Raw genomic sequence first — 115,343 nt, forward strand, 5'->3', positions numbered from 1 at the left:
GAGCAGTGCGAGCACGTGCGGGAAGGCGTCGCGGAAGAACCCGCTGATGCGCACCGTGACATCGATGCGGGGACGACCCAGTTCGGCCGCGTCGACGACCTCGAGACTCACCACCCTGCGGCTGGCCTCGTCCCACACCGGCCGCACACCCAGCAGCGCGAGCACCTCCGCGATGTCGTCACCCGAGGTGCGCATGGCCGAGGTACCCCACACCGACAAGCCGACCGACCTCGGGTATTCGCCATGGTCGGCCAGGTAGCGCTCCAGCAGCGAATCCGCCATGGCCTGACCGGTTTCCCAGGCCAGACGCGAGGGCACAGATTTGGGGTCGACCGAGTAGAAATTGCGTCCCGTCGGCAACACGTTGATCAGCCCGCGCAGCGGCGAACCACTCGGGCCCGCGGGGATGAAACCGCCGTTGAGCGCGTGCAGCACGCGCGCGATCTCGACGCCGGTCTCCCGCAGGCGCGGGACCACCTCGGTGGCGGCGAAACGCAGCACCTGGCGCACGTTCTCCTCGTCGGTGAGGTCGGCTACCGCCGAGGGCGACCAGTTCGCCGCCTGCAATCCCGCGACCAGTTCCCGGGCCCGCGCTTCGGCAGCGTCCACGGATTCGCGTGCGGCGTCACCGGATTCGTCGAGCCCGAGTGCCTCGCGCAGACCAGGCACCGACCGCTCACCACCCCACAGCTGCCTGGCACGCAACATCGCCAGCACCAGGTCGAGTTCGGCCGCACCCACGGGCGCCTGCCCGAGGATGTGCAGCCCATCGCGGATCTGCACGTCCTTGATCTCACACAGCCAGCCGTCGACGTGCAACAGCATGTCGTCGAACACCTCTTCGTCGGGGCGTTCGGCGAGGCCGAGATCGTGATCCATCTTCGCCGCGCGCATCAGCGTCCAGATCTGCTGGCGGATGGCGGGCAGTTTCGCGGGGTCGAGCGCGGAGATATTGGCGTGCTCGTCGAGTAATTGCTCCAGCCGCGCGATATCGCCGTAGCTTTCGGCGCGTGCCATCGGCGGGATCAGGTGGTCCACCAGGGTGGCGTGCGCGCGACGCTTGGCTTGCGTGCCCTCGCCGGGATCGTTGACGAGGAACGGGTAGATCAGCGGCAACTCACCCAACGCCGCGTCGGTGCCGCAGGAGGCCGACATGCCGAGGGTTTTGCCAGGCAGCCATTCCAGGTTGCCGTGCTTGCCCAGGTGCACCATCGCGTCGGCCGCGAAACCCGCCGGGGCACTGAGCCAGCGATAGGCGGCCAGGTAGTGGTGGCTCGGCGGCAAATCGGGATCGTGGTAGATGGCGACCGGGTTCGCACCGAAGCCGCGCGGCGGCTGCACCATCAGCACCACATTGCCGAAACGCAAAGCGGCGATCACGATCTCGCCCTTCGGGTCGGCGGAGCGATCCACGTACTGCTCGCCCGGCGGCGGCCCCCACGCCTCGATCACCGCCGCGCGCAGATCCTCGGGCAGGGTGTCGAACCATGCGGCGTACTCTTCGGCGCCGATGCGAATCGGGTTGCCTTCCAACTGCTGCGCGCTCAGCCAGTCCTGGTCCTGCCCGCCCGCCGCGATCAGCGCGTGAATGAGCGCGTCGCCGTCGCGCTCCTCCAGACCGGGAATCTCGCCCGGCTCGCCGAGATAGTAACCCGCCGAACGCATCTCGGTGAGCAGTCGAATCGCGCTGGCCGGGGTGTCCAGGCCGACCGCGTTACCGATGCGCGCGTGCTTGGTCGGATAGGCCGAGAGCATGAGCACCACCCGCTTGCGCTCGGCCGGAATGTGACGAAGGCGCGCGTACCGCACCGCGATGCCCGCCACCCGTGCGGCTCGCTCAGGATCGGGCACGTAGGTGGACAGCCCGTCGGCGTCGAACTCCTTGAACGAGAACGGCACCGTGATGATGCGGCCGTCGAACTCCGGCACCGCCACCTGCGTGGCGACGTCGAGTGGCGAAAGCCCGTCGTCGTTGGCGGCCCACTGCGCCCGTCCACTGGTCAAGCAAAGGCCTTGCAGGATAGGCACGTCCAGGTCCGCCAGCACGCCGACGTCCCACGCTTCGTCCTCGCCACCCGCCGAGGCGGTAGCCGGTTTGGTTCCGCCCGCCGCCAGCACGGTGACCACCAGTGCATCGGCCCGACGCAGTGTGTCGATCAGCTCCGGCTCCGCCGTGCGCAGCGAGGCGCAATACAACGGCAGTGCCCGCGCACCCGCCTGCTCGACAGCCAGGCACATGGCCTCGATGTAGGTGGTATTGCCCGCCAAATGCTGTGCGCGGTAATAGATCACCGCGACGGTGGGGCGGTCGACCTCGTGCGGCGCCGCCGCACGCTCGAGCTCGCCCCAGCTCGGCAACTGCACCGGCGGCTCGAAACCGTGGCCGGTGAGCAACACGGTGTCGGACAGGAAGTTGTACAGCTGACGCAGATTGTCCGCACCACCCGCGGCGAGGTAGTTGTGCGCGTCCGCGGCGACACCGCCCGGCACGGTGGAACACTCCATCAATTCCGCGTCCGGCGCGAGTTCACCGCCGAGCGCGACCATCGGGACGCCGCTCGCGCGCACCGCGTCCAACCCCGGTTCCCATGCTCGTTTACCGCCGAGAATGCGCACGATCACCAACTCGGCGCCGTCGAGCAAGGCGGGCAGGTCCTCCACCAACAGTCGGGCGGGATTGCCCCACCGGTAGCGTGCGCCGCTCGCGCGCGCGCTCAGCAGATCGGTGTCGGAGGTGGACAGCAGCAAAATCACAGGTGACGGCCTTCCTCGGGTTACGCGCCCATCGGGGGTTGCTGCTCGCCGGAGAGGGTCTGGCTGTTCACAGTGGCGCGACCGCACCGGATTTACACCGGTTTCCTCGTCGCCCGCCGAGCACGGCAGATGCTACCCGTCGGCCCGCGGTGCCCGATCCGCCTGCCCACCACGCACCGATCGCGCGGCGAGGAAGTCATCGACGATCCGCGCGCAATCGGCGGGCGTCGTCGGGGAGATGCCGAGCAGCCGCACGAACACGATCGGGCCGATGAGCTGCGACAATACCTGGGTGGTGTCGAATTCGCCGAGCTGGTCACGCACCTCGGGAGCATCGAAGAGCTGATCGAAGGGCACGCGGTATTGCTCGATGAGCCGTTGCCGCAGCACCGTCAGTTCACTCACGTCGCCGGTGTCGGTGCCCTCGCCCGTCGCGAGCCACGCCAACGTCGAGATCTGGAGGGGCACGTTGTCGACCACCTCGGCCTGTCGAACCAGCAGATCGATCAACCGTTCGCGTAGCGGGCCCTGCGGCGCCGGCTCGATACCGGGGGGCAGCAGGCGTTCCAGCGTGGCGGCGCGCAGCCGGACGACGCTGTCGAAGTGCCGGTAGAGAGTCGTGCGGGCGACCTTCGACATGCGGGTGACCGCCTCGATCGTCACCGCTTCCACCCCACCGGATGTCAGCAAGCTCGCGGCGGCGTCGAGCAGCCTGGTACGCGAGCGCGCCTTGCGTGGATCCATGTCGGCTGCACCGGTCATGGTCATGAGTTGCGCCGGTCCCCTCTCGAACTCGCCTGCGTCTGTTGTTGTTCCGCGACTTATGATACTGATAGTAGCGTAGCGATACTGATAGTCCTGTTAGCTCTGTCATGGTACTTCGGAGGCTCGATGGAACTCACCACGACCCGCCTCTCCGCCACGCAACGGTGGACGCTCGTCGTCGCCAGTCTCGCGGTGACACTGGTGATCGCGTCGATGGCGGCGCTCTACACAGCCCTCCCGGAGATCGCGGGCGCGACCGGCTCCACCCAGAAGGAGCTGACCTGGATCATCGACGGCTACACCCTGGCGCTGGCCTGCCTGGTACTGCCCGCCGGCGCGCTCGGCGACCGCTACGGACGCCGTGTCGTACTGATCGTGGGACTCTGCGTGTTCGCGGCCGCGTCTTCGGTGCCGTTGCTCGTCAACGATCCGACCTGGCTGATCGGCACCCGCGCGCTCGCCGGTGCGGGCGCCGCGTTCGTGATGCCATCGACGCTGTCACTGCTCACCGCGAGCTTTCCCGAGGAGCGCCGAGGCGGCGCCATCGGCCTGTGGGCGGGAATGGCCGGCGCCGGAGCCATTCTCGGCATCATCGGTTCGGGGCTCCTGCTCGAATACTGGTCGTGGACGTCGATCTTCCTCGGTATGTCGCTAGCCGGATTGGCACTGCTCGCGGCCGCGTTCACGGTCCCCGAGTCGGTCGATGAACAACGACCGGCATTGGATCTGTGGGGTTCGGCCGCGGTCGCCGCCGCTGTCGGATTGGTCGTGGTGGCCGCGATCGAGGCGCCGACACGGGGATGGCTGTCGCCGGTGGTGCTCGGCGGATTCCTCGGCGGCGCGGTGGCCGCGGGGTTGTTCGTGTGGATCGAATCGCGGGTCGCCCATCCGCTGCTGGATATCAAGTTGTTCGCCGAACGCGGCTTCGGCAGCGGCACCATGGTGGTCACCATCCAGTTCATGGTGAGCTTCGGCAGCTTCATGGTGATCGTCCAGTTCCTTCAGCTCATCCTGGGTTATCGACCACTGATCTCTGCCGTGGTATTGGCACCGATGATGGTGCCCATGGTCCTCATCGCGGTGTTCATCCCCCGATTCGCCGAGCGTTTCGGGCCCCGCTTGCCGATGAGCATCGGCCTGGCGGTGATCGGCATCTCGTTTCTCACCCTGGCGCGCCTCGACATCCACAGCACCTATTTCGACCTGCTGTGGTCGCTGCTGATCATGAGCGCCGGCGTCGGCCTGTGCACCTCGCCCGCCACGGCGGCGATCGTCACCGGCACCCCGGTCGAGAAGCACGGTGTCGCGGCGGCCGTGAACGACGCCGCCCGCGAGATCGGCGCCGCGATCGGCATCGCGGTCGCGGGCAGCATCTTGGCCGCCGGGTACAGCCATCGGATCGCACCAGCGCTGCCGTTGGTACCCGAGGCCGCACGGGGGCCGGTCGGCGACTCGCTCGCCGCCACCCTGGAAATCACCGGTCGAATCGGGCCCGCGGGCGACCAACTCGCCGAACTCGCCAAGATCTCCTTCCTCCACGGCGCGGGCCAAGCCGCGATCGCGCTAGGCATCTGCGCCTTGGCCGCCGCCGCAGTGGTCGCATTCTGGGCGCCAGGACGCAGGCGCGAACCGGATGCGTCGGCGAAATCCGATGCTTCCCAGGTGGATTCCGCGAAGGCTCCGGTCCCGAACTGACGCGTCGACGGTTGCTGACCACCGCGGTCGGCGCCCAGCACCGCGATCAGCCAGCAGCCGCCCGACACCACCTCGGGGAGCCGAACCGAACGACGCGATATTCGGCGGTCGCGACATCGCCGGCGCCGATGCTTCTGACGTCGGCGTCAACTGGTGATATTCGATGCCCGGTCCGGTTCTTCGCCTGCGAGGATGTCCTCGCAGGATGGCCAGAAGGCGGTGTCACAGGTATCGGCACCCCCTCTCGGCCGCCGATGGTCACTACCAGCTGTTCTGGCTGGGCGGCACAACAGGCTCTGCCGATCGGCGAGTGAGCCAGGTGATCGTCGCCGGTGCGCGATGGGGGCCCCCGGCCGGGCGACGGCGAGCTAGTTGCGAATAACCAACCAACTGGTCTATTTGTGACTTGTAACACACTTATCCCTATTCGCTATAGGAAGGTCGAGGGGTCCGGCCGGACAGCGCGGCCTCGCTGTCGCCAAGCGGAAGGAGTGTCGTGAACACACCACCCCCACAACAACCATGGCCGCCGGACCGACAGCCGCCGCCACCCTACGGACCCGGATATCAGGGCTATCCCGGATACCCGCCACCCCCGCAACCACCCAGGCGCCGAATGTGGCCGTGGGTGTTGTTCGCGCTGTTCGGGGTGTTCGTGCTGGCCTGCGTCGGCTGCGTGGCCTTCGTGTCGAATGTGTTCGACGAGACTTCGAGCGTCAGTACCGGCTCCGCCAGCACCGCGCCAGCTGGCAGCGAGGTCGAAGACGGGAAATTCGCTTTCCAGATCACCCAGGTCGACCCACCGTCGACCACCGTCGGCGACAACGCCTACACGCAACAGTCAGCGCAGGGGCAGTTCATCGTCGTCCACGTGAATGTCGCGAATATCGGCGGCGAACCACAGAGCTACTTCGGCGAAAACCAGACCTTGATCGACGCCAGCGGTCGCGAATTCACCAACAGCACCGGCGCCGAGCTGGCCGCCAACGACAACAGCACGCTCAGTGAGATCAATCCCGGGAACAAGGTCACCACCGCGATCGTCTTCGACGTACCGCCGGGAACCGCTCCTGCGGCTGTGGAATTCCACGATTCGATGTTCTCCGGTGGTACGCGTGTGGCGCTGAACTGAACCAACTCTTGGCCGGTTCTCGCGTCGGGCACCGACCTGCGTCGGCCTCCCGCACGACGCTTCGACGGCTGGAGTCGCACGGACTCGTCGGCCGCCACGCGTTCACCGAGGTAGTGTCGCCGCGCGTGGAGTACGAGCTCACGGAACTCGGGGCGAGGTTGATCGATCCCATCCACACATCGACCGAGTGGGCGAGGGCGGACGGCGACGCGGTCCGCGCTGCCCTCGACGCGAATTCCGCGACGGTCACCGTCTCTCGGGCGGGACCCGGATCCGGCGCTGGTTGCCATACGTTCGGGACCGCAGGATGCGCGACGCTGCGGGCGCATCCGTAAACTGGTCGCGATATGACGCGCGGAGACCTCGATTCCTGCCCCGGTGTGCTGCGACTGCACGCCGCGGCCGACGGTCCGTTGGCGCGGATTCGGCTGCCGGGTGGCAGGCTCGAATCGGCGCAGGTGCGGGTGCTCGCCGAGGCCGCGGATGAGCTCGGGAACGGGTTCATCGAGCTCACGTCCAGGGGAAATGTTCAGCTCAGGCAGGTGAGCGACGCGCGAGAGTTGACCGATCGGCTGGATGCCGTCGGGTTGTTGCCGAGCCACACCCACGAGCGGGTGCGCAATATCGCTTCCTCACCGCTGTCGGGTCTTGTCGGATCGCTCGCGGATGTGCGCGGGCTTCTCACCGAGTTCGATGCCGCGTTGCTCGCCGACCCCACCCTGGCCGAGCTCCCCGGACGACTCCTGTTCACCCTCGACGACGGGCGCGGCGATGTCAGCGCCCTCGACGGCGATATCGGCGTACAAGCCACCGGCGCAAGCGAATTCGCCCTCCTGCTCGGCGGTTCCGATACCGGGGTCCGACTTCCGGCCGACGAGGCCGTCGAGGTGCTGCTCGCGGCAGCGCGTGCCTTTCTCGCTGTGCGCGGCAAGCACACCGAACAGTGGCGGGTGCGTGATCTCGCTGACGGCGTACCTCGCCTGTTGGCGAAGCTCGGACGCACAGCCGCCGCGCACCCGGCCGCTCCGTCGCCGGCACCCGCCGCGCCGATCGGTTGGCTGGATCAGGACGACGGCGCGGTCGCCCTCGGCGCGGGCGTCCGATTCGGTGCGCTCCCCGCACGCACCGCCCTGTTCCTGTCCGCCATCGAACGAACCGTCATCGTCACCCCGTGGCGCGGCCTCCTCGTCACCGACCTGACCGAGTCCGTCGCCGAACAGGTGGTACGCGTCCTCGCCCCTATGGGCCTGATCTTCGACGCGGAGTCGCCGTGGCTGCTGGTCAGCGCCTGCGTCGGCCAGCCCGGCTGCGCGAAGGCATTGACCGATGTCCGCGCGGACGCCGCACGCGCCGTCGAAACCGGCCGCGTCCAACCAGCAGACACCACCGCCATCGCAGGGCCGACTACGACCACACACCAAGCGCTTTCGACCCAACCAACGGCAACCTCCGAGCCGATAGCCTTCGGCCGCCAACACTGGTCAGCGTGCCCCCGCCACTGCGGCCAACCCGCCACCCCCACCATCAACATCACCGCCACCCCCGACGGCTACACCATCACACCCCCGAATAGCTCACCAAAACTCCCCGCACCCAGCACCTCGGGTTCGAACATTCGCCAACACTCCCCTTCCGCACACAGTCCTGACCTCGAGCGACCCCGGAGCAGCACTTCGCCTGCCGCACCTTGACCGCGGCGATCCGGCTCGATGGTCACCGGCACGAAAACCACGGACTCGGCGGGCAACCGGGTGATTCGCGTCGACACGCCCATGTTCATCCGGCCGATCCCACGTGTGCTTTGCGCACTGCGGCTCGCAGCTGACGCAGAAGTTCTTCCGACGTGGCGTCGGCCCCCAACCACTCACGCCCAGCGACAGCCCACGTCTCTATCAGCACCCGAGGCCACAGCCGCGCGAGCATCAACCACTCCACAGCCGCACCAGCACCACCGCTGCCCGGAATCCGACCCGCACTCATACCGCCCGCCCCACACTCTTACTGTTGACCGCATGTCCGACGTACGTGCCAACTACCTCACCGACGGCGCCGAGATCTATCGGCGTTCGTTCGCGACGATCAGGGCCGAAGCGCGGCTCAAGGGGTTTCCCCCGGATGTGGCGCAGGTGGTGGTGCGGATGATCCACGGTTGCGGCCAGGTCGATCTCGCCGACGATATCGCCTACACCCCGGGCGTGGTCGCGGCGGCGCGGGCGGCGTTGCGGGCGGGTGCGCCGATTCTGTGCGATGCGAAGATGGTCGCCTCCGGCGTGACACGCAAGCGGCTACCGGCGGACAACCAGGTGCTGTGCACTTTGGACGATCCGGCGGTGCCGGAACTGGCTGCGCGCCTCGGCAATACGCGGTCGGCGGCGGCGGTGCAGTTGTGGCACGAGCACCTCGCGGGCGCTGTGGTGGCGATCGGCAACGCGCCGACCGCGCTGTTCCATCTGCTCGACCTGATCGCGGCGGGTGCGCCGCGCCCCGCCGCGGTACTGGGTATCCCGGTCGGCTTCATCGGCGCCGCCGAATCCAAGGACGCGCTCATCGAGTTCGCGGGGCTCGAGTACCTGACCGTTCGCGGTCGGCGCGGCGGCAGCGCGGTCACCGCGTCGGCGCTCAATGCCATCGCGAGCGAACAGGAATGAACGAGGCGACAGTCACGCCGGGCAAGTTGTGGGGCGTCGGCCTCGGTCCTGGCGATCCCGAGCTCGTGACGGTGAAGGCGGCCAGGGTGATCGACGCCGCGGACGTGATCGCGTTTCACAGCGCGCGACACGGGCGCAGCATCTCGCGCGGCATCGCACAGCCCTATATGCGCGAAGGCCAACTGGAGGAACACCTCGTCTATCCGGTAACCACCGAGACCACCGACCATCCCGGCGGCTATCAGGGTGCCATCGACGAGTTCTACGAGCAGGCCGCGCGGCGACTCGCCGAACACCTCGCCGCCGGCAGGTCGGTCGCGTTGCTCGCGGCGGGTGATCCGCTGTTCTACAGCTCCTACATGCATATGCATCGACGCCTGGCCGACCGATTCGACGCGGAGATCGTGCCGGGCATCACCTCGGTGAGCGCGGCGTCGGCCGCGCTGGCGACACCCTTGGTGGAGGGCGAACAGGTATTGACGGTGCTGCCAGCGACCCTGCCCACCGATGAACTCACCCGCCGACTGCGCGACGCCGACGCCGCCGCGATCATGAAGCTTGGCCGCACCTACCCCGGTGTGCGCCAGGCTCTTTCGGACTCGGGAAAGCTCGACCGCGCCTACTACGTGGAGCGAGCCAGCAGCACCCGACAGCGCGTGCTGCGCGCCGACGCGGTCGCCGACGCGGACGTCCCCTACTTCGCCATCACCCTCGTCCCCGGCCCGGAACCCACCGCGCCCATCCGCACGGATTCACCGAATAGCGCTGCGGAGCAACCTTTTTCCGCCAAGTCATCAATAACCGGCAACGATCGTTCCGCCACGACAGCGGCCTCTGACACGAGGGCCCCCGCGAGGCTCGCCACCCAATCAGTTCCACCGATATCGGGCTCGTCTTCGACTATCGCTTCGACACAGCCGCCCTCCTCTGGTTCGACACCAACCGACATCGCCCAGCCCTCCGCCACACCACCAACAGATTTTCCGCCGACGACCACTCCCCCACAGCCACACTCCGCCGATTCGGCAGCAACGGATAGCGTCCGGCACCACGCATCCCCCACTGTGCCGTCAGCGCAATCGCCGTCGAATGTCACCGCCGCGCAGTCGTTTTCCAGTGTTTCGGAGTCGGCGCGAAGTGTCCCGCACGGAGCGTCGAACCCACTGGTCGATGGCGTCGCCTCCCCCACACCCTCGGCCAGTACACCGCCGAATCTCCGCACTACCGCGGCCGAACAGATCCTCGCCGAGCAACCGAGGACGAGCGGCGCCCCCACCGGCCGAGTCGTGGTCGTCGGACTCGGTCCCGGCGATCCGGAATGGACCACCGCCGAAGTGCGCGCCGCGCTGGCCGAGGCCACCGATCTCGTGGGCTACACCACCTATCTGAACCGGGTGCCGGAGCGGGTGGGTCAGCGTCGGCATGCCAGCGACAATCGGGTCGAGTCCGAACGCGCCGCGATGGCACTGGATCTGGCCGGGCGTGGCGCACGGGTCGCGGTGGTGTCGTCGGGCGACCCCGGCGTGTTCGCGATGGCGGCGGCGGTACTGGAGGAGTCGAGCGACCCACGTTGGCAGCACGTCTCGGTTCAGGTGCTGCCCGGCCTGACCGCCGCCAATGCCGTCGCGAGCCGAGTCGGCGCGCCGCTGGGGCACGACTACGCGACCATCTCGCTGTCGGATCGGCTCAAACCGTGGGAGGTTGTCGCCCAACGGCTTTCCGCGGTGGCGGCAGCGGATATGGCGATCGCCGTCTACAACCCCGCCTCCTCGCAACGCACCTGGCAGGTGGGAGCCATGCGCGATCTACTGCTGGAGCACCGCAAGCCCGACACCCCCGTGGTGGTGGGCCGAGATGTGGGTGGCCCCACCGAAAGTGTGCGGGTGGTCGCGCTCGGCGAACTCGATCCCGCCGAGGTGGACATGCGCACGCTGCTGATCATCGGCGCGTCGACCACCGCCATGCGCGAGACCGAGCACGGCCCCCTCGTCTATACCTCGCGGCGCTACGGCGGCGTGCGCGACGCGGCGACCGGCGGCGCGTAGGATCTCCTGACGCACCGACGATCGGAGGGGATGGTGGCGGCGACACTGCCGGAACTGACGCTGCGGGCACGCGCTTTGGAGGCGCGCGCCACCGCGAGCGAGCAGGCGCTCGACGAGCACGGTGAACAGCTCGACGAGCAGGGTGATGTCCTCGGCGAAGTGGCCGCGCTCACCAGGAAGGCGCTCGACGGTATCGACCGGATCGACGAGCGCTCCCATCGGATCACCGATGATGTGGTGGTGTTACGCGAGGACGTGGGTGAACTGCGTCAGAATGTCGGTGAGTTGACTCGCCGCGTGACCGTTCTCGAGCAGGGGCAGGGCCGCCTCGAACGGGGACAGTCGAAACTCGAAGCGAGCCAGTCGAAACTCGTCGACGGGCAGAATCGCCTCGAGCAAGGCATGGCACAGGTACTCGAACGTCTCGACCAGTTGATCGGCGGACGGTAGGGCGGCGATGCGGCCGTGGCCCGCTGTGGCTGGGCGTTCGTGTTACATTCCACTATGGAGTGTTGATCGCGAAGGGAGTTGTCGTTGACGAATACCGTGACGAAGACCAATACCGCGAAAACCAAGACCGCGAAGACGAACACCGCACGCAAGACCGACCCCTCGGCGGTGGGCTCGGGACCGAAACGCAAACTCAATTCCACCGCGGCCTCATTGCTCGGATTCCTGCACGAGGGCCCGAAATCCGGCTGGGACCTCGCCACCGAGGCACAGGCACGCATCGGCGATTTCTGGACGATCACCCAGAGCCAGGTCTACCGGGAACTCGGCACCATGGACACCATCGGACTGGTCGAAAAGGGCCCGCCCGGCGCCAGAGACCGCACCCCCTACGTGATCACCGACGAGGGCCGCGAAGCGTTCCTCGAGTGGATCACCCGCGATCCCGGCAGCGAGACCATCCGCGTCCCCCTGCTGCTGACCATCTCGTTCGGCGACCACCTCGACCGTGGGCGCCTGAACCGAATCATCGCCGCCAACAGCCAGATCCATCACGACCGGCTGGCCAGGTATCTCGCCGAGGAGCCGTCGGAGAAGTCACCGTACGCGCGTGCGACGCTCGACTTCGGGATTCGGTACGAGCGCGCGGTGTTGGAGTGGTTCGAGCGGTTGCCGGGGTTGCTCGAGCAGTAGAGGTACTCACCGATCACTCCCGAATCAAGTGCGGGCGGTGGAGATTTCGCCAGGTTTCGGCGCTGTCTCGCGAGATCCGGCTATTGGTGCGGTGACGTGCGAACGCTGGTATCTGCATGTTTGGGTGGTTGCAGATAAGGGGTGATGCGCGGGCGAAAGGACTGGTGTGGCCGCAACGCCCGGGGCGGGGGGATCCGGGGGGCCGCGTTAGGCGACAGGGTGATACGCGGGGGCGAGGAACCGGCACCAGGTAGGCGGCGGGGTGATACGCGGGGGCGAGCGCTTCCTCGCTGTGTTTTTGGCGGCTGGCGCCGCGTGGTTCGCGGCCCTGAGTCTCGCGTTCGAGTACCCGTTTCTTGCTCCTTCGTCGCCTACGAAACGGGCACTCGAACGCGAGACGGCCGCGAACTTACCGTGCCGGTCTCGCTGCGCTCGGAACACGTGTTCAGGCGGCTCGTAGGGGGGCTGAGTTGGGTGCGGGACGTGGCGGTTTCACCGGGTAGCCGGGGGTGCGCGTCGAACCGGGTACTCGAACGCGAGACGGCCGTGAACTTGCTGTGTCGGTCTCACTGACGCTCGGAACACGTGTTCAGGCGGCTCGTAGGGAGGGCTGAGTTGGGTGCGGGACGTGGCGGTTTCACCGGGTAGCCGGGGGTGCGCGTCGAACCGGGTACTCGAACGCGAGACGGCCGTGAACTTGCTGTGTCGGTCTCACTGACGCTCGGAACACGTGTTCAGGCGGCTAGTCGTTGGGCTGAGTTTGTTGGGGTGGTGGAGGTTTACCGGGTTCACCGGATCGTCGGGGGCGTGTACCTACCGTTCGGCGTGCAGCGCATGCTGTGTTCGGTGCCGCATGTCAGTAGGGCACAGAGTCGGCAGTTCGGGCGGTGAGGGGTTCACCAGGACACCGGCGGCAACCGCTTACTTTCACGATCAGCTAGAGCATGCGGGTGGCGTTGGGGGTCGGAGTGTCCGGGGGCCTGGTGGTCAGTGCTTTCGGAGACCACGGAGCCAGTCGAGGGTGGCGGCGGCCGTTTCGGTGATGAGGGTGTTTTCGGGGAGCGGGGGGCGGTTGATCATGATGACGGGGAGGTTCGCTTCGCGGGCGGCGGTGAGCTTGGCGGTGACGTCGGGGGCGCCGCTGTCCTTGGTGACCAAGGCATCGATGCGGTGGTCGGCGAGGAGTTCCGATTCCGCCGCTACCGTGAAAGGTCCACGGGCAAGCAATAACTCATGCCGCGGTGGGAGAGCGCCTTCGGGCGGGTCGATGGCGCGGATCAGGAACCAATGGCTGGTCACAGTTGCGAAAGCATGCACGCCCTGGCGGCCGATGGTCAGGAAGATGCGGGGGCCGAAATCGGCGGTCGCGGTCGCCGCGGTCGCAAGGTCGGGCACTCGGGTCCAGCGATCCCCCGGCTGCGCGGACCATCCCTGTCTACGCAGATGCACGAGAGACACACCGGCTTCGGCGGCGGCCGTGGTCGCGTTCTCGGTGATTGTCGCGGCGAACGGGTGAGTCGCGTCGACGACCGCGTCGACGCGGTTGTCCGTCAACCACTCTCGGAGACCGGTCGCACCACCGAATCCGCCGATGCGCACCTCCCCACTGGGCAACGAAGGGTCGCGAACGCGACCGGCGAGCGAGGAGACGATGTCGAATCCTCGCTCGCCGGAAGCGAGTTGGGCAAGGTGCCGGGCTTCGCCGGTACCGCCCAGAATCAGAACCCTCAGGGCTGGCCGCTGAAGTAGGCGATGCCCGCGTTCAGCAACTCCGGCCCACCGGCGACGGCGAGACCGATGATGGCACCGAGCACCGCACCGGGCAGGATGCCGACACCGAAGAACAGAATGCCGACGGCGGCACCGATCAAGCCACCGACCGCCGCACCCAGCGACGCGCGCTGCAGCTCGGCGAAGAACCAGTCCTGCGCGCCGATGAACTCGGCGGTCGAGGGCGCGGCCGCGGTCGGAGCCAGCTCAGGGGTGAGTGTCACCCTGGTGCCGTCTTCGGAGATGTTCGCGGCGATCGGGACCTGCTGCCCCTTGGCCGTCGCGGTGAGCGGGATCGTGGTGACGGTGGCGCCCTCGGCGTTCTTCAGGCTCACCGACTGATTGTCCGAGGCGAGGCTGAACGCGCCGCCGGTCACCGAGGTGACCACGGACTTGCCCTCGTCGGCCAGTGCCAGCGCGTACTCGACGCCCTGATCCTCGCCGGTCACCGACTGCGCGGCGCCGGACTGCTGCTGCGCCACGGGCGGCGCGGGAACCGGCTCGGCATACGCGGTGCCCGCGGTGATTCCGGTGGCGGCCGCGGCCAGAATGGCAGTGGCGGCAAACTTCTTGTACTTCATCTATCTCCCCAGTAGGACAGGTTCCGAGCATGATCGGAACTCGAAACACGACATTACCCCCAGAGCCCGACAGGTTCACCGCCGACTTTCCTGCGCTTGGGAGCTTTCCTCGCCGAGGCCGCCCGGTTTCACCGCCCACCATTGCGTCACCGGCAACTGCGGCCGCCACGTGCGGAACCCACCCAGCGGCTCGGCACGGTAGATCTGGTATTTCCGCAGTTCACCGCCATGCTCGGCAGACAAAGCCAGCAGCGCCGATTCCGATTCCGCCGTCACGGCATTGGCCACCAGCCGTCCGCCCGCGCGCAGTCGTGCCCAACATGTCTCGAAGACGCCATCGGCGGTGAGCCCGCCGCCGAGGAACACCGCGTCGGGAGTCGGCGCCGCCGCTGATTCCCCCACGAATTCGCCGCGGATCTCGAGCCGCGAAACACCGAGCGCCTCGGCGTTATCGGCAATCTGGGTACGCCTGCGCGCTAGCCGCTCGAAGGTGACGGCCCGACAGGCGGGATGGGTGCGACTCCATTCGATCGCGATACTGCCCGAGCCACCGCCGATATCCCACAGCAGTTCACCCGGCGCGGGTGCGAGCGCCGAAAGCGTCAGTGCGCGCACCTCGTGTTTGGTGAGTTGTCCATCGCCACCGAAGAATTCGTCGTCGAGACCGGGAATGCGGGTGGCGCGGCGAAGGTCACGCTCAGCGACGCAATCGAGCGCGACGATGTTCAACGAGTCGCCGTGCGGGCGGTCCCACCGCTTGGCGACGCCCGAAACAAGCAGCTCGCGCGACCCACCCAACTGTTCGAGCACCGTCACCGAGGATTTCCCGAACCCATTGCGCGTCAACAGATCCGCCAGCGCGCCCGGGGTGCGCTCGTCCTCGCTCAGCACCAGCACCCGTCGACCGTCGACCAGTTCGGGTAGCACCGTCGACAACGGCCTGCCCACCACATTGACCACCGGTGTCGACGCGAGCGCCCACCCGAGCCGCGCACACGCCAACGACACCGACGACGGCTGCGGCAACACCCGCAGCGCCGAGGCGCCGACGAGACGCGCGAGGGTGACACCGATTCCGTAGAACATCGGGTCACCGCTGGCCAGCACACAGACCCGTCGACCGAGCCACTGCTCCAGCAGCCCCGGCAGCGCCGGGACCAGCGGCGACGGCCACTCGATCCGCCGCGCCCCCGCGACCCCCACCAGGTCGAGCTGACGACGCGACCCGGCCACGAGGTCGGCGGCGTCGATGGCGTCCCGCGCGGATCGTCCGAGTCCGTCGATTCCGTCGGCGCCGACCCCGACCACCTCGATCGGCCGACCGTGCCACGCCACCGTCATCGACACCCCCGCCACCGGCGCACCCGGGTGATCGCGACGAAATCCTCGCTCGCGCACGATCCGCGGTGGATATTCCGAACCGCCGCCCCTGGCCGCGGGGACAGCGTGTGCGGCAGTGCGATGCGAGCCCTCGCCGACCACCCGCTCATCGCGGCATCCTGCGCCAAATCCATTGTGGCAGCAACCTTATCGTGAAGAACACCAGATTCAGGATGCCCGGCACCACCGCGCGCGCCGAACGCCGACGAAGACCCGCGACCACGGCATCGGCCACCTGGCCGGGGGTGCTGGAGAACGGCGCGGGGTCCATTCCCTCGGTCATTCGTCCGATCACGAAGCCCGAGCGCACCAGCAACAAGTGAATCCCGCTACCGTGCAGGGCATCCGCGAGACCGTTGGCGAAACCGTCGAGCCCCGCCTTCGCTGCGCCGTAGACATAATTGGCGCGGCGCACCCGCACCCCCGCGATCGAACTGAACACCACGATGTGGCCGTCACCCTGGGTGCGCAGCAGATTCGCCAGCGGGGTGAGAACGCTGACCTGAGCGAGGAAATCGGTGTGCAGCACCTGCACGGCGTGCGCCGAATCCTGTTCCGCACGTTGTTGATCACCGAGGATTCCGAAAGCGAGCACGGTCACCGCGAGGCGACCGTGCTCGGCGACGAGCCGTTCCAGGAGCGCGGGATGCGCCGCGGTGTCGTCGGCGTCGAATTCGACCAGGTGCACCGCCGTCGCACCCGCCGCCTCGACCAGCGCGCTCTGCTCGACCAGTTCGGCGCTGCGCCGCGCCGCGAGGATCACCTCTCGTCCTTCGGCCAGCCGCCGCACCACCTCGAGCCCGATCTCGCTGCGCCCACCGAGCAGCAACACCGGCCCGTCGACTATCCCTCTCGCACCCATTCGCCCAGTCTGTCATCCACCGCACGGGCCTCGACATTCGCCGACACAACCACAGGATTCGGCGGTGGCTAGAGTCGAGTGATGCTGTCTACCGCAGGTATCGAATTCGTGTCCGAGCGACACCTGGCCACCCTCACCACCTTGCGCGCCGACGGAACCCCCCACGTGGTGGCTGTCGGCTTCACCTGGGATCCCGACGCGGGCATCGTCCGAGTCATCACCGGCGGCGGCTCGGTGAAGGCGCGCAATGTGCGCCGCTCCGGATACGCGGCGGTGAGCCAGGTCGACGGCCCACGCTGGCTCACCCTCGAAGGCCCCGCCTCGATCCTGGACGACCCCACCGACATCGCCGACGCCTGCGACCGCTACGGCGCACGCTATCGCGTCCCGCGCGAGAACCCCGAGCGCGTCGCGATCGCCATCCGGGTTCGCCGGGCGTTGGGCAGCGCCACCTTGCTCGCCCCCGCGAATCCGGCAACGTAGCCGAAGTATCGTTCACCCGGCAGCGCCGGTCTCGCAATCGGACGGCTCCCTCATCGATATCGGCTCGATCGACGCCGAGTGAGCCGGAATTCGTGCGGCGCTGCCACAGCGGCATCGGCCGCATGGACGACGGGTGTCGCCGCACGTTGGGCCCATGGGCGCGACCGCGAACCCGCACGCTCACACCATCGCCCGGCGAGACCCTCGACCACCCCAGCGGCAACGACCACTAACGCCGCAGCGTATCGATTCCCTCGTCGATGAGCCCGACGATGAGATCGGCGAGACCGGCCGTGCGGCTGACCTTGGTGGGCCAGTAGGCGATCGAGAAGATCGTGCCGAGACATGTTTGGGTGGCAACGGCGATTTCGGCGTCGGTGGCGGAAGGTAGACAGCGCCCGACGGCGGCCTCCCAGGCGCGGACGTACTCCTTGCGCCGCCGATTGACCGAGCGCAGCCAGGGGTCGACCAACGAGCGATCCTCGCGCTGGGTCACGTTCACCAGATGGCGATGACGCGCCGCGAATTCGACATGGTGGCGCACGAGGCGTTCGAAATCGCGAGCGGGATCGTCGAGTATGGGCTCCACCGCATCGATGAGTTGGTCCATCGCCTCGGTGAACAGGGTCGCGAGGATTTCGTCCTTACCGGAGAAGTGCCGGTAGAGCGCCGGGCCACTGAGTCCGGCGCGGGTTCCGAGTTCGTCCACGCTGGTGCCGTGGAAGCCCTTCTCGTAGAACAACTCCGCGGCGGTATCGAGAATCTTCCGACTCCTGTCCACCGTGGGATGCTAGCACCCCGTGTGAACGATCGTTATGATCGCCGATGCGTCGACCGCAGGTTCGATCCACCGTAGTCGGTAGCGTGCGCGTGTACCGAAGAATGCCGCGGCCCGGCCAGCAAAGCGAAGAGAACCGAGATCGACAGGAGAGTCATGACCGGCACGGCCTTGATCCCCGACTATCACCAGGTGGTCCTGCTACCTCGCGAGCACGGCCCGGTGGTGATCCCCGAGGAGTTCAGGGACGAGAACGGTCACATGAACGTCCGTCACTACTACGACCTCTGCTTGATCGCGATGGATACGGTCTTCCAGCGGCTCGGCATCACCGACGACTATCGCGCCACGCGCGGACATGGTTTCTTCACCGCCGAACACCACATCAAGTTCTTCGCCGAAACTCATGTCGGCCAACGAGTTTCGGTCCATTTTCGCAATCTCGAGCGGTCGGACAAGGTAGTGCACGGGATAGCGTTGCTGGTCAACGACACTACCGAGCGACTAGCCTGCACGCTCGAGGTGGTGGCCGTCCACGTCGACCTCGACACTCGCAGAACCACCCCGTTCGCCGTCGACGTGGCCGAGCCGATCGACCGGGAGATCTCGATCACCGATGCCGTCGACTGTGCGGCTCCGGTGTGCGGCGCGATGGGGATTCGCCGCTGAACAACGTTGGTCTGAGAGCTATCTCGTCACCCACAGACGGAGGCACTGATGCCCGATGAATCGAAGCGCCCCTACGACCTCAAGCGGGAGCTGCGCGAACTCTACGCAGCCAAGAACCGCGAGTGGGCGCTGTTGGACGTTCCCGAACAGCAGTTCCTGGCCATCGACGGGGCCGGAAACCCCAATACCGCACCGGAATACGCCCGCGCGGTGCAGGCGCTGTACGGGGTGGCGTACACGCTGAAGTTCGCCGCCAAGCGCGCAGGTTCGGATTTCGTGGTGGCGCCACTGGAGGGACTGTGGTGGGCAGATACCTACGACGCGTTCCGCAACGGCGACAAGGATTCCTGGCAGTGGACCCTACTGATCTGTCAACCAGCATGGATTACCACAGATGGAATTACCGAGGCGCGCGATTCCGCTCTGCGCAAGAAGGGCAACGAGGCGATCGCCGCCGTCTACCCGCGACAGCTGCGGGAAGGGTTGTGCGCGCAGGTATTACACGTCGGCTCCTACGACGACGAGGCGCCGGTACTGGCCGACCTACACCAGAACTTCCTCGAGGCGAACAACCTGACGCCTACTCAATCGCATCACGAGGTCTACCTCGGTGATCCGCGAAAGACGGCGCCGGAGAAGCTCAAAACCATTCTGCGCCAACCGGTGAACGAGCGCGCTGACGCGGGCGAGTCGTCCCGAGGCAGCCACACCGAATAGCTCCCGGCCCCAACCGAAGACGCTAGGACAGTGCGAGGAAATCGGATCGGCTCACCTGATCACCCGCCGTCGAAGGTGTCGATGCCACGGGACCCTGCGCGATCTCGACGGGCGCCGTTACACCGTGAGCTCTGTTGGCCTACAACACCGTCAGCCCGTGCGGGCGCAGGTTCAGCGGCTCGCAGCCGTCCTCGGTGACCACGACGATGTCTTCGATGCGCGCACCCCACTCGCCACGGAAATAGATGCCAGGCTCGATGCTGAAAGCCATGCCGGGACGCAGGATCAGCTCGTTGCCCGCCGTGATGTAGGGCTCCTCGTGCGCCGACAGGCCGATGCCGTGGCCGGTGCGGTGGATGAACGCGGAGCCGAAACCGGCCTCGGTCAATGGATTACGGGCGGCGGCGTCCACCGACTCCGCGGTGACACCGGGGCGGACCGCCGCGACCGAGGCGGCCTGCGCGCGCTCCAATTCGGCATACTGTGCCGCGATCCGCGCCGACGGTTCGCCGAGCACGTAGGTTCGGGTCGTATCCGAGTAATAGCCGGGATCGACCGGACCACCGATATCGATGACCACCACGTCACCCACCTCGAGCACGCGATCGGAAACCCGGTGGTGCGGGTCGGCGCCGTGCGGACCACTGCCGACGATCACGAACGCGACCTCGGAGTGCCCCTCCTCGACGATCGCCGCCTCGATATCGGCACCCACCTCGGCCTCGGTGCGGCCGACCCGCAGGAAGTCCGGCACCCTGGCCTGCACGCGGTCGATCGCCGAACCCGCGCGGCGAAGGGCCGCGATCTCGGCCTCGTCCTTGATCATCCGCAATTCGCGCAGCACCGGCGTCGCCGAGACCGGCAGGCCGGAGAACTGCTCCGCCAATGGCAGCAGGTGCAACGCGGGCATGCTCTCGGTGACCGCGACACGCGAACCGGCGTGCAGGGCCGAGCGCACGATCCCGTAGGGGTCGGTGCCGTCGACCCAGTCGAGCACGGACAGACCGAGCTCGTCGGCGGCGGACCCGGCCAGCGAGGCCAGCTCCAGTTTGGGGAGCACCACCGACGGCGTCGCACCGTCGGCCGGGATCAGCAGGCAGGTCAGCCGTTCGATCGTGTCCGCCGTCGAGCCGATCAGGTACCGCAGGTCGGGACCGGGGGTGATCAACAAGGCGTCCAGGTGGGCGGCCCGAATCAGATCGACCGCACGCTCCAACCGGTCGCCGTAGATCTTCGCCGCGAACCTCGAATCCGAATGCGCGCTCATGGGACCGACGTTACCCGGCGCGGTCCACCGCGGTGCAGCCCGCGTGCCCGGGATTTGTCGGGGCCTGCGGGTAATCTCGGCCGCGTGACCGCATCCGCCGCCGAAGGACCGTTGCTGCTGCTCGACGGGGCCAGCCTCTGGTTTCGCGCCTTCCACGCCATTCCCGAGAAGATCACCGCCCCCGACGGGCGTCCGGTCAACGCGCTACGCGGATTCACCGACATGGTGGCCTCGCTGATCACCAAACACACACCCGCGCGGCTGGTGGTGTGCCTCGACCTGAACTGGCGGCCGGACTTTCGAGTGGCACTCGTCCCCTCCTACAAGGCGCACCGCCTCGACACCAGCGCCGAAGCAGGGCCCGGCGCGGAAGAGGTACCCGACACCTTGACCCCGCAGGTCGAGATGATCCTCGAGGTGCTGGAGGCGGCTGGTATCGCCACCGGCGGCGCCGACGGACTGGAGGCCGACGATGTGCTCGGCACGCTGGCCACCACGGAACGCACCCACGAGACGATCGTCGTCAGCGGGGATCGCGACCTGCTGCAACTGGTTCGCGATGCGCCGCCGCCGATTCGGGTGCTGTACGTGGGCCGTGGTCTGGCCAAGGCGGAGCTGTTCGACCCAGCCGGGGTGGCGGCCAAATACGGTGTGCCGCAAGACAACGCCGGTCGGGCCTACGCCGATATGGCAACCCTGCGCGGCGACGCCTCCGACGGGCTGCCCGGCGTCGCGGGCATCGGCGACAAGTCGGCGGCGATGCTTATAAGCCGATTCGGTTCGCTGGAGGAACTCCGCGCCGCCGTCGACCGCCCCGACGCCGACCTCGCTCAGGGCATACGGGCCAAACTCCGTGCGGCAGCGGACTATCTGACCGCAGCGGCACCGGTCGTTCGCGTCGTGTGCGACGCCGAGGTCCACCTGTCGCGCCCGGATACTCTCCCCGGCGCACCCGCAGACCCAGCCCGCCTACACACCCTTGCCGAGTCGTACAACGCCACCAGCCCCATCACTCGCCTGATCACCGCGCTCACCGCCACACAAGGCAACTGATCACACACCGAACACCCGAGACCCGCCCGATCTGAGAGTACGTCCACACATCGGCTACCTAGATGCCTGCGCCCACACCATCAACCCCGAACCCGCCTGATCACCGCGCCCCGAGCGAACCGAAAACTCGAGCCCCACCATCCGGAGGCCCGGCGCGCATCACAACATCGGTCGCCCGAGCTCCCACGTCCACACCACCTACTCAACCACTCCGATTACTACTCTCACTGCTACACAAGGCAACTCGCCACACGTCGAACACCCGAGTCCGTCCCGTCGGGCATTCGCGACACCGCCCACCATGCGCCTTCGGGCACCTCCGACCGGCCGATCATCACACTCATTATCGCGCATGGCGGCCGACCGACCGGGCCTCGAACGCTGACAGTTGGCGAGCACACCACTTCGGCGCGACCCTTGCCTCAGCCTCGTCGATAGCGGACGCCAATCGTTGGCGCACAGTGTTTTTCGTACCATTCGCGCGCTTACTCCCGGCAGGGTTATCGACCCATGGGCGCGAACGAGCGCCTGGCTCGGTCACCACCGGAAAGAAGTCCACCCTGAGGAGATCGGGACCAGCGTTCACGCTACGCCCGGAACCGGTTGCGCGACAGCACCTTCGGCAGCGCCACCCGATCAGCCCCGCGCACGCGCAACCTCCGCTTGTCGGAGGTCAATTGCGCGATGCCACGGGACAATCGACAGTGTGGGACGGCAACCGACCGGAAGTGACGGCCGATGATCGAGTAGCACGAACTGTTCGACACCCGGTCATGAGCGGCCCCGAGCACTGCCGCGACGAACGATTGCCGTGAGCCCGATCCACGTCCAGTGGCGATCAACGGTTGCCCAGCCGGCCCCAAACACAGAAGAACCCTGTCGCACGATAATTTTCGCGACAGGGCTCATTCTGTTGGCGAGCGAGGTAGCGGGCTGCTCGCTCGCCGACGGTCACACCGTTAGTTGGGGCGACCGACCTCATAGGTGCCGTCGTCCTTGGTGATCTTGATGGTCACCTTCTTGGCCTCGCCGCTCACGTCCAGGGTGCATTCGAAGCTCGCGTCCACCGCGACCTCCTTGTCCGCGGGGCAGGACACATTATTGACGTCCTGAATGCCATAGGACTCCGACAGCACCTTCTGCACGCCGTCCTGCACCGCCGCCTGATCCAGCTTGTCCTTGGCGGTCAGCGTCAGGATCACCGCGACGATCGCGCCGATGACCACGACAGCGAGCACACCGAGCCCGATGAACAGGCCCTTTTTGCTCTTGCCGCCGCCTTGGGATTGCTGTAACTGCTGCTGGCCGCCCCATTGCTGCTGATCCGGCTGCTGACCCCACTGCGGCTGAGGTTGCTGCTGCTGACCCCACTGCGGCTGGCCCTGTTGCTGCCAATCCTGCCCCTGCTGCCCCTGCTGCCCCTGCTGCCAGTCCTGCGGCTGCTGCGGTGGCTGCGGCTGACCCCATTGCGGCTGCCCCGGCTGCGGCTGGCCGGGCTGACCCCACTGTGGCTGCGGCTGACCTTGCTGCGGTTGGGGCTGGCCCCACCCTTGCTGCGGCGGCTGCGGCTGACCCCACCCCTGTTGCGGCGGTTGCTGCTGCTCACCACCCCACTGCTGCGTCGGCTGCGCCGAGGACGGCGTATGCGGCTGCTGCTGCGGCGGTTGCCCTCCCCACTGCTGGGTAGGGTCGGGGCCACCCGGTCCCTGTTGTTGCTGCCCGCCCCACACCTGGGTGGGATCGTTGCGTCCCTCCCCGGGGTCGTTCGGTCCGAAAGGGCCGCTCATCTCTCGCCTCCACTCGCATTTGTTGTACACACGGTAGCCCCCCGTGTGGGCTCGGTCGCTGAACACGACCCTTCACCACCCGCGAAAGCAAGCTTTCGCCACGGTCGGTACGCGAAGAAATCAAATCACAGTCGGTTCGGCTACGCGGCGTCCACCGCGACCACGCCGCGTCGGATCGCCCGCACCGCCTTCGCCGCCGTAGCCGCGACCTCGGGATCGTCAGCGCTGCCATGGATCTGGTCGAGCAGATCGATCACCTGCCTGCACCACCGAACGAAATCACCCGCCGAGAGCAAGGAGCCTTGATCGCCACTGGCGAGCAACGATTCGGCCAACCCGTCACCACGCGCCCATTTGTACACGCCGTCGACAAAGCCGAGATCGGGTTCCCTTGTGGGCGGGAGCTTGTGCTTCGCCTCGTCGGAGCGCAGGTCGTCCCATACCCCGATGGTCGAGGCCACCGCGCGTCGAATCGGCGCCGTCGGGCCGCTCGCACCGAGGAACCCGCCTTCCTGCCTCGACTCGTACACCAGGATCGACACCACGCCCGCCAGTTCGGCGGGCCCGAGCCCACGCCACAACCCGCGCCGCAGACATTCCGCGACGAGCAGATCGCTCTCGCTGTAGATCCTGGACAGTCGACGACCGTCCGCGGTCACCTCACCGTCCTCGACAAACCCGCGCTCGGTCAGCAGCGCGACGATCCGATCGAAGGTGCGCGCCAACGAGTTCGTGGTCGCGGCAACCTTCTGGCGCATCGTCTCCGATTCGCGAAGCACCCGGTTGTAGCGCTCACCGACCCGCGCCTTCTGCTCACGGTCGGGTCGGGTATGCGCGGGATGCGCGCGCAGACTGCGCCGCAGGGTCGCGAGTTCGTGATCGTCGGCCGCCGGTGCGCGCTTACCTCGGCGCGGCCGACCCGGTGCCGAGATCCCCGTGTCGCGCAAGGCCGATGCCAAATCGCGGCGCACCCGCGCGGTGCGGTGGTCCACTCGCCGTGGCAGCCGCATGTGTCCCAGCGTCTCGGCCGGAACCGGGAAGTCGGCCGCCGACACCCGTCCCGCCCATTTGTCCTCGGTGAGCACCAGCGGACGCGGATCACCCGGTGACGCATCGGGTTCCAGGATCACCGCGAGTCCCGCGCGGCGCCCGGACGGGATCGCGACAACGTCACCGCGACGCAACGACACCAACGCGGTGACCGCCGCGCCACGGCGGTCGGAACGACCCTTCTGTTCCAGCTGGCGCTCCCGCTGCTTGATCCGTTCGCGCAGCGCGATGTATTCCAGGTAGCCGCCGTCCTCACCGCCGAGCTGGCCGCGCAGCTTGCGCAAGGCCGCCTCGTTGCGTTCGATGCCGCGCACCAACCCCACCACCGAGCGGTCGGCTTGGAACTGGGCGAAGGAACGCTCGAGCAGCGCGCGTGATTCGTCGGCACCCATGCGGTCGATCAGATTGATCGACATGTTGTAGCCGGGCCGAAACGAGCTGCGCAGCGGGAAGGTTCGCGTCGAAGCGAGGCCCGCCACCGCACTGGTGTCGACTTCGGGCTGCCACAGCACCACCGCGTGCCCCTCGACGTCGATACCTCGACGGCCCGCACGGCCGGTCAGCTGGGTGTACTCCCCCGGTGTGAGCTCGGCGTGCGATTCGCCGTTGAACTTGACCAGGCGCTCCAGCACCACCGTGCGCGCGGGCATATTGATACCCAAAGCCAGTGTCTCCGTGGCGAATACCGCGCGCACATAGCCGCGCAGGAACAATTCCTCGACGGTGTGGCGGAACGCGGGCAACATCCCCGCGTGGTGCGCGGCGATACCGCGGTGCATGGCCTCGCGCCAATCCCAGTACCCGAGCACCTCCAGATCGGATTTCGGCAGATCGCCGGTGTGCTTGTCGATGATGCGGTCGATCTCTTCGCGGTCTTCGGGACGGGAAAGATCCAACCGGGAACGCAGGCACTGCGCGAGCGCGCCGTCACAACCGGCCCTGCTGAAGATGAACGTGATCGCGGGCAGCAGGCCCTCGTCGTCCAGCTTGGCCAGTACCTCCGGGCGCGGCAGCGGACGGAAGAATCGGCGCGGGCCGCCTCGGCCGTGCCGAGGACCGCCGAAGCCGTTCATCCGATCCTCGGCTTCGCGCTGCCGGATGAAGCGCACCAGGTCACCGTCGACGACGACCCGCTGGTCGGTGGAGTCGGTGTCGAACAGGTCGAACATGCGCCGTCCGACCATGATGTGCTGCCACAGCGGCACCGGTCGCGTCTCGTCCACCACCACCGTGGTGTCACCGCGCACCGTCTCCATCCAGGCCCCGAACTCCTCGGCATTGCTCACCGTCGCCGAGAGGCTCACCAGCCGGACGTCCGGCGGCAGGTGCAGGATCACTTCCTCCCAGACCGCGCCGCGGAACCGGTCGGCCAGGTAGTGCACCTCGTCCATCACCACGTGCGACAGCGTCGCGAGCGTGTCCGAGGACGCGTACAGCATGTTGCGCAGCACCTCGGTGGTCATCACCACCACGGGCGCGCCGGGATTGATCGACTGGTCGCCGGTGAGCAGGCCGACGCTGTCGCGGCCGTAGCGTTCGGTGAGGTCGGCGAACTTCTGGTTCGACAGGGCCTTGATCGGCGTGGTGTAGAAGCACTTTCCACCCCCGGCGAGCGCGAGATGCACGGCGAACTCGCCGACCACGGTCTTGCCGGCGCCGGTGGGCGCGCACACGAGCACGCTGTGGCCTTCTTCCAAAGCCGCACAGGCGTTGCGCTGAAAGGGGTCGAGGCCGAAGCTCAGTTCAGCGGAGAATTTTGCCAGCTCGCCCTGCTGCGACCGGGGATACGTCACGCCTCAGAGCGTATCGGAGTAGTCCGACACCGGTCGCCCGGATTTCTCGCGCAGCCGCGACAACGACTCGGCGTCCTCGATCGGACCCGGCTGCTCCAGCGTCGAGCCCTGCTCGTCGGCCAACTCGGCCTCGGCCGCGGCTTCCCGCCTTGCCCTGCGCAGATCGTTGATCCTGGAGAACTGGATCGCCACCTCGAACAGCACCGTGAGGGCCAGGGCAAGGGCCAGCATGGAGAACGGGTCCTGCGGGGTGACGATCGCGGCGAAGACGAAGAGCCCGAACGTGATTCCGCGCCGCCATGCCTTCAACTTGGCGTAGCTCAGGATGCCGACCATGTTCAAACCGATGATCAGCAGCGGAGTCTCGAAGCTCACGCCGAAGATGATCAGCAGCTGGATGATGAAGCTGAAGTACTGCGATCCGCTCAGCGCGGTGATCTGAACATTGTCGCCGATGGTGAGCAGGAAGCTCAACGCGTGCGCGACCACCACGTAGGCCAGCACCGCGCCGGTGACGAACAGCACGGTGCCCGCGGTCACGAAACCCACCGCGTACCTGCGTTCCTTGGCATACAGCGCTGGCGTGATGAACGCCCACAGCTGATACAGCCAGAACGGCGCCGCCAGCACGATGCCCGCGGTGAGACCGACCTTGAGGCGCAAGGTGAACTGTTCGAACGGCGCGGTGGCCAGCAGACGGCAGGCCCCGTCGGCATTCAGTTGCGCGCGTGCGGAATCGGGCAACGAACAGTACGGCCCGCGCAGGAGATCGCCCAGGCTTTCGAGGCCGAGCACGGAATGGGAATACCACAGGAAACCGAGCACCGTGGTGATGGCGATCGCGAGGATCGCGATCAACAACCGGTACCGCAGTTCTTGCAGATGCTCGACGAACGACATGGTGCCGTCGGGGTTCGTCCTGCGCTTACTGCGCCGAGGGTCGAACGGGATTCGCATGGTTGGTGAGTGTCCCTGGGTCGAAGTGCCGCGCCGTGAAAAGCCGTGCGAAACCGCGCTGTCGGCGGCTCCTGCTCAGACCGCGCTCAACAGCGCCGTTGCCCGGAGCCAGGCGCACCTCACCCCGGAATGAGCGTCCGGCTCAGGCCAGCTTCTTCTCCTGCTGGGGTTGCGCGGTCGCCGCGTCGACCTGCGACGTCGCGGGCAACTGCTTGGCCTGCTCCGGGGCACCGGCGCCGCCCTCGCTCTTGTCTTCCTTGCCGTCCTTCGAGTCGCTCTGCATCTGCGAAACCTCGCTCTTGAAGATGCGCAGCGATTGGCCCAGGCTGCGGGCGGCGCCAGGCAACCGCTTCGCGCCGAAGAACATCACGAACACGACCGCGATGATCAGCCAGTGCCAGATGCTCAGACTGCCCATGGTTGTACCTCCCAAGAATGGTGATGGCTTCGATGCTACCTGGACCGTGACGTGCGCGAACTCCGGTGTCAGCTCCCGATGGGCGCGCCGGCAGCGCCACCACGGCCGCCCGCCTGTCGTAATTGTTCCAGCAACGCCGCGCCGCTCCAGTCCCTACGCCCGCCCTGCTCCGCGGCGACGACCAACTCGACCAGCCGTTCGTTCACCGGCGTCGCGACCCCGACCATGGCGCCGAGTCCGACGATCTCGCCGCACAGCCACATGATCTCCGTCTTGCGACCCAACGCCAGATCGTCGGCCATCGATGAGCGCGCCGTCGGGTCGATCGCGAGGACCTTTCCCGCCATCCGCGCGAAGAGCCGGTCGGGGACGGTCAGCGTGCGCGCCATCAGTCGCGGTGGCAGCGGGGTGAGCCGGGCGGTCTCGATGCGCGCGCGGCGCAGGACCGCCAGCGCCTCGCGCTGCGCCAGCGCCAGGCAACGCCGATAGTCGCGTTCGGCCAGTTCGGCGCGTAACGGCAGACCAGACAGTGCGTTGATCGGGTTGTTCAGGTTCAGCAGCAGCTTGGCCCACTGTACGGGGCGCAGGTCCCGATGCCGTCGTAAGCCCAGCTCGGCACGGTCGAAGGTGTCGAGAAACGGTGCGAGCGCCGGGTCGTCGGTCACCGCCACCGACCCCTCGGTGCCCCGATGAAATCGGCCGGGGCCTTGTTGCACGACATTGAACATCACCATCCCGGCCAAGACCACGCAGTGCGGGAGGATCTCCCTGATCACCGAGTCGTTGCCGATCCCGTTCTGCAGGCTCACCACGACGGTGCCCGGCCGGATCGCCGCCGACAGTTCCCGTACGGCCTCCGCCGTCGCGGCGGATTTCACCGCCACCAACACCAGGTCGGCCGAATCGACATCATCCGGCGCGGTCGCCACCCGGAAGCGCCCCGGTGCGACGGTGTCGTCCTTGCCGTCCAGATCGGTCAGGCGCAACCCGGACTCGCTGATCGCGTCGAGGATGCGCGGCCTGCCGACAAAGGTGACCTCGGCTCCCGCCACCGCCAACCGTCCGCCGACGAAGGTGCCGACACTGCCCGCGCCGAGCACGAGCACTCGAGAACTCACCGCGAGCGATCCTCCAGATATCCCGCCGCCGCATAGGCGGCCAACGCCGAGGTGGAACGCTCACGCACGGCCGCCACCAGCTCGGCGGGGCCGAGTACGGTGACACCGGAACTGAACCCGAGCAGCAGGCGTGCCATCCAGTCCAAGGTCGCGAAACGCATGCTGACCTCGAGCGTGCCGTCGGGATGCACCGCCATCCGATGCATCGGGTACTGATCGACCACCCACCCGTAGTCGGGGCGAATCAGCAAGCGCGCCAACGGGACAGCCGGATCCTCCTGGAAAAGATCGAGCGCCGAGGACTCCCCCGTCGCGTGGCTGGGCGGCCGGGCGGGCTGGTCGAGTTCGGTGGCGTCCTCGATGCGATCGAACCGGAACAGCCGCACCCCTTCGGCCTGGCGGCACCACGCCTCGAGATAACTGTTGTTGTCCACCAGGACGATTCGAATCGGGTCGACGATCCGCTCCGACACCACATCACGGCTGGCCGAGTAATAGACCAGGCGCAGCGCGTGCCTGCGAGCCGAGGCCGCGCGCACCGTGGCCACCGCGGGCGCTTCGCGCGGTGGTGTTCGCGCCGATTCGGCTGCCTCGGGGGCGCCGCCGCCACCGGCGATGGCCGATTCCAGCTTCGCGATCGCCGCGTGCGCGGCCGTCGGGTCGACCATTCCCGGCATATCCACGATCGAACGCAGCGCTACCAGCAGCGCGGTCGCCTCCGTCGAGGTCAACCGCAGCGGACGATCGATCCCCGCGGAGAAGGTGACCTCGATGCTCTCCTCGGAGAACGAGAGGTCGATCAGATCACCGGGCCCATAGCCGGGCAGACCACACATCCACAACTGGTTCAGGTCGCTCATCAACTGCTTGGTGGTCACACCCAGGTCGGCGGCGGCCTCGGCCGCGCTGATCCCCGGATGCGCGATGAAGTACGGAATCATATTGAGCAGCCGGGAAAGTCGCACCGACAGCCGCGAACTCATGCGGTCACCCTCGTATGATCAAGTACCGACCGTAGGCGTTCGATCACATCGTCGCGTAGCTCGCGCGGCGTGAAGACCACCGCGTCAGGGCCGAGTCCGGTGATCAGTCGCGCCAGCCAGTTCAGGGACCGCACCGGCAACTCCAGGACGGTGCCCGCGCGCCCGCCGATGCTCTGCGCACCGACGACGGTGCCGATCCTGCGCAGCTCCCTGCCACGACCTTCGGCGACCCACACCGTGGCCGAACCACTCACCGGCGCGGTGCCGGTCACCGCGTCCACGATCCCGCGTAGGTCGGTGCCCTCGGGTTTGTGTACCGCGTTGTCCGGTCCGTAGGCCGTCACGTCGTCGCCGATGCGCGAAAGCCGGAAGGTGCGGACCGCGTCCCGGTCGCGATCGTGGCCGACCAGATACCAGCGTCCGAATCGGGTGACCACACCCCACGGTTCGACGTCGCGCATCCGGTACGGCTCGTTGATCACGCCGCGATGCTCGAACCGCACCGCGCGACCCGCGTCGATCGCGGCGAGCAGCTTGCCGAGCGCCGATTCCGACCCTCGGGTGCGGGCCGGTACCGCGGGCACCGACGCCACCGCGGCCACGGTCTCCAATTGCACCCCCGCCGCGCGCAGTTTCAGCAGAGCGCCCTCGGCGGCGGCCGCCAGCTCCGGGGATTCCCACAGCTGCACGGCGACCGCGACCGCCGCGGACTCCGCGTCGGTCAGATCGATTTCCGGGAGTTCGTAGGCGTCCCGGTTGATCCGATACCCCTCGACCGAGGAGTATCGCCCGACCGGACCGACCTCCAGTGGGATGCCGAGGTCGCGTAGTTCCCCCTTGTCCCGCTCGAACATTCGGCTGAACGCCTCGTCGCTCGCGGAGTCCTCGTATCCCGCGACGCTGTCCCTGATCCGCTCCGCGGTGAGGAACTGCCGGGTCGACAGCAGCGCGATGACGAGATTCATCAACCGCTCGACCTTCGATATCGCCACCCGATAGAGGGTAATCTCCGCCGAGGGGTACACGCGCGGCGGCGCGCGATATGTCAGGTGACGCCCGCGAATGTGTCCATGACGAGTCCGATGTCCAGCGTTCGCCCTCGAAGGAGCCAGCCATGCTCATCGCCTTTTCCGTGACACCGCTCGGTACCGGCGTCGATGTCGGCGCCGCGGTCGCCGAAGCGGTGCGGATCGTGCGCGCCAGCGGCCTACCCAACCGCACCGACGCGATGTTCACCTCGATCGAAGGCGAATGGGACGAGGTGATGGACGTGGTGAAGCGGGCGACCGACGCCGTGGTCGCGGTGGCCCCACGGTGCAGCCTGGTATTGAAAGCCGACATTCGTCCAGGGGTCCACGACGCGCTGAACACCAAGGTGGAGACGGTCGAGCGGTATCTCGCGGAGCATCCGACCGAGAGCTGATCGAGTCCCCGAGCGTCGACCGACCGGAACACTGTCAGTCGGTCGACGCTCGACCGGGCCGCGCGCACGCGTTCGGCGTCCTTGGTCCGAGCAGGGTAGAGACTTGCCCGTCCCGGCTGCCTATCCGACCCGGTGGGATCGGCCGCCCGATCTGTGGCACCCCTGCGGTGTTCGCACAGCAACGGGCGGTCACCCGTCAGAGCTGCGAACCTCCTCCGTCCACGGCAAGTTCGGCACCGGTCGTATACGTGGCATCGAATGCCAGGAACACCACCGCCGCGGCGATTTCGGCGGGGACACCAAGACGCACCATCGGGTTTTCCGCTGCCATCTCCGTCTTCGTCTGCTCGGCCGCCTCCGGTGGCAGCGTCTTCTCCAGGATCCCGGTGTCGATGGGTCCCGGACTGACCGCGTTGACCCGAATCCGCTTCGGCAACAGTTCCCGCGCGAGACTGCGGGTCATCGAACGCAGTGCCGCCTTGCTGGCCGCGTACGCGCTGAGCATCGGCAACCCCAGTACGTTCACCACCGACGTGGTGAGCACGACACCGCTCCCCGCCGCCAGCAGCGGAGCGAGCTTCTGCACCGTGAAGTACGGCCCCTTGGCATTGATGGTCAGCAGCTGGTCGAACAACTGCTCGCTCGTCGCCTCGAACGGTGCGAAGCCGGTGACTCCCGCATTGGCGAACAGTGCGTCGACCGTGCCGAACTCGCTTTCCACCTGATCGGCCAGCGCATCGATCGCCGAGACCGACGCCGCGTCGCTGCGGACCGCGATCGCGCGGTCGCCGAGTTGCGCCGCGGCGGCGTCCAACCTTTCCTTGTCCCGCCCGGTGATCAACACCCGCGCCCCCTCGTCCACCAGCAGCTGCGCCGTGGTCAAACCGAAACCGCTACTGCCGCCGGTGATCACGACCTTCTTGCCTGCGTACTTGCCCATCTGGACCTCTCTCGACTCTGAAATCTGCGTGATGTGTATGTCCCGGCGCCGGACACCATCGAGTCAACAGGCGTGCGAGCTGGGCGTCCAAGACCTGTTTCGCACCACGTGATGCGGCTGCCGCATAACGCGTACGGTGGCTGTATGCCCGAGGAAGCCTTGCGCGCGAGAACATTCGAGCCCACATCGGATCTCGATCTTCGGCTGGTCCGGTATTTCACCGTCGTCGCCGAGCATCTGAACTACGCCAGGGCGGCCGAGGCATTGCACGTCGCGCAACCCGCGCTGAGCCGGCAGATCCAGCGGCTGGAGGACGTGCTCGGGGTGCGGTTGCTCGAACGCACCACCCAGGGCAGCCGCCTCAGTGCCGCTGGTGCGGCGTTCCTGCCGCGAGCACAGGAACTGCTGTACACCGCAAGGCAGGCGACGCTCGCCGCCCACGCCGCCGCACCCGCGCGCACGATCACCATCGGCTACATCGAGGATCTGGTCATCACGCCGGCGGTGCGCGACTTTCGCAGGCGCCATCCCGACGCGCACGTTCGTACTCGGCACCTGGATTGGGATGAAGCCCGCGCCTTGCTCGAAGGGCGGGTCGACGTGCTGGTGGCCCGCACTCCCCTGCCGATCTCGAGCGATGATCTCACGACGACCGTCCTCTACGACGAACCGCGGGTTCTGCTCGTACCCGCGACACACCGTCTGGCGGGCAAGGAGTCCATCGGTCCCGACGACTTCGCCGACGAACCGTTCGTCGCCTGTGCCGGTATGGCTGCGGCCTGGACCGAGTTCTGGCGGCTCGACCCGCGCCCGGATGGTGCACCGGCACCGCTCGGCCCCCTGCTCGTCGATTCGGTCGAGGACAAGCTCGAGGTCGTCGCCGACGGCCGCGCCGTCGCACTGCTGCCCGCCGACGACCGGCGCCCTGCCCTACGCGATGACCTCGCTGTCATCCCCGTCGCGGGAATCGAGCCCTGCCAAGTCGTGGTCGTCACCCGGGCCGGCGACCGAGACCCGCTCATCGCCCGCTTCCTGGCGTCCGCGACGAGCTGCCTCGTCCGGGACACCGACGCCGCCCACTCGTCGCCCTGAAGAAGCGGCGGCGTTCTTCCATTCACCCTCGCGCGCGACACCGAGCGAGTCCAGCGCGATAGCTCCGGACAGGAAACAGGCAGCGCCCCAAGCTCATCGGGCGCTGCCTGCCAGTTTCACGAAAGCCGGGTCACATGGACGCGATCAGCCGATCGACGCGCTCGTCCACCGAGCGGAACGGGTCCTTGCACAGCACGGTGCGCTGGGCCTGATCGTTGAGCTTCAGGTGCACCCAGTCGACGGTGAAGTCACGTCCCGCATCCTGCGCCGCGGTGATGAAATCGCCGCGCAGCTTGGCCCGTGTGGTCTGCGGCGGGGTGTCGACGGCCGCGTCGACGGCGTCGTCCTCGGTGACCCGCTTGACCAGACCCTTGCGTTGCAGCAGATCGAACACGCCGCGGCCACGCTTGATGTCGTGGTAGGCCAGATCGAGCTGGGCGATCTTCGGGTCGGCCAGCTCCATGCTGTAGCGATCCTGGTAGCGCTGGAACAGCTTGCGCTTGATCACCCAGTCGATCTCGGTGTCGACCTTGGCGAAGTCCTGTGCCTCCACCGCGTCCAGGGTGCGGCCCCAGAGGTCGACCACCTGGTCGATCTGCGGGTCACGGTCCCGGTTGCGTAGGTGCTCGACGGCACGCGCGTAGTACTCGCGTTGAATCTCCAGCGCGCTGGCTTGCCGCCCGCCCGCCAGCCGCACCGGACGACGCCCGGTCATGTCATGGCTGACCTCGCGGATCGCGCGAATCGGGTTGTCCAGGGCGAAATCGCGGAACGAGACACCCGCCTCGATCATCTCCAGCACCAGCGCGGCGGTGCCGACCTTGAGCATCGTGGTGGTTTCGGCCATGTTCGAGTCGCCGACGATGACGTGCAGACGCCGGTACTTCTCGGCGTCTGCGTGCGGCTCGTCGCGGGTGTTGATGATCGGGCGCGAACGGGTGGTCGCCGAGGACACTCCCTCCCAGATGTGCTCGGCACGCTGCGAGAGGCAGAAGGTCGCCGCCTTCGGCGTCTGGAGCACCTTCCCCGCGCCACAGATGAGCTGCCTGGTCACCAGGAACGGCAGCAGCACATCGGAGATGCGGGAGAATTCGCCCGCGCGCACCACGAGGAAGTTCTCGTGGCAGCCGTAGGAGTTGCCCGCGGAGTCGGTGTTGTTCTTGAACAGATAGATATCACCGCCGATGCCCTCCTCGGCGAGGCGCTGTTCGGCATCGATCAGCAGCTCTTCCAGAACTCGTTCACCCGCGCGGTCGTGAGTCACCAGTTGCGCGAGATTGTCGCACTCGGCCGTGGCGTACTCCGGGTGGGAGCCGACATCAAGATAGAGCCGAGCTCCGTTGCGGAGGAACACATTCGAGCTTCGGCCCCAGGACACCACCCGGCGGAACAGATACCGGGCCACCTCGTCGGGGGAGAGTCGACGGTGACCGTGGAAAGTGCACGTCACACCGAACTCGGTCTCGATCCCCATAATTCGTCGCTGCACTCTATCGACATTACAGCTACAGCTGGCCCTCGCGTGGGGCTGCGGAGAAGCCCGACACCTACGGCTTCACAACGATTCGGTCCGCTTTGCCGGAATCCACGCACCAAATGACACTGACCACGGCAAACATCCCCTCGCGGGTACCGAGGTGGAATGGCCCGAAAAAACACCGGCTCGAGCCCAATCAGCTCCGACCCCCGCCGCACACGACAATGCGGGTCCGCGAATCGCACATCCCGTGCACGATTCGCGGACCCGCATCGCCAACGCTTACCGAACCGACAGCGCGGCTTTTCGCCGTGCTATTCCTTCGGCGTTTCCTTCGTCGCATCGTCCGAATCGGCGGACTTGCCCTTCGCTTTACCTTTACCCTTGCCCGGCTCGGCCGGAGTGAGGAGTTCTTCCAGCGCGGCGGGCGTGATTCGGCGGAACGCGCGCCGTGGCCGCGCCTGCTCCAGGGTCGCCACCTCGAGCGAGCCCACGTCCAATTCGCGCTTGTCCTTGTCGGCACCCTCGGGCACCGCGGACTGCAATGCGCTCACCGCGACACCGAGCGCCGCCGACAGGTCGAGACCCGGCTGGTAGGTGGACTTCAGCGCGGTGTTGATCGGCTCGGTCGTGCCACCCATCACCACGAATTCGCGTTCGTCGGCGATCGATCCGTCGAAATTGATCCGATACAGCACCGAAGCGCGAGCCTGTTCGGGATACCCGACCTCGGCGACAACGATCTCGACCTCATAGGGCTTGAGTTGATCGGTGAAGATCGACCCGAGCGTCTGGGCGTAGGCATTGGCCAGCGCACGGCCGGTGACGTCGCGGCGGTCGTATTGATAACCGCGAATATCGGCCTGCAGGATTCCGCCCCTGCGCAGATTCTCGAACTCGTTGTACTTTCCGACGGCAGCGAATCCCACGCGGTCGTAGAGTTCGCTCACCTTGTGCAGCGTCGTCGACGGGTTCTCCGCGACGAACAGCACACCCTCGTCATAGGCCAGGACCACCACACTGCGGCCCCGAGCGATGCCCTTGCGCGCGAGCTCGGTCTTGTCGCGCATGATCTGTTCGGCCGAGGCGTAGTACGGCAGTGTCATGCTCAGGCACTCCCCTCTTGCGCGTCGTCGGCTTGTTGCAGCGCCGTCCGGTCGGCGACCACCCCTCGGGCGATCTCCGCCAGCCGGGACTCGGCCACCTCGACCGCGCCGTCGGCGTCGATCACGATCGCCGTCGGATAGATCCCACGCAGCAGATCCGGTCCGCCGGTCGCGGTGTCGTCATCGGCCGCGTCGAACAACGACTCGACCGCGAGACGCAACGCGCGATCTTGATCGATTCCCTTGCTGTACAGCTTCTTCAACGCGGACTTGGCGAACAGCGAGCCGGAACCGACTGCGGCGTAACCGAATCGCTCTTCGCTGCGGCCACCGACCACGTCGTAGGACACGATACGGCCCGCCCGGTTCGGGTCGGAGATGCTGTCGTCGTAACCGACGAGCATCGGCACCACCGCTAGGCCCTGCATCGCCGCGGGGAGGTTCTCGCGCACCATCTTCGCCAGCTTGTTGGCCTTACCGTCGAAGGTCAGCGATACACCCTCCAGCTTTTCGTAGTGCTCGAGCTCCACCGCGAAAATCCGAACCAACTCCACCGCGAGGCCCGCCGTACCGGCGATACCAGCCGCGGAATAGCTGTCGGCGAGGAACACCTTCTCGATGTCCCTGCTGGCCACCAGGTTTCCCTGGGTGGCCCGCCGGTCACCGGCGATCAGCACACCGCCGCGAAAACTGATCGCGACGATGGTGGTGCCGTGCGGCGGCATATCCTTGCCGAGATCCGCTCCGAAACCGTTGCTCGGCAACAGCTCCGGAGCGTTCATTCGAAGATATTCGGAAAAAGAGGAGAGGGCGTACCCCAGATGGACACGCGCGGGGTCACCTGCTGTCACTGGCCACCCTTCTGGACGTACGCGCGGACGAAGTCCTCGGCGTTCTCCTCGAGCACATCATCGATCTCGTCGAGCAGGTCATCGGTGTCTTCCGCCAACTTCTCACGGCGTTCCTGACCGGCGGCTTCCGCGCCGTCGGGCCCCTCGTCCTCGCCGCCGCCCCCGGCGCGCTTGGTCTGCTCTTGTGCCATGGCAGCCGACCTCCTCTGTCCTCATCATGACCGGGGCTCTTTTGTCGAGCACGGTCCCGATCATGAGCAGTGTTCGTGCTCGTCTTACAACAGTAGCCGTGTTGGTATCACCGCGCCGTCGGCATGGCGGTTTGTTGCGCGATCTTGCTCCCGCTCGCGGCCGCTACGTGGTCAGCTGTTCCACCAGCTCCGCCGCGGTCTGCGCGCCGTCGAGCAGCTTTCCCACATGCGCCTTGGTGCCCCGGCGTGGTTCCAGCGTGGGGATACGGACCAGCGAGTCGCCGCCGAGGTCGAAGATCACCGAATCCCAGCTGGCGGCGGCGATATCGCCGCCGAACCGGCGCAGACACTCGCCACGGAAGTACGCGCGGGTGTCGGTCGGCGGCTTGGTCATCGCGTCGACGACCTGCTGCTCGCTGATCAGCCGCTTCATCGAACCCCTGGCGACCAGGCGGTTGTAGAGGCCCTTGTCCAGGCGGACATCGGAATACTGCAGGTCCATCAGGTGTAGCTTGGGCGCGGCCCACCCGAGTCCTTCGCGCTGGCGCATGCCCTCGAGCAGCCGCAGCTTGGCCGGCCAATCGAGCAGGCTCGCGCACTCCATCGGGTCGCGCTCCAGCAGGTCGAGAACCATGGCCCAGTTCTCCATGATGTCCACGACGCGCTTGTCCTCGTTGCCGGTGCGATCGAGGAACTTGGTCACCCGGTCGAGGTAGATCCGTTGCAGCGCAAGGCCGGTCAGCTCGCGGCCGTCGGCGAGCGCGACGGTCGCCCGCAGGGTGGGGTCGTGGCTGATCTGGTGCACCGCGGTGACCGGGCGGGCCAATTGCAGGTCCGACAGATCCTCGCCCGACTCGATAAGATCCAGCACCAGCGCGGCGGTGCCGGTTTTCAGGTAGGTCGACATCTCGGCCAGATTCGCGTCCCCGATGATGACGTGCAGCCTGCGGTACTTGTCGGCGTCGGCGTGCGGTTCGTCGCGGGTGTTGATGATGCCGCGCTTGAGCGTGGTCTCCAGCCCCACCTCGACCTCGATATAGTCGGCGCGCTGCGAGAGCTGGAAGCCCGCGGTGTCCCCGGATTGACCGATCCCGACCCGACCCGAACCGCTGATCACCTGGCGAGACACGAAGAACGGCGTGAGACCCACGATGATCTGATTGAACGGCGTATCACGTTTCATCAGGTAGTTCTCGTGGGTGCCGTAGGAGGCGCCCTTTCCGTCGACATTGTTCTTGTAGAGCTGCAAACGCGGTGCTCCCGGCACGCTGGAGGCATGCCGCGCGGCCGCCTCCATCACCCGCTCCCCCGCCTTGTCCCAGATCACGGCGTCCATCGGGTCGGTGACCTCGGGCGCGGAATACTCGGGGTGGGCGTGGTCGACATACAGCCGCGCGCCGTTGGTGAGGATCATGTTCGCCGCGCCGACCTCGTCGGCGTCGATCACCGGCGCGGGTCCGCTCATCCGGCTCAGGTCGAATCCGCGCGCGTCGCGCAACGGCGATTCGACCTCGTAGTCCCAGCGGGTGCGCTTGGCGCGCGGTACTCCCTCGGCCGCGGCATAGGCGAGAACCGCCTGCGTTGAGGTGAGGATCGGGTTGGCCGACGGCTCCGTAGGAGTCGAGATGCCGTACTCGACCTCGATTCCGATGATGCGCTCCATACCATCGAGCCTATGCGACGCGCCGGTGCGCACCCGGCACTACGGGCGTCCTCGGCGCTGTCGCACGCGCGCGAACCCGGACAATCTCCGCCCCACGATCCTCCTTCCGGAGGATCTCACCCGCGCTCACCCGCGGCGATAGTCGAGCACATGACCGAATCGATCGCCGCGTCCGGCTCCGACGCCGACCGCGAAACGCGCCGCGGCGCACACGATGGACCGCCTTCGGCGCCGACCCGACTGATCGCACTGGATGTCTTGCGCGGCATCGCGATTCTCGGCACCCTCGCCACCAACGTCTGGATCCTCACCAACGCCGAAGGACTCGTCGGGTACCTCTCGCAGGTCTCGGCGACCGGGTCCGGGTGGGCGTGGGTCGAGCGGGTGCTGCAACAACTCGTGCAGGGCAAGTTCCTCGGCCTGCTCACCGTCATGTTCGGGATCGGGTTGGCCATCCAGCAGGGCTCGGCGACGCGCGGTGGTCGACGCTGGCCCGGCAAATATCCGGTGCGTGCCGGACTGCTCCTGCTCGACGGAACGCTCAATTTTCTGTTCGTCGCCGAATACGACGTACTGATGGGTTACGCCGTCACCGGACTCGTTGTCGCCTACCTGCTCGCCAGAAGTGAACGCGCGCAACGTCGTTGGCTGGTCGTCACGGCATCGATCCACGTCGCGATATTGACACTGATCGCGGTCGCGCTGGCGATGCAGCCGAAAACAGATCGCCCGCGCGGCGGGCCGCTGCGGCCGAATCCGTACGCGGAGGGCTCGTTCTGGGATCTGGTCGTCTTCCGTGCGCAGCACGTGGCCATCTTCCGGTTGGAGACGGTGTTCATCTTCGCGATGTCGATCGCGTTGTTCCTGGTGGGCGCGCGCCTGTACCGGGCGGGCGTCTTCCGACCCGAGGGCGCGCTCCTGCGGCGACGCCTCATGATGATCGGTTTCGGTATCGCCGCACCGATCGATCTGATCGCCGGCATCGCCGGTGGCGGCGACATGATTCTGTTCACCCGATACGGCACCGCGCCTTTCGTCTCGCTCGGCATTCTCGCGCTGGGGGCGAGCTGGTACCTGCGGCGACCGCATCCCGGATTCGTCGGCCGTCGGCTCACCGAGGTGGGCCGAACCGCGTTGAGCTGCTACATCCTACAGAACCTCGTGGCCTCGACACTCTGCTACGGCTGGGGATTCGGCCTGGCGAGCCGGGTTTCGCCCGATACCCCCGATACCTACGTCGCGTTCACCGTCGGTGTTTTTCTCACGACCTCGGCGCTGATCATGCTCGCCGCGCACCTGTGGTTGCGGCGCTTCGCCCGCGGCCCGGTCGAATGGTTGTGGCACACGAGTTACCGCGCGGTCACGCGAGAGCGTTGACCGGCACGCCGGGCACAGCTCGAAAGGTGCGCACCCAGCCGCCGATTCCGCGCACCGATCGGTGCGAGTCCGCCGAAAGGGGATTGCGGCACGCCCGAAACGGCTAGTCTCGGATAATGAAAGCTCTGGTCACCAACGGGGTTTCGGTAGCGGAAACCGAGGAAACCGCGGAAACCGCAGAAACCTCGGAGGCGGACGTTGCGCCGTCGAGCATTTCCACGACCAAGGACGACTCACGGCGAAAGCAGGGCTGCGCACTTCTGAGACCGGGCGTTCTCGCCTTCGACGGGGCCGTGCCGGCGTGCGGTCTGCACGCCCACCAGGCTGTCCAGGTCATCCTCGCCGATACCCCCCTGGTCGTGGTCGACGGCAGCGGAGAACGCCTGACCGGTAGGCATCTCATCATTCCCACCGACTCGCCGCATCGGATCACCGACGGCGCCGCACTCGGACTCTGCCTCTACCTCGACCCGGAGACCGCGCTCGGCGCCGAGGCCGATCGGCGCGCACACCTGCACGGCTGGGCACATGACATGGACGAATCCACGGGTGCCCGAAGCGATGCCGCGCCACACCGTTTGCGCGACCGCGTGGCGGCGGTCGCCGCAGACCTGTTCCCGGCGCCGCCGCGCACCGAGACCGTCGATCACGATGCGGCGGTCGCCGCGACGTTGCGCATGCTGCCCGCGCTCGTCGCCGACGGCGTGGTTCGCGGCTCCGACGTCGCGCAACAACTCGGCGTCTCGACCGCCCGGCTGACCCACCTGTTCCTGGATCAGGTCGGAATGCCGTTGCGCCGCTACATCATCTGGCTTCGTTTGCAGATCACCACCGCCAGGGTCGCCGAGGGCGAAGAACTCGGTACCGCCGCCGATGCCGCCGGATTCGCCGGTAGCGCCGACCTCACCCGCACCTTCCGGCGCGCCTTCGGCTTGCCGCCGTCCGCGCTGAGCGCGGGCCGCCAGTGGGAATTCGGCGGCTGGGCCCAGACTCCCCTCGTCGAACACCACACCACGACGTTCCCGTAAACTTTCCCGCATGATGACGCGGGTTCGGTCACTGACGTATGCGGTACTCGCATTCGTCGTGCCGGTGCTCGCGTTGTGCGCGATTCCTGTCGGAGAACCCGCGGCGATGGCGGCCGTGGGAATCGTGGCCGCCACCCTCGTCGTCGCGGTGGTCGCGCTGCACGCGGGCGACCGGTTCGTCGTTCCCGTATCGAACTCCGGTCCGCCACCGTCGGCGCAGAGCCGTCGACGCGGCCATTTCCTGCGCCAGAGCAATCCCGACACACCGGGCCGTCCCCGGCCACGAGCACCAGGGTTCGCCGCCGCCTGACACTTGCACCCCGCACGAGACGCGGGTGGGTGTCGGCGTTTTCGGCTACCCCTCTCCCGTTCGTGCGTTCGCGCACGCCGCACAGTCAGGTGCTCCCGCATGCTCGATATCGTCTATTACCCTGTCTCCGCGGTGCTCTGGATGTGGCACACCGCCTTCGCGTCGCTGTTCGGCGCCGCCGGTGGCCTCGCCTGGGTGCTGTCGATCGTCTTTCTCGTCGTCACCGTGCGTGCGGCGTTGTTGCCCGCGTTCCTCAAACAGGCACGTACCCAAGTGGTGCTGCGCCGCTTGCGACCGAAGATCGCGGCCGTCAAGCAGAAATACCCCGACGACCGCACCAAGCAAGCCACCGAAGTCCAGCGCCTGCACAAGGAGAACGGTGTCACAACCTTCGCGACCCTGATCCCGATGGTCGGGCAGGTGCTGGTGTTCCTCGGCCTGTTCCATGTGCTGCGCTCGTTCGACCGCACGGCCGTGCTCGGCCATCTGCCGTTTCTCGCGACCGCGACGCCGATGAGCACCGAGCAGAACGCGGCGACACCCAACTACCTGTTCGGCACCGTCGACGTGCGCTCGTTCCTGGATGCGCACCTGTTCGGGGCACCGCTGGCGAGCAATATTCTTGGCGGTGGTGGCGTCGCGGTGTCGGTAGTCGGCGGAGTATTGGTGGTGATCGCCGCGGTAGCAACGCATTTCACCGCGCGTATCGGTCTGTCGCGACAGGACGAGACCACGGCGCTGCCGTTCATGCGCACGCTGTCGCTGTGGGTGTTTCCCGTGGGCGCGTTGCTGGCAGGTGCCGTGATGCCGGTGTCGATCCTGCTGTATTACGCCGTGAACAACGCGTGGACCCTCGCCCAGCAACACCTCGTCTCGCGCCGGGTGGACGCCGAGGTGGCCGACGAGGACCGGCGGCGGGCCGAGGTTCGTGCGCAGGCCGCGCCGAAGCCGGGCGCGAAGCCACAGCGTCAACGGCGCTGAATGGGACGTCGTGGTATCGGTGCCACCGGGAGAACCTCCGGTGGCACCGAGTTCTCCTGCGTGCGTTGATATCCGGGGCCACGGTGAGCTTTCCCCGACGAAGCCGCGGCAGCGGAATCGCTGCCTGCCGCGAAGCGCCCCCGCAGCCCAGCGCGTGATCTGGTCCCAGGTGGTATCAACTACGCTCGATCGGTGTCTTCTCGCCCCGAGGAAAGCTCGTCGTCGGAACTGATCGCGGTCTATGACCGTGCTGGTCGCGAGGTAGGTGCCGCCGACCGTGCCACGGTGTATCGGGAGGGTCGTTGGCACGCGAGTGCGGGGGTGTTGGTGCGATCCCTCGACGGGGAACGGGTGTATGTGCACCGGCGAACCGAGACCAAGTTGGTGTTCGCGGGAATGCACGACTGCCTCGCGGGTGGCGTGGTGCAGCCGGGCGAGACTCCGAAGGCGACGGCGATCCGCGAGCTAGCCGAGGAGCTGGGCGTTGTCGCGACCGCGCCGCCACGACCGTTGGCACATCTGGCCTGGGATGGACGCTGGGCGGATGCGCCGATGCGGTGTCACCTGTACGCCTACGAACTGCGCTCCGACGGGCCGATCCACCATCAGGCCGATGAGGTCGCCGACGGCTGGTGGTGGACCGACGCGCAATTGCGCATGCATCTGGCCGACCCCGAATGGCCGTTCGTCCCCGACACCCGCGTGCTCGTCGACGATCTACTGAGCTGAACCGGCCACCCACCCCTCGAGCACCCGCTGCGGACCGTCTGACGTACGAAGCGCGGACTGGAACCCGCGGACGACGGCGTGCTCGACACGAAATCGCCACTGCCGCAGCGGACCTCGATCTCGAGGTCATCTCAGGGTGGCGGTCAACACACACTGGGCGACCTTGTCGGCGGAAAGCGAGCGCACTGGAAGCGCCGATGAAACACCAGCTCGTCGTCACCTGAAGCGGGGCGCGGCACTCGCAGCTCCGAGTCCGAATGCCGAAAACATGTACGGCCGGGCTCGATCAGGCCGACCGGCCACGACCCGATGCCCGACACACCCTCGGTCGACCCCACAACACTCGAAGTTCGAGTCCAAACACCCAACCTGACACGACTGCGCTCGAACAAGCCGACCGGCCACAGCCGATACCCGACACACCCCCGGTCGCCCGCCGCGAATCAGCGGTCTCACGCGAAGTAGTGCCCCTGTTTCAGGTCGGCGATGAGCCCAGGACGGGTGGGCGCCCAACCCAGTAGTTCGCGGGTGATGCGCGCCGAGGCGGGACCGTCGATGCTCCAGAAGTTCCCCAGCCAACCGACGTACTCGCCCGCCTGCTCGGGCGCGACGGACTCGACCGGCACGGCAAGACCGTCGGCGAAGGCTTCGGCGACCGCACGGATCGGGACGCCTTCCTCGCCGACCGCGTGCAGTACCGACCCGGCGGGCGCGGACTCCACCGCGAGTCGGAACAGGTGCGCGGCGTCGTCGCGGTGGACCGCGGGCCAGCGGTTGTTTCCGGCACCGACGTAGGCGGCGGCGCCCTTCGTCCGCGCGAAGCCGAGCGCGGTGGGGATGAACCCGTTGTCGCCGTTGCCGTGTGTGGCCGGTGGGATGCGCACGACCGAGGAGCGCACGGCGCGGTCGGCGAGCGCGAGGGTGTAGTCGGCGTTGGCGATGCGGCCGCCGCCTCCGCTGACCGGGACACCACGGTCGGCGGAGATTGCCGTGCGCCCGTCTTTTTCGGTGGCCACGACGCCGGGATCGAGCCCGAGCACCCCGAGGATGCCCGAGGCGATGACCAATGGCTTGTGCGTGCCGGCGAGCGCTTCGCCGAACACCTCGATCGCCGCACGGTCGGCCTCGCTCGCCCCGGCATAGTCGCCGCTGAAGGCGATGTCGTGCTTGAAGGCGAGGTGAACCACACCGTCGGACGCGGACGCCCCGGCACGCAGCGCGTCGAGGTCGTCGAGCGATCCGGCGTGCGCCTGCGCCCCCACTTCCCGTAGCGCGTGCGCCGAATCCTGCGAACGTGCGAGGCCGATGACCGTGTGACCAGCGGCGATCAATTCGGGGACGAGGCCTCGACCGATCCAGCCCGATGCTCCTGTGACAAAGACGCGCATGGGAATCCTCCAGGGACGCGCTACCTGCCCCTGGGCTCGGCGGCGCGGTTGTTGCTCACGACCATTCCTTGTACAGTCGTACCAGCAATACTCGGATGAGACAACACCGAGCCGAGAGCACTGGGAGGCAGCGATGGCGGGACGTCCCGTCGACCATCAGCGGCGCGCCGAATTACTCGACGCCGTAGTCGATTACACCGTCGAGCACGGTTTCGCCGACCTGACGTGGCGACCCGTCGCCGCCGCGCTCGGGGTCTCGACCAATACGCTGGTGCACCACTTCGGCACCAAGGAACAGATGTTCGAGGCGATCCTCGGACGACTGCGCGCGCGCATCCTCGTGGATACGCACGAGGCGCCGGACCGCCCACCGGACCTCGCGACCGCCGCACGCGCGGTATGGACGCGCACCAGCGCCCCGGCGCGCGGTGCGGAATTTCGACTGTTCTTCGCGGTCTACGGTCGTGCACTCCAGGCGCCGAGGCAGTTCGCGGAATTCCTGGAGCATGTCGTCGCCGACTGGATGAACGCCCTCTGCGCCGCCCAAGGACCCGACGCCGACCAGGAGACGGCCCGCCGACGGGCCACGCTGGTGATCGCGACACTGCGTGGGCTGCTGCTCGACCTGCTAGCCACCGGCGACCGGGATCGGGTCGATGACGCGGCCGAAGCCTTCCTCGCGAGCCTGGACAACTGATTCGAGCGAGGAAGGCCGGCGCCGATGCCGCAACGAGCACCGGCGGGTTCGAATCGCTACGCGCTGCTGCCCGCGCCCTGCTGGAGCAGGGCCGCGAAGATCTGGGCGAAAATGGCGAGGGTGTCCATGAGTACTCCGGTCGTGTGGGGTGACGCCCGCGCTGTCGCGAAGGCGTCCGCAGCCTGATCGACCGAACTGTCCGGTGCGTGAACCGGACATGAACGCCGCCCGAGCTACCCCGAGGAGGTGGCCGAACCCGCCCACGCCGCGAAGGCGCCGGGATTGCGGGTCTGCAAGAGCACCCGTCCTGGGCCGACGAAATCGAACACGAAGCCCTCCCCCGATTTCAGCGACTGGATCGAACGGCCCGACACCGCTCGCCGAATCGCGAAGTTCATCGCCAGGTCGTAGGCCACCACGTGCCCGGTGTCGATCGTAATCTGTTCGCCCGGTGCCAGATCCACCACGTCGATCGCACCGAACACGCCGACGACGACCTCCCCTTCGCCATGCGCGCGCAGCCCGAATCCGCCCTCGCCGCCGAACAGGTTCGCGAAACCACCCCATTTGCTCTCGACCTCGACGCCGTGCGAGTTCGCGATCCAACCGCCTCGGCTGATGAAAAACGGCCGGTCCTGGCTGATCTGAAGACTCAGCATGTCACCGGGCAGCGCGGGAGCCACGTCCACCCAGCCACCCTGCGGTGGCGCGGTGAACGTCGAGACGAAGAACGATTCACCCGCGAGCACCGAACGCTTCAACCCCGCGAGAATGCCGCCTTCGGCCTTGGCCTGCAACGTGATTCCCGACGAGTGCGCCACCATCGCGCCGCTCTCCACCCGCAACGGCTCGCCACCGGCCAGCAAGCACCGAGCGACAGTCGACGAGGGGTTGTGCCGCAGTTCTACTTTCATACCCGGGCAGCGTACCCACATAAATCGGACACGGGTATTCGTGCAGCCAGGGGTGACGCTCGGCGATGTTCGGCGCGGGAGGTTTTCGCGGGAGGCGCACACTCGCGGCGACGCGCGCGCGAGCACTCGACACCCACTCAGAGCAAGGAACGCAGCGCCGCTTCGTCGCGCGCCAGCACCGCGCCACCGTTCGCGGTGAGCACGATCGGACGCTGGATCAGTCGAGGATGCTCCACCAACGCCGCGATCCACCGCTCACGATCGGCGGTCTCGCGGCGCCAACTCGCCACACCCAACTCCTTCGCGATCGACTCACCGGTGCGGGTGATTTCCCACGGCTCGGCGCCGAGTCGGGCGAGTACCGCACGCAATTCGTCGGCGGTGGGCGGCTGGTCGAGGTAGTGGCGCACCGAGTAGTCGATGCCCGCCTCGTCCAGAAACGCGGTGGCGTGACGACTCTTGGTGCACCGTGGGTTGTGCCAGATCTCGTACTGCTCGGAGGTGGTGGCGTCAGCAGTCATGACCACAGCCTACGACCCGACCCCGAGGCCACCGGTCCGGCGCGGCGTCACGCGACCAGGTAGCCCCCGCTCGGATCGATGTATCGCGCGCTGTCGAAGGCGTGCAGCAGTTCGGCCATCGCCGAGACCGTCGCACCGATCTCGTCGACCGCCGCGTTCTCCGCCTGGTCGGTGGACCACGGATGCGACGCGCCGATCATCGGCAGCACCGGTGTCGCGGTGGCGGTGATCGTGGTGTCGGACATGGGTTTCCTCCAATTATCGGACGATCGGGGTGATCGCGGTGTGGTGATCGGTCCTGCGTTGGAACGCCTCGCCCGCGCGCAGGACGGTCGCCTCGGCGAAGTGTTTGCCGGAGATCGACATCGACAGCGGGGTGTTCTCCGAGGACAACCCGATCGGCAACGCCAGGGTCGGATTGCCGAGCGGATTCCAGTACGGGGTATGGATCGAGGCGAGCACACCCAGTGGCTTGTGCTGATCCATCGTGTCCAACGCGGGAGCACCGAGGTGCCCGGTCGGGGTCACGACCAGGTCCACCTTGTCGAACATTTCCGCCACCCGCTCGTGCGCGATGCGCCGAACACGTTGTGCCTGCACGTAATCGGCGCCGCTGATCGCGCCGCCACCGGCGAGCACGATCCGGGTGGCACGCCCGTAGTCCTGCCACTGTGCGCGCAGGGTGCGCTGGTGGTAGGCGTGTGCCTCGGCGAGCATGACGACGAAGTCGATGGCGGTGAGCTCCTCGTACATCGGCACCTGGATCGGCACGATGGTCGCGCCCGCTGCGCGCAGCGCCTCGACGGCGTCCGAGAATCGTCGCGGCTGTGCGGGATCGATGCCGTCGGCGGCGAACCGGTCGAGATCGTCGACGCCGATCGTCACGCCGGTCAGGTCGCCGGTGAGCGCACCGACATAGTCGTCGATCGGACTGCGCGCGGAGTACGGGTCGGCGTCGTCGTGACCGGCGAGCACCGAAAGCATCGCGGCGCAGTCGGCGGCGCTGCGCGCCATCGGGCCGACATGGTCGAGGGTGTAACCCAACGGCACGACACCCGACTTGGGAACGCGTCCGAAGGTGGGCTTGAGACCGGTGATTCCGTTGAAGGCGGCGGGAATTCGAATACTGCCCGCGGTGTCGGTGCCGATCGCCCCGAGGAACATGCCCGCCGCGACACCACTGCCGGACCCGGAACTCGACCCGCCCGCCCACCGGGTGGTGTCCCACGCGTTGCGCGGCACCGGAAACGGTTTCTCGACGTCGGGGGCGCCGATGGCGAACTCCATCGTGGTGACCTTGCCCATGACGATGGCACCGGCCTGCTCCAGCCTGCGCACCACCGCGCAATCGCCGACCGAGGAACCCCACGACGGGTCGAGCACAAGACTTTGCGCGGTGGTCGGCGCGTGCGAATGCGCCAGAATGTCCTTGACGCCCACCGGAATTCCCTCCAGCGGCCGCAGCGGCAAGCCTGCGGCGATCTTCTCGTCCACCGCCGCCGCCTGCGCGCGGGCGCGCTCGTCGAAGCGGGTCAGGAACACGCCGATCGCGTCGTCGTGCGTATCCGCGATCGCGTAGGCGCGCTCGACCAACTCGGTGGCGGTGCTCGCACCGGTTCGCAGCGCGGAGGCGGCGTCGGTGAGCGTGGGTGTGCTGGGTGGTGCGACTGTGGTCATTGCGAGCCCTCATTTCTGCGTGATGCGCTGAAAAGTTCCGGCGCCTGGGTATTTCGGCCGCTGAGCGCACCGGTCATGTCGAGGCGGGGAATGCGGCCGAGCGCCAGTTGGATCTCGCCGCGGCAGGTGCCGAGCGCGTAGTCGATCGCGGTCCCGGCCTCGTCGCGAATCGTCTGTTCCACCAGCAACACCGGCTCGCCCGGCAAGACGTGCAGCAGTCCGGCGGCGCACTCGTCGGCGCGTGCGGCCTGCACCCCCACATCGCACCCGGCAGCCGCGACACCGCCGGAATGCAACAGCGAATAGAAGTCGTCGCGAAAGGTGTTCTGGTCGACGCGAGCCGCCTCGGTGTCGCGCAGATAGTTGGTGAACACCGCGAGCGGGCGGTCATCGAGCAGCAGCACATACTCGATGCACAGGCAGTCGGCACCGATGGCGACGCCGCCGAGGTGCGCCGCGATCACCCGCGACGCCGGTTCCCACGCCCAGTGCAGCAATCGCGGCGAGATCCGCCCGAGCGCGAGATGTTCCTCGAGCGAATGTCCTTCCGGCGGCAGGGTTCCCGACACCACGTAGTGTTCGCGAATCGCGACGGTACCGACGCCACGGCGCCGCTCGATCAGTCCGTCGGCGCGCAACAGTTCCAGCGCCGCGCGCACGACGTCGCGGGTCGCGCGGTAACGGGTCATCAATTCGGCCTCGCTCGGCAGCCGCCCGGTGCCGAGCGTCCCCGCCCGCAATTCGGTGCGCAGCAGATCGCGGACCCGACGCGCCAGCAGCTGCGCCGAACTCGGCAGCAGCGCGCGCACCTGATCACGAAACATCGGACGCTCACGCTCGGCCGCGCCCGGTTCGAGACACTCGTGATACTCGGTGTCGTTCATCCCGTTCCGGTGCATGCCAGTCAGCGTGCCGAGCACCGACGTTACGCGACAAGGACCGGAGGTAAACCTACGGTTAAGCTCCGACTGCGGGGCTCTTACCTGCACCTTTGGTGCTCCGCACCGACATTCCTCGGCCGAGTCGACAGTGCACGCACGGCCTGGCGGCATCGAAGGCGGACTTACGCGGAGTCTGCGGCCACCTGGGCCACGGGCCCTCGGTCGGTAGACGAAGGGCTTCGTCTACAGAGAATGCGTGATCGGTCGGTCGCGCACCCCGCGATCGGTGTGGTCCGCGGCACGCGGGTTGACGATCCTGCGGCGCGCACCTATACGACGGACCGGGTCGCCGCGGACAGCCCGGTCGGCAGTCGATCCGGACGAACACCTCGACTTCGCCGCGAATGCGGAGCATCGGTCGATTCCACACCGCGCGGCGAACCGATCAGAACACGCGAACGACTCGGCCCAATCGACGCTCGCCGACGCATTTACCCGTCGGTGCGCGCGGGGCAATACTGGACCCATGCCAGAACAGCCGCCCACCCCCAACCCCTACGGCACCCCGAGCACCGACGGCCCCGAACCCCTGAGGCCCTCGCAGGGGTTCGTCAACAAGATCGCCCGTACGCTGCTGCGGACGCCCGGTCTTTCCCGTCTGGTCGGCAAACGCCTGCTGACCCTGCATGTGGTCGGCCGCAAGAGCGGTAAGACCTACGACGTCCCGGTCGCCTACACCGAACACGACGGGATCCTGTTGATCGGCACCGCGCTGCGGCCGTGGGTCAAGAACCTGCGTGGCGCAGCGCCCGTCACGGCATCCCTCGGCGGGTCACCACGCACCTTCGACCCTGTGGTGTACACCGACGAGGACGACGTGCTGCGCCTTTACGCGATCGTCGCGGCCGACAATCATTACAACGCCAAACTCAACGGCATCGGCTTCGGCCCCGACGGCACACCCAACAAGGCCGACATCTATCAGACCTGGCAGCAGGGCGGCGTCGTGATCGCGCTGACCCCGCACTGAGCCACTGTGCACCGGCACCGAATTCACCACGGCATACTGCGATTTCCCACCGATCCCGAGCATTGGGTCGGCACAGGCGGCCTTCGGATGGCATGATCCCGGCAGCATCGTCCGGTGCGCAACCCGAGCTAAGGAGATCCCGACCGGTGAGCAGCGAACCCAAGGGGCGGACATTCGACACCGAGCGCGGGCGGCGGTTCGGCGGTAAGAGACAGCTGACGCGCGTCATCGGCGTCGCGGCGGCCGCGCTGACCGTGGCGGGGTTGGGCGCCACCGGCGCCTCGGCGCAGTCGTGGACGGCGCGTGAGCAGGGTCCCGCCCCTGCCGCCTGCGCGGCACCGGGGCCCGACCAGCCCAATGGCAAGCAGTGGCAGCAGGAGCCAGGCAACACCATCGACCCTGCCGTGGGTTACACCTCGACACTCGAAACCAATTGCGGCGCCATCACCATCGAACTCGACGCGCAGCGCGCACCACGCACGGTGAACTCGTTCGCCTTCCTGTCCGGCGAACAGTACTTCGATCACACCAAGTGCCATCGTCTCACCACCGAGGGCATCTACGTGCTCCAGTGCGGCGACCCGACCGCCTCCGGCACCGGCACACCCGGCTACCAGTTCCCGGACGAGAACCTGGAGGGGGCCGTCTACCCGGCTGGCACCGTGGCCATGGCCAATTCGGGTCCCGACACCAACGGCAGCCAGTTCTTCCTGGTCTTCCAGGACAGCCCACTGCCGCCGAGCTACACCCCGTTCGGCCACATCACCGGTGGACTCGACGTCCTCCAGTCGATCGGTGCCGCCGGCGTGCGGGACGGCAGCGGCGACGGCGCCCCCGCCGCCGATGTCGTGCTCGATTCCGTGGTCACCGCACCGAACTGACCTGGGGAGAACAACCGAATACCCGAAAAAGCTACGGCCGCGGTGGAATTCCCACCGCGGCCGTTGCCGTGGGTGCTGTGCGACGGTTCGGCAACGAATACTCGCCGCCAGCTATTCGAACTCGCGAGTAACCGGACACTCCGGTATCAACAGGCTTGGATACGAACCCGCTTGGGTATGTAGATGTTCGGGTAACAGCGAGAAGCGCAACGCTGGTGTTGGCCGAACAGGTTCAGCGCGCGAGTCAAAAGGATGGACGTAGTGTCGGTGCACGATGAGGGACAGCTCGATCTGCGACAGGATCGGCCGCACACCGCTCGCATGTACGACTGGTATTTAGGCGGCAAGGATCACTACGAGGTCGACCGCGAGCGCGCCGAAGAGGTCGCGCGCGTGTTCCCCACCGTCGCGCTCGCCGCACGGGTGAACCGTGGATTCATGCACCGCGTCACCGACTGGCTCGCCGGCGACGCGGGTATTCGCCAGTTCATCGATATCGGCACCGGCATCCCCACCGAACCCAATCTGCACCAGATCGCCCAGGGCGCAGCGCCTTCGGCGCACGTCGTGTACGTCGACAACGATCCGATCGTGCTCGCGCACGCGCGCGCGCTGATGACAGGAACGTCGGAGGGGCGCACCGCGTACGTGCACGCCGATGTCAACGAGCCGAAGTCGATCCTGTCCGCGCCCGAACTGCTCGCCACCATCGACCTGTCGAAACCGGTGGCGCTGAGCCTGATCGCCCTGCTGCATTTCGTGCCCGACGATCTCGACCCGCACGGCACCGTCGCCACGCTGCTCGACGCGCTGGCGCCCGGCTCCTACCTGGTGCTCTCGCATGCCTCCCCCGATTTCGACGCCGTCACCTTCGAGCGGATCGACAAGATCTATCGAGAAAGCGGCCTCGCCACGCAGTTCCGCACGCGCGCCGAATTCAGCCGGTTCTTCGAGGGTTTGACGCTGGTCGAGCCGGGAATCACCGTGCCGCATCGCTGGCGACCCACCGATGTCGACCCACCCGAGTCGCTGGACGCGCAGGTGTCCTTCTACTCAGCGGTCGCCAAGAAGAATTAGGGCGCGAAATCAACCCACACGCGCTGACCGAGGACGGGCCGGACGAACGCACCGGCCCGTCCTCGGGATCATTGATCGGACGTGGTTCTCGGGTTCGATTCGCGCACCACGGCGTCGGGTTCCTTCGACAGGTCGACCTGCTTCGCGGAATCGGCTTCTTGCCCGGTGCCGAGCTGCTTCGCGGCCTCGACCGTCGCAGGGGCGGCCGAGGTCTTTCGACGTTGCAGCACACCGAGCAGCGGTTCCACCACCCGGCTCGCGATCGGACCGAGAATCGCCATCAGCAGCACGTAGGTCGTCGCCAAGGCCGCGAATTCATCGGGAACCGCACCCGCCGACACCGCGAGACCCGCGATGACGATGGAGAATTCGCCGTGCGCGACCAGCGCCGTGCCCGCGCGGGCGCGGCCGTAGCGGCCAGCCCCCGCCCGTTTGGCGGCCCACCATCCGGTCGCGACCTTGGTCGCGGTGGTGACGACGGCGAGCAGGCACGCCCACGCGAGCACCGGCGGAATACTCTTGGGATCGGTGGTCAAACCGAACAGCACGAAGAACATCGCCGCGAACAGATCGCGCAGCGGTTCCAGGATTTTCGTCGCGTTGTGCGCGGTCGAGTCCGAGATCGCGATGCCGAGCAGGAACGCGCCGACCGCCGCCGAGACCTGCACCGCGGACGCGACACCCGCAACCAACAGCGCCGAGCCGAGCAGCTTGAGCAGGAAGATCTCCCGATCCTCACTGTGCACGATCGCGGAGACGAACCGGCCGTAGCGCAGGGCCACCACCAGCACGACGGTCACCGCGAGCAGTGCGATGCCGAGCGTCTTGAGACCGGCGACGAATCCGACACCGGCGAGCACCGCGGTGAGCACCGGCAGATACCCTGCCATCACCAGGTCTTCGAACACCAGGATCGACAGCACCACGGGCGTTTCCCGGTTACCGAGTCGGCCGAGATCGTTGAGGACCTTCGCGACGATGCCCGAGGACGAAATGTAGGTGACACCCGCCATCGCGATGGCGCCCGTCACACCCCAGCCCAGCGCGAACGCCACCAACACACCCGGTGTCGCGTTCAGCACGACGTCGAGCACACCCGCGGCCCACGATCGGCGCAGACCCGTAACCAGTTCCGGCGCACTATATTCCAGGCCGAGCAGCAACAACAGCAGCACGACGCCGATCTCGCTGGCCAGGTGGATGAAGTTGTCCACGTGCCCCAGTTGCACCAGGCCGCCGCTGCCGAAGACCAATCCGCCGAGCAGATACAGCGGGATCGGCGAAAGCCCGATGCGTGCGGCGAGCCGACCGAGCAGACCGAGACCAAAAAATACCGCGCCCAGCTGTATCAGCGCGAGCGCGGTTTCGTGTTCCACTATGGATCACCCATCTAACAGGATTCTGGCGGCGGCATCGAGGCCTTCCGCGGTGCCGACGACCACAAGCACGTCACCGGCGATGAACAGGAAATCGGGGCCCGGTGAGGCGATGGGCTGCCCGCTGCGCACCACCGCGACGATGGAAGCCTTGGTGCGCGTGCGTATCTGGGTCTCCCCCAAGCGGCGACCGTCGTAGTGCGAACCGTCGTGCAACGACAGCTGCCGGGTGATCAACCCGTCGAACTCACGATGTTCTTCGCGCAGTTGCTCGACCAATTGTGGCGAGCCGAGCAGGCTGGCGAGTACCGCCGCTTCCTGCGCGGTCAGTGAGATCTGTTCGGTGACATCCGGGTTGTCCACCTTGCTCATGATCACGTCGATTGTGCCGTCATGGTGGTCGATGACCCCGATCCGGCGTCGCGTTGTCGAGAGCGGGAAGTCCTTTCGTACACCGATACCCGGTAAAGAGGTCACCTCAACGTTCACGATTCCACCCTAGTCAATACACACCTCCCGATCAGCGCCGGGGGTGCCTGATTTGTCCGTTTGACCCTGCCTACCTGCGGAAACGCGGTAGCAGCACGCCGTCCGCCGCACCGAAGGTCCCGGCGCGGCGGACGATGTCATCGACTTATACCCCCTCGGTCAGCTCACATGCGCAACATCCCCGGCCATGCCAGCGTCCATGGCGTCTTCGGGACGTCGCACCGCCAGATCGTGACGTCGCGCGTAACCCCCGGATACCCGAGTTCGGCATCGGCACGACCGATGGGAGTCACCGCGCCGAACAGCGGGCGCACGTCATCGACCGAGCCGCCGACCCAGAGCACGGTCGTCGCGGAATCCGGCGGCGTACCGAAGTAGCCGAAACCACGATTCGGGCTGTAGACGGCAGGCAAACCGTTTTCTACACCGTACACGTCCAATGCGCTTGCCTGCCAATACGAATCAGCGACAATCACGGCGTCGGCGCGCTGTTCGGCAGGCAGCGAGCGATAGGCCTCGGCCACACTCTCGGCCAATTCGCGCCAGCCGAACTTGGCGTAGGTCGTCATGTTCAGCGCCGCGTCCGCGTCGTCGCGGGCCGGTGCGATATCCGATTCCGGGCGCAACGGCAACGACGTCACCGTGCTCACGAGCGAGGCGAGCACCAGAACGGCCGTGATCGCGATGCGAATCCGCGACGACTTGCGTGTCCAGCCGAGAGCGCCCGCCGCCATGATCACCGCGTAAACACCGGCCGCGTAGTACCCGCGCCCGTTGGTCGCCAAGAAGACCACCGCCAACAGCAACGGAACCGAGCCGAGGAAACGGTAGGGCCGCAACACCTCCCAGCGCAGCAGCAGCCAGATTCCGTAGATCAGCAGAATCCCGCCCATCAGCCCGGCACAGATCAGCGCCGTCACCACCCACATCGGCCGCCCACCGATGCTCGCCTGCTCGGCGGCCACCGCCGAACTCAGGCGCAACTGCGGCCAGTCGCGATTCGCCTGCCAGACGAGCGTGGGAATCATGGTGACGACGACGATCGCACCACCGGCCCACAGCGCCGGTCTGCGCAGCAGATCGCGGGGACCGAACACCAGCGCACCGATCGCGACGGCGATCCAGAAGAACGGAATCAACCATTTCACCTGCATGTCGACCGCGGTGACCACCCCGGCGAGCAACAGCAGCACATCCTGCCTGGTCCGCACCCAACGCACCACCAACCAGGTGATCAGCACCCACAGCGCGGTGTCGATGGTGTTGGTGGCCAGCTGGATACCCTGCGCCAGCAGAAACGGCGACCCCGCGTAGGCGAGCGCCACCAATATCTGCGCCGTGCGCGAGCCACCGAGCTCCCTGGTGATCTGCGCACTGATCACCAGTGCGACGAGCGTTAGCAATACAGCCGGAATACGTTGCGCCACCAACGATCCCGGTGCGATCATGTCCATCGCTCGGGCGATCGCCGGTAGCGCGGAGCCCTGATCGGCATAGCCGAAGGCCAGCCTGCGCCCCGCCGAGACGAAATACAGCTCGTCACCGAAGAATCCGTACCGCCCGATCGAAGCGAACAGCCCGATCGCCGACACGACGACGATAATCGCCACCCCGGCCAGCGCGAACGGCGGTTGCCCTCCCACTGGATCGTCACCCCCGCCCCGCACGGGCGCTTTCGATTCTTGCGCGATGTCAGTCATCGCTTCTCCCCTTCCGTGTCGCCACATCGAACACTCGGCACACGTGCGCCGAATACGCGGCGATATCGAATTCCGGATCCCGGACCACGCGCCCGGCGACGCCGTCGATCACGTCGCGAATGGACTCGGCCATCAACGTCGCGTCGAAATCACCGAAGTCCCCCACCCGCTTCCCCTCGCGCAGCATCTCGAGCAGCGGCGCGATGATCTCACGCTCACCATCGACGGACGCGAACTTCAAGCTGCCGTCCTCCTCGCGCAGGTTCACGACCACATCCGTCATCGCGGCGACGTAATTCCGGTTCGCGGCAATGAAATCCAGGTTCGACTCGAGGTAGGTGAGTAGCTGTGCGCGTGGGCCGACCGCTCGTCCGATCCTCGGCGCCATGAACTCCCCGCCCGCGAAGTACAGCTGGATCACCAGCTGCGTCATCAGGTCGTCCTTGCCATCGAAGTGATAGGAGATCACACCTTTGGAGACCCCCGCGTGCTTCGCGATCAGCGCCAGCGACGCATTCCCGTAGCCGACCTCGGAGATCACCTCCACCGCCGACGCGATGATCTGCCTGCGGCGTGCGTCCTCGATGAACGATCTCTGTTGACCGCCCGACCCATTTCCTGACCGCATGGTCAGATTTTAGCACGCGCGGACAGAAGAACGCCGGAACATTTCAGCGCGGGCCCATTTCGCTTGCCGAAACCCGCAAGACAGCAAAGGGACCCGGGCAGCACGAAGGCCGCACCCTGCTGGGATGCGGCCTTCGTCGCTGTGAGATCCACCCGGCGGATGATCGGCCTCGTGGCACGCCTACAGGTACTGCCCGGTGTTCGACTCGGTGTCGATCGCCCGGCTCGCGCTGGCGTTCTTACCCGTGACCAACGTACGGATGTAGACGATGCGCTCGCCCTTCTTGCCCGAGATGCGGGCCCAGTCATCAGGATTCGTGGTATTGGGCAGGTCCTCGTTTTCGGAGAACTCGTCCACGATCGAATCGAAGAGATGCTGGATACGCAGGCCGGGACTTCCGGTGTCGAGCACGGACTTGATCGCGTACTTCTTGGAGCGATCCACGATGTTCTGGATCATCGCGCCGGAGTTGAAGTCCTTGAAGTACAACACCTCCTTGTCACCGTTGGCATAGGTGACCTCGAGGAAGCGGTTGTCGTCGCTCTCGGCGTACATCCGGTCGACGACCCGTTCGATCATCGCGGCGATGCACTTGGCCTTGTCACCGTCGAACTCGGTGAGGTCGTCGGCGTGCAAGGGCAGGAACTCGGTGAGGTACTTCGAGAAGATGTCCTGCGCCGATTCCGCGTCCGGCCGCTCGATCTTGATCTTCACATCGAGACGGCCCGGACGCAGGATCGCGGGGTCGATCATGTCCTCGCGGTTGGAGGCGCCGATGACGATGACGTTCTCCAACCCCTCGACACCGTCGATCTCGCTGAGCAACTGCGGCACGACCGTGGTCTCCACATCCGAGGAGACACCCGAGCCACGCGTGCGGAAGATCGAATCCATCTCATCGAAGAACACGATCACCGGGGTGCCCTCGGAGGCCTTCTCCCGAGCTCGCTGGAAGATGATCCTGATGTGGCGCTCGGTCTCACCGACGAACTTGTTGAGCAGCTCGGGGCCCTTGATGTTGAGGAAGAACGACTTCGCTTCCTTGGCATCCTCGCCACGCGCCTCAGCGATCTTCTTCGCGAGCGAATTCGCTACGGCCTTGGCGATCAACGTCTTTCCGCACCCCGGCGGACCGTAGAGCAAGACGCCCTTCGGCGGACGCAACGCGTACTCGTGGAACAGATCCTTGTGCAGGAACGGCAATTCCACCGCGTCGCGGATCTGCTCGATCTGACGCCCGAGGCCACCGATGTCGGTGTAGCCGACGTCGGGCACCTCCTCCAGAACCAGATCTTCGACCTCCGCCTTGGGAATGCGCTCGAAGGCGAACCCGGCTTTGGTGTCGACCAACAGCGAATCACCAGGGCGCAACCGACGAATCGGCGAATCGGGATCATCGATGTCGTCGTTCTCGGCGACCTTCGCGAGCGGGCCGGAAAGCCAGACCACCCGCTCCTCGTCGGCATGCCCGACCACGAGTGCCCTGCGACCGTCGTCGAGGATCTCGCGCAAGGTGCCGATCTCGCCGACCGCGTCGTAGACACCGGCCTCGACCACCGTCAACGCCTCGTTCAGGCGCACGGTCTGGCCGTACTCCAGCGTCGAGGTCTCGATGTTCGGTGAACACGTCAGCCGCATCTTGCGTCCCGAGGTGAACACGTCGACCGTCTGGTCCTCGTACACCCCGATCAACACGCCGTAGCCGCTCGGCGGTTGGCCGAGCCGGTCGACCTCCTCACGCAACGCCACCAACTGCTGACGCGCTTCCTTGAGCGTGTCCAACAACTTGGTGTTGCGAATGGTCAGCGAATCGATGCGGGCATCCAATTCCCGTGTGCGATCCGGTGAATCGGCGAGTTGTCTGCGGAGTGCAGCCGCCTCGGCGCGTACTGCCTCGAGCTCTCTCCAGGCCGCCGAATCCGAATTCTCGATGGGGCTCATGTGCTGCTCCTCCCAGTCCCGGTCTATCAACGCTACCGGGCGCGAACCGTTCTCGCTGTCCGACATGGTTTCGTGGTGATCACATCTGCGCTCCGACCGGCGCCGGATGACCGTGTTAGCCTCCCCTAATTCAACCCGGTGAGCTATTTCGCCGACCTAGCCGAAAGGTTGCTGCCAATGCTCGGTACCACCGAACGTCCCGACGAGGTTCCTTCGCGCTCGTTCCGTGCACACGGTCGTCGCGTCGTTGTCGCCTCGGCGGCGCTCGCCATCGCGCTCGGGCTGACGGCGTGCGGTTCCACCGACAGCTCGGACGCGAAGGCTACCCCCACCACCAGCGACTCTGCCACCACGACCGCCACGGCCAGCAGCACGGGTGCCGCCGCGCCCGCCGAGGCACCGACACCGGAGGCGTTGCAGGCGGTGCTGGTGAAGTTCTCCGACCCCGCGGTCTCCACCGAGGACAAGACCGCGCTGATCGTCAACGGTGAGCAGCGCAAGGACAAGATCGACCAGATGAACAAGGCGCTGGCCGGGTACGGCGCGCTGACCTACGAGGTCGCCGACATCACCACCGCGGCCGATACCGCGACCGCGCAGGTCACCATCACCTCGCCGCACGGCACCGTCCCCGCGATGCCGATCACCTGGCAGAACTCCGACGGCAGCTGGAAGCTCACCGATCAGAGCGGCTGCCTGATGCTCGGCTTCGCCCAGGCGCCCTGCGTTCCGGCCTGAGACCGGTGCCATCCCGGCACCGTCCTCGGTCCTGACCCGCGGGTAAGCGGCTCACCCCACGCCGAATGCACGAACGGGGTGGGCCGCTGAGGACCACGCGCATACGACATGGCGCGTGGCTCTGCCGTTCGCCGATACTCGGCGCCACCCAGGCCAGGGCCGAGCCTCAGCGCCCTTCTCAGCCCTTCTCAGCCCTTCGAGGGCCTGCGCTGCGGGCGGGGGGTGACCGTTCCCTCGGCGAGCCTGCGCGCGCTCACCAGGAACGCCGTGTGCCCCTGCATCCGATGCTCCGGTCGCACGGCAAGGCCCACCACGTGCCAGCCGCGCACCATCGACTCCCACGATCTCGGTTCGGTCCAGCACTCCTGCTCACGCAAGGCCTCGACCACCCGCGACAGCTGAGTGACGGTCGCCACGTACACGAGCAGCACGCCGCCGGGCACGATCGCCTTCGCCATGGCGGGCAGCGCGTCCCACGGCGACAGCATGTCGAGCACGGCGCGGTCGACGGATGCGCCGTCGTAGTCGGCGACGTCGGCAACCGTCAGCGACCAGTTTGCTGGACGTTCGCCGAAGAAGGTTTCCACGTTGCGCACCGCGTGCTCGGCGTGATCATCGCGAATTTCGTAGGAAATCACCGCACCGTCGGTGCCGACGGCGCGTAACAGCGAACACGTGAGCGCACCGGACCCCGCACCCGCCTCCAGCACCCGCGCGCCGGGGAACACATCACCCTCGTGCACGATCTGCGCGGCGTCCTTCGGGTAGATCACGGTGGCACCGCGCGGCATGGACAGGACGTAATCGACGAGCAGCGGTCGCAGCGCCAGATACGGGGTGCCGTTGGTGGACTGCACCACCGTGCCCTCGTCGGCGCCGATCAGGCTGTCGTGCTTGATGCCGCCGCGATGGGTGTGGAACTCCTTGCCCTCCTCCAGAACCACCGTGTACAGGCGGCCCTTGGCGTCGGTCAGCTGTACCCGGTCCCCGAGGGTGAATGGCCCGGTCCGTCTGGCCGTCATGAATCTCCGTTTCGCTGGTCTGGCTGCGCACCGGCGTGTCGGTGCCGCCCGATAGCCTGCCAGGTATGTGCTCGTACGCGTCACCTCCCCCTCTCGACGCCACACCGTTACCCGAACCCGGTGTGCCGACGCGGCGCTCACGACCCGCGCTGTCACCCTCGCGGGCAATGGATTTCAAGCAGTGCCCGCTCAAGTACCGGCTGCGTGCGATCGACAGGGTGCCGGAGCCGCCGACTCGGAACGCGGTGCGCGGCACCGTCGTCCACGCCGTGCTGGAGGATCTCTACGGCCTGCCCGCCGCCGAGCGCGGACCCGACCGCGCCGACGCACTCGCGGTACCCGCGCTGACCAGGGTCACTGCCGAGCGCCCCGAGATCGGCGAGCTGATCACAGCCGCCGACCAGGACAAGTTTCTCGGCGAGGTGCGCGCACTGGTACGCACCTACTACCGGCTGGAAGACCCGACGGGTTTCGAGCCGGAGTCGAGGGAGGCGCGCGTCGAGGTCGAATTGGCCGACGGCGTGCTGCTGCGCGGCTTCGTCGACCGCATCGACGTCGCACCCACCGGCCAGCTGCGGGTGGTGGATTACAAGACCGGGCGCTCGCCGGGGACGAAGCGGGAGACGCGTGCGCTGTTCCAACTGAAGTTCTACGCGCTGATGATGCTGCGCACCCGTGGCATCGTGCCAGCACAGCTACGGCTGATCTACCTGGCCGACGAGCAGATCCTCACCTACGCCCCCGACGAGGAAGAGCTGGTGCGCTTCGAACGCACCCTCGCCGCCCTCTGGGCAGCCATTCGGGAGGCGGGACGCACCGGCGACTTCCCACCGAACCCGAGTTGGCTGTGCACCTACTGCGACTACAAGCCGCTGTGCCCCGAATTCGGCGGCAGCACACCGGCTTACCCCGGCTGGCCGGACGAGGCACTCGGCGAGTCACCGGAGGAGGTCTTAGCCGAGGCAGTCGCCGACTGAGCGACACGCTGCCGAGCGAGCCGATGCACGTCACCGGCCCAGCCAGCAACCGTGCTCGCACGCCGACAGCCCAGGTCGCACGCGCCGCGCACAGGACCGTATTGCTCGGCGCGGCTACACCCGTCACGATCGGGCGCCCGTACCGCCGGCCATGGCCGAAAACCCGCGCGACGAACCTGTCACCTCGGTGCCACTCGCATGTGTCACCCCGGCGCAGACCACGGCGGCGGGTGAGACCGCACTCCCACGACGCGGCGTGGGCGGTGACCAGGCCAGCACCGGCGCGATGTCACGGCGTGAAGTTGTGGAACAACAGCACCGAAAGGCCGAGGCCGACAAGGAGGTTCACCACGGCGGCCGAGCCGAACACCACCACCGGTCGCCATCCCGCCTCGCGCAGGCCGCGCAGCGAGAATTCCAGGCCGATCGCGACGAACGCGAAGATCAGGAACCAGGTGCGCAAGTCGTTGACAGTCGCGATGTGCGCCGCACCCGATTTCTTGTCGGCCCCTTGGAGATACAGCGTCCCGATGATCGAGGCCGCGATGAACGCGAGCACGAATTTCGGGAACCGCTCCCAGAACTGCCGTCCCGATGGACGTGCGGCGCCTGGCGTCCGCTCGACCTTCAGGGTGAAGTACGCGGTCAACGCGATCGCCACGATACCGATCAGCGCGTTCTGGGTGGTCTTGACGATGGTCGCGATCTGCAGGGCCTGCTCGCCGGCGATCGTGCCCGCCGCGGCCACCGCCGCCGTGGTGTCGATATTGCCGCCGATCCACGCGCCCGACACCGCGTCCGACAGCCCGAATACGTCACTGAGCCAGGGCAGCAGGAAGATCGAGGGCAGCGCGAAGATGATCACCAGCGAGGCCGCGTAGGCGATCTGCTCACGCCGGGCCTGCACCGCGCCCGCCGCCGCGATGGCCGCGCTCACGCCGCAGATGGATACCGCCGAGGACAGCAGCGCGCGCAGCTTCGCGTCCAAGCCGAGTCGGCCACCCAACCACCAGGTGAAGCCGAACACGATGGTGATCAGCAGCAGCGCCTGCACGATCGAGGGACCGGCCGCGGTAACGAGGATCTTCAGGTTGATCGAGGCACCGAGCAACACCACCCCGGTCTTGATGAAGAACTCGGTGCGGAATCCGGCCGAGAGGCGGTCGCGCAGTGCGAGTTTGGTGAGGATCACATTGCCGATCAGGCCGAGCACGATGGCGTAGACCGGGAATTCGATCGACTTGGCGACGCGCTCGAACGGTGTGTCTACCGCCCACTTCGGGACCTGCGCCTCGAAATACCTGGTCAGCGCACCCAGGACTACCACGACCACGACACCGGCGAAGATCGCGAGCGGCGTCGAGGAGTTCGAGGTTTCCTCGGTCGTCGTCGACGCCGCCTCCGGCCCGCCGTCGGTGACCGGGTCAGGCGACGCGGTGCCGCTGTCCTCGGCCGTGACCACCTCGGGCGCATCGGTTTTCACGGGATCACCGGTCGCGGTTTCGTCACCGGTTTCGACTGTCTTCGGCTGATCCGCCATCACGGCACCAGCCCTTCGGGGAGCACGCCGAGCAGAACCAGCGCGAGCAATACGAGGCCGACCGCCGAGGCGAGCCAGTCCTCATTCCAGTGAAATCGACGCGGTTGTCCGGTCGAAACCCCGTCGGGCGGTGTCGTTCCCACGGCTGTGCTCCTCGGCTGCCTGCGATTGCTGATCGAAAGCCGCACGGTAGCAATCGGCCATCAGCGCACACAGCGGTTGCACTCACCGTGAATCAATCGCCCATACACCCCATACACCCTGAATCGGACGTGATCTCCGGTGCGCGCCTCCGCCGACGCCTAGAACGCTCGGCAGGAACGAATATCGGTCGCGAGGATCGCCTTGGCACCCAGGCCCGCGAGTTCGTCCATCAGGCGATTGCCGTCGCGTCGCGGAACCAGCGCGCGCACCGCGACCCATCCCGGATCGGCCAGCGGAGCGACGGTCGGCGACTCCAGACCCGGCGTGATCTCGGCGGCACGGTCGAGCAGGGGCTTGGGGCAGTCGTAGTCGAGCATCAGATATTGCTGCGCGAACACAACACCCTTGAGCCGCGCGATCAACTGGTTACGGACGCGATCGTCCTGGTCGGAGCCCGAACGCTCGACCAGCACCGCCTCCGAGTCGCACAGCGAATCGCCGAAGGCCACCAGGTTGTGCTGACGCAGCGTGCGTCCAGACCCCACCACGTCGGCGATGGCATCGGCCACCCCGAGCTGGATCGAGATCTCGACGGCGCCTTCCAGACGAATCACCTCGGCCCGGACACCGTGGCGTTCCAGATCGGCGAGCACCAGGTTCGGGAACGAGGTCGCGATGCGTTTGCCTTCCAGCTCGGCGACGGTCCATTCCTGACCGGCGGGAGCAGCGAAGCGGAAGGTGGAGTTGCCGAAGCCGAGCGCGAGCCGTTCCTGGACGGGCGCGCCGGAATCCAGGGCGAGGTCGCGGCCGGTGATACCGAGATCGAGCTCACCCGACCCCACATAGACGGCGATGTCCTTGGGTCGCAAGAAGAAGAATTCGACCTGGTTGGCCGGGTCGAGGACGGTCAGATCGCGTGAGTCGGTACGCCTGCGGTAGCCGGCCTCGCTCAGAGTCGTGGCGGCGGCTTCCGACAGGGCGCCTTTGTTGGGAACTGCGACGCGCAGCATGCGGATGGTCCTTTCGGGAGGGGAACTGCGGGATTCGCGGACGAGCAACCGTCACAGATGTCGGTATACGTCCTCGAGTGTCAGTCCACGGCCCACCATCAACACCTGAGCCCAGTACAGCAGCTGGGAGATCTCCTCGGCCAGCTCCGCGTCGCTTTCGTGCTCGGCGGCCAGCCACACCTCACCAGCCTCCTCCAACACCTTCTTTCCCTGGAAATGCACGCCGGCGTCCAACGCGGCCACGGTGCCCGACCCCTCGGGACGGGTGGTGGCACGATCCTGGAGCTCGGCGAACAGGGAGTCGAAGTTCTTCACGAGAGCAGTGTATTTGCCGCGCGGTCGCGGGCGTTCACGGCCCTGAAAGTAGCCAGCTTACGACCGCTGGCGGTGGTGCTGACCGGCGGCCAATGCGCCGGCAATCCGCGCATGACCGCGGTCCTGGAAGCGATTCACGTGCGTGCGGTACTCGCCCGACTCGGCGCCGAGCCGTGGGAAATGGTGGAGCATCCTCGACTGATCCAGCAACCACCTGCTTCGAGCGGATGGAACTGTGGCGGTCAGTCGTTTCGGCCGATCGATCGCCATGCCGCCGCCGACACCGGTGTGGCCGAATCCGGACGCACTCCCGCCGATATCCACCTCGCCGCCGGGTACCTGGCGTTGCCCGGCTTTTCCCATGAATCGCACGAAAACGCGGCGGTGACGATGCCCCGTGGACACCACCACCGCCGCGCTCGGTGTTACCGACGTCCTTGCGACGCTTCACTCACTCGCGAGCAACGCCTCCAGGTCGGCGACCGCCGTGCGCAGGTGCTCGGCGTAGGCATGCATCTCGGCGGCCACCGGCTTCGGGGTCGCCAGGTAGATGTTCCACCGGTCGGGCAGCAGCACGTAGGCGACGCCGATACAGCGCGAACTGGTCGAGCCGAAACCGAAGTAGCGGATATTGACCGACGGCGCCGAGCTGGTGCTCAGGTAGTCGTCGCGGAGGATCTGCCAGCCGGGGCTGGTGTAGAGCGGAATCGGCTCGGTGACACCGAGTTCGGCACCGCGACGACGCTGGATCCACTCCAGCTCCCACAGGTGCTGCTCCGGCGCTTCGCCGCCCTGGCACTGCTTGGCCCTGGCCACATGCGCACTCGCCGCGGTACGCGCCGCGGCGAGCTTGGTCGCGGTATCGACCGAGGGATCCTGCACCGCGTCGACGAATGCCACCATCTCCGGGGTCACCACGCGCATGGCCTCGGTGCGGCCGTTGCGGTACTGCCTGGTGGCGATGGATTCGTAGGTGGCGCCGGTGATTCCCTTACTGCGCCGGTGCGCAAGCTGATAACTCAACTGCGCGAACGCGTCCGGGGAGATCCCGAGCTGCTTGGCCCTGGTGGTGCCGAAGTTCTCGAACGACACGTTCTGCGTGGCATTCGCGTCCGCGTATGCGGCGAAGGCCGCCGCGGCACCGGCGATATCGGCTCGCTGGTCCGCGTCGAGGGTGAACTCGATCGGCTCCACCGTCGGCAAACCCTGCGCCCGCGCACCCGAGCGCTCGGCATGGTCGGCGGCCGAGGTCGCCAGCAGCGTGTCGACGAACGACAGCACGGTGGTGCCGTCCAAACCGCAGTGCTCGATATTGATCCCGGCCTGCCCGTCGCCGTAGACGATGAACGACACCGACTTGTCGAACCACCGGTTCGCACTGTCGCCGTGCAACAACTGATCACAGGCGTGCTGCTCGTCGCGTGGGACGAAATCCTCCAGGCACACGGCGAACAGCGCGGTCTCGATCGTGTCGATCGCCGCGGCATTACCGGCGTCGGCCAACAGGGTTTGCCTGCTCGCCGCCCATTCCGCGCGCGGCTTCGTGGTGAGATGACCAACGGCGGTGTCCGTACGCGCTTCGCGCGGAGCGTCTTTCAGCACCGCGCGCAGACCGTCGACGAGATCCTCGACCGAGTGCGGCGCACCGTCGGGACCGATCGCGTCCAGCCGGAAGATGTTGCCGCGGAACAACACCACGATGTGCTTGGCCTCCGAAGGACCCGGCCACTCGTCGGTGTAGGGCACCCGCACGGAATCCAACGGATCACCGGGAATGCGAGTCTCGGAGAACAGGTACTTGTTCTGCCACATCGACAGCGGCTGCCCACGCTGGGTGACCGGCGGGATCGTCTCGGCGTCCAGGGCCAGCTTGTAATCCACTGCCGCGGCGATGATTCCCGCCGCACGCTCGGCCTGGCTCGCGCCGGTCGAGGCCGCCAACACGGTGTCGTCACGGAACAGGAAGAAGAAGTTGGCATTCAACGCGATGCGATCGCGACGGCCCAGATACCGCGACGGCCAGAACTGGTCGAGCCAACTGCCGACACCGGGAGTCCGCTCGTACTCCTCCAGCGCCGCGTGCAGCGTGCGACCGGGTCCGTCGGGACGCAGTAGGTCTGCCACGGCGGCCTCGGTGGCAGCCAGTTCTTCGGCCGTCAACAGCGGAGCGCTCCACTCCAGCAGTCGACGGCCGCTGTCCTCCAACGTCGGCAGGGGGACCCTCGGTAAATGGTCCTCGGCGGCGAAGGTGCGTTCGGTCAATGCGAATCCTCGGTGTCGGGTTGGTTTCTCGGCATCGGGCGGGACAAATACAGGCCGGCATACAGCCAGCCTTCGGCTTCGCGGTCGGTGGTGTCGACCCCGTGTTCGGACAGGGCGTTCAACACCTGGGAACGCTCCGTGTCGGAGGCGAACCTGCGCTGCTCGAACAGTCCTGGTACCTGTTCGGTGCGGTAGCCGAGCGCGGCGAGTTCCGTCTCGATCGGCGCGAAGTCGAACATGCGCAACACAAAGTGTGCCATCCACGGTCGACGATCGGGATGCGCGGTGGCGACTCGCGCCAACGTCTTCTCGGTGACGTATCCGACGCAGCCGGTGGAGATCACCAAATCGGCGGAGGCGATGGTGGCGCGCTGCGCGTCGGTGGGTTCGTTCGACTCCAGGTCGGCGTGGACGACGTCGTGCAGGAATCCGGCTTCCAGCGCGTAATCCAGCGCGGGTTTCGAGGCGTCCATGCCGATCACCCGCACATCGGGTAGCACGTCCTCGGCGGCGAGCCGGGCGCGGTCGCGGGCGATCAACGCCGACCGGCCTTCCCCTTCGGCGGCGGCGTAGTGCTCGGCCATAGCGTCGACGGAGGTGTCGAAACGCAGCAGTGCCGCGTTCACCCCGTAGGAGCAGCCGATGTCGAGCACGGTCGGCGCGGCGATCTGGAGCTCGTCGCGATATTGTTGAATCTGTTGTTGGAACACCGGTTTCGCGAGCTCGGGGATCCGGTAGTCGAGGGCCGACAGGGTGGCGTAATAGTCGCGAGGATCAGGGCGGTCGTAGATGTCGTCGAAGGACGCTTTCCCGGTGGTATCTAACGGCACTGGCACTGTCGTTTCCTCTCGGGTCGAACTCGCTCGATCGAGCTCCGCGGCTCAGTCGAGCAGCCTGTCGCCACGGACAGCGGCGGCCGCGGCGGCGAAGTGATCGGGTAACACCCGCCCGAACAATTGGCGGGTGCGTTCCACCGTCCCGATGATTCCGGGACGGTCGGTATAGGCGAAGATGGCCGAATGCCGTTGGCGCGCACCGCTGACCGGAGTGACGCGGTGCAGTGAGAACCGTCCTCGGAACAGCTGCAGGTCTCCGGGCCTGAGCTCGAGTCGTTTGATGAAACGTTCGCCGCCACCGGTGAGTACGGCGTGGACGTCGTCGAGGTTCTCCGCTTCCGGCGTGCGAATGCCGGGACAGTATTCGAAGCCGCCGCCGGTCTCGGCGGGTTGGGTGAGCATGCTGACGGTGAATTCGTTGGTATCGAAGTGCCACGGATGCGACATGCCCGGCGCGACGACATTCAACGTCAATCCTGCCAGTGGATCGGCGAATTCGTGTAGCGCGTCGAGGCCGAAGCACTCCGCGACGAACGCCTGGAAACGCGGCTCGGTGTAGAGCTGCTGGATCAGGGCCTCGGCGGGGATGCGGTCACGCGGAACGAACGCGTTGCCGCGCTCCAGCACGATCTTGGCCGGATGCCCCTGCGGCAGCTCGGTATCCAGTGGAATGTTGTAGGCGTTGACCCGCTCGACCTGATAGTGCGCCTGCGGAGCGATCCGCTCGCCCTGCGCGCGCAACGTCTCGATCAGCTCGGGTCGAATGAACTCCCGCAGGACGGTGCAGCCGTCCTCGGCGAGCTCCGCCCGAGCGCGCGCTATCGCTTCGCGTCGACCGGATCCGTGCGGATCGGTGAGGGGATACCGTGCGGTATCTACGATTTCGTCGAGGACACCAAACCCGGCCATGCAGTTATTTTGCTCGAGTCACCCCCGAAACGCACGCGTTTCGAAAAGATTGCCGGTGATCACTGTCACACCTACCAGCAGCGAACATTCATGTTGCGGCACAGTAACTCTCGACCGAAACTCACGCCAGGCAACCGACCTCGCGACCGTGCGGGGTCAGTCGCGCACCAGAAGCGCGTCCGCCAAATCACGCATCGTCAAGCCCACCAGGGTGTCCCGCGAAACAATGCCGGGACCACCGGGAACCGGAACTTCACAGGGCACAGCGATCACCGCGCAACCGGCGGCACGCGCCGCGAGCACACCCGTCGGCGAATCCTCGACCGCCACACAGTGACTCGGATCGACCCCGAGTTGCCCGGCAGCACGCAGATACCCGTCCGGCGCGGGTTTCCCCTGGTCGACCTCATCACCACACACCGAGACCTCGAAGCGGTCGCGACCGAGCGTCTCGAGACCGAACTCGGTAAGCGACCGCTTGGTATTGGTGACCAAACCACACCGCAGCCCCGCCGCACGCGCCATCGCCAGCGCGTCCTCGGCGCCGGGACGCCAAGGGATCGGACCGGTCATCAACTCCCCCACCCTGTGCTCGAGGAACTCACCCGCCGCAGTCAGCGTCTCGGTCGTCGGCGCGATGCCGAACCCGTCGAAGAAGATGCGCAAGGCATTGGGCCCGGACGCACCGATCAGCGCGTGCCGGAGCTCGCTGGTCATCACGTGGCCGTGTTCGTTCGCCAGTTCACGAATGGCGATCTCCCACAGCTTCTCCGAGTCGAGCAGCGTGCCATCCATATCCCAGAGCACAGCCGCCGGTTGCGCGGTCACCGCGAGCATCTCCTTCGCTTGTCGTCGATAGTGGATCAGGCCTCGTGCGGCCGCCATGCGGATCGGGCCGCGCGAAAAGCTAGGTGCCCGAGGCCGCGATCAGCAGCTGCCCGTTCTCGGACGTCACGTCGAACCACCGCTGCTCCGAGCTCGTCGAGCCGTTCTTCAGGTGATAGGTCAGGGAAGCGACCACCCGGTTGCTTCCGCTCGCGGTCACCGAGCCCACACTCACCGACCGTACCGTGCCCCAGAACCGGGAGTACGCGTCGTACCCGCCGGTCTGCGCCTGATAGGACGGGCCGAGCTGGGACCAGCCGCCCGCGACATTTCCCGGCACCGTCGAGTAGTAGCCCTGGACGAACGCCGTCAGGCGTTCCGGGGTCGGCGGTCCCGAGGGTGTGGTGGTCGGCGGCGGGGTCGTAGTCGTCGTGGTGCTGGTGGGCGCGGGAGTCGTGGTGGCACTCGGCGGCGGGGTGGTGGCCGCGGAACTCGGTGCGGGAGCACCCGATTCGACCACACCGTCCGATAGCGCGGCGCTCGGCGGCGCGGCGGTCGGGGTGTCGTCGTCTCCGCCGCCGAGCGAGGCAAGCAGCAGGCCGACGATGACGACCAGTAGCACCGCCGCACCGGCGCCGACAGCCCACAGTCGGTTCCTGCGGACCTCGTTGCGTCGAGCCGTGTCGGGTGTGCTGGCGAATGGCACAGCCGGTTCGTTCGGCGCCGGGTGGGCGGAAACCGGCTCGGCCGCACCGGAACCGCCGAACGAGGTAGGTCCGGTCGGGCCCTCCCTCGGTGGGGTCGGCGTCGAGCCCCTCGACGCCGAACCGGCGGCGTCGAACGCCGTGGTAGCGGGTGCCGGTTGCTTCGGCGCCGCGTCCTGCGCCGCAGTGTCCTTCGGTGCCTTGTCCTTCGGTGCGTCGGAATCGCTCGGCCAGACCACCGGACCCACCGGCTCCGGCTCTGGCAGCACCGCGGTGGCCGCGGCACCGGGCTTGGGCATGACCTTCGTCGACGACGGAGGGGGCGGCGGCGTCCGCCCGGCCACCACGTCGTTCAACGCCTGCTGCGCCTCGTGCATCGTGGGGCGCGCGTCGACGGTCGGGGCGAGCAGGCTCATCAGCACAGGGCCCAGTGCACCCGTGTTCTCCGGCGGCTTCACCTGTCCGCGCGCCACCGCGTGCAATACCGCGAGCGGGTTGTCGCCCTCACCGAACGGCGGGGTCCCGCTCACCGCCGCGTACAACGTCGAACCGAGCGCGAACACATCCGAGGCGGGTTCCGGGTCCTCACCACGCGCCACCTCGGGTGCCAGGTAGGCGGGAGTGCCCGCGAGGAAGCCGGTGGCGGTGACGGTGACGTCACCGACCGCGCGCGAGATCCCGAAGTCGGTGATCTTGACCGTACCGTCGTCGGCGACAAGCAGATTCGCGGGTTTCACGTCGCGGTGCATGATCCCCGCATCGTGCGCGGCCGTCAGCGCCGAGGCGGCCTGCGCGCCGATCTTCGCGACCTCCAGCGGCGGCAGCGTCCGGTGGCCCGCCAACTTCACGGCCAGGCTCGGCGCATTCATGTACTCCATCACCAGCCACGGCTGACCGTCTTCCTCGGCGACGTCGAAGACGGTGATCGCGTGCGGATGATGCAATCTGGCCGCGATCCGACCCTCGCGCATCGCACGCAGCTTGGCCTCCATGGCCGACATCTTCGACAGACCGGGCGCGAGGATCAGTTGCTTCACCGCCACCGTCCGGCGTAGCCGGACATCCTCGGCGCGCCACACCACGCCCATGGCTCCGCTTCCGATCGGGTCCGAGAGCCGATAGCGTCCCGCGATCAGTCGATCCGTCGTCATGGTGTGGTGCCCCTCCTCGCTTACGCCGAGCCGGTCGCGAACTCCGTGGGTAAGCCCGGAAATCTCGCAGAATTCTACGCGCCGAGGTCTTCGCGCACGTTGTTCACATACCCAGCGGCGACCCGAGCACAGCGCGCCGCCCGCGTCGGGTGCGGCGGCAACGACACCGACAATGGCACAGACCACCGACAGACGGCCAGCCAGCACCGAGACCCTCGCCTCGGCGTCGACGGTGCGCATGTCGCGTCACCTAGTCGATACGCCCGCGTTTCCGCAAATCACGGCATACGGCCAGGTAGTCGAGGCCCTTCGCGCCGAAGCGATTTCGCGCCCACGCGACGTGAACACCGTCACATCATGCCGCCCGGTTCGATGACGCACCGGGCGCGACCGCTTCGGCGCAGCGACAACTCAGACGTTGAAGTACTTCGCCTCGGGATGCAGCAACACGAACGCGTCGGTCGACTGTTCCGGATGCAGTTGTAGCTCCTCCGACAGCTCGACGCCGATCCGTTGCGCCTCCAGCAGATCGACCAACTTGGCACGGTCCTCCAGGTTGGGGCATGCGCCGTAGCCGAAGGCGTAACGCGCGCCTCGGTACCCGAGCTTGAAGTACTCCAGGACATCGTTGGGGTCGTCGTCGGCGACCGAATGTCCTTCCACCACCAACTCTTCGCGGATGCGGCGATGCCAGTATTCGGCGAGCGCCTCGGTGAGTTGCACGCCGATCCCGTGCACCTCGAGATAGTCGCGATAGTTGTCGGCGGCGAACAACTCGTTGGCGAAGTCGGCGATCGGGGCACCCATGGTCACCAACTGGAACGGCAGCACATCCACCTGACCGGTGCGCCGCGCGTCCTCGCGCGAACGGATGAAGTCGGCGATGCACAGGAACCTGCTGCGCTGCTGGCGCGGGAAGGTGAACCGATACCGTTGCGGCGCGTCGGGATTCGGCTCGGTCAGGACCACCACGTCGTCGCCTTCGGACACCGCGGGGAAATAGCCGTAGACCACGGCCGCGTGTTGCAGCACGCCTTCGGTGGACAAGCGCTCCAGCCAAGACCGCAGCCGAGGACGACCCTCGGTCTCCACCAGTTCCTCGTAGGAGGGCCCGTCACCGCCACGCGCGCCGCGTAATCCCCACTGGCCCAGGAACAGCGCGCGCTCGTCCAACAGTCCGGCGTAGTCGTTGAGCGCGATGCCCTTCACCACGCGCGCACCCCAGAACGGCGGCGTCGGCACCGGAACGTCGGCCGCGACATCGGAGCGCTCCGGCACCACCACCGGCGTTTCGGCGGCCTTGCGTTCCTCCGCGATACGCAGCGAACGTTCGTGACGCGCCTTGCGTTCGGCCGTTTTCTTGCGTTCGGCGATCGCTTCGGGGCTGTCCGGGGCGGGACCGCCGCCGCGCTTGCGCGTCATGATGTCGTCCATCAACCGCAGGCCCTCGAAGGCGTCCCGCGCATAGTGCACGTCACCGGTGTAGACGTCGGTGAGGTCGTTTTCCACGTACGAGCGGGTGAGCGCGGCACCGCCGAGGAGCACGGGGTACTGGTCGGAGATCCCCCGGGAATTCAGTTCCTGGAGGTTCTCCTTCATCACGACCGTCGACTTCACCAACAGCCCCGACATGCCGATCACGTCGGCCTTCTTGTCGACGGCGGCGTCGACAATGGTCGAAATCGGCTGTTTGATCCCGAGATTCACCACCTCGTAGCCATTGTTGGACAGGATGATGTCGACGAGGTTCTTACCGATGTCGTGCACATCCCCCTTGACGGTCGCCAACACGATGCGCCCCTTGCCCGAGTCGTCGGAGGCCTCCATGTGCGGCTCGAGGTGGGCCACGGCGGATTTCATCACCTCGGCCGACTGCAGGACGAACGGCAACTGCATCTGGCCGGAGCCGAACAGCTCACCGACCGTCTTCATCCCCGCGAGCAACGTCTCGTTGATGATCTTCAGCGGCGGCACCTCGTTCATCGCGGCGTCGAGATCGGCCTCGATGCCGTTGCGCTCACCGTCGACGATCCGCCGCTCCAGTCGTTCGAACAACGGCAGCGCCGCCAGCTCCTCGGCACGCGATTCCCGTGACGAGGACGCCGATACCCCTTCGAACAGCGACATCAGCTTCTGCAGCGGGTCGTAGTCCTCGCCGCGCCGGTCGTACACCAGATCCAGTGCCGTCTCGCGCTGCTCCTCGGGAATCCGCGCGATCGGCAGGATCTTCGAGGCGTGCACGATCGCCGAATCCAGTCCGGCCTCGACACATTCGTGCATGAACACCGAGTTCAGCACCTGCCGCGCCGCCGGGTTCAAACCGAAGGAAATATTCGAAAGGCCCAGCGTGGTCTGCACGTTCGGGTGGCGGCGCTTGAGTTCCCTGATGGCCTCGATGGTTTCGACGCCGTCCTTGCGCGATTCCTCCTGGCCGGTGCCGAGGGTGAAGGTGAGCGTGTCGATGATGATCGCGCTCTCGTCCACCCCCCAGTTGGTGGTGATGTCGGTGATCAGCCGCTCGGCGATAGCCACCTTGTGCGCCGCGGTGCGTGCCTGACCCTCCTCGTCGATGGTCAGCGCCACCACGGCCGCACCGTGCTCGGCGACCAGCGCCATCGTCTTCTGGAACCGGGAATCGGGCCCGTCGCCGTCTTCGTAGTTCACCGAGTTCACCGCGCACCGACCGCCGAGTTGCTCCAGACCCGCGAGCAGCACAGGGGTTTCGGTGGAGTCGAGCATGATCGGCAGCGTGGAGGCCGTGGCAAGCCGACCCGCCAGTTCCCGCATATCGAGGACACCGTCGCGTCCGACGTAATCGACGCACAGGTCGAGCATGTGCGCGCCGTCTCGGGTCTGGTCCTTGGCGATATCCAGGCATTTCTGCCAGTCCCCTGCCAGCATGGCCTCACGGAATGCCTTGGAGCCGTTGGCATTGGTGCGCTCGCCGATCATCATGATCGAGGCGTCCTGCTCGAACGGCACCGCCGAATACATGCTGGATACGGCGGGTTCCGGGACCGGAGACCTGCGCTGCGCCACCGGCGGCAGCGTGGGCTCCACCTCGCGCACGGCCTCGCGCACCTGACGAATGTGCTCGGGTGTAGTGCCGCAGCAGCCACCGACCAGCGCCAACCCGAACTCGGAGACGAATCCGCTCAGCGCGACCGCCAATTCCTCGGGTGTGAGCGGATACTCGGCGCCGTTCGCGCCGAGCACGGGCAGTCCGGCGTTCGGCATCACCGAGACGGGCACCCGCGCGTGCCGGGACAGGTGGCGCAGATGTTCGCTCATCTCGGCGGGCCCGGTCGCGCAGTTCAAGCCGATCATGTCGATGCCGAGCGGCTCCAGCGCCGTCAGCGCGGCGCCGATCTCGCTGCCGACCAGCATGGTTCCCGTGGTTTCGACCGTGACGTGAGTGATGATCGGAATCCGGCGGCCGAGCGCGGCCATCGCGCGTTGGCTTCCGGTCACCGCCGCCTTCACCTGCAGCAGGTCCTGGGAGGTCTCGATCAGGATCGCATCGGCGCCACCGTCGAGCATCCCGGAGGCCGCCTCGGTGTACGCGTCACGCAGCGCCGCGTACGGCGCGTGCCCCAATGTCGGCAGCTTCGTGCCCGGCCCCATCGACCCGAGCACGAAGCGCGCCGTTCCGTCCGAGGAGGGACCCATCTCGTCGGCGACCTCCCGCGCCAGCGCGGTCCCGCGCTCGGACAGATCGCGAATCCGATCGGCGATGTCGTAGTCGGCGAGGTTGGGCAGGTTACAGCCGAAGGTATTGGTCTCCACCGCGTCGGCGCCCGCCTCGAAGTAGGCCCGGTGAATCGTGCGCAGCACATCGGGACGGGTGTCGTTGAGGATCTCGTTGCAGCCCTCCAGGCCGCGGAAGTCGTCGAGGGACAGCTGCGCCGCCTGCAACATCGTGCCCATCGCGCCGTCGCCGACGACGACGCGCCGACTCAGGGTGTCCAGAAGCGTGGTGTCGAATCGGGAGGGGAGGACGGCAGACATGTGATCAAGAGTAGTGGCACCTACCGTCATCGCGGTCGACTGCGTCGGACACTCGTGGGCCCCACCACACCGGGCGTCCCCGCGACGGACCGACCCGCAACGGCAGCGCAATCCGAGGCCGGTCCCCGCGTCACGGACGCGGCGAATCTGCGCAAGCCTTAGGCTTACCGAGTGAACGCCAGTGAAACTCCCGATCAGGAGCTGCCCACCCTCCGGGCTCCGGTGCTGGTCGCGGCCTTCGAAGGCTGGAACGACGCGGGTGACGCGGCCAGTGGTGCTGTTGAGCATCTGGAACTCATCTGGGACGCCGAACCGCTAGCCGAACTCGACTCCGAAGAATATTACGACTACCAGGTCAACCGCCCCACGGTGCGCCAGGTCGACGGTGTGACCAGGGAGATTCTCTGGCCGTCCACCAGCCTGTCGGTGTGCTCACCGCCGGGTAGCGAGCGCGACATCGTGCTACTGCGTGGCATCGAACCCAATATGCGGTGGCGCAGTTTCTGCACCGACCTGTTGGAGTTCGTGGAGCAATTGGGGGTACAGACCGTCGTCATCCTCGGCGCGCTGCTCGCCGACACCCCGCACACCCGTCCGGTGCCGGTCACCGGTTCGGCCTACAGCAAGGAATCCGCCGAACGATTCGGCCTGGAAGAAACCCGATACGAGGGACCGACCGGGATCACCGGGGTCCTGCAGGATCAGTGCGTGAACGCGGGTGTGCCCGCGGTGTCGTTCTGGGCGGCGGTGCCGCATTACGTCTCGCAGCCGCCGAATCCGAAGGCGACCATCGCGTTGCTCCACCGCGTGGAGGACGTGCTCGACATCGAGGTGCCGCTGGGTGAGCTGCCCAAGCAGGCCGAGGAATGGGAAGAGACGGTCAACGAGATGACCGTGAGCGACGAGGAGATCAGCGACTACGTCCGGTCGCTGGAGGAGCGCGGCGACGCCGCGGTCGACATGAACGAGGCGATGGCCAAGATCGACGGCGACGCGATCGCGGCCGAATTCGAAAAGTACCTACGCAGAAGGGGTCCTGGGAGCTTCTGAGCCGAATGCGCCGGCCCGGTTCATGATCGGGCCGCGCTCGGCGGGAGTGTCGACGCGGTCGGGGCAACACGGTCGGGGTGAGGCGGTCGGACAGGTGCGGCTCAGCTCGCCGCGACCGCACGCTCCCCCACACCGACGGCTTCTGCGACACGCCCGGATTCCAACCATCCTTCGATCGTCCACACCCGTGCCGCGGTCTCGTGCACGAGTTTGGCGATCAAGATGTCTCGCGGAATGGTCTGTCCGGCAAAATGATCGAGCGAGGGAACAACGACGTGATGTGCGTCGGCCCGTCTGAGCTCCCTGGTGAGCTCGGCGAATGCCGTGCCGTCACCGGAAGTCGACTCATGGAACGTTGCGGCGAAACAGAGCCCCTCCATCCGGGCGAGGGTGCTCATCGCATCCTCCAACTCCGCGCAGTGGTCATCGACCAGATCGTCACGCAAGTATCCATAGATCAACGCTTCCACCCGAACCTCCGTTGGATTGGCTTCGCTGTTCCTATATGTGGATCACCCCGTTGTACTGGGGTACTGCGCTACATGCAAGAGCAGATGCAAGTACACCCGTCCTTACACATGGGGTCAGCTAACTTTCCGCACCCACTTCAAGGATGCACAACGCACGATTGCGAATGAAGGTGTCAACCAGGTGACATCACTGTGCCCTATCGAGGACACCAAGGGTTAACTGGTGTGATACTACCGGCGTGACCACAGGAGACGATCGACCCGTCTGGGCTGTCAGGATGCGTTCCGAACGCGACGCGAGGGGGTGGTCACAGGCCGACGCCGTCCGTGTCATGCGCTCGAAATCGTCACACAACCTGCCCACGGACAACACACTGCTACGTAACTGGCGCCGTTGGGAATCCGGCGAATCCCGACCCGACGACTTCTACGCTCCGCTCATCGCCGCCGCCTTCGACACCGTCACCGCCGCCTTCTTCCCCAAAGCTCGCCCCAATCGCGACGACGAACTGCTCTCAGCAACCGGTATGGACACGTTGGAATTCATTGGCCGAGTACGGATGTCGGATGTGTCATCGGCCACACTCGACGCGGTGCGGATCACCGCGCAGCGGCTGTGCTGCGAGTACTCCTACGCCGACCCGCGCGATCTGCACATCGAGGGCACCGCGTGGTTGCGCAGGATCACCTCGTTGCTCGACGGCCGCCTCACCCTGGCCCAACACCGGGAAATCCTGGTGCTCGCAGGCTGGGTCGCGCTGCTGGTCGGCTGCGTCGACTACGACCTCGGCAGGCGCAGCGCCGCCGAATCCACCCGGCGCGCGGCACTCTCGCTCGGCCAGGAGGCCGAGAACACCGAAATCTCGGCCTGGAGCGCGGAAATGGCGGCCTGGTTCGCCCTCACCCAGGGCAATTACCGGGGCGCGATCGACGCGGTGGCCCAACCGTTGGAGGCCAGCCGAAACCTCGGTGTCGGGGTACAACTCGCGGCACAGCGCGCCAAAGCGTGGGCGCGCCTCGGCAATCCGCACGAGGTGGAGATCGCGCTCGACGAGGGGCGCGACATCCTGGAGCGGCTGGAGCACCCCACCGACCTGGACAACCATTTCGTCGTCGACGCACGCAAGTTCGACTTCTACGCCATGGATTGCTGCCGGGTCGCGGGCGAGAACCGGTTGGCCGAGGCCTACGCGAACGAGGTGATCCGCAACTCCACCAACGCCGACGGCAGCACACGCAATCCGATGCGCGTCTCCGAGGCCCATCTCACCCTGTCGGTGATCGCCGCACGTAACCGGGACCTGGAGTTGGCGGTCGAGGAAGGCACGCGCGCCTTCGCGGGTAGCCGCAAATCGCTGCCTTCGCTGATGTGGATCGCGGGCGAGGCCGCGCGCGAGATGATCGAGCGCTTCCCCGGCGACCCGCGCACCCGCGTCTATTTCGATCAGCTGCGCGCCGTCTCGGCGGAATGAGCGAGCGGCGCACGCGGGTGCGGTCGAAAGCGCGGCGGCACGGCGTCGTCGTATCGGTCTGCGACACAGCGCATTCCCCCGCACCCGGTGTGCCCGCCGCCGACCGCGGCGCGCGTTCGCGCAGGCGAGGGCGCGCCGAAGACCCACACGGCGGGCAGGCAGCGACCTGCCCGCTATTACCCTGTTCCCGGTGACCGACTCCGCCGAGAGCTCCGTGCGCGCCGACGTCTCGCCCGACGATCGGCTGCGACTGTTCTCCTTCGCCACCGCCGACCGGCGCGCGGACTACCTGTGGGTACTGCGCGCCTTCGACAGCGCGCGAGCAGCCTATGTCGTGCTGCTGCACGCCGACGATGTCGCCGACTGGCTCGACCGCAGCGGTCGGATTCTCGCGGCCGACACCGACGGCGCGAGCACCCCGTCGCGGGATGACCCGCCGAGCTCCGGAACCCGGGAGCCGCACCACACCGTCGTGCCGGATTCCGGCGTCGCCGCGGACCGCACCCTCGTCTCGCGACTGAGCACCGCCGAGATCGGACAACTACTCGACCAGCTGCACACCTGGGGTGTACTCGAACGCAGCTACGACGGCACGCGCGCGGCCACCCTGGCCGAGTACCGCAACCGCCACTTCGCCTACCAGTTCTCGCAGGCCGGATTCCAGGCCTACCGCGCGGTGGCCGGCGTGCTCGACGCCCGGCTCGACGAGGCGGCCCTTTCCCGGCTGGTGCTGCCGGAATTGTTGGCCGACCTGCACACCTTGGCCGAAGCCAATCGCGTGGGTGATGGTGCGCGCTGCTATCGCACACTGCGTCGGCTCGACGCCGCACTCTCGGAGATGGCCGCGCGCGCAGCACATTTCTATCTCTCCCTCGGAGACCTGGTGCGTACCACCGAGATCACCCCGGAGTCGTTTCTCGCGCACAAAGACGCGTTGCTCTCGCACATGCGCGAGTTCAGCTTGGATCTGGCGCGCTTCACACCCAGGCTCGCGCACGCGATCGCCGAGATCGAGGAGACCGGCGTCGAGGAGCTGCTCGCACGCGTCGCCGAGTACGACGAGCGGGTATTGCTCGACCGCGCCGCGCGTGAAGCGGATTGGCGGACCCGCTGGGCCGGTTTGCGGCATTGGTTCGTTCCGCCGACGACCGTCGAATCGGCACAGGGGAACTCCGGCGCCACGACCGAAGCCGAGCGCCTGCGCGAGGCCACGATGAGCGCGATCGCCGCGGTGCTCTCGCTCCTGCGGCGGGTCACCGACTCCCGGCGCGGCGGTGTCAGCCGCGAATCGGCGCTACGTCATCTCGCCGGATGGTTCACCGCGGCACCGACCACCGAGAGCGCACACGCCCTGTTCGACGCCGTGTTCGGACTCGGCAAGCCGAGGCACGTCGCGATGGAACATCCCGACAGCGACCTCATCCCGACTATCCGATCCTGGTGGGAAGCACCGCCATTGGAGATCTCGCGCACGCTCGCCGAGACCGGTCGGCCCGCGGCGGCGGGTGCCCCCGCGCGAATCCACCGCAACGACTCCGGAATTCGTCGGCTTCGGGACGCCCAACTGGCCGCGCAACGTGCGCGTGCGCAGGCGGCGCGATCACTCGCCGACGGCGATGTGCACGAGAAGGTGCTCGATGAACGCGAAACCGAGGTGCTGTTGCGGCTGCTCGACGCCGCCTCCACCGCGTGGGTGCCGGTGACCGGGCGGGTCGCGAGCAATACCGGCTCCGACAGCGGCGTCACCCTCACCGTATCCCCGCACGAGGGCTCCACCGTGGTGCGCACCGCGCACGGCCTGCTGCATCTGAACAATCGCAAGTTGGATGTTCGCCCCACCGACACCGCCCGCTCCCGCGCGGCCGGAGGACGCTGATGGCACACGGTCGCACGATCGGCGCACTCGCACTGGACAACTACCAGCGCGCCGCCAGGGTAGTGCTCGCCAATCATCTGATCACCCGCACGTTTCCTGACCGGATCGCGCTGCCGCTGGTCCGACGGTGGGCCACCGAGTTACGCGAGGACCTGGCCGAATTGTTCGGCTACCGACTCGAAGTCACCGAGACCACCGCGCGCGTTTTTCCGGTGCTCGACCGGCTCGACGGTGGCAAACCGGCACGCACACCCGCCGACCGCGTCTTCGATCGTCGCCGCTACGCCTATCTGGCGCTGGTGCTTTCGGCGCTGGGCCGCGCGGGCGAGCAGACCACCCTGTCGGAACTGGCCGACCAGGTCGCCGCCGACACCGCGCGCGTCGACGGCCTCGATCTCTCGACCGATCGCGCGGCGGATCGGGATGCCTTCGTCGACGCCGTCGGCTGGTTGGCCCACCGCGGCGCGCTCACCCTCGCCGACGGTGACGCGGGCGGCTGGGTGAGCGACCCCGAGGCGGGCGAGGCGCTCTACGACATCGACCGCCAGGTGGTGTTCGCGCTGTTTCGGCCGCCGCGCGCCTTGCAGCACCTGCACAGCGTGCGCGGGCTGCTCACCGAGGACCCCGCTGCCACCGCGCACCCGGCCGCGGCCGACCTCGAACGCGCGGCACGCAGGGCGCTGGTCGAGCGTCCGGTCGTCTACCTGACCGACCTGTCTCCCGAGCAGCGACCCGCGCTCGGCCGTGACCGTGTGGTCGCGGAGGTCGAATTGTTCACCGGGTTACGTGCCGAACGCAGGGCCGAGGGCGTGGCGTTGATCGACACCTCGGGTCGCCTCTCGGACGTGCGTTTTCCTGGCACCGGCACGCTCGCACAGGTGGCGCTGCTGTTGGCCGGGGAGATCGCCGACCGCGTGCTCGACATCGACCATCCACTCCCGCACCGTTTCGACGACGCCGATCCCGCGCAGGCGCTGATCGACCAGCTCGACGCCGCGATCCCCGAAGCCACCGTATTCGCGCCCCTCGCGGAGTTACGCGCGGCGGATCCCGCGCTCGCGGAGCCGGATTCCGACGACGAGCCGATCGAGACACGCCAGGCAAGCGAGGCGCCGAGCTTTCCGCTCGTCGACGCGGCGTGGGTGCACGAAACCATGCGCGCGCTGCACGACCGGTACGGCACCACCTTCGCCGCACAGTGGCAGGCCGACGTCACCGGGCTCACCACGGAGGTGCTCGGGTTGTTGGAGCGGCTGCGGATGGTCCGCGCGGTCGACGACGGTGTGCTGGTGCTCCCCGCGTTGGCCAGGTATCGCGGCGCGGTGGTTACCGTCCGCGCCAAGCGTGCCGCCGAATTGTTCGTCACCGCGGCCGACACCGACCGGCCCGAGGACACCGCACCGACCAGCCCGGCAGGCGAAGGGAACCGATGATGTCGCTCATACACGGCGGAGTGCGTTTCACGCCGACCCGCGCCGGGATCGTCAACCTGTGGGATTACCGCGATCAGGAGTTCTGCTTCGCCGACGGCAGATTGGTGCTGCGCGGCCCCAACGGTTCCGGCAAGACCAAGGCCTTGGAGGTGCTGTTCCCGTTCGTTCTGGACGGGCGGATCGAGCCGCGCAGGCTCAACCCGTTCGCCGGTGAGGAGCGGACGATGAAGTCGAATCTGTTGTACCGCAAACAGGATTCGGCGTATTCGTACGTGTGGATGGAGTTCGCGCGCGGGCGCAGCGACGATCCCGAAGTGGTGACCGTCGGGATCGGCATGCGCGCCACCCGTTCCTCGGACAAGGTGACGCGTTGGTATTTCGTCGCCGACGGCCGAGTCGGCGTCGATTTCTCCCTGATCGGCCCGGATGACCGGCCGTTCACCCGCAAGCAGCTCGCCGAGCAGATCGGCACGGACGCGATCGTGGACCGTCCGGTGGAATATCGCGCGGCGATCGACGCGCGGATGTTCGGTCTCGGCACACAGCGCTACGACCAGCTGATCAATCTGATCCTGACCCTGCGTCGACCACAGTTGGCGAAGAATCTCGATCCGCGCGGGCTCTCGCAGGCCCTCACCGACGGTCTGCGCCCACTCGACGAGCAACTGATCCTGGACGCGGCGCGTTCCTTCAGCGATATGGAGGAGGTGGGGCGCACCCTGGAAGGTTTGGTGCACGCCGACACCGCGACCAGGTCGTTCGTCGAGGTGTATCGGAAATACCTTGCGGTGCAGGCGAAAACGGATGTCGACCAGGTGCGAACACGCCTCGACGCGGTGACCGCGGCCAGTACCGCACTGTTCGCCGCCACCGCGCTGCGCGAACGTAGGGACAGCGAGCGCACCGCCGCCGAGAACCGCGCCGAGGAGGCCGATCTCGCCTATGAGGAGGCGATCGCCGACCGGGAGAATCTGCAACGCTCCAGCGCCTACGAGGGCAAGCAGCAACTCGATGATCTGGCCGATGCCGTGCGCGGCCTGCAGAATTCGTCGGGGGTGCACGCGGACAAGGCGCTCAAGGCCACCCAGACCCTCGACCAGCGCGCCCAGGAGGCCGAGCGGACCCGCGCCTCGGTTGCCACCGCCGCGGCCGCCTTGGCCCGCGGCGAGGACGAATTGACCACCGCCGCAAGCGAAGCCGGAATCACCTGGACCACACCTCCCACCACCACCCGAGCCGATCAACTCACCGCCGCCGTACGGGGGCACGCCGAGGAGCGCGACGCCGACGTGCGCGCGGTACGCGCGGTACTGCATCGCGTCGAGGCGGCCGCGGCCGAGCGAACCAGGGCCGAACGACTGGTCGAGCGCGCCACCGAACTGCGCGACGCCACCGCCGCCGAGGTCGCGCACGCGGAAGCCGCGGTGACCTTGGCGCGTACCGAAGCCGAAGCGGCACTGCGCGACTGGTGGGACGATCACCGCGACGTGCTCTCCCCCGCGCGCCGATCGAGCAACGGCAGCGACAGACAGCGCGCCGCCGAGTCCGACACCGGCGTGCCGAGCGTGGGCGCTCGCCGCGCCGATGAACCAAGCGCCGATGAACCAAGCGCCGATGAACCGAGCGCCGATGCGCTCAACGCTGGCCGACACCGCACCGACGAATCCGGGGTGCACCTGTTCGAGGCGCTGAACCACGCACTGGCCGAGGCGGGTTCGGACGCCGCGACCGTCGCCGAGGTGCTCGCCGAGCGCACCGCGCCGCTGCTGGAGACGATCCGTGACCGCCGCAGGGCGGCGCAGGTCCGCGCGGACGCGGCACAGGCACGAATCACCGAACTCGCCGCCGAGCGCGCGAGCATTTCGGCCGAGCACGACGACGCGCCACCGCCGTCCACGATCCACCCGCCGCGACCGCAGGACCGTCGGGGCGCTCCGCTGTGGCGGTTGGTCCGTTTCACCGAGACGGTGAGTCCGGCCGAGGCCGCCGGTCTCGAGGCCGCATTGCAGGCCGCTGACCTGCTCGACGGCTGGGTGTGTGCCGAGGGGGAAACGCCGCGCGACGGTGACGACAGGTACCTCACCCCGCTGCCGCCGCAGCAGCGACCCGAGGGGCGCACGCTCGCGGATGTGCTTGTCGTCGAGGACGATTCGACGTCAGCGCCGGTGCGCGGCGAGACCGTCGCCGACCTGCTCGCCTCGATCGCGTTGGACGACACCCCCGAAGCCACCCCCGAAGCCGTCGTCGCGATCGATGCCGACGGCGGCTTCCGGCAGGGTGTCCAGGTGGGCCGCCACCACAAGGCCGACGCCGAGTTCATCGGCGCGACAGCCCGCGCGCGCCGCAGGCAGCTGCGCATCGCCGAACTCGATTCCGCGCTCGAAGCCGCCGACGCCGACCACGCGACCGCACGCGCGGATCGAACCGCCGCCGAGGCGCAGATCGCCCGAATCGCGACCGCCACCAAGGCTCTTCCTCGGCCGAAGGCCATCGGTACGGCCCTGCGTGCGGTCGCGGAGACCGCGGGCATGATGCGCACCCGCTCGCAGGCCCTCGACCAGGCGACCAGGGATCTGGATCAGGCGGTGGCAGACGCGACGGCGGCGGACAAGAAGCTGCGCGCCACCGCCGTCGCGCATCGCACGCCCCGCGACGGCGGCGAGATCGACGCACTTGCCGCCGCGATCAGGCACTTCGAGAACACCGGCACCGGCCTGCTGCGGCTGCGCACCGATCATGAGCGCGAACGCGAACACGAACGCGAGGGCGCCGACCGCTACACGGAGGCACAGGATCTCGCCGAGGCGTTCGCCGCCGAAGCCGAAGCCGCCGAGGCGGCCTACCGTGAGCAATCACGAAAGCTCGACACCCTGCGCGAGGCACTCGGCGCCAGTACCGAGGACATCGACCGCGAGCTCACCGAGGCCAGGGAACGCATCGAGGCCACCAAGGCCGAGCAGAAGGCCGCCCGTAAGGCCGCCAATGCCGCGATCGAGGCGGTCGGTGACGCCGAAGCCGCCCACCGCACCGCCAACGAATCGCTCGGCACCGCACTCACCGAGGTGCTCGCCGACGTCAGGGCGCTGCAACCCTACGCGCGCCCGGATCTGCTGACCCTGCTCGGCGCGCCGTCCGGCGGTCGGTGGCCCAGCAGCGACGCCGCATGGTCCACCCAGGAGCAGCTGCAATACCGGATCGCGCAGGCCGGTCCCGAGGCCGAACCGTCGGTGCTACCGGCGGAGGTCCTCGCATTGCTGGACAGCCTCACCGCCGCAACGAAATCCGTGCGCACCAGCGATTCGGCACGCAAGTCGACCCGCAGCGCGGTGACCGCGGCGCTGCAGGAGTTCGACGCGGCCCTGGCGGGTGCGGGACGCGACTACCGACTGCACTGGGATGCCGCCGACGGGCTGACCGTGGTGCAGGTGCACGACGACAACGGCGTTTCCCCGCTGGCGGATTTCGCCGCCCGCGTCGACGGGGCGCGCAAGGACCAGGAGCTGCTGCTCACCGACGCGGAGCGCCGCATTCTCGAGGACGCGCTGTTGACCGGGCTCGCCCAGCAGATTCACGAACGCACCACCGACGCACGCGATCTCATCGGCAGGATGAGCGCGGAGATGAAGCAGCGCAGGATGTCTTCGGGCAATACCATCGGCGTGCACTGGTTGCTCGCCGATCAGTTGTCCGACGGCGCACGCGCGATCTGCAAGCTGCTCGATCGCGACTCCTCGGCATTGAGCGCGGATGATCTCGCGCAGATCCGCGCGCATTTCGCGGCCGAGATCAGGTCGGCGCGCGCCGCGCATCCCGAGCGCTCCTATCCCGAAATCCTCGCGGCCACCCTGGATTACCGCGCCTGGCGGGTGTTCTCGTTCTCGCTGATCTCCGCCGACGGCACCGAGGACAAGCTCACCGTCGCCCGCCACAGCGCGCTCTCGGGCGGCGAGCAGTCGGTGTCGCTGCACCTGCCGCTGTTCGCCGCGGCACACGTGATGCTCGATTCGGCCGACCCGCAGGCACCGCGCCTGCTCGCGCTCGACGAGGCGTTCGCGGGCGTGGACGACAACGGTCGCAGCGAATTGCTCGGCCTCAGCGTGCAATTCGACCTCGACCTGTTCATGACCGGCTACGACCTGTGGATCACCTACCCGCACGTCCCCGGCTGCGCGCACTACGACCTGGCACACGCGGCGGCCGAAAACACCGTCAGCGCGACACTGTTGGTGTGGGACAGCGGCGAGCTGCTCGCCGAACACGACGGCACCGACCTCACCGCCGCCCTCGGTTCACCCAACCGTCGGCGAGTGCCGAACACGATCGAGGGCGGACTGGCGCTGCAATAGGCCGGCGGGTTGCTTGGTGATGTCGGCACCGGCTCAGCTCTTGGATACGCAGGCATAGCGCACGACGCGCGAGTTGCTCGGAATCCTCGGGTTGCCCCGCCGGTCCGACTGCTTGTGTTGTCCAGGGAGGTTGTCTCGAACCGCTTCACCACAACCCGGAGGCCTTCGTGTCCCACGCGAATGCGGCCCGGGCTGCTGGAAGCCGCCTAACTGGCGTCGGGCAGCAGCGGCGGGCACCCGCCGCCGGGCGCGGTGACCAACTCGAAATGCCACCATTCATTGTCGAAACGCCGACAGAGTCCCCACCGGTTGCCGTTGGCTTCCAGCCAGCGCGCGCCTTCGCGCGGGCCCACGTCGATCGCGTGTCCGGTGACGTGCGTCGATTCGTCGGGCGGCAGCACCCAGCGGCGCGCGGCCTCCGGGCTGCCGTAGGTGGCGAGCCCTTCCTCCCACAGCTGCTGTTGCTCCGCGCGGGTGCGGTACCCGGAGGTGATCGACAGCGGCACGCCGACCGCGGCGGCGTCCGCCTCGGCCATCGTGTAGGCGAATGCGAGCAGCGGGTCCAGCCCTTCGGTCCCCGTGGACGACCCCGTGCCGATCGGCACGGGCAGCGGTATGGGGGCCGCGGCCGCTTGCGGCGCCGCGAGCCCACCGAGGGCAGCGCCGACGAGCGCGGGCAGCAGTAGCACCGACCAGCCGCCCACCCGTCGCGAACCACCCCGAACCGGACCAACACCAAGGCACGTCATAGCGGCGATACTAATCACCACCGGCGACGATTCGGTCTCCGGCGCCCACCGTGGTCCACCCACCATCCCCGTGTCGTGGATCACGATGTCGCACCGCCGACTACCGAGGGGAACGTCCGAAATGCGGGCCGAGCGACCGCTTTTCCCGGCCGCGCGACCACGGGCGGCTGAGTCTCACGCGCCGTCGGCGGGTGGCAGGGTGATGTTGCGGTCCGCGTCGTCGGGACCGACCTGAATATCGGTGGCCCGGCGAATCCACTCCGCCGCGCGGTGATTGCGTCCGATCCGCTCGATCACCTCGAGCCCGTGCTCGCGCGCATACGCCATGGCGACCTCGATCTTGTCCGACGGCAGCCCGGAGCGCGCGCTCAGCACCTGCACCCTGCGCTCAGGCGTCCCAGTCAATTCCTGCACGCGCGCCACGACTTCCCACACCTCGGGGCCCGCCGTCAGCGTCGCGCGCCGGTCGTTCATCGGTCCGCGGAAGATGATGCCCGGGTGCTCGAGTTGCTCGATGCCCTCCCGGATCAACCGGTCGAGCAGCGCGGTGGAACTGGTCCCCGACCGCGCCGCACGCTCGGTCAGTCTGCGGCTCACCGACTCCGACAGTCGCAGCGTTCGCACTACCTTGGTCGCACTCATTGCTCTCCTCAGCCTCGCACCGGATCAGCCTTGTACCGCACCGACGACGTACCGGAATCAACGACGTACATCGATAGCGTGCCTTGCCGAACACCCTCGCGTCGCCGGTGATCGAGGTGACAATGCGTTGTCCGTAGGTGAATCCTCGTCGAAACTCATCGGTCGGATATCACGAATCCGCAGGTAGAGCAGCCGGACTGGAGCGGCACCGGCCGAGCGTGAACGCCTGACTCAGACGCGTTCCTTCGATCGGGTGCGCACCCGCAACGCGATCGGCTTCTGGGTTTCGGCGAAGAAATCGTTGCCCTTATCGTCGACGACGATGAACGCGGGGAAGTTCTCGACCTCGATCTTCCACACCGCTTCCATGCCCAATTCCTCGTATTCGAGGACCTCGACCGACCTGATGCAGTCCAGCGCGAGCCGGGCCGCGGGTCCGCCGATCGAGCCGAGGTAGAAGCCACCGTGTTCGTGGCAGGCCTTGGTCACCTTGGCCGAACGGTTGCCCTTGGCCAGCATGACCAACGAACCGCCCGCAGCCTGGAATTCGTCGACGTAGGAGTCCATCCTGCCCGCGGTGGTCGGTCCGAACGAGCCCGAGGCGTACCCGTCGGGCGTCTTCGCCGGACCGGCGTAATAGACGGCCATATCGCGCAGGTACTGCGGCATGGCCTCGCCCGCGTCCAGGCGCTCCTTGATCTTGGCGTGCGCGATATCGCGCGCGACCACCAGCGGCCCGCTCAACGAGAGCCGGGTCTTCACCGGATATTTCGACAATTCCGCGCGAATCTCCGCCATCGGGCGGTTCAGGTCGATCTCGACGACGTCGCCGCCGAGGATCTCCTCGGTCTGCTCCGGCAGGTATTGCGCGGGTTCACGTTCGAGCTGTTCGAGGAACACGCCTTCGGCGGTGATCTTCGCCAGCGCCTGCCGGTCGGCCGAACACGACACCGCGATCGCCACCGGGCAGCTCGCGCCGTGTCTGGGCAGGCGGACCACGCGCACGTCGTGGCAGAAGTATTTGCCGCCGAACTGGGCGCCGATCCCGGAGGACTGGGTCAGGGCGAAGACCTCCTGTTCCAACTCCAGGTCACGGAAACCGTGCGCGGACATCGAGCCTTCGGTGGGCAGCGAGTCGAGGTAGTGCGCCGAGGCGTATTTCGCGGTCTTGAGCGCGAATTCGGCGCTGGTGCCGCCGATCACGATGGCCAGGTGATACGGCGGGCAGGCCGCGGTGCCCAACGAGCGGATCTTCTCGTCCAGGAACTCCAGCATCCGCGTCGGGTTCAGTACGGCCTTGGTTTCCTGGTAGAGGAACGACTTGTTCGCCGAACCGCCACCCTTGGCCATGAACAGGAACTTGTAGGCCGGTGCCCCGGAATTCTCGGAATCGCCCGGCGTGGAATACAACTCGATCTGCGCGGGCAGGTTGCTTCCGGTGTTCTTCTCGTCCCACACGGTCAGCGGCGCCAGCTGGGAATAGCGCAGATTCAGCCGGGTGTAGGCGTCGAAGACGCCCTTGCTGATCCATTCGGCGTCGTCGGCGCCGGTGAGCACGCCTTCGGACTTCTTGCCCATCACGATCGCGGTGCCGGTGTCCTGACACATCGGCAGCACCCCGCCCGCGGAGATGTTCACGTTCTTGAGCAGGTCGAGCGCGACGAAACGGTCGTTGCCGCTGGAGTCGGGGTCTTCGATGATCTTGCGCAGCTGGGTCAGGTGCGCGGGGCGCAGGTAGTGGCTGATGTCGTGCATCGCTGTCTCGGTCAGTAGACGCAATGCCTCGGGATCGACTTGAAGGAAGGTGCGTCCTTCGTGCTCGAAGGTGCGCACGCCTTCGGTGGTGAGCAGCCGATAGGGAGTGTCATCGGCGCCGATCGGCAACAGATCTGAATAACGGAACTCCGGCGCGGTCAAGGGGAACGCACTCCTTCGGGCGGGCTCGACGGATGCTCTGTCGCCGGAGCCGACCCGATGTCGTTCCAGGCAGCCGAGCTGGCACAAACACAGCGAGCGTAACCACCCGAGTACACCCATCCCTGATTAGGCAATCCTAACCGAAAGCCGTTGGCGCAAAAGGTTGCACGTTCAACCCAAGTGATGCTAACTCTCGTTTCACACAGCGCACGGCCGTCTCGACGGCCGGACGCTGAGCCGGTGTCGCGGCCGAACAGCGACGGCGGGACAATCACACGTCAGAGTTTGGAGCGCTATCGTGACCGATCCCCACTGGCTCGATGACGTCGAGATACGCGCCTGGACAGGATTTGTGCGCACCCGTGACATCGTCGCCGCGGCGGTCGGACGGGACTCGACCAGAGAGTCGAACCTCACCTATGTCGAGTACTCGGTCCTGGCGTTTCTCGCCGAGGTACCCGACCATCGACTGACTTTCGCCGATCTGGCCGCCAAGCTGGAGTGGTCGCAGAGCAGGCTCTCCCACCAGATCACCAGGATGGAGAAACGCGGACTGGTCGCCAGGGAACCGATCCCCGACGACGCCCGCCGCACGGCGGCACGCCTGACCGGGCGCGGCGCGGAGGTACTCACCCGCGCCGCACCCGCGCACGCACTCAGCGTGCGTCGACACATGATCGACGTGCTCGATCGTGGCCAGTTGAACGCGTTGGCCGATATCTACGACACCCTGCTCGACCACCATCGGCGTCAGTCGGCCGACAACTGAGCGGCCCGAGAATGCCCTGGCGACAGGACTTTCGGACTATCGCCGCACGCCGCAGGACCCGACCGAGATCACCTGACCCCCGCCTCGGTCTTCGTTCGCTCGGCCGGAGCACTCGTTTCCTCGTCCGCCGCCGCATCCGCGACACCGAGCGCGCGCTCGAACCCCGCGGGCACCACGACGTCCCCTCGGTCGAGCTCGGTCACCTGCGTTTTGCGCAAGCCGAGCAATGCCGAGTCGATGCCGCCGCGCAGAATGTCGAGCACGTTCTCCACGCCCGCTTGGCCATTAGCCGCGAGACCCCACAGGTAGGCCCGCCCGATCAGCACGGCGCGCGCACCGAGTGCCACCGCCTTCACCACGTCGCTGCCGCGCCGGATACCGCCGTCGAGCACCACCTCGATCTGGTCGCCCACCGCGTCCGCGATCACCGGAAGCGCGCGAATCGAGGCTGGCGTGCCGTCGAGGTTGTTGCCGCCATGGTTGGACACGGAGATCCCGGCGACACCGGCATCGACCGCACGACGCGCGTCGTCCACCCGGATCACACCCTTCAGCAGCACAGGACCGTCCCACTGCTCGCAGATCCAGCGCACGTCGTCCCAGTCCGGCGGCGGGGTGCCCATCCATTCGCCGTAGGCGCCGAAGAAACCGGGCGCCGCGCCACCACGCACGGCCATATTCGGGGCGGTGAGGTCGGGCAGGCTACCCGAGCGCAGGTAGGTGCTCAGCCAGCGCGGCCGAATCAGGGTCTGCGGGGCGAACTTCACCATGGTGCGCAGATCGAGCTGCTCGGGAATCACCGGGCTGCCCCAGTCCCTGCCGTGTGAGAACGACCAGTCCAGGGTGAGGATGAGGCCGACAGCACCCGCCGCGCGCGCCCGACCCATCCGCTCGACGAGGTCTTCTTTGCTTCCGCACCAATACAATTGGAAGAAGGTGGAGGGGTTCGCCGCGATCACGTCCTCGATCGGCTTGCTGGCGAACGAGCTCAATCCCATCGGAATGCCACGCGCCGCGGCGGCGCGCGCCACCGCGACCTCACCGTCGGGATGAACGGCCTGCACACCGGTCGGTGAGATCATCACCGGCATCGACAACGGCTGTCCGAGCAGCGTCGTCGACTGGTCACGCTCGCCGATCGGACCGGCCACGTGCGGGGCGAAACCCAGTTCGGTGAACGCCTTTTGATTGTCCTCGATCGTCTGCCCCCGCTCGGAGCCTGCGATCAACGCACCGTAGACCGACTTGGGCAGTCGTTTCTTGGCGCGCCGCTGCGCTTCGGTGACGGTTTCGAACCACGGGTTCATATTCCGGTCCTTTCCGGTGAGGCGACCGGCCACCAGAGCCGGGTGCGATCGAGCAGGTCAGTGGTCAGTCGGTCCAGCAGTGCAGCCCCTTCGGCGGCGGTAGCGCCCTCGGGGTCACCGAGAACACCGTTGTCGCTCACCGCGCGCACGCCACCGGCGCGCAGCAGCGGCAAGATTTCCGCCAGCGGCCTGGTGTCGCCCGCTCGCGCGCGCTCGAGCCGAACGCGTTCGGGGGCGAGCGCGAGTTGCACGGCGGTTTCCGAGCGTCCGGCGTGCGGGTCACCCTGCACGCGCGGCACGAACACGCGCACGTCGCGCGATTCCGCGCGCAGCAGATCCTGCGCGCGCCGCAACGGGTCGAGATTGCCGCCGTGCCAGTTCACCAGCAGGACACGATCGAAAGTCGCTGTCGCCGAGCGACACAGCTCGATGACAAGCAGCTCCAAGGCCGCCTGGCCGATGGACAATGTTCCGGCGAACCCGGCGTGCTCGCCGCTGGCACCATACGGAATAGCCGGTCCCACCAGCACATCCCGGCGCCCTGCGGCCAGCCGCGCACACAGCGACACCGCGATATCGGTGTCGGTGGACAGCGGCAGATGCGGGCCGTGCTGTTCGGTGGCACCCACCGCGACGGCGAGAATCGCACCCGCCGCACCGCGTTCACCCGCTTCGGGCCATGTGAGATTCGCCAACATGGAGGGAGATTATCGTCAGCCACTGACATAATCAAGAGGTTCGCGCGTTTCGCGTCGTACGCACCGCGCACCGAACCCTTTCCGAGGATGCGGGTGCGACGGGTGTTGTTCGTCACGACATAATCGAAAGCCATGACCGTCGCGACGACGCGGGGACGACCGCGCGGGACCAGTAAGCGAGAGCTCGAGCTCATCGCCATGCGATTGTTCACCGAGCGCGGATTCGACGACACCACCGTCGAGCAGATCGCCGCGGCCGCCGGAATCAGCGGACGCACCTTCTTCCGCTACTTCCCCACCAAGGCCGAGGTGCTCTGGTATCAGTTCGACGCCGAAGTCGAGGCCCTCCGTGCCGACTTCGCGACCGTGCCCGAAGACCTACCCATGATGGCCGCGGTACGCCGAGTAGTGGTGAACGCCAACCGATATCGTGCCGAAGACGTGCCCGAGCTGCGCACCAGGATGGGCTTGATCGCCACCAACCCCGCGCTCGCGGCCACCTCGGGAACGCATTACGACGCGTGGGAGCGCACGGTCGGCGCCTTCGCCGCCCGCCGACTCGGCGAACCCGAGAACGCGCTGATCCCGCTCGCGGTCGGCCGCTGTACGCTGGCGGCCGCGCGCGCAGCCTTCGACGCATGGTTGGCGCGCGCCGACAGCGACCTGACCGTCTATCTGGACCAGGCACTGGAAGCGCTCGGCCACGGATTCGGAGCACAGCCGTGACCGCGGCCGCCTCGGTGTCACCAGTGCCGGTAAACCCGCCGATTACCGGCAGGTTTCGGGTGCGTCTACGGTGGGGTATGACTACGCTCGGGCTCTGCACGCCGCCGAGCGCACGATGACCCCGACTCACACCGTCGAAAGGGGTAGGAGTTTCATGTCCGAGGTGTCTATGAGCCTTTCGGCGGATTCGCTGACCGCAGGACCGGTCGACAAGTTGCTGCCGCAACTGGTCGAACACATGCGGCAGAATCGCACCGCGCTACGCGAGGAGTGGGCCCGCCGCATCACCGACGCCCAGTTGCTGACGGCGATGACCCCGGAAGAGATCTTCTCCGAGGCAACCTCGATGTACGACAACTACATCGAGGTGCTGGAGACCGGTAGCGTCGAGGCGTTGCAGGCATACGCCCGCGACCTGTCCGAGCGCATCATTCCGCGCGGCGTCGAGACCGACGAGGTCCTCGGCATCGTGCTGTTGCTGCGCGACGTGCTGGCCCGGTCGCTGTTCGAGAAGTACCAGGCCGATTTCGAGTTGCTCAACGCGGTGCTCGACGCCTACGAACCCGCCGCCAATCGGATCGCCAACACCGTGGGCGTCTCGTTCGTGCAGGAGCGCGAGCGCGTCATCCGCCAACAGCAGGAAGCGATCCGCGAGCTCTCCACGCCGGTTCTCCAGGTGCGCCAGCAGCTGCTGATCCTCCCGATCATCGGTGTGCTCGACAGCCAGCGCGCCCGCCAGCTCACCGAGCAGTTACTGACCGCGATTCGCGCCAATCGCGCCAAGGTCGTCGTCATCGACATCACCGGTGTTCCCGACATCGACTCCACGGTCGCCAACCACCTCGTGCAGACCGTCGAGGCTTCGGGACTGATGGGCGCGAATGTCATCATCACCGGCCTGTCCTCGGAGATCGCGCTCACCCTGGTGACCATCGGCCTCGACCTGTCGAAGATGAATGCCGTCGGTGACCTGCAAGGTGGCATAGAGGAGGCCGAGCGGTTGTTGGGCTACGAGGTTTCCCGTGTCACCGAATGGGTGACCGAACGCGACGGTCGCTGACCAGGCGGGGTCATGCCGGTACCTATCCTCAAACAAGGCACATACCTCATAGCGTCGGTGCAATCGGCGCTGACGGACGCCGATACCGAACGACTGCAAGACGACCTCATGAAACAGGTCAGTCGGTATCGCGCACAAGGGATCATCGTCGACGTCACGGCCATCGACGTGATGGATTCGTATGCGGCGAGATCGCTACGCACCATCGCGCACATGACCCAGTTGCGTGGCGCCGAGACGGTGATCGTCGGCCTGCAACCGGAGGTCGCGTTCGCCATGGTGCAACTCGGGTTGACCTTCGAGGACACCCACACCGCCCTCGACCTCGAAGAGGGACTGGCCTGGCTGAACCGCAAGACCAGTACTCGTCGCCAGCAAGATGGTCGTGGCAGTGGCCGCTGAAGACGTCGTGATCGCGGTCAGGGTGTCGGGTGACATCGTGATCGCACGCCAGGCCGGACACGGCCTGGCGGCGAAGCTCGGATTCACCCTGACCGACCGCACGATGATCTCCACCGCGATCTCCGAAATCGCGCGCAACATCACCAGTTACGCGGGCAGCGGTGAGATCCGCCTGCTCGTCGGCGAACGCGAGGGCCGCCAGGCGCTGGTGGTGCAGGCCGAGGATCAAGGCCCCGGCATCATCGACATCGCCCGTGCGATGGAAGACGGCTACTCCACCGGAAAGGGTCTCGGACTCGGCCTGCCCGGCGCCGAACGCCTAATGGATCGACTCACCGTCCGCTCCGAACCCGGTCACGGCACGTTGGTGGAGATGTGGAAGTGGGTGCCCCCTGGTGCATGAGGACGGGTACGTCGGCCGAATCGAATGGGCCGTTGCCGGTCGTCCACTGCCTGGCCAACGGATGTCGGGTGATCGTGCGATGGCACTCGATACCGGTTCCGGCACCGCGCTTTTCGCGGTGCTCGACGGACTCGGCCACGGCGCTCCCGCCGCCGACGCCGCCGACCGCGCCATCCAGATCCTGGCGGAGAACCGTGCCGAGCCACTGGACGTGTTGATGGTGCTGTGTCACCGCGCGATGGCCGACACCAGGGGCGCCGCGGTGTCGCTCGCGCTGTTCGACGACACCGACACGGTGCACTGGCTCAGCGTGGGCAACGTCGAATCCCGGCTGCTCAGCGCCGGCCCGGTCGGTCTCACCGCACGGGCGACGGCCCTGCTCACCGCGGGCATCGTCGGCTACCGGTTGCCACCGAACCTCCAACCGCAGACCATTCGGTCGCGTCCCGGCGACTTGCTGCTGATGTCGACCGACGGAATCGTCTCCTCCTCCGCCGACCACATCGACCTGTCGAAGTCGACCGCGGAGATCACCTCCGACATCCTCGAGCGGCACGCCAAGGACAGCGACGACGCCTTGGTCCTCGCCGCGCGGCACCGGGGCGCGACACCGGAGCATCCGCGATGACAGCATTGGCCGACTTCCTCGACACGTACGCGAAAGCGCTACGGCTGCACCTGGATTCACCACAGCAATCCACTCTCGCCGAGGCCTACGAACTGGGCAGGCGCGCACTGGTCGAGGGCATCAGCCTGCTCGATCTCACCGAAAACCACTTCGGCGTCGCCAGGGCGGCCGAACAGACCGCGCTGGCCGCCGGCTATCCCGGCACCCGCACGGCCGAAGCCGCACTGGAATTCCTGCTGCAAACATTGGCCGCCCTCGACATCGCGACCCGCGGCTACCTCGACGGCGTCGGCCGCTACGAACAACAACGCTCGCGGGCCGACGATCTCGCCGGTCGCGACGCCTTCCGCGCCGCGCTCGTGGAATCACTGCAGGACGGTTTCTTCGTCGCCGACGCACGCGGCACCATCATCGAGGTGAATTCCGCGTTCGGCGCGCTCACCGGATACGGCGCGGCGGATCTGCCCTTCTCGCTGCCGCACCCGTGGTCGATCCCCGAGGGACCGCGCTACCCCGATCTCGGGACCGTGGCGCAACGGTTCATCATCCCGATCCGGCATCGCGACGGCCGCCACCTCTGGCTCGCGGTCAGCACGAGCGCACTGGTCCGGCCGGAGAACAGTGAGCGGATCTTCGTCGGCACCCTGCGCGACGTCACCGCCGAGCACGACGCACAGGCGCGCGATCAGGCGGCCTCGCGGCTGGCGACCGCCGTCGGCGCGGCCACCAGCGTCGTCGAGGTACTCGCGGTCGGCCTCGACGAACTGCGCCGCACCATCGCCGCCGAAACCGCGGTGGTCGCGGTCTGGCCCCACCGCACGGCCGCACCCGAGGTGTACGTCTCCGGCACCGAAGGCACCGAGTCGGGCCCGACGAAGGGTGGGCCCAACACCGAACGCCGGGTGCTCGACGCCCAGGAGCACGCGCTGCTGGACCGGGCACGGCGACGACCGCCGCGCAGCCTGTTCGCGATTCCCGAAGGTGCCGAGGGCGCCGAGGGAATCGTCGCGCCGCTCGGCGAGACCGGCGACGCGGCCGTCTGGTTGAGCTTCGCGGCACCGCGTGCGGTGAGCGCGGCCGACTGGACGCTGTTCTCGCTGTTGATCGGCCACCTCAGCCTGGCGGTGCAGCGCGCCCGCAACTTCGACCAGGCCCGCTCGACCTCGCTCACGCTGCAACGCGCCATGCTCGGTCCGATCGAACTGCCGCCCCGGTTCTCGGTGCACTACGAGCCGGCGCTGCCGCCGCTGGAGATCGGCGGCGACTGGTACGACGTGGTGCCGCTGAACGACGGCACGATCGGCATCGTGGTCGGCGACTGCGTCGGCCGAGGTCTTTCCGCCGCCGTCGTCATGGGCCAATTGCGTTCGGCCGCACGGGCTTTGTTGCTGCGCGGCGCGGGGCCTGCCCAGTTGGTCGCCGAGCTCGACACCGTGGCCGCTAGGATTCCCGGCGCGATGTGCACCACGGTGTGCGCGGCCGTCCTCGACCCGGTGCGCGGATTGGTGCGCTACAGCAGTGCGGGACACATGCCACTGATCCTCGCCGACGTCGGCGTCACCGGACGCCTGCTGGAAGGCGGCCGGTCGGTCCCGCTGGCCACCTTCGATCCGCCGCGCCGCCCCGAGGCCACCACCGCGCTGACGCCGGGATCGACGCTGGTCCTGTTCACCGACGGGCTGGTCGAGCACCGCGGCGTCGATATCGATGACAGCTTCGCCAAGATCGCCGCCGTGCTCGCCGACACCTCGGGCAAGCTCCCGCGTGAGGTCGCCGACTCGGTGCTGTCGCGACTACGACCGTCGGCGGGCTACGACGACGACGTCGCGATGGTCGTCTACCGTCAGCCGCCCGCACCGTTGCGCGTCGACGTGTCCGCCCGCCCGGACCGGCTCGTCGCGCTGCGCCGCACGCTCAAGGGATGGTTGGCCGCCGCGGCGGTGCCACACGACCTGGCGTCGGATCTCGTCGCAGCGGCCAACGAGGCGTGCAGCAACAGCATCGAACACGCCTACCCCGGCATTGCGGACGGCCAGGTGGAACTGGTCGCCTCCTGCGATACCCAGACCGTGATCATCACCGTCTCGGACGCGGGCCGATGGAAGCCGCGCTCGGCCGACCCCGGCCCGCGCGGGCGCGGTATCGACATGATGCGCGCGCTCACCGAGGAACTACACATCGACCACACCCCCGCAGGCACCGTGGTCCGGATGTCGGTGACGCTGCCCGCCATCAAGTCACCGGTCGCGAACCCGCTACGCGGAACCAATCGTCGCCTGACGGAATGACATTCGGCTCGCGGTTCACCAGCGTCGAGTACGCGACAGCGTTCGCCGCCGCGGCCTTCCCTCGACCAGACGGCACGGATATCCCCGGGTTCACCCCGGCGTTCGCTCGCAGCCTCCCGCAACATCCATGTCACCGTCCAACTCGGTGACAATTACGTTCCGGCACTGTCCCCGATCGCGACCGGGGCGTGCCCAATCACTCGATGAGCCCACCGAACGGCGTCGAATCCGCCACTGCGGCAACTGGACACGATCGCGCACTGGCTCGCGGCGCCCACCCGCCGCGCCAGGTCCCGCAGCGCGGCGGGTCGCGTCCGCGGCGAACGCGTGCCACCGGGCGCGCACGGTAACCGCTGCGCACCCGCTGACAGTCGGGCACGGTCGATCTCGCGGAAACCCGTCGCGCGGGTCGAGCTGCGCGGGGATATCACGTCCGTCCCCGCAGCCGCTCAGGCAGCGCGGTAAACACAGGTCACCGATGGGCTCGTACGGTCGGCGAACCATAACGTTGTCGAACAGGGAGCATTCCTGAGTTGCGAAATCGACGCGGGTTATGGACTGTGAAGGGTGTGACCAACACTTCCGGAGATGCGTACCCCGTCGCAGACACCATGACGACCTCGATCGCCGCGCACGACGGCGCCACGGTGCTGACGGTATCCGGGGAGGTGGACCTCGCGACGGCGCCCGCGTTGGATACCGCGATCGAAGCGATCCTCGCCGATAAACCCGCCGGCCTGATCATCGATCTGACCGCGGTGAGCTTCCTCGCCTCGGCGGGCATGGCGACCCTGGTCGCGGCGCATCAGCGCGCCGGGGAGGCGACCTCGATCGCCGTCGTGGCCGACGGTCCCGCCACCAGCAGGCAGCTGAAGATGACAAGTCTCGATCAGGTGTTCGCCGTGCACTCCACGCTCGACGCCGCCCTGGCCGGGTTCGGCCCGAAGTAATCCCCCGTCGCGAACCCGGCAACGCGCCGGGTCCGCGAGCAGGCGCCGATCAGCGCAATCGCCTGATCGGCCAGCGGCATTCGCGCTGCGATGGTCACGACCTCAGCACAGGTCGCGCAGTTTTTCGATCAACCGGACGCGGTCGCCCGCGGTAGCGCCGAGCGGAAGCACATTCAAGACGGTGACACCGGCCTCGGCGAACGCGGCGACCCGCTCCTTCACGTAGCCCTCCGGCCCGATCAGCGACACAGCACGCGCCAGGGCGTCCGGTACCGCCGCCGCGGCTTCCTGCTTCTTGCCCGCCAGGTAGAGCTCCTGGATGCGGTCGGCTTCGGCGCCGTAGCCGTAGCTGGTGGCCAGGGTGTGGTAGAAGTTCTTGCCCTTGGCGCCCATACCGCCGATGTAGAGCGCGAGATGCGGCTTCACGAATTCGAGCAGCGGCTCGACGTCCTCGCCGATGGCCAGCGCGGGGCCAGCGTAGATGTCGAGGTCACCGAGTTCGGGTGCGCGCTCGGCGCGCCCCGCCGCCAGCGCGTCACCCCAGACATCGTTGGCCTTCTCCGGCAGGAAGAAGATCGGCTGCCAGCCTTCGGCGAGTTCGGCGGCCAACCGCACGTTCTTCGGTCCCAGCGCGGCGAGTAGCACCGGAATGCGCTCGCGCACCGGATGATTGATCAGCTTCAGCGGCTTGCCGAGACCGGTGCCCTCGCCCTCGGGCAGCGGAATCCGGTAATACTTGCCCTGATACTGCACGCGTTCGCGGCGCCACACCATGCGGCAGATCTCGACCAGCTCCCTGGTCCTGCCGACGGGTGCGTCGTAGGTGACACCGTGGAATCCCTCGATCACCTGCGGGCCCGACGCACCGATCCCGAGCACGAACCTGCCGTCGGAGACGAAATCCAGGCCGGCCGCGGTCATCGCGGTGAGGGTGGGCGTGCGCGTGTAGAGCTGGAGGATACCCGAAGCCAGCTGCAGCCGTGAGGTTTTCGCCGCGAGGTAACCCAACGCGCTCACCGCGTCGAAGGAGTAGGCCTCGGGAACGAACACGATGTCGAGACCCGCGCGCTCCAGATCGGCGACCTCGGCCGCAGCCTCGGTGAATCCGCCCGAGTAGTTGATGCTCAATCCGATCCGCATAGCTACCAGGAAATCACGGGGAGGTGGCAGGGGGACCACCGCCCACCCGGTAGCGTTAACCTCCGATTCCGCCCGCCGTCATGCCAGAACGAAAGGTCACTTCCGTGTCGCAGCCCTCCTCGTCAGCTTCGGACACTGCGCCCGCCCAGGAGAGCTCGTCGACCTCGTTCGCCGCGACCACGGTGGCGAACTACCTGGCCGAGCTCGGCGCCAAGGTGCCGGCGCCCGGCGGCGGTGCGGTCGCCGCCCTGCACGCCGCACAGGGCGCGGCGCTGGTCGCGATGGTGGCCCGGTACACCACCCGCGCCAAGGATGCCGACAACCGGCCCGTCGTCGATCGCGTCATCGCCGCCGCCGATGCCGCCCGCGAACGCGCACTGGCTCTCGCTGACGCCGACGCCGCCGCGTTCACCGCCGTCGGCGCCGCCTACAAGCTGCCGAAGGCCACCGAGGACGAAGCCGCCGCCCGCACCTCTGCCATCCACGCCGCACTGCGCGAGGCGGCGCGCGTCCCCTCGGCCGTGGTCGACGAGGCCGACGAGGTGCTGTCGCTGGCGGCCGAACTGTTCCCGATCGGAAACCCGAACGTGGTTACCGACATCGGTGCCGCCGCCGACGCCTGCCACGCCGCCGCGGCCAGCTCACAGCTGAACATCGAGATCAATGTGGCCTCCCTGCCCGCCGCCGACGGCGATCGCTTCGCCCCCGTCCTGCTGCGCATCGAGGAACTCACCGCCAGGGCCGACGCCCTGCACGCCGACGTGGTGCGCGCGGTGCGCGGGTAGGAGCCTCACACTCCCGCGGGAAAACGGCGGCAGTACCCTCCGCTCACCGAGTTGACCACCCGAAACGGGAAAATCGGCCATACGGCGATGCTCCGGGGCAGTGCTACTGAGCAAGCCGCTACTGAGCAAGCCCGCGCGGCCGGCTTCCCGCTGACCATCGCGATGGGCCGGTTATCGCGGCCCTACGCGCACCCGGTGCTCCGCGAGGGCTCTGACTTCCTCGCGATGGCCCCGCCGTTGCTGCCTTTCCCCGGCCTGCTGATCTACCTGACCGGAGCCAGCAGACCGAAATCGTTACCACGCGTGCGAATTTCGACAACCACGCCGCCGCGCGGCCGCGGTGGTCGGGACTGGTCGGCCGATCGCCTGGTCGGTGCGCCACGGACGGTCGTGACCAGTCCCACAAAATTGTCCATCCGCCGCCGTCATGCCCTCGAACAGCGCATAAGTATTCGATAACGGCCGTTCACGCCGCGTAACGACTGGACCGCGGCGACGATCATCCCATGGACCGACTTGATCATGACGGCTTAGACTTTGTTGTCGGCCAACACCACCATCTCGAAGGGGTGGAGCCATGCGCCACGCATTCCGTTATCTATTTCTCGCAACCCTCGTCACGGCACTGGCCGCACTGGGTGTATCAGCGGCCACCGCACAGACGGGATTCGTCGACAACGTCCGCACGCAAGCATCGAACGACCAGTTCGTCAGCGGCGAGGTCGACCTCTCGGAGCACACCTTCACCCTCAGCATCGACGGCATTGTCGCGCGCACGATGCCCGCGTCGATGGGCAAGCCGGGGCACGAAACCCCGGTCGGTACGTTCCCGGTCCTGGAGAAGCAGCGCAACGTGGTCTTCGACTCCAGGACCATCGGTATTCCACTCGACGACCCCGAGGGGTACGTCATCAACGGTGAATACGCCGAGCGCCTCACCTGGGGTGGCGTCTACATCCACTCCGCGCCGTGGTCGGTCGAACAGCAGGGTAATTCCAATGTCAGCCACGGCTGCATCAATCTCGCCCCCGACGACGCCGCCTGGGTCTTCGATACGTTGAACGTCGGCGATGAGATCACCATTCACGAGTAATCTCCCGGTCTCGGTGAACGCCCCTGTGCGGCGTCATCGCTACGCGTGGATCGTGCCTCCGACCGCGATCCGCACCGCCCGTCGCGACGACGAGGCTGTCGCACCCGCTGACGTGGATCACGCCGCGCGTCCCGTGCGATTACGGCTCTCGCGTCAAGGTCGGCCGGTGCGCGGGTAGGAGCCTCGCGCTCCCACACACCCGAGCGAGGCGCCCGCACGCCTCGGTTACGCCGACGCGTAGGGCACGGCGTCGTCGCGCGACACCAACGCCGCGTAACGCCCCTGCGCCGCCATCAGCTCGTCGTGGGTACCGCGCTCGACCACTCGGCCGTGCGCCAGGACCGCGATCTGATCGGCGTCTCGAATGGTGGAGAGTCGGTGCGCGATGGTGATCGTGGTGCGATCCACCGACAATGCGTCGACGGCCGCCTGCACGTCCTGTTCCGTGCGGGCATCCAGCGCGCTGGTCGCCTCGTCGAGCACCAGGACCGGCGGATCGCGCAACACCGCGCGGGCCACGGCAAGACGTTGCTTCTCACCACCGGAGAAGCGGTAACCACGCTCACCGACCGTGGTGTCGTAGCCCTCCGGCAGGCTCATGATGTGGTCGTGAATGCGTGCGATACGGGCCGCGTCGTGCAATTGTTCCCGTGTCGCTTCGGGTTTCGCGAACCGTAGATTCTCCGCGACCGAGGCATGGAACAGGTAGGTCTCCTGGGAGACGACGCCGACGGCTTCGGCCAGGTCGGCGAAGGACAGCGCACGTACGTCCGTCCCGTCGAGGGTGACCCGACCCGAGGTGACGTCGTAGAGCCGCGCGACCAGGTAGCCGAGTGTCGTCTTGCCGGAACCGGTTTCGCCGACGATCGCCAGGCTGGTGCCAGCGGGCACCGTGATATCGATGTCGCGCAACACTTCTCGTTCGTCGGCGAAATCCGCGGGGTAGGCGAATCCGACCTTCTCGAACCGCACGTCGCCGCGCACCGTACCGACCGCGACCGGTTCGGCCGGTTCGCGGATGCCCGGCTCCAGATCGAGGTATTCGAAGATCCTGCCGAACAACGCCAGCGAACTCTGCACCGCGACACCGGTCGAGAGCAGTTGCACCATCGGGCGCAGCAGGCTGGTCTGCAAGGTGGTGAAAGCGACCAGGGTGCCGATCGAGACCAGCGGATGCCCGCCCGCCACCGCGAATCCGGCCACCCAGTAGATGACGGCGGGCATCGCCGACATCACGATCTGGATCGTCGACTGCCGCCACCGTCCCGCCATGTTCGAGCGGATCTCCAGATCGACCAGCTCACGTGATTCACGGGCGAAGCTGTCGACGAGCGCGGACGAGCGACCCATGGTGCGGCTGAGCAGAATTCCGCTCACCGACAACGATTCCTCGATGATCGCCGACATGCCCGCCAGCTGGTGTTGCCGCTGCGCGGTGATCTTCCTGCGTTCGTCGCCCACGCGCCTGCTGATCCATACGAACAGCGGCAGCATCAGCAGGGAGACGACCGTCAGCCGCCAGTCGAGGGCGATCATCGCGATCACCGCGGCGATTACCGTGGTGACGTTGGAGACCAGCGAGCTCGCGGTGGAGGTGACGGTGGACTGCATGCCGCCGATGTCGTTGGCGATTCTCGATTGCACCTCACCGGTGCGGGTTCTGGTGAAGAACGACAACGGCATTCGCTGCAATCGGGCATAGACCGCCGAGCGCAGATCGTGCATGACATCCTGTCCGACGGCCGTCGAAATGTAGGTCTGCCAAACACCGAAGCTGCTGGTGAGGATCGAGACCGCGACCATGCCAGCGACGAGCAGCGTCAGCAGGCCGGTGCGCCCGTGTGGCAGCGCGTCGTCGAGCACGGCGCGCAGCATGAACGGCGAGGCCATCGCGACGACCGAGGACAGGCACACGAGTGCGGCGACGGCGGCCAGTCGGGCGCGGTAGGGCCGGAAGAGCTGGACGATTCGGCGCAGCGCCACGGGTGGGTGCGGCGCTGCGGCGGGGTGTGCTGCGGCGGGCGGCATAGGCGACTCCTCGGCGGTGGATCACGCGGCGGTCGGGCGGTTGTCCGATGCGTACAGTAAAACTGAGTATGACTCATAATTGTTCCCGAGAACAATGAGCTATGCTCACAAAGCATGAACTCCCTGGACGGCGACCTGCCCGAACTATTCTTGCGTGTGGCCAAACAGATCCGCCGTAACCAGGCGACTCGACTGGCCCCGCTCGGCCTCACGCCGGGGCAGGCACGGGCGCTGCGTGTCGTCGGGCGCGACGGTGAGCTGCGTATGACCGCGCTCGCCGCGCGCCTCGACATCGTTCCCCGCTCGGCCACCACCGTCGTCGACGCGCTCGAATCCGCGGGCTTGGTCAGCCGCGACACCGACCCGGACAATCGCCGCGCCACCCTGGTTCGCCCTACCGAGGCGGGTCGGGCGGCACTGACCAGCATGACCGACGCGCGCAGGGCCGCGGCAGCGGAGCTGTTCACCGCCCTGTCCCCCGCGCAGCGCGAGACGTTGCGCGAGCTGCTCGCGACGTTGCTTCTGCCGGACCCGGATTCGGCACCCGACGCCCCGGCACCGACCGAGCGCGCCGAAAACTAAACCAGCCAGTATTCTGCCGTGACGGCGCCGATCCACCCGCCGACAGCGGTGGACACCGGCACGCGAGAGTTCGCGGTATCACCACGGTGGTGCGAGAGCGACACGACGGACGAAGGGTGGGGTGATGGACCGACCGGAGATGAGCGCGCGACCCGGTGCCGACCGAGGTCACGCGCCGCAGCTCGGTGGCCCCGGCGGCGGCCAGGGCCGAGGTTCGGCTTCCGAGGACTACCACGGTGATTGGGTCGACTGGGTCGACCGACTACCCGCCGCCGCGCACCGTGCCCCCGCGCATGACGTCGAAGCCGAGGACTACGCGCAACCGCAGGTTTACGCACGCCGCGAGGACTACCCCACCGAGCAGGACGCGGCACAGTACCGCGACGAGTTCCACGGTCTGCTCGATCGCTCGCGACCGGCGAACCCGTTGCGGCGCTGGCTGGTTCCCGCTGCCGCTGCGGTCGGAATCGCCCTGCTGGTCGGGGTCGGCGTCGCACTGCTCGGGCGCGGCGAGGCGCCGGGCACCGACGGCACCTCCGGCCCACCCGATATCGCCGCACCACCGATCGAGACCCCCGGCTCGACCTGTCCGACACAGCAGGCGGGCAATCAGATCCAAGGCAACGGCGAGGGCGGCTTCGACACCGGCCCCGCCGTGATCTTCGCCTTCCAGCACGCGTACTACGTGGCACGCTCCGCCGAACAGGTCCGCGCGACCACCACCCAGGACGCCTCGGTCGAAACCCCCGAGGCCATCCAAAACGGCATCGACAGCATTCCCTCGGGCACCAGCTACTGCGTCTCGGTGACCCCCGGCGCCTTCGCGGGCCAGTACACCGTCGTCGTCACCGAATTCCGCCCCAACCAGCCGCCAACCCCCTACAACCCGCAGATCGTCACCACGATCCGCGAGGGCGGACGCACCCTGATCAGCGCGATCGGGCAGGGCTGAGCGACACGCGCCGCGCAACGTCGAATCGCCGCGCGCGGCAATTCGACACCGATGCCAGGGAACCAATTGCCGGCAACGCGCCATCGTCGCGTGCCGAGGACCGAATCGGTTCTCCCACGACAAGCCGCACCAGTTCGGCGAGCTACCGTGACGCCACCGGCACGACCAGCCTGCCGTCGACGCGTCGCGGAATCTCGTCGAAATCGTCGCGCAATTCCACCGGCAATATGTACTGCGGCGCATCCTGCCAGGCGACCGGGCGCAGGAACCGCCGGATCGCTGAGGTGCCGACCGACGTGTGCAGCGTGTTGGTGGCAGGCCATGGGCCGCCGTGGTGCTGAGCGTGACTCACCGCCACGCCGGTGGGAAAGCCACCGTAGAGCAGCCTTCCGGCCTTGGGTTGCACAAGGCCGGTGAGCCGGGCGGTTTCTTCCGGGTCGTCGGCGTGAATCGTCGCGGTCAGCGAGGCGGGGAGGCAGGTGAGCGCCGCGTCGAGCTCGGCGGTACCCGAGTAGCGGACGATCACCGCTACCGGACCGAAACATTCCACCGTCAGCTGTGCGTTCAAGTCCGTGGCCGAACTTTCCAGCAGTAACGCACCGGTATCGCCAGGCACTTCGGCCACGACCCGCGCGGCGGTGCGCAACGCCGCGGTCCCCGCGACGTAGGACTCGCGGATCCGGTGGTTGAGCAGGTCGGTCGGCGCGACCTTCAGCAGGGCCTCCCCCGCCGCTGCCACCAGCCGGTCGCCCCCGGAACCCGTTGGCGCGAACAACAATCCGGGCTTGGTGCATAGCTGACCGGCCGATCCGGTGACCGAAGCCGCGAAACCGACGCCGATCGATTCGGCGCGGTCGGCGGCGGCTTCGGCGGTCACCACCACCGGGTTCAGACTCGCCAGCTCGCCGTAGAACGGGATCGGGTCCGCTCGACGCTGGATGATCTCCAGCAGCGCCCGCCCACCACCGAGCGATCCGGTGAATCCCACCGCGGTGATCGCGGGATGCGCGACCAGCTCCCCACCGGCCGCGCGGCCGAATACCGCGTCCACGACGCCTTCCCGAGCCACCGAGCGCAACGCGTCGAGACACCGTAGCGAGGTCTTCGGATGGGATTCGTGCACCTTCAGCACCACCGGGCACCCGGCCGCGAGCGCCGAGGCGGTGTCGCCGCCGGGCACCGAGAACGCCAACGGGAAGTTACTCGCGCCGAACACCGCGACCGGTCCGGTCGGGACGAGCATTCGCCGCAGGTCGGGGCGCGGTCCCATCGGCGTATCCCCCGCCGAATCGAGCGTTGCTTCCAAATACGACCCCTCACCGAGGGTCTCGGCGAACAACCGCAGCTGATAGCAGGTGCGCACGAGCTCTCCCGACAGTCTTTTCGCGGTCAGCGCGGTCTCCGCGACGGCTGTGGCGACGATGCCGTCACCGTCGAGCTCCAACGCGGAAGCCATGTCGCGCAGCATGTTCGCGCGGCCTGCGCGGCCCAGCTCGGCGAGCGTGGTCGTCGCGGCGACGGCGGCGGCCACGATCTGCGCCAGCTCGACTGTCGAGGTGTCCTCGATCGTTGAAGTCATGAGGAGATGGTCCTTTCCGGATCGGCGGGTGTGGTCGGATCGGCTGCCGCGCTCGACTGCGCGGTGCGCGCCCCGGAGGAATAGCGCAGTAGCGCACACCCGAGGAGCGCGACAACGCAGACCGCCGCGACCACGAGCAGCCCGATACTCACACTGCCCGTGTGTTTTTCGACCTGACCGAGGAGATTCGGGGCGACGAAACCACCCAGGTTGCCCACCGAGTTGATCAAGGCGATCCCCGGCGCGGCCAGTGCGCCCACCAGATACTGCTGCGGGATAACAAAGAACGACGACGCGGCGACCTTGAATCCGACCGTCGCCACGATCATCATCACCACCGCGAACACCGCCCCGGCGAGCGCCGCGACCGCGAGACCGAGCGCCGCGAGCACGAACCCGGAGGCCAGGACCGTGCGGCGCAGGCCGGTGCGGTCGGAGATCCGACCCGCGATCAGGATGGCGACGAATGCGGCGACAAACGGGATCACCGACACCAGCCCGACGGTGAAGTCGCTGAGCCCCCCGATCTCGCGGACGAAGTCGGGCAGCCAGAACGTCACCGAATATTGCGCCAGCTGAGCGGCGAAGTAGACGAAGCAGAACAGCAACATCTGCGGATCACGCAGCAGCGCCCACCGAGACGGCGACTGCCCGTGATTCGCGGCGGCACGCTCCACTTCCTCGGTGGCCAACCGCTGCTTCAGTGCCGCCTTCTCCTGGTCCGACAGCCACGCGGCGTCGTCGGGCCGAGATTCCAGTCGCACCCAGACCAGCGCGCCGATCAGCACCGCGGCCAGACCCTCGACCAGAAACATCCACTGCCAACCGCGCAGCCCGAGCAGATCGTGCATGCCGAGCAACGCACCCGACATCGGACCCGCGATCACGGCCGCGATGGCCGAGGACGAATACAGAGCCGCGTTGGCGCGACCGCGAATGGCATTGGGAAACCACTGCGTGAAGTAGAAGATCACGCCGGCGAAGAATCCCGCTTCCGCGGCGCCGAGTGCCAATCGGAGCACGTAGAAGATGATCTCGTTGTGCGCGAACATCATCAGTGCCGACACCAGGCCCCAGGTGATCATGATCCTGGTCAGCCAGAATTTCGCGCCGCAACGTTCGAGCATGATGTTGCTCGGGACCTCGAGGATCGCGTAGGCCACGAAGAACAGTCCCGCGCCGAGGCCGTATGCCGCCGGGCCGATGCCCGAATCGGTTTCCAACGCGTCTTTCGCGTACCCGATATTGACGCGATCGATGTAGTTGGCGACGAACATGAGCATGACCAGCGGAACAAGACGCCGAAAGGCCTTCGAGGTGGCCGCGGTCAGCGCGGGGGGATCCGGGACAACGACCGGTGGTGAGTGCGTCATTGCACCTGCCTTACGAAGAGAGGAAGCAGAACCGCCGAGCGAGCGCGGGCGGCGAAAACGGGGTTACTTGGTGATGGAAACGCTTGCGGTCGTGCGCTTTTCGATGAGCTCGGCGTCGTATGTCACGCCGATGCCATGCCCGGTCGGAACCGGGAGGGTGCCGTCGGCGCCGATCGCGGCGTAGGCGTCGGAGTAACCGCAGGTGTAGATCTCCGGCGACGGGTCGGCCAGGTGCGGCGACACATTGGCGACCTCGTACATCGACGTCGCCTGCATCGACGCCACCAGGTGGCGGTGGATCGGGCTCGGCCCGTGCACCTCGACGTTCACCCCGAGCGCTTCGGCGAAACGAATCGTCTTGAGACAACCGGTGATTCCGAGATCGAAGTGTGAATCGACCCGCAGCAGGTCGGTGCCGCCAGCGAGCAGGAAGTCCGCCTTCGCCTCCGGCCCCGCCACGTGCTCGGATTGCAGGATCGGAATATCGAGCGCGTCCCGCAGCTGCTTGTGTGCGAAGGCGCTGATGCCGAGCGGACGCAGCGGATCCTCATACCACCGGAAACCCGCGTCTTGACATGCTTTCCCGACGAACAGCGCGTCCGACACCGAGTCGAACACGCAGGCAGGGTCGAGCATCAGATCCACCCGATCGCCGAGTTGCTCGCGCAGGTAGCTGACGTTGTCGGCTTCTTCCCACTTGTCGCCTTCGTGCCAGCTGTGCATCTTGAAGCCGGTCCAGCCGAGTTCGCGGAGTTCACCGAAGAATTCGGCGACGGCGTGCTTGTCGGTCAGGCTGCCCGCACGGTCACCGTTGACACTGGAGGCGTAGGCGCGCACGCGCACGCGCCCGCCGCCGAGCAATTCGGTGAGCGAGGCGCCGTAGACCTTGCCCGCGAGGTCCCACAGGGCGTTGTCCAGGAAGCACAGACCGTAGGAGTGCGCGGGCCGCGACAGCCGACGACCCACCCGCAGGATCTGTTCGCGTGCGTGCCACGGCCGCCCGATCGCGACCCTGGCGACATCGGCGGCCTGCTGCGCCGAACCGTTGACGGCGTGATTGGCGTACTCGCCGACGTGCCCGTCCTCGGTGTGCACCCGGACCATGAGCACGGCACGCGTGCCGACAACACCTGGCTGGTAATACCACGACCCCGCGCGCGCGTCGACATCGAAAGTGCGCGTGTAGTTGGGGGTTTCGACGTCGAACTCGATAACGTCGACCTTCTCGATGATGCTGCTCACCGCAGGGTTCCTTTCGATGGCGAAACGCGAGGGGCCGCGCTTCGGTTCGGTGCTCGGAGTCAGCGCGCGTTCAACGCGGCGAGGATCTTCGAGACTTGTTCGCGGCATTCGGGGTCCAACCGCGAGGCCGGTGGCCGTACGTCGGCGCTGCCGAAGCCCAGCTGATGCAGCGCTTCCTTGATCACGCTGACGTTGTCCGCGCCGTCGCGGGCCAGGCGTAGCTCCTCGAACTCGCGGACGGTGTCCCATACCCGCATGGCCGCACCGAAGTCGCCGACGGTCAGCGCGGCGTGCATGCGCAGCGAAAGCTCGGGGGCGACGCTGGCGAGACCGGAGGTGAAACCGGTGGCGCCGACCGCCGCGTAGCCAGGCGCGGACAGTTCCGCCAGGCCCGCGATCCAGGTGAAGCGGTCCACACCCGCCGCACGGGCGACGGTGGCGAAGCGGACCGGGTCGGGCACGGCGTATTTGACGGCGAGCACGTTGGGGCAGGCGTCGGCGAGCGCGCCGAAGTCGTCGGCGGTGATTCGCGTGTTGCGGACATACGGAATCACGCCGACGTCGGGAAGGGCGGCGGCGATGGCCCGGTGGTAGTCGACCCAGCCCGCACGCGAAACATACGGGTGCACCGGTTGATGCACCATGATCGCGGCGGCGCCGCGGTCACGGGCGTACTCGGCACTGTCGATCGCGGTCGCGACATCGAAACCAACGCCCGCGACCAGCAGCGTCTCCTCGGGCTTCGCCTCGGCGACGAGATCGACCAGCGTGCGGGTCTCGGCCGACGCGAGGGCGTAGAACTCGCCGGTATTGCCGTTCACGGTGAGCACGGAAATGCCGCCGTCGGTCAGGCGGCCGACGACGCGTTCGAGGGTCGGCGCGTCGATTGTGTTGTCGTCGGTGAACGGCGTCGGGGTGATCGCGACGACACTGGCCAGGCGTGATCCGACTTCGTCGAGGTCCATATCTCTCCTTTGTTCGGGCAGGGGTCATCGCCGCCGCGGCATGAGCACACGGCGCGAGGGTGGTGCGGGGTTGGTCGAGTCAGCCTGCGGCGGAATCGCTTTCGGCTGGTTCGGCGTGGCCGAGGTGCGGGATCACGCGTTCGATGAACCCGCTGATGTGGTTGTGCAGCGCCGAGGCGGCGGCAATCGCGCTCCCGGATTCGGCAGCGGCCAAGATGTCGCGGTGCTCCTGCGCTTCCACGCGCCAACCACCCGAGGCGCGCCACCCGGACACACTGATCAACGCGGCCTGGTCCTTCAACCCATCGAGGGTGTCGACCAGCAGCTCGTTTCCGCAGTGGAGGTAGAGCGAGCGGTGGAAGTCGCGATTGGCGAGGCTCATCTCGGCGGTGTCACCCGCCTCGCCCGCCGCGAGCGCGCGGTCGAGCGCTTGGGCCGCCGCGCTGACATCGGTGTATTTGGCGACTGCCCGCCGCACCGCCTCCGGTTCCAGCAGCAATCGAAGGTCATATATGGCGGAAGCGGATTCGGCGTCGAGTTCGCGGACGATCGCGCCCTTGTACCGCGTCAACGAGACCAGTCCCGAACCTACGAGCGCCTTCAGCGCCTCGCGCACCGGCGTCTTGGACATTCCGAGCGTCTCGGCGATCTCCTCTTCAACCAGCTGCTGACCAGGCGATAAGCGACCGGTCAGGATGCTGCGACGGATGACAGCCAGTGCGCGGTCGGTCCGGTTCGCCAGCGGGTCGATATCGACGTTGACCAAGGACAACCGCAACGCTGCACGATCCATGAGGTTCCCTTCGTTAATATATGAGATATGACTGTAACGGACGTGTCATCTCCGGTCAAGAGTTCAAGAGAGAGCGATTTCTGGCCGTGCCATCGCGCATTGAAGACGACTCCTTCGAGGAATTATGCGACTTGACCAGGGGAGCCACCCGGATTCAGTCAGGTGCTGCCGTCCAGGACTCCATCGAGTTTTCGGTCAGGCACGACGAAAAATTGGCGGTCGTTTCATATATGAAAACCAGGTGGAGCGCTTGGACACCGAGCGTCACCGCGTACCACGGCAAGCACCTGTCGTCGTGTACTGCCTTCGGGTGGCAATGCGAAGAGCCTGCACAAAGTAGGATCCATCGACGAAGTCGGTCGCTAGCTGCGGGTTCGGTACAGGACTAGGCAATCTGACGTACCCACCAGCGTCTTACCGGCCAGTCGGCACGCGGTTGTCGGTGGACGACTCGGCCACGCCGGACGCACACATCGCAACGGCATCCGCCGAAACCCGATCCGCACCTGGTGTTTCCTGGTCGCACCGATGTGCCGTGTGCGTACATCGATAACAGCCCGCCCACCTACGCCGTCATGGGTGTTCATGCCCCAGAGCAACAGTTGCTCACCAGACGCCGCGCGCCTGCAATTCGTCCACGATCGGCGGGTAGTCACGCCGGATCACCGACCCGATCACATTGCGCGGCAAGGCCACCAACTCGCCGACCAGGGTGGGCTTGTCCCACAGGGACTTCGGCGGTTGGTCGGCCTGGACGACGGGTTGCCCGAGGATTTCCCGGAGAGTGGTGCCAGCGCAGGCATAGACATCGGCCAGGAATTCGGTGGTGGTTCCCGCTGCGGGGTCGAGGAAGTCGGTGAGGTGGATGGTCACCTGATGGATCCGGTCGCCGTCGAGCTCGAAGCGCGCCAACGGCTTGTCCAGCTGGGCGTTGGTCGTCATGACGATCGTCGTCTCGGTGCCGAATTCCGCGGGCTCCCACCCGACGACCCTGCGGAACCTATCCACGTCCTCGGCCGACCAGGTCCAGTCGAATTCGCTGGCAGCTCGGAAGAACTCGGCCGCCGTCTCGACGTCGACCCTGGGGTCACCGCTCACTTCCCGACCTCCACACCGCGCACGGCCATTGCCGCAGGCAGCCTACCGCAAGCCGCCGACCTGGGCCGGACACCGACCGTGCCCGAACGAGCCCGCACCATGGGCGTCGTAGCGGGCGAAACGGTGATCGGCTAGTGTCCGGTCGAAAAGTGCCGAGCCGGGAGGCGACAACTTGTCCGAGCAGCGTAGGAGACAGCGCAGTACCGCCGCGCACGATCCGCGGCTGGTCACGCGACCCGAAGACGCCGAAGCAGCCGCGGCGGCCGCGGGACTCGGCGAGCGTCGCCGTAGTTTCGGCCCACACCCGCACAACTGGCCGCGCGTACACCGATTCGGTTTCCTCGCACTCGCGTTCGCCGCATTGGCGATCATTGGGGTGGTTGTCGGCTCGCCCACGATCTTCGTCATCATCCTCGGCGTGGTGGTGTTCGCGTGCCTCGTCGGCTGGGCACTGACCGTGACGAAAGCGCTGCGCCTGACCAACGGCATCGAACGACTCGACCTCTACGACGGCGGACTCACCGCGGCCTTCGACGGACAACTGCGGGTCGTGCGCTACGACGCGACCACCATGACGCAGGACGTCGTCCGCCACATCCGCAACGGCAGGCACACCCACACCACCTACGGCTACACGCTCACCGATATCGCGGGCGAACGATTCGCGCTACGTGGCGGATTCGCCAACCCCACCGAATGGGGGCCCGCCATCCAGGACGCCGTCGCCGACATCCGACTCCCCCAGGCCTACGGCGTACTCCAGTCCGGCGGCCGCCTCGACTTCGGCGACCTCTGGATCTCGGCCGTCGAGATCGGCTCGGCCCGCCAGACGATCGCGTGGGAACAGGTCGAATTGATCACCACCGATCGCGGACCGGTCACCGTGCTGGTGGCCGGTCAGTGGCACGAGTTGAGCCCGACCGTGGTCCGCGATATCCCGGATTTCCCGATCTTCCACACCCTCGCCGAACACCTGCGGCGCACGCACACCCGCGTGTAGCGAGTCCCGCGCGCGCCGCGGCGGTCTCAGACCGAACGCCGGTTCTCCGCCGCCTCGATGACATGGCGCATGAGCAGCGCGGTGGTCACCGGACCGATACCGCCGGGGACCGGGGTGAGCGCGGAAGCCTTGCCGCGCACCGAGTCCGCGTCCACGTCGCCCACGATACCGCCGTCGGCGGATTCGTTGGTCCCGACGTCGACGACGACGGCGCCCTCGCGAACGTGCTCGCCGGTCACCAAACCGATCCGACCCACCGCCGCGACGACGACATCGGCGGCGGCGGTCACCGCGGGCAGGTCGACGGTGCGCGAATGACAGACCGTGACCGTGGCGTTCTGCGCCAATAGCAGCTGCGCCAGCGGCTTACCCACCACATTGGATCGCCCCACCACCGCGACATGCCGACCCGACAACGGGATTTCGTGGTGGGTGAGCACCTCGACCACCGCCTGCGCGGTGGCGGGCGCGAAACCGGGCAGTCCCGCGGCCAGTAGGCCGAGCGACAGCGGACTGACGCCGTCGACGTCCTTGGCCGCGGCGATCGCCGGACTCACCTGCTCGAGGGTGACGCCCGAGGGCAACGGCGTCTGCACCATGATCGCGTCGATCGCGGTGTCGGCGCTGCGGGCGGTGAGCTCGGCGCGAATGGCGGCGACGTCGGCGTCCGCGCCGAGATCGACCGTCTCGCAGACGATGCCGAGACGTTCGGCGGCCTTACGCAACGAGTTCACGTACCAGGCGCTGGCGGGGTCGTCGTTGGCGACGACCAACGCGAGGCGGGCGGGCGCGTCACCGAGTGCGCCGGCGCGCAGCTTGGTGTCGGCATTGACGGCGGCGGCGAGTTCCTTGCCGGACAGCGAAACGGTATCCACGGTGGCACACCCTATCGCCGTCGTGGCACGAACACGCCAGCGCGCCCTGCGAACTGCGGCGTCACCTCCGACACGCGGCAGCGCGGTAGCGAACGCGCGTCGGGGTCCGTGATATCGGCCGGTACCGCCCGTATGGTGGGTGTGCTTGCCACCAGCTAACTCCCAGCACGTACCGCGCCCGTCTCTACGGAAAGGTGTCGACTGAAGTGAAGATCTCGAGGCATTGGAAGAAATGGATCGCCATCCCGTTCGCGGCGATGGTGCTCACCGGACTCGCCGGTATCCCCGCCAACGCGGCGGACACGAAGGATCTCTACAACTCCGCGCAGAACCACTTCACCTATGGTGATGACGTCGCAGGACGTGCCGACCTGCGCGAACTGCTCAGCCAGGACCCCAACGACGCCGAAGCGCTGTCGCTGCAAGCCATCTGGTCGAGTTACGCCGACGACCAGCCCGCCTACGGCGCCGCGATCGGGCGGCTGCGCGCCGTCGACCCGCCGCTGGCACAGGGCACCGAGAACGTGCTCGGCGCCATCAACGTCGCGGTCGGCACGCTACCCAATCCGCTGCCAGCCCTGGTCGGTCCGCAAACCGGCATCGTGGTCCTCGGCTACGGCCTGCTGCCCGATGGTGCGTTGCGTCCCGAACTGGTGAATCGGCTGACGGCGGCGTGGTTCCAGGCCATCGCCTCCCCGCTGTCACCGATCGTGCTGACCGGTGGAAACCCGGTGAACGGTGTCTCCGAAGCCGACGCGATGGCCGGGTGGCTGATCGGTCGCGGCGTACCCGCCTCGCGGATCCGGGTGGAGAACCGTGCCGGATCCACGGTGCAGAACGCGCTGTTCAGCACCCAGATCCTGCGTGACTCCGGGGTGTTCAGCACGGTGGTGGTGACCTCACCCAACCACATTCGCCGGGCGGTCGCCGACTTCATCATCGCGGGAACGCAGGTCGTCGGCGCGACGACCTCCTTGGATGAATTGGTGTCGCAACTCCCGCCGCCGTCGCGCGCCGCGCAGCGCAATATCTACGTCGACGCCACGCGCACATTCCAACTGCCTGTCACACGCTGAGCTGGTGCCTCGGGGCCGGCCCTTCGCCAGGGACCGGTCCCGACCACGTTTCGTGCCCTTGACTTACCTGGTCCACGGGCTCGGCAGGCACGCCGATGAGGCACTGCGCCAACGGTTTCGGGGTCCTTGGCACTGCCGACGGCGAGGGCGGCGCGGGCGGCGCGGGCGGCGCGGGCGGCGCGGGCGGCGCGGGCGGCGCGGGCGGCGCGGGCGACGGCCTGGTCGACCCAGGTCATGAGGAGCTTGTCCACCGAACCTTCCGGACCGTGTGAGACCCCATCCGACAGCCGACGCCGCACGTGCAGCCGCAAAATCTCGGTCCGCACGGTGGCCATAGCCAGTTCGGCCGGGACTCCGATGTCGCCGACTGGTGCCTGGCGCCGACGGCGAGTTCGCTCCCCGGATCGAGCGTGACGCGACCGGGTGCGCGTACGGAAGTGCGCGCGGGCTTGTTCGGCCGGGCAGAAACCGGCGGGGAGAAAATCGCTTGCGCGCGGCGAGCACAGCGGCAGGATGTGGGGGTGGTGGTGACGAGGGAGTCCGTGGTCGTGGACAGGCTGCGTGCGGCGGGATGCGTGTTCGCCGAGGACGAGGCGCGGCTGCTCATCGAGAATGCCGCCGAGACCGGGGCCGAGCTGAACGAACTCCTCGCGCAGCGCGTTTCCGGGACGCCACTGGAGTACCTACTCGGCTGGGCCGAATTTCGTGGACTGCGTGTGCGGGTGGCGCCGGGAGTGTTCGTTCCTCGGCAACGCACCGGATATCTGGTCGAGGTGGCGCGAACGCTGGCGCGGCGGGTGCCGAGTTCGCCGATCATCGTGCTCGATTTGTGTTGCGGCACGGGCGCGTTGGGGCTGGCGTTGGCGACTCAGCTGGCCGCCGAGCAGCGCGAGGTCGAGCTGACCGCCGCCGATATCGA

Annotated in this window: 104 protein-coding genes, 1 pseudogene and 1 riboswitch (2 of these 106 only partly in view); of the genes and pseudogenes, 47 read left to right on the forward strand and 58 right to left on the reverse strand. The window is 67.3% G+C overall.

Annotation, left to right across the window (positions count from 1 at the left end; translation table 11 throughout):
• A protein-coding gene (gene cobN / locus ABEA50_RS12785; RefSeq protein WP_345495523.1) for a cobaltochelatase subunit CobN crosses the window boundary here: on the reverse strand, positions 1–2,754 show its 5' portion. It extends 825 nt beyond the left edge of the window; only the first 2,754 of its 3,579 coding nucleotides appear in the window; its start codon is at positions 2,752–2,754; its stop codon lies beyond the left edge, outside the window.
• A 33-nt stretch (positions 2,755–2,787) separates the two neighbouring features.
• A riboswitch (cobalamin riboswitch) is annotated at positions 2,788–2,910 on the reverse strand.
• Positions 2,887–3,516, reverse strand: coding sequence for a TetR/AcrR family transcriptional regulator (locus tag ABEA50_RS12790; RefSeq protein WP_345495524.1), 630 nt, complete (start codon positions 3,514–3,516; stop codon positions 2,887–2,889). (Overlaps the previous riboswitch by 24 nt.)
• A 129-nt stretch (positions 3,517–3,645) precedes the next feature.
• Here ABEA50_RS12790 and ABEA50_RS12795 point away from each other — a divergent pair, with 129 nt between their 5' ends.
• The 8 genes from ABEA50_RS12795 to ABEA50_RS12830 all read left to right on the forward strand — a co-directional run bounded on the left by ABEA50_RS12795 (position 3,646) and on the right by ABEA50_RS12830 (position 12,182).
• Positions 3,646–5,214: an MFS transporter gene (locus ABEA50_RS12795; protein ID WP_345495525.1), complete on the forward strand. Its 1,569-nt coding sequence runs from the start codon at positions 3,646–3,648 to the stop codon at positions 5,212–5,214.
• A 496-nt stretch (positions 5,215–5,710) separates the two neighbouring features.
• Entirely contained in the window at positions 5,711–6,346 is a 636-nt protein-coding gene (locus ABEA50_RS12800) for a DUF4352 domain-containing protein (RefSeq protein ID WP_345495526.1), read from the forward strand.
• A gap of 8 nt (positions 6,347–6,354) precedes the next feature.
• The gene (locus ABEA50_RS12805) at positions 6,355–6,681 is read left to right on the forward strand and encodes a winged helix-turn-helix transcriptional regulator (protein WP_345495527.1); all 327 of its coding nucleotides are present in this window, start codon (positions 6,355–6,357) and stop codon (positions 6,679–6,681) included.
• Between the two features lie 12 nt (positions 6,682–6,693).
• Positions 6,694–8,037: a precorrin-3B synthase gene (gene cobG, locus ABEA50_RS12810; protein WP_345495528.1), complete on the forward strand. Its 1,344-nt coding sequence runs from the start codon at positions 6,694–6,696 to the stop codon at positions 8,035–8,037.
• Between the two features lie 321 nt (positions 8,038–8,358).
• Complete coding sequence (locus ABEA50_RS12815) at positions 8,359–8,994, forward strand: precorrin-8X methylmutase (RefSeq protein ID WP_345495529.1); 636 nt, start codon at positions 8,359–8,361, stop codon at positions 8,992–8,994.
• Positions 8,991–11,039: a precorrin-2 C(20)-methyltransferase gene (locus ABEA50_RS12820; RefSeq protein WP_345495530.1), complete on the forward strand. Its 2,049-nt coding sequence runs from the start codon at positions 8,991–8,993 to the stop codon at positions 11,037–11,039. The genes ABEA50_RS12815 and ABEA50_RS12820 overlap by 4 nt, the downstream gene beginning before the upstream one ends.
• Positions 11,040–11,069: 30 nt before the next feature.
• Entirely contained in the window at positions 11,070–11,489 is a 420-nt protein-coding gene (locus ABEA50_RS12825) for a hypothetical protein (protein ID WP_345495531.1), read from the forward strand.
• Between the two features lie 168 nt (positions 11,490–11,657).
• Positions 11,658–12,182, forward strand: a complete 525-nt coding sequence (locus ABEA50_RS12830) for a PadR family transcriptional regulator (RefSeq protein ID WP_345496545.1) — start codon at positions 11,658–11,660, stop codon at positions 12,180–12,182.
• A gap of 987 nt (positions 12,183–13,169) precedes the next feature.
• Here the strand turns inward: ABEA50_RS12830 and ABEA50_RS12835 are convergent.
• The 4 genes from ABEA50_RS12835 to ABEA50_RS12850 all read right to left on the reverse strand — a co-directional run bounded on the left by ABEA50_RS12835 (position 13,170) and on the right by ABEA50_RS12850 (position 16,775).
• Positions 13,170–13,913, reverse strand: a complete 744-nt coding sequence (locus ABEA50_RS12835; RefSeq protein WP_345496546.1) for a cobalt-precorrin-6A reductase — start codon at positions 13,911–13,913, stop codon at positions 13,170–13,172.
• A complete protein-coding gene (locus tag ABEA50_RS12840) occupies positions 13,910–14,533 on the reverse strand; it encodes a hypothetical protein (RefSeq protein ID WP_345495532.1) in 624 nt (207 codons plus the stop codon). Before ABEA50_RS12840 ends, ABEA50_RS12835 begins: the two co-directional genes overlap by 4 nt.
• Before the next feature lie 75 nt (positions 14,534–14,608).
• A complete protein-coding gene (gene cbiE, locus ABEA50_RS12845; RefSeq protein WP_345495533.1) occupies positions 14,609–15,874 on the reverse strand; it encodes a precorrin-6y C5,15-methyltransferase (decarboxylating) subunit CbiE in 1,266 nt (421 codons plus the stop codon).
• Positions 15,875–16,019: 145 nt separating this feature from the next.
• Entirely contained in the window at positions 16,020–16,775 is a 756-nt protein-coding gene (locus ABEA50_RS12850) for an SDR family NAD(P)-dependent oxidoreductase (RefSeq protein WP_345495534.1), read from the reverse strand.
• 81 nt (positions 16,776–16,856) lie between these two features.
• On the opposite strand from ABEA50_RS12850, the gene ABEA50_RS12855 reads away from it, so the two are divergent.
• Entirely contained in the window at positions 16,857–17,258 is a 402-nt protein-coding gene (locus ABEA50_RS12855) for a PPOX class F420-dependent oxidoreductase (RefSeq protein WP_345495535.1), read from the forward strand.
• A gap of 229 nt (positions 17,259–17,487) precedes the next feature.
• Here ABEA50_RS12855 and ABEA50_RS12860 read toward each other — a convergent pair whose 3' ends face one another.
• Complete coding sequence (locus ABEA50_RS12860; protein WP_345495536.1) at positions 17,488–18,039, reverse strand: TetR/AcrR family transcriptional regulator; 552 nt, start codon at positions 18,037–18,039, stop codon at positions 17,488–17,490.
• 153 nt (positions 18,040–18,192) lie between these two features.
• On the opposite strand from ABEA50_RS12860, the gene ABEA50_RS12865 reads away from it, so the two are divergent.
• Both ABEA50_RS12865 and ABEA50_RS12870 read left to right on the forward strand, forming a co-directional pair.
• Positions 18,193–18,705: a thioesterase family protein gene (locus ABEA50_RS12865; protein WP_345495537.1), complete on the forward strand. Its 513-nt coding sequence runs from the start codon at positions 18,193–18,195 to the stop codon at positions 18,703–18,705.
• Between the two features lie 48 nt (positions 18,706–18,753).
• Positions 18,754–19,422, forward strand: a complete 669-nt coding sequence (locus ABEA50_RS12870) for a GyrI-like domain-containing protein (protein WP_345495538.1) — start codon at positions 18,754–18,756, stop codon at positions 19,420–19,422.
• A gap of 139 nt (positions 19,423–19,561) precedes the next feature.
• On the opposite strand, the gene ABEA50_RS12875 is transcribed toward ABEA50_RS12870, so the two are convergent.
• Positions 19,562–20,689 carry a M24 family metallopeptidase gene (locus tag ABEA50_RS12875; RefSeq protein ID WP_345495539.1) on the reverse strand — a complete coding sequence of 376 codons (1,128 nt, stop codon included), beginning with the start codon at positions 20,687–20,689 and terminating at the stop codon, positions 19,562–19,564.
• A gap of 84 nt (positions 20,690–20,773) precedes the next feature.
• On the opposite strand from ABEA50_RS12875, the gene ABEA50_RS12880 reads away from it, so the two are divergent.
• Positions 20,774–21,742 carry a 5'-3' exonuclease gene (locus tag ABEA50_RS12880; RefSeq protein ID WP_345495540.1) on the forward strand — a complete coding sequence of 323 codons (969 nt, stop codon included), beginning with the start codon at positions 20,774–20,776 and terminating at the stop codon, positions 21,740–21,742.
• Between the two features lie 959 nt (positions 21,743–22,701).
• Here ABEA50_RS12880 and ABEA50_RS12885 read toward each other — a convergent pair.
• The 7 genes from ABEA50_RS12885 to ABEA50_RS12915 all read right to left on the reverse strand — a co-directional run bounded on the left by ABEA50_RS12885 (position 22,702) and on the right by ABEA50_RS12915 (position 30,840).
• Positions 22,702–23,529, reverse strand: a complete 828-nt coding sequence (locus tag ABEA50_RS12885; RefSeq protein WP_345495541.1) for a DUF4333 domain-containing protein — start codon at positions 23,527–23,529, stop codon at positions 22,702–22,704.
• 140 nt (positions 23,530–23,669) lie between these two features.
• Positions 23,670–26,372 (reverse strand): DEAD/DEAH box helicase, encoded by a 2,703-nt coding sequence (locus ABEA50_RS12890; protein WP_345495542.1) that lies wholly within the window; start codon positions 26,370–26,372, stop codon positions 23,670–23,672.
• A 3-nt stretch (positions 26,373–26,375) separates the two neighbouring features.
• The gene (gene tatC, locus ABEA50_RS12895) at positions 26,376–27,329 is read right to left on the reverse strand and encodes a twin-arginine translocase subunit TatC (protein WP_345495543.1); all 954 of its coding nucleotides are present in this window, start codon (positions 27,327–27,329) and stop codon (positions 26,376–26,378) included.
• Between the two features lie 142 nt (positions 27,330–27,471).
• Entirely contained in the window at positions 27,472–27,747 is a 276-nt protein-coding gene (gene tatA / locus ABEA50_RS12900) for a Sec-independent protein translocase subunit TatA (RefSeq protein ID WP_345495544.1), read from the reverse strand.
• A gap of 68 nt (positions 27,748–27,815) precedes the next feature.
• Entirely contained in the window at positions 27,816–28,865 is a 1,050-nt protein-coding gene (locus tag ABEA50_RS12905) for a 2-dehydropantoate 2-reductase (RefSeq protein WP_345495545.1), read from the reverse strand.
• Entirely contained in the window at positions 28,862–29,848 is a 987-nt protein-coding gene (locus ABEA50_RS12910; RefSeq protein ID WP_345495546.1) for a helix-turn-helix transcriptional regulator, read from the reverse strand. The genes ABEA50_RS12905 and ABEA50_RS12910 overlap by 4 nt, the downstream gene beginning before the upstream one ends.
• Positions 29,845–30,840 carry a helix-turn-helix transcriptional regulator gene (locus ABEA50_RS12915; RefSeq protein WP_345495547.1) on the reverse strand — a complete coding sequence of 332 codons (996 nt, stop codon included), beginning with the start codon at positions 30,838–30,840 and terminating at the stop codon, positions 29,845–29,847. Before ABEA50_RS12915 ends, ABEA50_RS12910 begins: the two co-directional genes overlap by 4 nt.
• 122 nt (positions 30,841–30,962) lie before the next feature.
• Between ABEA50_RS12915 and ABEA50_RS12920 the strand changes: the two genes are divergently transcribed.
• The gene (locus ABEA50_RS12920; RefSeq protein ID WP_345495548.1) at positions 30,963–31,271 is read left to right on the forward strand and encodes an MTH1187 family thiamine-binding protein; all 309 of its coding nucleotides are present in this window, start codon (positions 30,963–30,965) and stop codon (positions 31,269–31,271) included.
• Between the two features lie 196 nt (positions 31,272–31,467).
• Here the strand turns inward: ABEA50_RS12920 and ABEA50_RS12925 are convergent, their stop codons facing one another.
• Positions 31,468–32,211, reverse strand: coding sequence for an SDR family oxidoreductase (locus tag ABEA50_RS12925; RefSeq protein ID WP_345495549.1), 744 nt, complete (start codon positions 32,209–32,211; stop codon positions 31,468–31,470).
• A 144-nt stretch (positions 32,212–32,355) separates the two neighbouring features.
• On the opposite strand from ABEA50_RS12925, the gene ABEA50_RS12930 reads away from it, so the two are divergent.
• Positions 32,356–33,303 carry a LysR family transcriptional regulator gene (locus tag ABEA50_RS12930; RefSeq protein WP_345495551.1) on the forward strand — a complete coding sequence of 316 codons (948 nt, stop codon included), beginning with the start codon at positions 32,356–32,358 and terminating at the stop codon, positions 33,301–33,303.
• Between the two features lie 130 nt (positions 33,304–33,433).
• On the opposite strand, the gene pafA is transcribed toward ABEA50_RS12930, so the two are convergent.
• From pafA to dop, 5 genes are all read right to left on the reverse strand, one after another.
• Positions 33,434–34,792, reverse strand: coding sequence for a Pup--protein ligase (pafA, locus tag ABEA50_RS12935; RefSeq protein WP_345495553.1), 1,359 nt, complete (start codon positions 34,790–34,792; stop codon positions 33,434–33,436).
• Positions 34,793–35,094: 302 nt separating this feature from the next.
• Positions 35,095–35,886 (reverse strand): proteasome subunit alpha, encoded by a 792-nt coding sequence (prcA, locus tag ABEA50_RS12940; RefSeq protein ID WP_345495554.1) that lies wholly within the window; start codon positions 35,884–35,886, stop codon positions 35,095–35,097.
• 2 nt (positions 35,887–35,888) lie between these two features.
• Entirely contained in the window at positions 35,889–36,668 is a 780-nt protein-coding gene (prcB, locus tag ABEA50_RS12945) for a proteasome subunit beta (RefSeq protein WP_345495555.1), read from the reverse strand.
• Between the two features lie 65 nt (positions 36,669–36,733).
• On the reverse strand, positions 36,734–36,928 hold the full coding sequence (locus ABEA50_RS12950) for a ubiquitin-like protein Pup (RefSeq protein ID WP_345495556.1): 195 nt from the start codon (positions 36,926–36,928) through the stop codon (positions 36,734–36,736).
• Between the two features lie 163 nt (positions 36,929–37,091).
• Positions 37,092–38,591 carry a depupylase/deamidase Dop gene (gene dop, locus ABEA50_RS12955; protein WP_345495557.1) on the reverse strand — a complete coding sequence of 500 codons (1,500 nt, stop codon included), beginning with the start codon at positions 38,589–38,591 and terminating at the stop codon, positions 37,092–37,094.
• A 150-nt stretch (positions 38,592–38,741) separates the two neighbouring features.
• Here dop and ABEA50_RS12960 point away from each other — a divergent pair, with 150 nt between their 5' ends.
• From ABEA50_RS12960 to ABEA50_RS12980, 5 genes are all read left to right on the forward strand, one after another.
• A complete protein-coding gene (locus ABEA50_RS12960; RefSeq protein ID WP_345495558.1) occupies positions 38,742–39,968 on the forward strand; it encodes a DUF418 domain-containing protein in 1,227 nt (408 codons plus the stop codon).
• Positions 39,969–40,084: 116 nt separating this feature from the next.
• Positions 40,085–40,996 carry a helix-turn-helix domain-containing protein gene (locus ABEA50_RS12965; protein WP_345495559.1) on the forward strand — a complete coding sequence of 304 codons (912 nt, stop codon included), beginning with the start codon at positions 40,085–40,087 and terminating at the stop codon, positions 40,994–40,996.
• A 10-nt stretch (positions 40,997–41,006) separates the two neighbouring features.
• Positions 41,007–41,306 (forward strand): DUF6412 domain-containing protein, encoded by a 300-nt coding sequence (locus ABEA50_RS12970; RefSeq protein WP_345495560.1) that lies wholly within the window; start codon positions 41,007–41,009, stop codon positions 41,304–41,306.
• Positions 41,307–41,405: 99 nt separating this feature from the next.
• Positions 41,406–42,287, forward strand: a complete 882-nt coding sequence (gene yidC, locus ABEA50_RS12975) for a membrane protein insertase YidC (RefSeq protein ID WP_345495561.1) — start codon at positions 41,406–41,408, stop codon at positions 42,285–42,287.
• A 192-nt stretch (positions 42,288–42,479) separates the two neighbouring features.
• Complete coding sequence (locus ABEA50_RS12980) at positions 42,480–43,016, forward strand: NUDIX hydrolase (RefSeq protein ID WP_345495563.1); 537 nt, start codon at positions 42,480–42,482, stop codon at positions 43,014–43,016.
• A 452-nt stretch (positions 43,017–43,468) separates the two neighbouring features.
• Here ABEA50_RS12980 and ABEA50_RS12985 read toward each other — a convergent pair whose 3' ends face one another.
• Positions 43,469–44,404 carry an SDR family oxidoreductase gene (locus ABEA50_RS12985; protein ID WP_345495564.1) on the reverse strand — a complete coding sequence of 312 codons (936 nt, stop codon included), beginning with the start codon at positions 44,402–44,404 and terminating at the stop codon, positions 43,469–43,471.
• Positions 44,405–44,537: 133 nt separating this feature from the next.
• On the opposite strand from ABEA50_RS12985, the gene ABEA50_RS12990 reads away from it, so the two are divergent.
• Complete coding sequence (locus ABEA50_RS12990; protein WP_345495565.1) at positions 44,538–45,101, forward strand: TetR/AcrR family transcriptional regulator; 564 nt, start codon at positions 44,538–44,540, stop codon at positions 45,099–45,101.
• A 24-nt stretch (positions 45,102–45,125) separates the two neighbouring features.
• Positions 45,126–45,287 carry a hypothetical protein gene (locus ABEA50_RS12995; protein WP_345495566.1) on the forward strand — a complete coding sequence of 54 codons (162 nt, stop codon included), beginning with the start codon at positions 45,126–45,128 and terminating at the stop codon, positions 45,285–45,287.
• A 47-nt stretch (positions 45,288–45,334) separates the two neighbouring features.
• Here ABEA50_RS12995 and ABEA50_RS13000 read toward each other — a convergent pair whose 3' ends face one another.
• From ABEA50_RS13000 to ABEA50_RS13020, 5 genes are all read right to left on the reverse strand, one after another.
• Complete coding sequence (locus ABEA50_RS13000) at positions 45,335–46,015, reverse strand: TIGR00266 family protein (protein WP_345495567.1); 681 nt, start codon at positions 46,013–46,015, stop codon at positions 45,335–45,337.
• Between the two features lie 137 nt (positions 46,016–46,152).
• The gene (locus ABEA50_RS13005; protein WP_345495568.1) at positions 46,153–46,536 is read right to left on the reverse strand and encodes an arsenate reductase family protein; all 384 of its coding nucleotides are present in this window, start codon (positions 46,534–46,536) and stop codon (positions 46,153–46,155) included.
• Between the two features lie 47 nt (positions 46,537–46,583).
• A complete protein-coding gene (locus tag ABEA50_RS13010; protein ID WP_345495569.1) occupies positions 46,584–46,781 on the reverse strand; it encodes a hypothetical protein in 198 nt (65 codons plus the stop codon).
• Positions 46,782–46,794: 13 nt separating this feature from the next.
• Positions 46,795–48,213 (reverse strand): amidase, encoded by a 1,419-nt coding sequence (locus ABEA50_RS13015; protein ID WP_345495570.1) that lies wholly within the window; start codon positions 48,211–48,213, stop codon positions 46,795–46,797.
• Positions 48,210–49,112, reverse strand: a complete 903-nt coding sequence (locus tag ABEA50_RS13020) for a GntR family transcriptional regulator (protein WP_345495572.1) — start codon at positions 49,110–49,112, stop codon at positions 48,210–48,212. Before ABEA50_RS13020 ends, ABEA50_RS13015 begins: the two co-directional genes overlap by 4 nt.
• A 508-nt stretch (positions 49,113–49,620) precedes the next feature.
• Here ABEA50_RS13020 and ABEA50_RS13025 point away from each other — a divergent pair.
• From ABEA50_RS13025 to ABEA50_RS13035, 3 genes are all read left to right on the forward strand, one after another.
• Complete coding sequence (locus tag ABEA50_RS13025) at positions 49,621–50,124, forward strand: PNPOx family protein (RefSeq protein ID WP_345495573.1); 504 nt, start codon at positions 49,621–49,623, stop codon at positions 50,122–50,124.
• 146 nt (positions 50,125–50,270) lie between these two features.
• Complete coding sequence (locus ABEA50_RS13030; RefSeq protein WP_345495575.1) at positions 50,271–51,005, forward strand: peptidylprolyl isomerase; 735 nt, start codon at positions 50,271–50,273, stop codon at positions 51,003–51,005.
• A gap of 261 nt (positions 51,006–51,266) precedes the next feature.
• Positions 51,267–52,082 (forward strand): SAM-dependent methyltransferase, encoded by an 816-nt coding sequence (locus ABEA50_RS13035; RefSeq protein WP_345495576.1) that lies wholly within the window; start codon positions 51,267–51,269, stop codon positions 52,080–52,082.
• 68 nt (positions 52,083–52,150) lie between these two features.
• Here ABEA50_RS13035 and ABEA50_RS13040 read toward each other — a convergent pair whose 3' ends face one another.
• From ABEA50_RS13040 to arc, 5 genes are all read right to left on the reverse strand, one after another.
• Positions 52,151–53,461, reverse strand: coding sequence for a cation:proton antiporter (locus tag ABEA50_RS13040; protein ID WP_345496547.1), 1,311 nt, complete (start codon positions 53,459–53,461; stop codon positions 52,151–52,153).
• A gap of 3 nt (positions 53,462–53,464) precedes the next feature.
• Complete coding sequence (locus ABEA50_RS13045) at positions 53,465–53,947, reverse strand: cation:proton antiporter regulatory subunit (protein WP_345495577.1); 483 nt, start codon at positions 53,945–53,947, stop codon at positions 53,465–53,467.
• 164 nt (positions 53,948–54,111) lie between these two features.
• Complete coding sequence (locus ABEA50_RS13050; protein ID WP_345495578.1) at positions 54,112–55,647, reverse strand: glycosyltransferase family 39 protein; 1,536 nt, start codon at positions 55,645–55,647, stop codon at positions 54,112–54,114.
• Positions 55,640–56,275: a TetR/AcrR family transcriptional regulator gene (locus ABEA50_RS13055; protein WP_345495579.1), complete on the reverse strand. Its 636-nt coding sequence runs from the start codon at positions 56,273–56,275 to the stop codon at positions 55,640–55,642. Before ABEA50_RS13055 ends, ABEA50_RS13050 begins: the two co-directional genes overlap by 8 nt.
• Before the next feature lie 180 nt (positions 56,276–56,455).
• Positions 56,456–58,216: a proteasome ATPase gene (gene arc / locus ABEA50_RS13060; protein ID WP_345495580.1), complete on the reverse strand. Its 1,761-nt coding sequence runs from the start codon at positions 58,214–58,216 to the stop codon at positions 56,456–56,458.
• Positions 58,217–58,393: 177 nt separating this feature from the next.
• Between arc and ABEA50_RS13065 the strand changes: the two genes are divergently transcribed.
• A complete protein-coding gene (locus ABEA50_RS13065; protein ID WP_345495581.1) occupies positions 58,394–58,954 on the forward strand; it encodes a hypothetical protein in 561 nt (186 codons plus the stop codon).
• 188 nt (positions 58,955–59,142) lie between these two features.
• Here ABEA50_RS13065 and ABEA50_RS13070 read toward each other — a convergent pair whose 3' ends face one another.
• Positions 59,143–59,976 (reverse strand): tRNA (adenine-N1)-methyltransferase, encoded by an 834-nt coding sequence (locus ABEA50_RS13070; RefSeq protein WP_345495582.1) that lies wholly within the window; start codon positions 59,974–59,976, stop codon positions 59,143–59,145.
• Between the two features lie 65 nt (positions 59,977–60,041).
• On the opposite strand from ABEA50_RS13070, the gene ABEA50_RS13075 reads away from it, so the two are divergent.
• Complete coding sequence (locus ABEA50_RS13075) at positions 60,042–60,953, forward strand: RecB family exonuclease (protein ID WP_345495583.1); 912 nt, start codon at positions 60,042–60,044, stop codon at positions 60,951–60,953.
• Between the two features lie 289 nt (positions 60,954–61,242).
• Here ABEA50_RS13075 and ABEA50_RS13080 read toward each other — a convergent pair whose 3' ends face one another.
• From ABEA50_RS13080 to metH, 10 genes are all read right to left on the reverse strand, one after another.
• The gene (locus ABEA50_RS13080; protein WP_345495584.1) at positions 61,243–62,493 is read right to left on the reverse strand and encodes a YeiH family protein; all 1,251 of its coding nucleotides are present in this window, start codon (positions 62,491–62,493) and stop codon (positions 61,243–61,245) included.
• Positions 62,493–62,636, reverse strand: a complete 144-nt coding sequence (locus tag ABEA50_RS13085; protein WP_345495585.1) for a hypothetical protein — start codon at positions 62,634–62,636, stop codon at positions 62,493–62,495. Before ABEA50_RS13085 ends, ABEA50_RS13080 begins: the two co-directional genes overlap by 1 nt.
• A gap of 159 nt (positions 62,637–62,795) precedes the next feature.
• Positions 62,796–63,647: an ATP phosphoribosyltransferase gene (hisG, locus tag ABEA50_RS13090; RefSeq protein ID WP_345495586.1), complete on the reverse strand. Its 852-nt coding sequence runs from the start codon at positions 63,645–63,647 to the stop codon at positions 62,796–62,798.
• Positions 63,648–63,698: 51 nt separating this feature from the next.
• A complete protein-coding gene (locus ABEA50_RS13095) occupies positions 63,699–63,962 on the reverse strand; it encodes a phosphoribosyl-ATP diphosphatase (RefSeq protein ID WP_345495587.1) in 264 nt (87 codons plus the stop codon).
• 447 nt (positions 63,963–64,409) lie between these two features.
• Positions 64,410–66,224, reverse strand: coding sequence for a choline/carnitine O-acyltransferase (locus tag ABEA50_RS13100; RefSeq protein ID WP_345495588.1), 1,815 nt, complete (start codon positions 66,222–66,224; stop codon positions 64,410–64,412).
• Positions 66,221–67,060 (reverse strand): class I SAM-dependent methyltransferase, encoded by an 840-nt coding sequence (locus tag ABEA50_RS13105; protein WP_345495589.1) that lies wholly within the window; start codon positions 67,058–67,060, stop codon positions 66,221–66,223. The genes ABEA50_RS13100 and ABEA50_RS13105 overlap by 4 nt, the downstream gene beginning before the upstream one ends.
• 45 nt (positions 67,061–67,105) lie before the next feature.
• The gene (locus tag ABEA50_RS13110; RefSeq protein ID WP_345495590.1) at positions 67,106–67,969 is read right to left on the reverse strand and encodes a HalD/BesD family halogenase; all 864 of its coding nucleotides are present in this window, start codon (positions 67,967–67,969) and stop codon (positions 67,106–67,108) included.
• A gap of 156 nt (positions 67,970–68,125) precedes the next feature.
• Positions 68,126–68,806, reverse strand: a complete 681-nt coding sequence (locus tag ABEA50_RS13115; RefSeq protein ID WP_345496548.1) for an HAD family hydrolase — start codon at positions 68,804–68,806, stop codon at positions 68,126–68,128.
• 70 nt (positions 68,807–68,876) lie between these two features.
• Complete coding sequence (locus ABEA50_RS13120; protein WP_345495591.1) at positions 68,877–70,889, reverse strand: serine/threonine-protein kinase; 2,013 nt, start codon at positions 70,887–70,889, stop codon at positions 68,877–68,879.
• Between the two features lie 171 nt (positions 70,890–71,060).
• Complete coding sequence (gene metH, locus ABEA50_RS13125; protein ID WP_345495592.1) at positions 71,061–74,657, reverse strand: methionine synthase; 3,597 nt, start codon at positions 74,655–74,657, stop codon at positions 71,061–71,063.
• A gap of 171 nt (positions 74,658–74,828) precedes the next feature.
• Between metH and ABEA50_RS13130 the strand changes: the two genes are divergently transcribed.
• Positions 74,829–75,707 (forward strand): PAC2 family protein, encoded by an 879-nt coding sequence (locus ABEA50_RS13130; RefSeq protein ID WP_345495593.1) that lies wholly within the window; start codon positions 74,829–74,831, stop codon positions 75,705–75,707.
• 101 nt (positions 75,708–75,808) lie between these two features.
• Here ABEA50_RS13130 and ABEA50_RS13135 read toward each other — a convergent pair whose 3' ends face one another.
• A complete protein-coding gene (locus ABEA50_RS13135) occupies positions 75,809–76,177 on the reverse strand; it encodes a hypothetical protein (protein WP_345495594.1) in 369 nt (122 codons plus the stop codon).
• Positions 76,178–76,416: 239 nt separating this feature from the next.
• Between ABEA50_RS13135 and ABEA50_RS13140 the strand changes: the two genes are divergently transcribed.
• The 4 genes from ABEA50_RS13140 (at position 76,417) to ABEA50_RS13155 (ending at position 85,304) form a co-directional block, all read left to right on the forward strand.
• The gene (locus ABEA50_RS13140; protein ID WP_345495595.1) at positions 76,417–77,649 is read left to right on the forward strand and encodes a helix-turn-helix domain-containing protein; all 1,233 of its coding nucleotides are present in this window, start codon (positions 76,417–76,419) and stop codon (positions 77,647–77,649) included.
• A 244-nt stretch (positions 77,650–77,893) separates the two neighbouring features.
• On the forward strand, positions 77,894–79,525 hold the full coding sequence (locus ABEA50_RS13145; protein ID WP_425577647.1) for a TIGR02677 family protein: 1,632 nt from the start codon (positions 77,894–77,896) through the stop codon (positions 79,523–79,525).
• Positions 79,525–80,958: a TIGR02678 family protein gene (locus ABEA50_RS13150; protein WP_345495597.1), complete on the forward strand. Its 1,434-nt coding sequence runs from the start codon at positions 79,525–79,527 to the stop codon at positions 80,956–80,958. The genes ABEA50_RS13145 and ABEA50_RS13150 overlap by 1 nt, the downstream gene beginning before the upstream one ends.
• A complete protein-coding gene (locus tag ABEA50_RS13155; RefSeq protein WP_345495598.1) occupies positions 80,958–85,304 on the forward strand; it encodes a TIGR02680 family protein in 4,347 nt (1,448 codons plus the stop codon). The genes ABEA50_RS13150 and ABEA50_RS13155 overlap by 1 nt, the downstream gene beginning before the upstream one ends.
• A 206-nt stretch (positions 85,305–85,510) precedes the next feature.
• Here ABEA50_RS13155 and ABEA50_RS13160 read toward each other — a convergent pair whose 3' ends face one another.
• From ABEA50_RS13160 to ABEA50_RS13170, 3 genes are all read right to left on the reverse strand, one after another.
• Entirely contained in the window at positions 85,511–86,053 is a 543-nt protein-coding gene (locus tag ABEA50_RS13160) for a M15 family metallopeptidase (protein ID WP_345495599.1), read from the reverse strand.
• A 174-nt stretch (positions 86,054–86,227) separates the two neighbouring features.
• Complete coding sequence (locus ABEA50_RS13165; protein ID WP_345495600.1) at positions 86,228–86,695, reverse strand: hypothetical protein; 468 nt, start codon at positions 86,693–86,695, stop codon at positions 86,228–86,230.
• Positions 86,696–86,926: 231 nt separating this feature from the next.
• A complete protein-coding gene (locus ABEA50_RS13170) occupies positions 86,927–88,612 on the reverse strand; it encodes a fumarate hydratase (protein WP_345495601.1) in 1,686 nt (561 codons plus the stop codon).
• A gap of 298 nt (positions 88,613–88,910) precedes the next feature.
• Here ABEA50_RS13170 and ABEA50_RS13175 point away from each other — a divergent pair, with 298 nt between their 5' ends.
• Entirely contained in the window at positions 88,911–89,381 is a 471-nt protein-coding gene (locus ABEA50_RS13175; protein ID WP_345495602.1) for a MarR family winged helix-turn-helix transcriptional regulator, read from the forward strand.
• 68 nt (positions 89,382–89,449) lie between these two features.
• Here the strand turns inward: ABEA50_RS13175 and mftD are convergent, their stop codons facing one another.
• Positions 89,450–90,688 carry a pre-mycofactocin synthase MftD gene (gene mftD, locus ABEA50_RS13180; protein ID WP_345495603.1) on the reverse strand — a complete coding sequence of 413 codons (1,239 nt, stop codon included), beginning with the start codon at positions 90,686–90,688 and terminating at the stop codon, positions 89,450–89,452.
• Positions 90,685–91,386: a mycofactocin biosynthesis peptidyl-dipeptidase MftE gene (gene mftE, locus ABEA50_RS13185; RefSeq protein ID WP_345495604.1), complete on the reverse strand. Its 702-nt coding sequence runs from the start codon at positions 91,384–91,386 to the stop codon at positions 90,685–90,687. Before mftE ends, mftD begins: the two co-directional genes overlap by 4 nt.
• A gap of 132 nt (positions 91,387–91,518) precedes the next feature.
• Between mftE and mftR the strand changes: the two genes are divergently transcribed.
• From mftR to ABEA50_RS13220, 7 genes are all read left to right on the forward strand, one after another.
• Positions 91,519–92,112: a mycofactocin system transcriptional regulator gene (mftR, locus tag ABEA50_RS13190; protein WP_345495605.1), complete on the forward strand. Its 594-nt coding sequence runs from the start codon at positions 91,519–91,521 to the stop codon at positions 92,110–92,112.
• A 154-nt stretch (positions 92,113–92,266) separates the two neighbouring features.
• Positions 92,267–93,172 carry an STAS domain-containing protein gene (locus ABEA50_RS13195; protein ID WP_345495606.1) on the forward strand — a complete coding sequence of 302 codons (906 nt, stop codon included), beginning with the start codon at positions 92,267–92,269 and terminating at the stop codon, positions 93,170–93,172.
• Positions 93,173–93,184: 12 nt separating this feature from the next.
• Positions 93,185–93,574, forward strand: coding sequence for an STAS domain-containing protein (locus tag ABEA50_RS13200; RefSeq protein WP_345495607.1), 390 nt, complete (start codon positions 93,185–93,187; stop codon positions 93,572–93,574).
• Positions 93,552–93,977, forward strand: a complete 426-nt coding sequence (locus ABEA50_RS13205; RefSeq protein WP_345495608.1) for an ATP-binding protein — start codon at positions 93,552–93,554, stop codon at positions 93,975–93,977. The genes ABEA50_RS13200 and ABEA50_RS13205 overlap by 23 nt, the downstream gene beginning before the upstream one ends.
• The gene (locus tag ABEA50_RS13210; RefSeq protein ID WP_345495609.1) at positions 93,970–94,605 is read left to right on the forward strand and encodes a SpoIIE family protein phosphatase; all 636 of its coding nucleotides are present in this window, start codon (positions 93,970–93,972) and stop codon (positions 94,603–94,605) included. Before ABEA50_RS13205 ends, ABEA50_RS13210 begins: the two co-directional genes overlap by 8 nt.
• Complete coding sequence (locus ABEA50_RS13215; protein WP_345495610.1) at positions 94,602–96,893, forward strand: SpoIIE family protein phosphatase; 2,292 nt, start codon at positions 94,602–94,604, stop codon at positions 96,891–96,893. The genes ABEA50_RS13210 and ABEA50_RS13215 overlap by 4 nt, the downstream gene beginning before the upstream one ends.
• 611 nt (positions 96,894–97,504) lie before the next feature.
• Entirely contained in the window at positions 97,505–97,843 is a 339-nt protein-coding gene (locus ABEA50_RS13220; protein ID WP_345496549.1) for an STAS domain-containing protein, read from the forward strand.
• 102 nt (positions 97,844–97,945) lie between these two features.
• Here ABEA50_RS13220 and ABEA50_RS13225 read toward each other — a convergent pair whose 3' ends face one another.
• Positions 97,946–98,983, reverse strand: coding sequence for an LLM class F420-dependent oxidoreductase (locus ABEA50_RS13225; protein ID WP_345495611.1), 1,038 nt, complete (start codon positions 98,981–98,983; stop codon positions 97,946–97,948).
• A 104-nt stretch (positions 98,984–99,087) separates the two neighbouring features.
• Between ABEA50_RS13225 and ABEA50_RS13230 the strand changes: the two genes are divergently transcribed.
• Together ABEA50_RS13230 and ABEA50_RS13235 are read left to right on the forward strand one after the other, a co-directional pair.
• On the forward strand, positions 99,088–99,768 hold the full coding sequence (locus ABEA50_RS13230; RefSeq protein ID WP_345495612.1) for a cyclodeaminase/cyclohydrolase family protein: 681 nt from the start codon (positions 99,088–99,090) through the stop codon (positions 99,766–99,768).
• A 715-nt stretch (positions 99,769–100,483) separates the two neighbouring features.
• A pseudogene (locus ABEA50_RS13235) lies at positions 100,484–100,861 on the forward strand (L,D-transpeptidase); the annotation flags it as partial.
• A gap of 225 nt (positions 100,862–101,086) precedes the next feature.
• On the opposite strand, the gene ABEA50_RS13240 reads toward ABEA50_RS13235, so the two are convergent.
• Positions 101,087–102,889, reverse strand: coding sequence for an ABC transporter ATP-binding protein (locus ABEA50_RS13240; protein ID WP_345495613.1), 1,803 nt, complete (start codon positions 102,887–102,889; stop codon positions 101,087–101,089).
• Between the two features lie 114 nt (positions 102,890–103,003).
• On the opposite strand from ABEA50_RS13240, the gene ABEA50_RS13245 reads away from it, so the two are divergent.
• Both ABEA50_RS13245 and ABEA50_RS13250 read left to right on the forward strand, forming a co-directional pair.
• Positions 103,004–103,471: a MarR family winged helix-turn-helix transcriptional regulator gene (locus tag ABEA50_RS13245; protein ID WP_345495614.1), complete on the forward strand. Its 468-nt coding sequence runs from the start codon at positions 103,004–103,006 to the stop codon at positions 103,469–103,471.
• Between the two features lie 124 nt (positions 103,472–103,595).
• Complete coding sequence (locus tag ABEA50_RS13250) at positions 103,596–104,423, forward strand: hypothetical protein (protein WP_345495615.1); 828 nt, start codon at positions 103,596–103,598, stop codon at positions 104,421–104,423.
• 142 nt (positions 104,424–104,565) lie between these two features.
• Here ABEA50_RS13250 and ABEA50_RS13255 read toward each other — a convergent pair whose 3' ends face one another.
• The 6 genes from ABEA50_RS13255 to ABEA50_RS13280 all read right to left on the reverse strand — a co-directional run bounded on the left by ABEA50_RS13255 (position 104,566) and on the right by ABEA50_RS13280 (position 111,473).
• Complete coding sequence (locus ABEA50_RS13255) at positions 104,566–106,002, reverse strand: aldehyde dehydrogenase (NADP(+)) (RefSeq protein WP_345495616.1); 1,437 nt, start codon at positions 106,000–106,002, stop codon at positions 104,566–104,568.
• A complete protein-coding gene (locus ABEA50_RS13260) occupies positions 105,999–107,375 on the reverse strand; it encodes an MFS transporter (protein ID WP_345495617.1) in 1,377 nt (458 codons plus the stop codon). The genes ABEA50_RS13255 and ABEA50_RS13260 overlap by 4 nt, the downstream gene beginning before the upstream one ends.
• Positions 107,376–107,438: 63 nt before the next feature.
• Positions 107,439–108,617 carry an enolase C-terminal domain-like protein gene (locus ABEA50_RS13265; protein ID WP_345495618.1) on the reverse strand — a complete coding sequence of 393 codons (1,179 nt, stop codon included), beginning with the start codon at positions 108,615–108,617 and terminating at the stop codon, positions 107,439–107,441.
• 59 nt (positions 108,618–108,676) lie between these two features.
• Positions 108,677–109,582: a dihydrodipicolinate synthase family protein gene (locus ABEA50_RS13270; protein WP_345495619.1), complete on the reverse strand. Its 906-nt coding sequence runs from the start codon at positions 109,580–109,582 to the stop codon at positions 108,677–108,679.
• Positions 109,583–109,661: 79 nt separating this feature from the next.
• Positions 109,662–110,375 carry a GntR family transcriptional regulator gene (locus ABEA50_RS13275; RefSeq protein ID WP_345495620.1) on the reverse strand — a complete coding sequence of 238 codons (714 nt, stop codon included), beginning with the start codon at positions 110,373–110,375 and terminating at the stop codon, positions 109,662–109,664.
• Positions 110,376–110,981: 606 nt separating this feature from the next.
• Positions 110,982–111,473 carry a DUF6301 family protein gene (locus tag ABEA50_RS13280; protein ID WP_345495621.1) on the reverse strand — a complete coding sequence of 164 codons (492 nt, stop codon included), beginning with the start codon at positions 111,471–111,473 and terminating at the stop codon, positions 110,982–110,984.
• Positions 111,474–111,645: 172 nt separating this feature from the next.
• Between ABEA50_RS13280 and ABEA50_RS13285 the strand changes: the two genes are divergently transcribed.
• Positions 111,646–112,473 (forward strand): DUF6585 family protein, encoded by an 828-nt coding sequence (locus ABEA50_RS13285; protein WP_345495622.1) that lies wholly within the window; start codon positions 111,646–111,648, stop codon positions 112,471–112,473.
• A 26-nt stretch (positions 112,474–112,499) separates the two neighbouring features.
• Here the strand turns inward: ABEA50_RS13285 and ABEA50_RS13290 are convergent, their stop codons facing one another.
• Complete coding sequence (locus ABEA50_RS13290) at positions 112,500–113,348, reverse strand: bifunctional 5,10-methylenetetrahydrofolate dehydrogenase/5,10-methenyltetrahydrofolate cyclohydrolase (RefSeq protein ID WP_345495623.1); 849 nt, start codon at positions 113,346–113,348, stop codon at positions 112,500–112,502.
• A gap of 206 nt (positions 113,349–113,554) precedes the next feature.
• Between ABEA50_RS13290 and ABEA50_RS13295 the strand changes: the two genes are divergently transcribed.
• The 3 genes from ABEA50_RS13295 to ABEA50_RS13305 form a co-directional block, all read left to right on the forward strand.
• On the forward strand, positions 113,555–114,424 hold the full coding sequence (locus ABEA50_RS13295) for a YdcF family protein (RefSeq protein WP_345495624.1): 870 nt from the start codon (positions 113,555–113,557) through the stop codon (positions 114,422–114,424).
• A 95-nt stretch (positions 114,425–114,519) separates the two neighbouring features.
• Positions 114,520–114,696 carry a hypothetical protein gene (locus tag ABEA50_RS30950; RefSeq protein ID WP_425577602.1) on the forward strand — a complete coding sequence of 59 codons (177 nt, stop codon included), beginning with the start codon at positions 114,520–114,522 and terminating at the stop codon, positions 114,694–114,696.
• Between the two features lie 249 nt (positions 114,697–114,945).
• Positions 114,946–115,343, forward strand: partial view of a putative protein N(5)-glutamine methyltransferase gene (locus ABEA50_RS13305; protein WP_345495625.1) — the start only. The gene runs 406 nt beyond the window's last position; the window shows 398 of its 804 coding nt (coding positions 1–398); the start codon lies at positions 114,946–114,948; its stop codon lies beyond the right edge, outside the window.

The sequence above is a fragment of the Nocardia callitridis genome, from assembly GCF_039543305.1.
Lineage (GTDB): Bacteria > Actinomycetota > Actinomycetes > Mycobacteriales > Mycobacteriaceae > Nocardia > Nocardia callitridis.

Bases quoted from the DNA above. Each gene is read 5' to 3' on its own strand.
- ABEA50_RS12855 (WP_345495535.1), top strand. From the start codon at position 16,857: ATGCTGTCTACCGCAGGTATCGAATTCGTGTCCGAGCGACACCTGGCC.
- ABEA50_RS13075 (WP_345495583.1), top strand. From the start codon at position 60,042: ATGTGCTCGTACGCGTCACCTCCCCCTCTCGACGCCACACCGTTACCC.
- ABEA50_RS12920 (WP_345495548.1), top strand. From the start codon at position 30,963: ATGCTCATCGCCTTTTCCGTGACACCGCTCGGTACCGGCGTCGATGTC.
- ABEA50_RS12795 (WP_345495525.1), top strand. From the start codon at position 3,646: ATGGAACTCACCACGACCCGCCTCTCCGCCACGCAACGGTGGACGCTC.
- ABEA50_RS13160 (WP_345495599.1), bottom strand. From the start codon at position 86,053: ATGACGTGCCTTGGTGTTGGTCCGGTTCGGGGTGGTTCGCGACGGGTG.
- ABEA50_RS13200 (WP_345495607.1), top strand. From the start codon at position 93,185: ATGCCGGTACCTATCCTCAAACAAGGCACATACCTCATAGCGTCGGTG.
- ABEA50_RS13255 (WP_345495616.1), bottom strand. From the start codon at position 106,002: ATGACTTCAACGATCGAGGACACCTCGACAGTCGAGCTGGCGCAGATC.
- ABEA50_RS12790 (WP_345495524.1), bottom strand. From the start codon at position 3,516: ATGACCGGTGCAGCCGACATGGATCCACGCAAGGCGCGCTCGCGTACC.
- ABEA50_RS13065 (WP_345495581.1), top strand. From the start codon at position 58,394: ATGCTCGGTACCACCGAACGTCCCGACGAGGTTCCTTCGCGCTCGTTC.
- metH (WP_345495592.1), bottom strand. From the start codon at position 74,657: ATGTCTGCCGTCCTCCCCTCCCGATTCGACACCACGCTTCTGGACACC.
- ABEA50_RS13080 (WP_345495584.1), bottom strand. From the start codon at position 62,493: ATGGCGGATCAGCCGAAGACAGTCGAAACCGGTGACGAAACCGCGACC.
- ABEA50_RS12925 (WP_345495549.1), bottom strand. From the start codon at position 32,211: ATGGGCAAGTACGCAGGCAAGAAGGTCGTGATCACCGGCGGCAGTAGC.
- ABEA50_RS13215 (WP_345495610.1), top strand. From the start codon at position 94,602: ATGACAGCATTGGCCGACTTCCTCGACACGTACGCGAAAGCGCTACGG.
- mftD (WP_345495603.1), bottom strand. From the start codon at position 90,688: ATGAACCCGTGGTTCGAAACCGTCACCGAAGCGCAGCGGCGCGCCAAG.
- ABEA50_RS13025 (WP_345495573.1), top strand. From the start codon at position 49,621: ATGCCAGAACAGCCGCCCACCCCCAACCCCTACGGCACCCCGAGCACC.
- ABEA50_RS13275 (WP_345495620.1), bottom strand. From the start codon at position 110,375: ATGGATCGTGCAGCGTTGCGGTTGTCCTTGGTCAACGTCGATATCGAC.
- cobG (WP_345495528.1), top strand. From the start codon at position 6,694: ATGACGCGCGGAGACCTCGATTCCTGCCCCGGTGTGCTGCGACTGCAC.
- ABEA50_RS12825 (WP_345495531.1), top strand. From the start codon at position 11,070: ATGGTGGCGGCGACACTGCCGGAACTGACGCTGCGGGCACGCGCTTTG.
- ABEA50_RS13015 (WP_345495570.1), bottom strand. From the start codon at position 48,213: ATGACCACAGTCGCACCACCCAGCACACCCACGCTCACCGACGCCGCC.
- ABEA50_RS13150 (WP_345495597.1), top strand. From the start codon at position 79,525: ATGGCACACGGTCGCACGATCGGCGCACTCGCACTGGACAACTACCAG.
- ABEA50_RS13225 (WP_345495611.1), bottom strand. From the start codon at position 98,983: ATGCGGATCGGATTGAGCATCAACTACTCGGGCGGATTCACCGAGGCT.
- ABEA50_RS13010 (WP_345495569.1), bottom strand. From the start codon at position 46,781: ATGTCCGACACCACGATCACCGCCACCGCGACACCGGTGCTGCCGATG.
- ABEA50_RS13000 (WP_345495567.1), bottom strand. From the start codon at position 46,015: ATGAAAGTAGAACTGCGGCACAACCCCTCGTCGACTGTCGCTCGGTGC.
- mftR (WP_345495605.1), top strand. From the start codon at position 91,519: ATGACCGTCGCGACGACGCGGGGACGACCGCGCGGGACCAGTAAGCGA.
- ABEA50_RS13005 (WP_345495568.1), bottom strand. From the start codon at position 46,536: ATGACTGCTGACGCCACCACCTCCGAGCAGTACGAGATCTGGCACAAC.
- ABEA50_RS12870 (WP_345495538.1), top strand. From the start codon at position 18,754: ATGCCCGATGAATCGAAGCGCCCCTACGACCTCAAGCGGGAGCTGCGC.
- ABEA50_RS12910 (WP_345495546.1), bottom strand. From the start codon at position 29,848: ATGAGTTCGCGGCTGTCGGTGCGACTTTCCCGGCTGCTCAATATGATT.
- ABEA50_RS13050 (WP_345495578.1), bottom strand. From the start codon at position 55,647: ATGACTGACATCGCGCAAGAATCGAAAGCGCCCGTGCGGGGCGGGGGT.
- ABEA50_RS12970 (WP_345495560.1), top strand. From the start codon at position 41,007: ATGATGACGCGGGTTCGGTCACTGACGTATGCGGTACTCGCATTCGTC.
- ABEA50_RS13270 (WP_345495619.1), bottom strand. From the start codon at position 109,582: ATGGACCTCGACGAAGTCGGATCACGCCTGGCCAGTGTCGTCGCGATC.
- prcA (WP_345495554.1), bottom strand. From the start codon at position 35,886: ATGACACTGCCGTACTACGCCTCGGCCGAACAGATCATGCGCGACAAG.
- ABEA50_RS13240 (WP_345495613.1), bottom strand. From the start codon at position 102,889: ATGCCGCCCGCCGCAGCACACCCCGCCGCAGCGCCGCACCCACCCGTG.
- ABEA50_RS13115 (WP_345496548.1), bottom strand. From the start codon at position 68,806: ATGCTCGCGGTGACCGCGCAACCGGCGGCTGTGCTCTGGGATATGGAT.
- prcB (WP_345495555.1), bottom strand. From the start codon at position 36,668: ATGAACGCTCCGGAGCTGTTGCCGAGCAACGGTTTCGGAGCGGATCTC.
- ABEA50_RS13120 (WP_345495591.1), bottom strand. From the start codon at position 70,889: ATGCGCACCGTCGACGCCGAGGCGAGGGTCTCGGTGCTGGCTGGCCGT.
- tatC (WP_345495543.1), bottom strand. From the start codon at position 27,329: ATGCGAATCCCGTTCGACCCTCGGCGCAGTAAGCGCAGGACGAACCCC.
- cbiE (WP_345495533.1), bottom strand. From the start codon at position 15,874: ATGACGGTGGCGTGGCACGGTCGGCCGATCGAGGTGGTCGGGGTCGGC.
- ABEA50_RS12875 (WP_345495539.1), bottom strand. From the start codon at position 20,689: ATGAGCGCGCATTCGGATTCGAGGTTCGCGGCGAAGATCTACGGCGAC.
- hisG (WP_345495586.1), bottom strand. From the start codon at position 63,647: ATGCTGCGCGTCGCAGTTCCCAACAAAGGCGCCCTGTCGGAAGCCGCC.
- ABEA50_RS12990 (WP_345495565.1), top strand. From the start codon at position 44,538: ATGGCGGGACGTCCCGTCGACCATCAGCGGCGCGCCGAATTACTCGAC.
- ABEA50_RS13195 (WP_345495606.1), top strand. From the start codon at position 92,267: ATGTCCGAGGTGTCTATGAGCCTTTCGGCGGATTCGCTGACCGCAGGA.
- ABEA50_RS13070 (WP_345495582.1), bottom strand. From the start codon at position 59,976: ATGACGGCCAGACGGACCGGGCCATTCACCCTCGGGGACCGGGTACAG.
- ABEA50_RS13055 (WP_345495579.1), bottom strand. From the start codon at position 56,275: ATGCGGTCAGGAAATGGGTCGGGCGGTCAACAGAGATCGTTCATCGAG.
- ABEA50_RS30950 (WP_425577602.1), top strand. From the start codon at position 114,520: ATGAGGCACTGCGCCAACGGTTTCGGGGTCCTTGGCACTGCCGACGGC.
- ABEA50_RS12985 (WP_345495564.1), bottom strand. From the start codon at position 44,404: ATGCGCGTCTTTGTCACAGGAGCATCGGGCTGGATCGGTCGAGGCCTC.
- ABEA50_RS12930 (WP_345495551.1), top strand. From the start codon at position 32,356: ATGCCCGAGGAAGCCTTGCGCGCGAGAACATTCGAGCCCACATCGGAT.
- ABEA50_RS12865 (WP_345495537.1), top strand. From the start codon at position 18,193: ATGACCGGCACGGCCTTGATCCCCGACTATCACCAGGTGGTCCTGCTA.
- ABEA50_RS12815 (WP_345495529.1), top strand. From the start codon at position 8,359: ATGTCCGACGTACGTGCCAACTACCTCACCGACGGCGCCGAGATCTAT.
- ABEA50_RS13110 (WP_345495590.1), bottom strand. From the start codon at position 67,969: ATGGCCGGGTTTGGTGTCCTCGACGAAATCGTAGATACCGCACGGTAT.
- ABEA50_RS12950 (WP_345495556.1), bottom strand. From the start codon at position 36,928: ATGGCACAAGAGCAGACCAAGCGCGCCGGGGGCGGCGGCGAGGACGAG.
- tatA (WP_345495544.1), bottom strand. From the start codon at position 27,747: ATGGGCAGTCTGAGCATCTGGCACTGGCTGATCATCGCGGTCGTGTTC.
- ABEA50_RS12960 (WP_345495558.1), top strand. From the start codon at position 38,742: ATGACCGAATCGATCGCCGCGTCCGGCTCCGACGCCGACCGCGAAACG.
- ABEA50_RS13165 (WP_345495600.1), bottom strand. From the start codon at position 86,695: ATGAGTGCGACCAAGGTAGTGCGAACGCTGCGACTGTCGGAGTCGGTG.
- ABEA50_RS12840 (WP_345495532.1), bottom strand. From the start codon at position 14,533: ATGAAGTACAAGAAGTTTGCCGCCACTGCCATTCTGGCCGCGGCCGCC.
- ABEA50_RS13245 (WP_345495614.1), top strand. From the start codon at position 103,004: ATGAACTCCCTGGACGGCGACCTGCCCGAACTATTCTTGCGTGTGGCC.
- arc (WP_345495580.1), bottom strand. From the start codon at position 58,216: ATGAGCCCCATCGAGAATTCGGATTCGGCGGCCTGGAGAGAGCTCGAG.
- yidC (WP_345495561.1), top strand. From the start codon at position 41,406: ATGCTCGATATCGTCTATTACCCTGTCTCCGCGGTGCTCTGGATGTGG.
- ABEA50_RS12995 (WP_345495566.1), top strand. From the start codon at position 45,126: ATGCCGCAACGAGCACCGGCGGGTTCGAATCGCTACGCGCTGCTGCCC.
- ABEA50_RS13250 (WP_345495615.1), top strand. From the start codon at position 103,596: ATGGACCGACCGGAGATGAGCGCGCGACCCGGTGCCGACCGAGGTCAC.
- mftE (WP_345495604.1), bottom strand. From the start codon at position 91,386: ATGTTGGCGAATCTCACATGGCCCGAAGCGGGTGAACGCGGTGCGGCG.
- ABEA50_RS12850 (WP_345495534.1), bottom strand. From the start codon at position 16,775: ATGGGTGCGAGAGGGATAGTCGACGGGCCGGTGTTGCTGCTCGGTGGG.
- ABEA50_RS12885 (WP_345495541.1), bottom strand. From the start codon at position 23,529: ATGAGCGGCCCTTTCGGACCGAACGACCCCGGGGAGGGACGCAACGAT.
- ABEA50_RS13155 (WP_345495598.1), top strand. From the start codon at position 80,958: ATGTCGCTCATACACGGCGGAGTGCGTTTCACGCCGACCCGCGCCGGG.
- ABEA50_RS13020 (WP_345495572.1), bottom strand. From the start codon at position 49,112: ATGCACCGGAACGGGATGAACGACACCGAGTATCACGAGTGTCTCGAA.
- ABEA50_RS13205 (WP_345495608.1), top strand. From the start codon at position 93,552: ATGGTCGTGGCAGTGGCCGCTGAAGACGTCGTGATCGCGGTCAGGGTG.
- ABEA50_RS12820 (WP_345495530.1), top strand. From the start codon at position 8,991: ATGAACGAGGCGACAGTCACGCCGGGCAAGTTGTGGGGCGTCGGCCTC.
- ABEA50_RS13220 (WP_345496549.1), top strand. From the start codon at position 97,505: ATGACGACCTCGATCGCCGCGCACGACGGCGCCACGGTGCTGACGGTA.
- ABEA50_RS12965 (WP_345495559.1), top strand. From the start codon at position 40,085: ATGAAAGCTCTGGTCACCAACGGGGTTTCGGTAGCGGAAACCGAGGAA.
- dop (WP_345495557.1), bottom strand. From the start codon at position 38,591: ATGGAGCGCATCATCGGAATCGAGGTCGAGTACGGCATCTCGACTCCT.
- ABEA50_RS13260 (WP_345495617.1), bottom strand. From the start codon at position 107,375: ATGACGCACTCACCACCGGTCGTTGTCCCGGATCCCCCCGCGCTGACC.